Source organism: Actinomadura nitritigenes (assembly GCF_017573545.1).
GTDB classification, from domain to species: domain Bacteria; phylum Actinomycetota; class Actinomycetes; order Streptosporangiales; family Streptosporangiaceae; genus Spirillospora; species Spirillospora nitritigenes.
On the sequence record NZ_JAGEOK010000030.1, the window covers coordinates 1 to 115343 of the forward strand.

The following is a 115343-nucleotide window of genomic DNA, read 5'->3' on the forward strand; positions in this document are numbered from 1 at the left end:
CCTGGCTGCGGGGACGCGGGATCGTGCCGCGCATCGCCCGAGCCGGCATCGAGTCCAGCGAGCGTCTGGGCCGCCACCGCTGGAAGATCGAACGGACTCTGGCCTGGCTTTTCGGCTACCGGCGCCTGACCGTCCGCTACGAACGCCACGGCCACCTGTTCAACGCCTTCCTCGTTCTCGCCGCAGCCATCACCTGCTACAAGAAGCTCACACAACTCCCCACATGAGACACGCTCGAAGTGTAATTGCGAAGCCGGCGCCTTGGAGTCCTACTTCTGATTACCTGCCGTTGTACCACTTGGTGGTGTGGCAGTAGTATTTGTCGCTGGCCTTCTGCAGGCAGATACGGAAAGTGATTTTCGTCTTCTCGGGCAGATTGTGGGTTCTGGCGTCCGTCTGAATGCACCTGCCTCTACCGGCTACTCGGAGAGAGTAGGACTTGGTGCTCCAGGACACACGTCCGTATGCGGTGTAGCTGTCCGCTTCGATGTCGCACACTTGTACGACATCGCCGCGCTGCACGAAGCGGATCGCTGCGCCCGGGTTGATGTCGCCGGAGAGCATCCTGTGATCCCAGGACGCAGCGGATGCCTGGGGTGCGGTGACAAGCACCGTTGTGCCGATAATCGCGGATCCGCTGATCGCCAGCGAAATCATGTGCTTCGCGGGTCGGTTGACCTTCAAGACGATCGCCTTTCTGTCGTGCCCCCTCCAGGTCGCTCATGGCCTGGCAGACGAGACCGTCCGCAGTTCGTACCTGATCGCAACTTATCGATGTGGAGTTCCGGCCTCCGGCACTGCCTCGACCGCGCGGCGACTGTCGAAGAAGGAGATCATCCGATGCCTCAGCGCGACATCCCGCGCGAGGTCTACCGCGCCCTCGTCCCGGCCCACAGGGCGCATTCGCCGCCTTCCGCAAGACCCGGTGGGGCGGCGCCTGTAGGGTTCGGGGATGGTGGCTGATGGCTTCGAGGTGATCTGCGAGATCGAGCCGCCCGTCCGTCCGGATCTGGCACGGGTGCGGCACCAGATCGGCGTGCTGAGCCCGGTCGCCGACTCGTTCCTGATCCCGGACAACCACATCGGGCGGGCGACGGTGTCGAGCGTGGCGGTCGCCCACGAGGTGCAGGCGATGGGCGCCTCCGGGATCGCGTGCCTGAACTCGCGGGACCGCAACCTGCTGGGGTTCCGCCGCGACCTGCTCACGGCCGCGGCGTACGGGGTGGACCGGTTCCTGTTCGTCTACGGCGACAAGCCGACCGTGGGCGGGCGGACGAGCGAGCTGAACGTGCGCGCCATGATCGAGGAGACGCGGGCGGCGGCGGAGGACCCGGTGTTCGCCGGACGCGCGCCGTTCCGGGCCGGCGTCGCCACCGGACTGCGGGCCGTCCCCGCGTGGAAGGCCCAGGCCGACTTCGTGTTCGTCCAGGTCAGCTACTCGCTGGACGCCCTGCTGCGCTGGCGGGACAGCGTCCGGCTGGACGTCCCGGTGTACGCGGGCGTGATGGTGCTGGCGAGCACCGGCATGGCCCGCAACCTCGCGGCGGCGATCCCCGACATCGCCATCCCGGACGACCTGGTCGCGGCGGTCGAGCGGGACCGGGACGCCGGGGTGGACGCCGCGTGCGAGCACGTGCTGGCGATCCGCGACAGCGGCGCCTTCGACGGCGTGCACCTGGTGCCGGTCAGCAGGTACCGCCAGGTCGCCGCCCGCCTGGAGCAGCACTTCTGACCCGCGGCGCCGTCACGGGTTCGTCCGGTAGCGGCCCGGGGTCGTGCCGACGAGGTCGGCGAAGGCCGCGATGAAACCGCTGGGGTTCGCCCAGCCGCAGGCGTGCGCGACGCGGGTCGTGTCGTGGCCCTCGGCGAGGAGGACGAGCGCGTGGTGGACGCGCAGCTGCGTGCGCCACTGGTAGAAGGTCATGCCGAGCTCGTTGCGGAACAGGCGGCTGAGCGTCCGGGGGCTGGCCCCGATCCGCCGCCCGAGCCCGGCGAGCGAGGTGGTGTCGGCGGGGTCCTCGCGCAGCGCCCGGGCGATGGCCCGCAACCGGTCGTCGCGTGGTTCGGGCAGTTGCAGCGGCTGCTCGGGCGCCTCGCGGAGCTCGTCGACGAGGACGCGCCGGAGCCGGGTCCGGGCGTCCGCGGCGCGGTCCTCGCGGCGCGGGCCCGTGAGCGCGAGCAGGATCTCGCGGGCCAGGTCGGAGACCAGGTAGACGGCGGGGCGGTCGGGGACGAGCCGGGCCAGGGACGCCGGCAGGAAGACGATCCGCATGTCGGTGGTGCCGTGGGCGCGGTGGTGGTGCGTGAACCCGGCGGGGGTCCAGGCGGCCCGGTTGGCCGGGACGATCGAGGTGCCGTCCTCGGTGTGCACCGACAGCACGCCGCGGGCCGCGTACACCAGGTGCCCGCGCGAGTGGGTCTGCGCCGTGCTCGTCCCGCCCGCCGGCCACAGATGCGCCCCTCCGGACGGCCACAGGCGGGACGCCGGACCGGGTGCGGGAACGTGGCGGCCAACGGGCATGGGTTGGCATTCTACCGGTGGTCGGCCGCACCGCCCTCCGGCGAGAGTGGACGCATGAACCGCGTCCTCCTCCTTCCGTCGAAAGGTGATGTGCGATGAGCGCGACGATGCGGGCGGCCGTCTGCCTCGGGCCCGGCGGGCCGGAGACGCTGGAGGTCCGCGAGGTGCCGGTCCCGGCGGTCCGGGACGGCTGGAGCCTGGTGCGGGTCATGGGCGCGGGCCTGAACCGGTCGGAGCTGCGGACGCGCCAGGGGCACTCCCCGAACGTGGTGTTCCCGCGCGTGCTCGGCATCGAGTGCGTGGGCGTCGTGGCGGCGTCGACCGATCCCGCGGTGCCGGAGGGGACGACCGTCGCGGCGGTGATGGGGGAGATGGGGCGGGAGTTCGACGGCGGCTACGCGGAGTACGCGCTGCTGCCGAACGCGCTGCTGATGCCTGTCGCCACCACGCTGCCCTGGGACGTCCTGGCGGCGCTGCCCGAGACGTACCTGACGGCGCAGGGCGCGCTCGACGCACTCGACGCGCTGGGCGCGGGGCCGGGCGGCGGGCGGCTGCTCGTCCGGGGCGGGACGTCGTCGGTCGGGATGGCGGCCCTGTCGATCGCGTCCGCCCACGGCCTGGAGATCGCGGCCACCACCCGGCAGAAGGACAGGATCGACGCGCTGGCCGCCGCCGGCGCCGCCCACGTGCTCGTCGACACCGGCGGTTCGCTCGCGGAGGACGTGCGGGCGATCTGGCCCGAGGGCCCGGACCACGTCCTCGACCTCGTCGGAGCGGCCACGGCGGTGGACTCCCTGCGCCTGGCCCGCCGCGGCGGGACGGTCTGCGTGGCGGGCTCGCTCAGCGGCTGGGCCATCCCGGACTTCCAGCCGGTCGCGATGATCCCGTCCGGGACGAGGCTCACGGCCTTCCACAGCGACGACCTCAAGGGCGCCGCGGGCGCCGCGCTGCTGCGGCGGATCGTCCGGCAGGTCGAGGCGGGCGTCTACCGGCCGAACATCGACCGCGTCTTCGCCCTGGCGGACGTCGTCGCGGCCCACCGCCACATGGAGAACGACCAGGCCACCGGGAAGGTCGTCCTGATCCCCTAGCCGTTCCGGCGGCGCCCGCCGGCCCGGCGGGCGCTCCGCTAGGGCAGGATCGCGTCGACGTAGCCGCCGTCGGCGCGGATCGCCCCGCCGGTGGTGGCCGAGGCGTGCGGCGAGCTGAGGTAGACGACCATGCCGGCGATCTCCTCGGGCTCGATGAGCCGCCGGAGCAGCGAGTTCGGGCGGTGCTCGGCCATGAAGCGGCGCTGCGCCTCGTCCCAGGGCAGGCCGTCCCCGACCATCTCGGCGACGAAGTCCTCCACGCCGCCGGTGTGGGTCGGCCCGGCCAGGACGGTGTTGACGGTGACGCCCGTCCCCGCGACGGCCTTGGCGTAGCCGCGCGAGACGGCCAGCAGCGCCGTCTTCGAGACGCCGTAGTGCACCATCTCCTCGGGGATCACCACCGCCGAGTCGCTGGCGATGAACTGCACGCGCCCCCAGCCGCGCCCGGTCATGCCCGGCAGGTAGAGGCGGGCGAGCCGCACCCCCGACAGCACGTTGACCTCGAAGTAGTGCCGCCACTCGTCGTCGTCGACCTCCAGGACGGGCCGCGCCCCGAAGATGCCCAGGTTGTTGATCAGGATGTCCACGTCGGGCACCTGGGCGCGTACCGCCTCGGCGCCTTCGGCGGTGGCGACGTCGGCGGCCACGCCCCGCACGTCGGCGTCCGGCAGTTCGGCGCGCAGCGCGTCCAGGGCGCCCGCGACGCTTCCGTCCGACCGCCCGTTGACGACGGTGGTCGCTCCGGCCCGTGCCAGGCCCGCGGCGATGGCGCGGCCGATGCCCTGGGTGGAGCCGCTGACGAAGGCGGTCCGCCCGCTGAGATCGATGTCCATGGCGGTGACCCTTCCCACGTCGCCGCCGGTCAGCCGTCGTGGCGGGGCAGCCGTCGTGGCGGGGCAGCCGTCGTGACAGGTCAGGCGTCGTCGCGGGTCAGGCGCCGCGCGCGGACGGCGCGGCGGCGCGCAGCCCGGCCGCCCGCGCCTCGCCGAGCGCGGCCACCGCCTCCGCGAGCAGCCGCATCTGGGCGGCGAGGTCGCGGTGCGGTTCGGCCTGCAGGGCGACGAACGCGCCATCGAACCCGGCGATGCCGAAGTAGTCGAGCTGGTCCGCGACGGCCTGCGCGATCTCCTCGCCCTCCGGCGCGAAGGACAGCGCGATCATCTTGTTCATGTGCGCGCGGCCGTCCCGCCGCACCCGCTCGATGATGCCGTCCACCTCGGCCTCGGCGGCCTCGGCGCTCATGACGAGGAGCAGGTGCAGGCGCAGGAACTCCGGGCGGTCCAGGAACACCTCGCCGGTGCGCAGCAGGAACCACGTCAGCCGCTCGCGCGGGGTGCCGCCCTCCGGGCCGCCCGCCTGGGCCCGCCGCATCGCCGCGAAGAAGTCCTCGGCGCCGCGCGCCATGACCGCCGACAGCAGCCCCGCCTTGGAGTGGAAGTGGTGGTACACCGCACTCTTCGGCAGGCCGGTCTCCCGGCTCAGCACCGACAGCGAGGTGGCGGCGTAGCCGCGCTCCGCCATGATCCGGGCCGCGACGTCGAGGATCTCCTCCCGTGACCTGCGGCCACGGCGGTTCCCGATCGTCTCGTCCGCCACGCGTCGAAGCATAGACGCCCCGCGCCGCCCCCTCGCGCGGGCGATTCTGCACAGCGGAATTTCATGGACACCCAGGAGGAACACATGTGAGGGTGGCCACTGTTGTACCGAACGACCGGTCCAAAACTTGTCGGAAGAGCCGCCCCGGAGCCCGCATGAGCCAGCATTTCGACGCCGACGTCGCGATCGTCGGCTACGGCCCCACCGGCGTGACCGCCGCCCTGACCCTCGCGAAGCGCGGCGTCTCGGTGGTCGCGTTCGAGCGGGACGCCGCCATCTACCCGCGCGCCCGCGCCGTCACGGTGAACGACTGGACGATGCGGATCTTCCAGAGCCTCGGCATCGACGAGCGGATCACCAAGGTGATCGAGCCGCAGCGGGCCCTGCGCTGGGTGACCTACGACGGCACCGAGATCATGCGCGTCGAGCATCCGCCGTCGGCGCTCGGCCCCGGGCCCCGCTTCTACAACATCTACCAGCCGGCCATGGAGGCCGAGCTGCGCGCCTGCGCCGAGGAGCACGGCGACCTGATCGACGTCCGCTACGGCGCCGAGGTGACCGGGCTGGAGCAGGACGCCACCGGGGTGACGGTGACGGCCGTGGACGCCGCGACGGGCGAGGAGCGCACCGTCCGCGCCCGCTACGCGATCGGCGCCGACGGCGGCGGCAGCCCCACCCGCGGCATGATCGGCGGCCGGCTCGACGGCGACACGATCGACGTGCGGTGGATCGTCATCGACTGCCGCGTCAAGCGCTGGTGGCCCGACCGCGACCTCCTCACCTTCTGGTCCGACCGGCGGCGCCCGGTGGTCGACATCGCGCTGTCCGCGGGCAACCACCGCTGGGAGATCCCGCTCGAGCCGCACGAGACCGAGGCGGACTTCGCGTCCGAGGACGACGTCTGGCCGCTGCTCAAGGCGCTGGGCGTCACCACCGACGACGTCTCGATCCACCAGTGGGCCTTCTACCGCCACCACACCCGGATGGCGGACGCCTGGCGGTCGGGCCGGATCTTCCTCGCCGGGGACGCCGCCCACCTCATGCCGCCGTGGGCGGGCGCCGGGATGCAGACCGGCATGCGGGACGCGCACAACCTCGGCTGGAAGCTCGCCCGCGTCCTCAACGGCGAGCTGGACGAGAGCTGGCTCGACACCTACGAGACCGAGCGGCGGCCGAACGCCGCGTTCTACACGGCCCTCGCCGTCGGGCTCGGCCGGGTCATCAAGCAGGAGGCGACCCCGGCGGAGATCGAGGAGATGAACCGGGTGCCGGAGGGCACGGTGACGCCGTTCGAGCCGCCGCTGACCGCGCCGCCGGTGCTGGAGGCGGGCTGGATCCGCGGGCCGGTCGGGGACGCGAGCATCGTCGGCCGGATGGTCCCGCAGCCCGTCGCGGGGGACGCGACCGGCCGGATGGCGCGCCTCGACGACCTGCTCGGTGACGGCTTCGTGCTGCTCGGCGCGGACGTCGACCCGGCGGGCCTGCTCACCGCCGCGGAGCGCGAGCGCTGGGACGCGCTCGGCGCCCGCTACGTCGCGGTCCGCCCGAAGACCGCCTACACGCGGGGCCCGGAGGAACTGGTCGACCTTGACGAGGTGCTGCTGCCGTGGCTGGCGCGGTACGGCGTCCGCGCCGTCGCGGTGCGCCCCGACCGGTTCGTGGCGGCCGCCGACGTCTCCGGCCTCGCTGCCCCCGCATGACCCGCAGCCGCCCGTCCCGCGGCCTCCGCACGGCCCGCCGCCCGTCCCGCCGCTCGTACCGCGGCGCCGAGAGCAAGGAGGACTCCCGATGACCGGAGTCAAGGAACTGGCGTACGTCGTCTACGAGGCGAGCAGCCTCGACGACTGGGAGCACTTCGGCGTGAGCCTGCTCGGCATGCAGCTCGCCGAGAAGTCCGCCGACGCCATCGCCCTGCGCACCGACCGGAAGGCCCACCGCTGGCTCGTCCGGCGCGGACCGGCCGACGACCTGGTGGCCAGCGGCTACGAGGTCGCGGACGGCGCCGCCCTCGACGCGCTCATCGAACGGCTCGCGGCCGCCGGTGTCGAGGTCGCGGAGGGCGACGCCGACCTCGCCGCGTCGCGCGCCGTCGACCGCATCGCCGTGACCGCGGACCCGATGGGCAACCGTGTCGAACTGGTCACCGGCTTCGCCGACGCCCCCACCCCCTTCCACTCCGACGCGCTGCTCGGCGGGTTCGTCACCGGCGCCGGAGGCGCGGGCCACCACGTGCTCCTGTCGAAGGGCGTCGCGCGCGAGACGTACCTGGAGTTCTACGAGGGGCTGCTCGGCTTCCGGATCTCCGACCGCATCGTCGAGGAGCTCGCCCCCGGCGCCGTCGCCGACCTGATCTTCCTGCGCTGCAACCCCCGCCACCACTCCGTCGCGTTCGGCGACATGCCGCACCCGAAGCGGACCCACCACTTCATGATCGAGGTGACCGACGTCCGCGACGTCGGCATGGCCTACGACCGCTGCATGGACGCGGGCCAGCCGTTCGAGATGACCCTCGGCATGCACCCGAACGACCACATGTTCAGCTTCTACGTGCAGACGCCTTCCGGCTTCAGCGTCGAGTACGGCTGGGGCGGCCTGCTCGTCGACGACGCGACCTGGCAGGTCAAGACGCTGGACCGGCTCCACAGCTGGGGGCACCGGCCGCCCGGGGTCGTCGCCGGCCTGCTCTCCCGCGCCTCCGGAAAGGACGCCCTCTGATGGCACTGACCCAGGCCGAGGCCGCGCGCACCGTCCAGACCCGGGACTGGAAGCTCCGCTACTACGAGGCGGGCGACGGGCAGCCCGTCGTCCTGCTGCACGGGAGCGGCCCTGGCGCGACGGGCTGGAGCAACTTCTCCGGCAACATCGAGGCGCTGGCCCGGCACTTCCACGTGTACGCGGTGGACATGCCCGGCTGGGGCGAGTCGGACGCGGCGACCGTCGACCGCCTCGACCACGTGGACGCGGCGATCCAGTTCCTCGACGCCCTCGGCATCGCCAAGGCCGCGTTCGTCGGGAACTCGATGGGCGGGCAGACCTCGCTCAGGCTCGCCACGGAGCACCCGGACCGGATCACCCACCTGGTCACGATGGGCCCGCCGGTGGGGCGGATCCCGTCGCTCTTCGGCCCCGGCGACGGACCGTCCGAGGGCCTGAAGGTCCTCATCGAGGCGTACCGCGACGCGAGTCCGGAGAACATGCGCCGGCTCGTCGAGATCATGTGCTTCGACAAGGCCCGGTTCGCCACGCCGGAGCTGTGCGCGGCCCGTTCGGACGCGGCGCTGGCCCGCCCCGAGCACCTGCGCAACTACGTCGAGGGGCTGCCGAAGGGCGCGCCGCTCCCCATCTGGGTCAGGCCCGACCTGCTGCCCGGCATCCAGGTCCCGACGCTCCTCATCCACGGGCGGGACGACCGGGTCGTGCCCTTCGAGAACTCGCTCCACCTGCTCGCCGCCATCCCGGACAGCCGGCTGGTGCTGCTGAACCGGTGCGGGCACTGGGCGATGATCGAGCACGCGGACGAGTTCAACAGGCTCGTCACCGACTTCATCCGCGGCACCTCGTAACCGCGGCGGCGCGCGGAGCGGCGACGCGCGGAGCGGCGACAGGGACGGAGAGCGGCGGGGCCGCCTCCGTCCCGTCGTCATGCCGGGCGAGCCCGGCCGCTCATCCTCCGGCCGGGCTCGGCTCCGCGACGTTCTCGGGCGCCGCGCCGGCACCGGTGTGGAGGACCTCGCGCGCCTGCTCGGCGGCACGGAGCAGGCTCTCGCTGACGAAGTCGATGAAGCGAGCCCCGCCCTCGAGACGGTCGGCGGCGGGCGTGCCGCGCCCGAGGACGGTGACGCCCTGCCGCATGGCCTCCATGACCTGCACGAGGGCCTGGGCGCTGGCGACCAGCGACTGGTACCAGATGTCGTCGTCGACGATGTAGCGCTCGCGGCGCCCCTCGGCGCGCTCCCTGCGGACGAGGCCCTGCTCCTCCAGGAACGTGATCGACTTGGACACCGACGCCGGGCTGACCTGGAGGCGCCCGGCGAGTTCGGACGCGGTGAGGCTGCCGGAGTCGGTGGTGTAGAGGCAGGCCATCACCCGGGCCATCATCTTCGGCGTGCCCGAGGCCATGAAGACGGTGGTGAGCGACTCCTCGAACTCGCGCACGGCCTCGGGGTCGCGCCCGTCGGCCTGCGGGGGCGCCTCCGGCCCCCGGGGCGCGGCCTGCCGCCGGCGGTGGGCGCGCCGCTCGGTGGCGCGATGGGCCAGGTCGGCGCGGTAGCCGGCGGGGCCGCCGTTGCGCATCACCTCGCGCGTGATCGTCGAGGTCGGACGCTCCAGGCGCCGGGCGATCTCGGCGTAGGCCAGGCCGTCGGCCAGCCCGACCGCGATCTGCTGGCGTTCCTGCTGGGTGAGCCTGCCTCCCGGCATCACGGCCTCCTTCATGCTCCTCGGACGCCCTCACCATAGCGTTCACTCCCAAGCCATTGCAACAGAAGTGTCCGTTTCGTTGCATTGCATTGCTAACCGTTGCAACGAAAATCTCCAGATGACCAGCGAAGACGCTGATTCTGTGCAACAAGCTTCTTGCTGATTCTCGAAAGGCAACGTAGCGTTTGCGTTGTCAGAAACGAGCAGGCCGCAAGGCCACCCCCCAGCAGGGAGCACCACGATGACCACCTTCACCACCCCCGCCCCGATCACCGCGTCCCTGGAGATCCCCGCCGGCCGCGTGCAGATCATCGCCGCCGACCGCGCCGACACCACCGTGCAGGTCCGGCCCGCCGACCCGGCGAAGAACCGCGACGCCAAGGCCGCCGAGCAGGTGAGCGTCGAGTTCGCCGACGGGACGCTGCGGATCCAGGCCCCGTCCGGCAACCAGTACTTCGGCTCGACCGGAGCGGTCGAGGTGACCGTCCAGCTGCCCGCCGGCTCACGGATCGAGGCCGAGGCCGCCGCGACCGAGTTCCGCGGCGTCGGCCGGCTCGGCGAGGTCGCCTTCGACGGCGCCTACCGGCAGATCAAGATCGACGAGGCCGCGAGCGTGCGGCTGACCGCCACCGACGGCGACGTCGAGGTCGGCCGCCTCAACGGCACCGCCCACATCACCACCCAGCGCGGCGACATCCGCATCACCGAGGCCGCCGGCGCCGGGCGGGTCGAGCTGAGCACCCAGGCCGGCGACATCTCGATCGGCGCCGCCCCCGGCCTCTCGGCCGCCCTGGACGCCGGCACCACCCTGGGCCGCATTACCAACACCCTCAAGAACGACGGCACCACCGCCCTGGACATCCACGCCACCACCACCAAGGGCGACATCACCGCCCGCAGCCTCTGACCCCTACGCCTTGGGGACCACCGGGCCCGCCCTCGGGCGGGCCCGCCCCCCGGGTCTCACCCCACCCACCCTGAGGAGCCCCCCATGACGAACCTGGCGATCGAGGCGGTCGGGCTGCGCAAGTCCTACCGCGACAAGACCGGCGAGAAGGTCGTGCTCGACGGCATCGACCTGGCCGTCCCCGAAGGGACGATCTTCTCCCTGCTCGGCCCGAACGGCGCCGGCAAGACCACCACCGTCCAGATCCTGTCCACCCTGATCCCCGCCGACGGCGGCCAGGTGCGCATCGCCGGGCACGACCTGGACCGGCGGCCGGACGACGTGCGCGGCGCGATCGGCGTCACCGGCCAGTACTCGGCGGTCGACAAGCTGCTCACCGGCGAGGAGAACCTCCTGCTGATGGCCGACCTGCACCACCTGCCCCGCAAGGACGGCAGGCGCAAGGCCACCGAGCTGCTGGAGCGGTTCGACCTCGCCGAGGCGGCCGGCAAGCCCGCCTCCACCTACTCCGGCGGCATGCAACGCCGCCTGGACCTGGCGATGACCCTGGTCGGCGACCCCCGGGTGATCTTCCTGGACGAGCCCACCACCGGCCTGGACCCGCGCAGCCGCCGCGCCATGTGGCAGATCGTCCGGGAACTGGTCGCCGGCGGCGTCACCATCTTCCTCACCACCCAGTACCTGGAGGAGGCCGACGAACTCGCCGACCACATCGCCCTCCTGGACCACGGACGGCTGATCGCCGAGGGCACCGCCGACGAGCTCAAGCGCCTCATCCCCGGCGGCCACGTGTCCCTGCGCTTCACCGACGACGACACCCTCACCGGCGCCCTCACCGCGCTCGGCCGCGGCTTCCTCGACCCCTCCGACGACGACCGGCTCACCCTGCAGATCCCCTCCGACGGCGGCGTGGCCTCCCTGCGCGAACTGCTCGCCCAGCTCGACACCGCCGGCATCGAACCCGCCCACCTCGCCGTCCACACCCCCGACCTCGACGACGTCTTCCTCACCCTCACCGGCCAGCCCCACTCCACCGACGCCCACCGCAACGACGACCACCGCAACGACGACCGGAAGCAGGAGACCGCCCGATGAACACCCTCTCCCTGGCGCTGCGCGACTCCCGCACCATGACCCGCCGCCAGCTCAAGCGCCTGATCCGCTACCCCTCCATGACCGTGCAGCTGATCATCACGCCCGTGATCATCCTGCTGCTGTTCGTCTACGTCCTCGGCGGCACCCTCGGCAGCGGCCTCGGCGGCGGACGCGACGCCTACATCGACTACGTGCTGCCCGGCATCCTGCTCATGGCCGTGGCCACCGGCGCCACCGGAACCGCCGTCATGGTCGCCACCGACATGACCGAAGGCATCATCGCCCGCTTCCGCACCATGCGGATCTCCCGCGCCTCCGTGCTGACCGGCCACGTCATCGCCGCCGTCGTCCAGCAGCTCCTCGGCATGGCCGTCCTCATCGGGATCGCCCTGGCCATCGGCTTCCGCCCGCACGCCACCGCCACCGACTGGCTCGCCGCCGCCGCCATGCTCACCCTGTTCGCCCTGGCCATCACCTGGCTGTCGGTCGCCCTGGGCCTGAAGTCCCCGACGCCCGAGGCCGCCAGCAACGCCCCCATGCCCCTGATCCTGCTGCCCTTCCTGGGCAGCGGCTTCGTCCCCACCGACTCCATGCCCACCGCCCTGCGCTGGTTCGCCGAGTACCAGCCCTTCACCCCGATCATGCAGACCGTCCGCGGGCTCCTCCTCGGCACCCCCATCGGCAACGACGCCGCCATCGCCACCGCCTGGTGCGCCGGCATCGCCCTCCTGTCGTACCTGTGGGCCAAGCACACCTACAACAAAGCCTGACACCGTGAACCGGCCGAACAGGGCCGCCAGACCACCCGGTCCGGCGGCCCTTCGCCATTCCTGCACCAAGGAGTGAACGTGCGCCCCCCTGGAAAACGGTCACCGAAGGGCTGCGCCGCGAAGATGTGCAGCGCGTCCTGGCCGGCGGTCAGGGCCGGACGGCGAGGGGAGCCCGGCCGCCGGCCGCGCTCCCGGAAGGTCGCCGGGGAACTGAGGCGGACGGCGGCGGGGCCGTGGTCGTCCAGGCCGATCTGCCCGTCCCGACGCCGCGGCGGAGGCGGTGGAGCAGACGGTGCGGGAGCTGGGTCCCGGCGGCCGCGCTACGTCACCGGCACGGACTGATCCCGCGTCAGTCGTCGCCGTCGAAGGCGTCGCGATTGCCGGCGATGGCGGACTGGTGGGTCCGTACCCAGAGGACGAGGTGGTCGACGGCCTGCGCGAGCGAGCGGCCGAGCGCGGTGAGTTCGTACTCGACTCGCGGGGGGACCTCGGCGTAGGCGGTCCGGGTGACCAGGCCGTCGCGGTGCAGCGCACGCAGGGTGTGGCTGAGCATCCGCTGGGAGATGCCGCTGATCTTCTCGTGCAGGGCGGTGTAGCGCATCGGACCGGACGCGAGCTCCGTGACGATCAGGACGGTCCATTTGTCGCCGACGCGGGCGAGGATGTCCCGGACGAGCCCGATGGTCTCGATGCAGTCGGGCGCGACCCCCTGCGCGGCCAGTTCGGCGCGGAGCGCGACGTCCATGCGATTCGGCCTTTCGCGTGCGTTGCCTACCTCAAAGTGCGTATTGGCGAGGGGGATTAATGCCCGCCGATCCGCGATTCCTACCGATCGTAAGCGTGCAGGCCCGCTGCGGCGGCCAGCGAACGGAGGACGCGGGATGAGCGACCAGGACACCGGACCCGGGCGGACGGACGGCGGAACCGAGGTCCGCCACGACACCTTCACGATCTCCCGGCGCCTGGACGCGCCCCCGTCCGCGGTCTTCGCCGCCTTCGCCGACGACGCGGTCCGGCGGCGCTGGGTCAAGCTCCCCGGGTCCGGAGCCACGTACCACCACGAGTTCCGCGTCGGCGGCGGCGAGACCGCGCAGAGCACCTTCGCCGTCCTGGACGCGGCGCCGGAGCAGCTCGACTACCGCTCGCGCTACCTCGACATCGTGCCGGAGCGGCGCATCGTCTACGTCTACGCATCCACTGTCGACGAGGTGCTGCGCTGGACCTCGCTCGTCACGGTCCAGCTGGCCGGCGACGCCGGATCGACCGACCTGACCTGGACAGAACAGGTCGCCTTCCTCACCCGCACGGGCGACGGCTCCGCGGACCTCCCGCACCTGCGCGGCGCGACGGCGCTTCGCCTGACCGGCCTGGCGGTGGCGCTCCAGCCGCCACGGCGGCCCGGTCCGCTCAATTCCTCCATTCATGTTCGCAACTGACGTCAAAGTGCACGGCCTTCCCTTTGAAGAAGGGCCGCGCGAGCACGCCGGCGCCGAATTCGAGACCGTGGACATCGCCGACTACGACCTTCCCGTCTTCGACGAGCCGCGCTCCCCGCTCATGGGGACTACGAGCATCCGCATACGCGGAAGTGGAGCGCGAAGATAGCCGAGCTCGACGGTTTCGTGTTCGTCACTCCGGAGTACAACCGCTCGATCCCGTCCGCGCTGAAGAACGCCGTCGACTTCCTCTACGCCGAGTGGACCAACAAGGCCGCCGGCTTCGTCGCCTACGGCAGCAACGTCAGCGGGGCCCGCGCCGTCGACATCGCCTGGACCCGAGCCCTCGCCCCCCTGCGCGCGGCCTGAACAAGAGCGGAGGGACGGGCTGAGGGCCGTCCCTCCGCGTGGTGTTCATGCTGCCCGCACCTGACCACGGGCAAGCCGTCCCATTACCCCTGGGCGTCACTCCGTAGCCAACCGATTTCCCGGGGGATCGAGGCTAGGGACTCGCTAGGGAGGTACACGGGTCCCACCGGGCGCCGTTTCGGAGACCGTTGTTCTCGGCCCCGAATGGAAGCAGCCGGTTGGAGGGACAGTGACGACCAACGATCCATGGCCCGGACCCGCGGAAAGAGGGCGAGCACGATGAATCTGCACTGGACGGAGACCGCGTCGTGCGTGTCGGTCGATGCCGACCTTTTCTTTCCGCTGGGCGACGAGACCGTTCACGCGGACCAGATCGCAGCGATCCGCCGGGTCTGCGCCGCGTGCCCGGCCGCGCGCCGCTGCCTGGAATGGGCGCTGACGACCGGTGAACCGGAGGGCATCTGGGCCGGGACGACCCCCGGCGAGCGGCGCCGCATCCGGGCCGCCCGCAGGGCCGCGTCCGACGCGTCCGCCGGCACTCCCGCCGCCCCGGCGCCCGGAGCATCGGCGTCCACCGCGCCCGTGCCGGTGAGCTGAAGGACGCGCGATGACAAGCCGGCACGACGCAGAGGGAGTCCCGACCATGACCGACAGGAACGACTACCAGGACCTGCCGGTGCCCGCCGGCCGGGCGGTCACCGCCTCTCCCGGTTCGGGATGATCGTGAGGACGGTCGTCAGGACGCAGGTGGCCGCGATCGCCGCGACGACCGCGGCCACCCCGGCCCCCGAGGCCGCGAGCGGCAGCAGCAGGATGGCGGTGACCCCGCACAGCACCACCGCCGGATGCATGACGCGCGCGCCCAGCAGGGGCGTGTGGACCGTCCAGAGCAGCAGGATGAACAGCGCGGCCGGGATCGCGACGGCGTAGCAGGCCGCGAGCGGCGACGCCGCGGCGTCGTGCCCGGTCTGCCCGACCGCCACTTCGAGCCCGGCGCCGAGCGCGGCGAGGCTCGCGAAGATGCCGTAGTGGCCGTAGCCCCACCGGTAGGACCGGCGGCGGCCGTCGCTCAGCCCCTCGCCCGCCGGGACGAGGAAGTAGAGCCACCAGAGGGCGAACAGCAGGACGAGGCCGGACCCCGCGATGACGATGAGCCGGCCGCTGACCTCGGCCTCGTCGAGCGCCCCGGCGACCGCGTTCGACGCGGCGAGGACGCTCTCCCCGAAGAGGATGATCGTGAACAGGCCGTAGCGTTCGGCGATGTGGTGCGGGTGCCAGTTGGTGGGGCTGGCCCGCTCCGCCCACCACGGCACCGCGAGTTCCAGCAGGGCCAGGGCCGCGAAGGACGGGACGCCGGCCGCCGGCGGCAGGGCGCCCGCCTCCGCCGCGACGAGCCAGAGGATCCAGCCCGCCTGCGCGGCGGTGACGCCGAGGGCGTAGCGCAGCGCGGTGCGGCGGCCCGCCGGGTCCTCGGCGCCGGCCCGCAGCCACTGCGCGACGAGGGCGGTCCGCATGACGAGGTAGCCGATCGCGACGGTGCGGTAGTCGGAGCGGTCCGCCGCGGCCGGGACGCCGGCGGCGAGGACGAGGACGCCCGCCATCTGCAGCATGGTCAGCAGCCGGTACGGGACGTCGTCGGTGTCGTACGACGACGCGAACCAGGTGAAGTTCATCCACGCCCACCACACCGCGAAGAAGACCTGCAGGAACGGGACCAGCCCGGACAGGGCGTGCCCGTCGGCGATGTGGTCGGCGAACCGGGCGGTGACGGCCGCGACCGCGACCACGAAGGTGAGGTCGAACAGCAGCTCGAGCTGGCTCGAGGCGCGGTGCGGCTCGTCGATCGCGCGCGCGGTCATCCGGACCCGGATCCGGCACGCGGCACCTGCTGGCGGCACGGTCTCGCTCCCGTCGTCACATGGCTCGTCCAGCCGCGAAGACAAGGCGGAGGCCCTGTTTGTGACGCCCGGGGCCCGATCCGGCCGCTTCCCGGAATCCTCCGCCGGAGCTGTCACAGCCCGGCGGGGTGGCCTGTCTTAGCTGGCGACCGGGCGGTGACCGACGGCCCGGCGGACGGAAGGGAACCCTATGAAGATCGTGGTCATCGGCGGCACCGGCCTGATCGGTTCGAAGGCCGTGCAGATGCTCCGGCAGCACGGGCACGAGGCGGTGCCGGCGGCGCCGAACACCGGCGTCGACACCCTCACCGGTGAGGGGCTCGCCGAGGTCCTGGAGGGCGCGTCCGTGGTGATCGACGTGTCCAACTCGCCGTCCTTCGAGGACGCGGCGGTGCTGAACTTCTTCACGACCTCGACCGGCAACCTGCTGGAGGCGGAGAAGAAGGCGGGCGTGGGCCACCACGTCGCGCTGACGATCGTGAACACCGACCGGCGGCCCGACATCGGCTACTTCCGGGCGAAGGTCGCGCAGGAGAAGCTGATCGAGGAGTCGCCGATCCCGTTCTCGCTGGTCCACGCGACGCAGTTCTTCGAGTTCGGGCGCAGGATCGCCGACGAGGCCGCCGCCGGCGGGGACACGGTCCCGATGCCGCCGGTGCTGTTCCAGCCCATCGCGGGCGAGGAGGTGTCCCGGACGGTCGCGCGGACCGCGGCGGGCGCGCCGCTGAACGGCCGGATCCAGATCGCCGGCCCCGAGGTGTCCCGGATGGACGAGTTCTTCCGCAAGGCGCTGACCGCGTGGGGCGACCCGCGCGAGGTGGTCACCGACCCGCACGCGCACTACTTCGGCGCCGAGATGCACGAGCGCGACCTCGTCCCGGACGAGGGCGCCGCGACCCTCAGCGAGATCAGGTACGCCGACTGGCTGGCGGCGAACCCCGTCACGTGACCGCCCGTCACGTGACCACGTCCGCACCGACGAGCCGAGGAGGCACTTCCATGTCCGGTCCTGAATCCACTGCCGCCGAACGGAAGCCCAGGTCGAACGCGTGGCAGACCGCGCTCACCACCGTCCAGGAGGTCGAGCCGCCCTTCATCCCGGCCGGCGCGCACGCCATGACCGTGGTCATCGAGTACCCGCCCGGCGACCCCGGCGCGCCGCCGCACCGGCATCCCGGTCCCGCGTTCGGCTACGTGCTGGAGGGCGAGATGCTGATGGAGCTCGAAGGGCAGCCGCCCCGGCCGATCCCGGCGGGCGAGGCGTTCTGGGAGCCCGGCGGCGACGTCATCCACTACCAGGACGGCAACAACCGCGACGACATGCCGGTCCGGTTCGTCGTCACCATGCTCTGCGAGCCCGGCAAGCCCATGCTGACCCTGGTGGACGAGGCGGAGCTCGCCGAGCGCGCCCACCTGCGGGTTCTCCGGGGTTCCTGACCCCGCACCGCGACGGCCTGGCCGCCGGGCGGGCCGCCCGGCCCGGCGAGACCCCACCCGCCTGCGCGCCTCCGGGCGGATCCCCTGCGGCCGGTCCGCGCGACCAGGCGCCCGGCCCTGCGACCAAGCCTCCGGCCCTGCGACCAAGCGTCCGGCCCTGCGACCAAGCGTCCGGCCGAGCGGCCGTGCGGCCGTGCGGCCGACGACCCGTGTGTGGAGGACAGATGAGCACGCCGACGGGCGACGAGTTCGAGATCGAGTTCGAGGTGGAGGTCGAGGCCGAACTGGACCTCGCCGAGGCGAGCGAGCCGGGAGCGGCCGGGCAGCCGGCCTCGGAGTGGCTGTTCGACCCGACCGACGTCGAGCGCGAGGAGGTCGAGCTCCGCAACCTCCTCGGCGCGGCCGAGGAGCTGGAGTCCGGCCCCCGGTCCCGGCGCCGCGGCACCGGCGAAGGCGCCTGACCCCGCCCACCTCACGACACCCGAAGCGAGACACCATGAACCACCCAGCCGGGCGGCAGCATGCCCACGTTCCCCTCCGGCCGGCGGGGATCGCCACGCTCGACGATCTCCGCGAGCACCTGCAGTGGGCGATCGAGCTGGAGCACGCGACCCTGCCGCCGTACCTGTGCGCGCTCTACTCGCTCGACCCGGAGCGCAACCCCGAGGCCGTCGAGGCGGTGGCGGGCGTCTTCATCGAGGAGATGCTGCACCTGGCGCTGGCGGCGAACCTGCTCAACGCCGTCGGCGGGAGCCCGCGGCTGGACGCGCCGGAGCTGCTGCCGCCGCACCCCCGGCGGCTGCCGCACGCCGCGCCCTCGCTGGAGCTGTCGCTGCTCCCCTTCGGCGACGAGGCGCTCGGCATGTTCCTGCGCCTGGAGCAGCCCGCACCGCCCGGCGCCCCCGCCGAAAGCGACGGCTACGAGACGATCGGGCAGTTCTACGAGGCGATCGAGGCCGGGCTGCGCCGCCTGTGCGACCGGCTCGGCGAGGCGGCGGTCTTCACCGGCGACCCCGCCCGCCAGATCGGCGCCGAGCACTTCGCGCACACCGCCGGACGGATGATCGCCGTCACCGGCCTCGCCTCCGCGCTGACCGCGCTGGAGGAGATCGTCGAGGAGGGCGAAGGCACGGCCCGCGGCGCGGTCTGGGACGGCGACCCGGACGTCCACCACCCCGACCGGGACGAGGTCGCCCACTACTACCGCTTCCAGGAGCTCAGGGCCGGGCGGCGCTACCGCCGCGGCGACACCCCCCGGTCCGGGCCCACCGGCGAGCCGCTCGCCGTGGACTTCGCCGGCGTCCTGCCGATGCGGCCGAACCCGAAGATCGCCGACCACGCTCCGGGCAGCGCGGTCCGGACGGCCCAGGAGGAGTTCAACCGGACGTACTGCACCCTGCTGCACCTGCTGGAGCAGGCGTTCAACGGCAGCCCGCGGCTGCTCGCGGTCGCCGTCGCGACCATGTACCAGCTGAAGGCGCAGGCGCAGGCGCTGATGCGGACGCCCGACGGCGAGGGCACCATGGCCGGCCCCACGTTCGAGTACGTCCCGCCGGAGGAGCGCGGATGGACCGCCGGCGACGAGCCGCAGCGGATCAACGTGCTCCCCGACGGCCCGTACCTCGTCTACGGCGGCGTACCGCTCCGCCGCAAGCGCAAGATCGTCTCCGCCGGGAACGACGCGCTCACCTGGCAGACCGGGGACGCCCTGCCGACGGAGCCCACCTACGCGCTGTGCCGCTGCGGTCACTCGGGGTCGAAGCCGTTCTGCGACGGGACGCACGCCCTGATCGGGTTCGACGGCACCGAGAACGCCGGCGTCCGGCCTTACAGGGAGTTGCAGCACGTGCACGACGGGGTGGACATCTCGGCGCAGCGGGTCGGCGAGCTCTGCATCCACGCCGCGTTCTGCATCGGGCGCACCCGGCCGATCGCGGAGATGCTCTCCGAGACCGGCGACAGCGACGTCCGCTCCAACATCATGGGCCGGATCGACCACTGCCCCTCCGGCTCCTACAGCTACGCCCTGCGGCGCGGCGGGGACACCATCGAGCCCGACCTCCCGCCCGCCGTCTCGGTCCTCGAGGAGGAGGACGGCCTTGCCAGCGCGCTGTGGGTGACCGGCGGCGTGCCGGTGCACAGGGCCGACGGGCGGCCGCTGGAGACCCGGAACCGCATGACCCTGTGCCGTTGCGGGCACAGCTCCGGCAAACCGCTGTGCGACGGGACCCACCGAAAGATCGACTTCCGCGAGGAAGCGCCAGGCCGGGCGGCCCGCCCGGCCGGCACCGCCATCGAGAAGGGAAGCACAGCATGAGCCAGCACGTCCTGGAGCCCGCGGCACGGGAGTTCGGGGAGGCGGCCGCCAAGCCGCCGCTCCTGTACGAGCGAGGGACCGAGGGGGCGCGGAAGCTCCTCGACGACGTCCAGTCCGGCCCGGTCGCCGCGCCCGACGTCGACGACAAGTGGATCACCGTCCCGGCCGAGGTCGGCGACGTCCGGGTCCGCATCGTCCGTCCCGCCGGGACCGCGGGGACGGTGCTGCCGGCCGTCCTGTACGTGCACGGCGGCGGATGGGTCCTCGGCAACGCCGGCACCCACGACCGGCTCGTCCGCGAGCTCGCCGCCGGCACCGGGGCCGCGATCGTCTTCGTCGAGTACGACCGCTCGCCCGAGGCCCGCTACCCGGTCGCGATCGAGCAGGCCTACGCCACGGCGCAGTGGATCGTCCGGCACGGTGCGGAGGAGGACCTCGACCCGTCCCGGCTGGCGGTCGCCGGCGACTCGGTCGGCGGGAACATGGCCGCCGCGCTGGCGATCCTGGCGAAGCGGCGCGGGGACGTGACGTTCGTCCACCAGTCGCTGTACTACCCGGTCACCGACGCCGCGCAGAACACCGAGAGCTACCGCGAGTTCGCCGACGGCCCGCACCTCACCGCCAAGGCCATGGCCTGGTTCTGGGACGCGTACACCACCGACCCGGCCGAGCGCGCCGAGATCACCGCCTCGCCGCTGCGCGCCACCCTCGACGACCTGGCGGGGCTGCCGCCCGCGCTGGTCATCGTCGACGAGAACGACGTGCTCCGCGACGAGGGCGAGGCCTACGCCCGCCGCCTCACCGAGGCGGGCGTGCCGACCACCAGCATCCGCTACAACGCCGCGATCCACGACTTCATGATGCTCGACCCGGTTCGCGACACCCAGGCGTCCCGGGCCGCGACCGCCCAGGCCATCGCGGTCCTCAAGGCCGCCCTGAACACCGGAAAGGACGCCTGATGAGCACCGAGAAGCCCGTCATCGCCCTCGTCCACGGCGCGTTCGCCGAATCCGCGAGCTGGAACCGCGTCATCGGGCGCCTGAACGGCCACGGGCTCCGCGCCGTCGCCGTGGCCAACCCGCTGCGCGACCTGGCGGGCGACGCCGCCTACGTGCGCGACGCCGTCGCCGGGATCGGCCGCCCGGTCGTCCTGGTCGGCCACTCCTACGCCGGCATGGTGATCACCGCGGCGGCGGCCGGCGACCCGGCCGTCCGCGCGCTGGTCTACGTCGGCGCCTTCACGCCCGACACCGGCGAGAGCGCCCTGGAGCTGTCGGGCAAGTTCGAGGGCAGCACCCTGGGGGACGCGCTCGTGGGCTACCCGGTCGCGTCCGGCGGCAACGAGTTCCGGATCGACGAGGAGAAGTACCACCAGCAGTTCTGCGCCGACCTGGACGCCGAGGAGGCCGCCCTCATGGCGGCGACGCAGCGCCCGGTGACCGAGCGGGCGCTGGGCGCCGCGCTCGAGGTGAGCGAGCCCGCCTGGCGCACCAAGCCGTCGTGGTTCGTGTTCGGTGAGAGCGACCGCAACATCCCGGCCGAGGTGGTCCGGTTCATGGCCGACCGGGCCTCGTCCCGGGGGACCCACGAGGTCGCCGGCGCCTCGCACGCCATCGCCGCCTCGCAGCCCGACGCCGTGGTCGCCTCCATCCTCGACGCCGTCGGCGCCGTCGAGGGCTGATCCGGCCCGGCGCGGCGCGGCCGGGGCCGACCCGGCCGGGGCGCGACGGGCGCGGTTCGCGGACGCGTCGCGCGGCGGAACGTGGAACTCCCACCGCCGCGCGACGCCTCCGCCGATCCGCGGGAAAGACCCTGCGAGCCCGGCGTTCGCCCGGTCCCGCGGACGAGGTCACCGGCGGGCGGCTGTCACAGAACGCGGGGCCGCCTTGTCTGAGCTGTTCGAGGGCGGGTGCGACCGGACCGGCCCGCATCCGGAACGGGGGCGATCATGGTGGCGGACGGCGGACCGGACGGCGATCTCGACCACGCCACGGCGGTCTTCGCCGAGGTGCGCCCGCGCCTGTTCGGCATCGCCTACCGGATGCTGGGCAGCGCCGCCGAGGCCGAGGACCTGGTGCAGGACGTCTGGCTGCGGTGGCAGACCTACGACGGCGCCGCCGTCGCCGACCCCGCGGCGTTCCTCGCGACGACGACCACGCGGCTTGCGATCAACGTCCTGCGGTCCGCCCGCGTCCGCCGGGAGACCTATGTCGGCCCCTGGCTGCCCGAACCCGTCGACACCGAAGCCGATCCGCATCTCGGCGCCGAGCGCGGCGAGGCGCTCAACCTCGCGGTGCTGATGCTGCTGGAGCGGCTCTCGCCGACCGAGCGCGCCGCCTACGTCCTGCGGGAGGCGTTCGACTACCCGTACCCGCAGATCGCCGCGATCGTGCAGGTCGGCGAGGCCGCGGCCCGCCAGCTCGTCAGCCGGGCCCGCAAGCACCTGCGGTCCGAGCGGCGGGCGCCGGTGACCGGGACCGAGCAGCGCAGGCTGCTGACCGCCTTCGTCGCCGCCGCCCGCGCCGGCGACCTCGCCGCCCTGGAGGAGCTCCTCGCCGCGGACGCGGTCAGCTACTCCGACGGCGGCGGCGCGGCGCGCGCCTCCCGCTTCCCCGTGGTGGGCGCGGTCCGCGTCGCCAGGTACGTCAGGGCGTTCGCGTTCCGGTTCTGGGAGGGCGTCGACGTCGAATGGGCGACCGTCAACGGGCAGGCGGCCGCCCTGCTCCGGCGCGACGGTGAGACCTTCACCGTCCTCACCGTCGACGCCTCCGACCGCGGCATCGGCCGGATCATGTGGATGATGAACCCCGCCAAGATCGCCGCGGTGTCCGGCGCCGCCTGACCGGGGCGCGCGCGACCCCGGTCACAACGGGGGCCTCCGTCCTGTCTTAGCTGGCGACGTCCGACCGGCGGCATCGCCGCCGGCGACCGAGCGAAGTGAGGACCAACGTGCGGACGATCCCGGCGGCCGGCGGCCGCTCCGCAGACACGGGCGCGCCCCGGGCCGCCGCGCTCCCGCCCGGGGCGCGCCCGGACGGCCGCCGATGACCGGCCCGGGCGGCACCGTGTCGCTGGCGGAGATGCTCGACGAGCGGCGGCACCTGCTGGACATCGCCGAGTGGATGTTCGGCGCGGACGCCGCCGACCGGATCGTCCACGAGACGTACCGCCGCTGGTACGCGCTCGACGACGACGAGCGCGCGGGCATCGCGGTGCCGAGGGCGTGGCTGACGCGGGTGGCGGGCGGCATCTGCCTGGACCTCCTCGCTACCGGCGGCCACGCCGGGAGCCGTGACATCGCCGTCCGCGGGGACGGGTCCGTCCGCGGCGAGGTCGGTCTGCGTGGGGAGGTCGGTCCGCGCGGGGAGGTCGGCTTGCGCCGGGACCAGGTCCGCCGGCCGGGACCCGTGACCGATCCCGTCGCCGCCTGGCTGCGGCGCCATCCCCGGCCGGACCGCTCCGGCGAGGCCCTGCTCGCGCGGCACGACGGCGTGGTGCGCCGGTTCGCCGCCGCGTGCGGCGCCGGGGACGCGGCGGCGCTGGCGTCCGTCCTCGCCGCCGACGCGATCGTGGTCAGCGACGGCGGCGGCAAGGTGCGCGCCGCCGCCCACCCGGCGCACGGCGCGGACGCGGTCGCCCGCTTCATGACGGCCCTGCTCGCGGGGCGGCCCCGGACCGTCGTGACCGTCCGGTCCGTCAACGGGCGCACGGGGCTCGTCCTGCACCGGACGGGCCGCGCCGTGGCGGTGGTCGGCGTGAGCACCGCCGGCACCGCGGTGACCGCCGTCTGGATCATGCTGAACCCCGACAAGCTGCGGCGCTGGCACCATCCCGAGCACGACGCTCCGCCTGTCCAGGCCCCCGGACGGGACGGGGGGAGCCGGTGAGCGACCCGATCCCCGTGCCGACCCTCTCTCCGGACGACGACTACGACGGCCCCGCTTTCGCGCCGATCTACACCGCCCGGGTCACCGTGAGCGGCGGCGCCTCCGCGCACGCCCGCGCGACCGGCCGGGCCCGCTCCTCCGACGGCGCCCTGGACCTGGACCTGCGCGCGCCCCGGGAACTGGGCGGCGATGCCGCGGGCCCCAACCCCGAGCAGCTCTTCGCCACGGCCGTCGCCGCCTGCCTGCACGGCGCGCTCAGCCTGCTCGCCCGGCGGCACGCGCTCGACCCCGCGCCGATCCGGGTGGACGCGTCCGTGTCCTTCGGCCGCGACCCCGCCGACGGCGGCTATCTGGTGCGGACCGAACTGCTCGTGACATGGCCGGACGTCGACCGCTCGACGGCCGCCGAGCTGCTGGCGAAGGCGGCCGAACTCTGCCCCTACGTGAAGATGCCCCGCCAAGGGGCCCCGTCCGTGATCCGCCTCGCCCCCTGACGATCCGTCACACGGCTCGGGAGGGACGTCAGGAGCCGGACGGGACGATCTTGATGACCTTGCCCTGGGCGTTCGCCGCGAGGTAGCCGCCGCCGTAGTCGTCGGTGAAGTAGACCATCATGGTCGGCCGGTCGCCGTTGAACGCCCAGGACGCCTTGGCGATCACGTACTTGTTCGTCGGCTTCGGCACCTTCAGTGTGCGCGCGGCCCGGCTCATGAGGCCCGGCAGGGCGTTCCAGTTGAAGCCGCTCAGGTTCACCTTGGCGTCATCGGTGACACCGACGCTGGGACCCGTCCTGACGGCGGCGTCGGCGCCCTTCTCGTAGGTGTAGCCGTCGAACGCGCCGCGGCGGCCGCGGACCGGCGCGTCGGCGGTCGCGCGGCCCGCGTAGACCGTCATCTCCGCGAACTGCCGGGAGCCCGACGCCTTCTCGAACTTCCTGATCACGTCGCGGACGGCGGCCGGGGTGAGCAGGGTCCTCGGCCCTGCGGCCGCCGTCGCGGGACTCCGGTCGCCGCCGGCGTCCACCGGGCCGGACGGGAGGCCCTCGCCGGTCGCGGCGTCGCCGGTCCGATCGAGCAATTCGGGGACGAAGACGGCGGCCGTCACCAGCAGCACCGCCGCCACGCAGGCCAGCGGCACGGCGATCGCGCCGATGATCAGCCCCGTCCGGCGCCGCCGCCCCGGCGGGGGCGAGGAGGCCGTCCCCGGGAACGCGCCCGGGTCCGTGCCGGGGCCCGCGTGCTGGACGGGCGGCGGAAACGGCGAGGACGGCGGGGGACTCTGCAAGGCGTCCGCCGCCTGGGCCAGCAGATGGTCCAGTTCGGACGCCGTAGGCCGGGCGGCCGGGTCGGCCACCAGCAGCGCCTGCAGTGCGCGCGCGAGCGGCCCGGCGTGCCGCGGCGGCGGGATCCGGGCGGCCATCACCGCCGCCAGCGTCGCCGCCGCCGTCGGCCGCCGCAGCGGGTTCCCGCCCTCGACCGCCACGTACAGCAGCAGCCCGAGCGACCACAGGTCCGAGGCCGGATCGCCCTCGCGGCCGTGCAGCCGCTCCGGCGCGATGTACTCCGGCGAGCCCACGAGCCCGCCGGTGGCCGTGACCCGCGACGCCTCCTCCAGCACCGCGATGCCGAAGTCGGTCAGGACCGCCGTGCCGTCCGTGCGCAGCAGGACGTTCGCGGGCTTCACGTCCCGGTGGCAGATGCCCGCCTCGTGCGCGGCGCGCAGGGCCGCCAGGATCCCGCGCCCGATCGCCGCCGCCTCCGCGGGCGGCAGCGGCCCGTCCGCGAGCCGGTCCTGGAGCGACCGCCCGGGGACGAGCTCCATCACGAGCCACGGGTGCGGCATGTCGGGGGAGTCCACGATGTGGTGGATGGTCACCACGTTCGGGTGGTGGAGCCGGGCCAGGGCGCGCGCCTCGCGCATCACCCGTTCGCGCAGCATCTCCGCGACCGCCGGATCGTCCCCGGACGGGTCGGCGCCGGCGAGCCGCACCTCCTTCAGTGCGACCTCGCGGTGCAGGGCGAGGTCGAACGCGCGCCAGACCGTCCCCATCCCGCCGCTGCCGAGCCGTCCCCGCAGCTCGAAGCGCCCGTCGATCACCGTCAGCCCAGAGGTCACGCCGGACAGCCTAGAACCACCGATCACCGGAAAACGGTCCAACCGGACGACATCGCGCCCGGTCACGCCGATCGGGCGTTCGCAGGGCGCCGGCCTGAACCACCGCGCCCACCAGGGAGGAAGCCTCCTCGCCGTCCGTGCCGGACGGCAAGGACGGCGGGCCGCGGTGGCACCGTCCGGGCGGTGGCCGGACAATGAGCGACGTGGCGGTGAACTTCGGCCCGACGGCCCACGACTACGCGAGGTACCGGACGGGGTTCCCGCCCGAGTTGTTCGACGGGTTGGCCGCGCGCGGAGTGGGGCTGCCCGGCCACCGGGTCGTCGACGTGGGCACGGGGACGGGGGTCCTGGCGCGCGCCTTCGCCGCCGCCGGCTGCACGGTGGCCGGAGTCGACGTCGCCCCCGAACTCCTCGCGGAGGCGGAACGGTGCGGCGCCGGCGAGGCGGCGGTGTCCTACCACCGCGCGCCGGCGGAGGACACCGGGCTGCCCGTCGGGGCCTGGGACGTGGTGAGCGCGGGCCAGTGCTGGCACTGGTTCGACCGCCCGCGCGCCATCGCCGAGGCCCGCCGCCTGCTCACCGCCGGCGGTGCGCTGGTCATCTGCTACCGCGACTTCTCGACCGAGCCCGGCACCGTGGGCGCCGCGAGCCTCCAGCTGGCCCGCACCTACAACCCCGACTGGCCGGAGGTCGGCGGCCTCGCCGAGAACCCGCACTGGCGCGACGAACTGGCCGCGGCCGGCTTCGGCGACCTGCACGGCTTCGCCTTCGACACCGTGGTCCCCTTCACCCACGAGGCGTGGCGGGGACGCATGCGCAGCGCCAGCGGCATCGGCGCCACCCTGACCCCTGACCGGATCAACGTCTTCGACGCCGACCTCGCCCGGCTCCTGCACGACCGCTTCCCCGACCAGCCACTCCAGATACCCCACCGGGTCGACGCCCTCATAGCCAGACGCAGCCCCCACCCGCCCGCAAGCCCCTGACGGCGACGCTCCTACCTTGTCGCGGGCTGCTGGCAGCGCCGCGCGGCCGCCACGAGCTCGGCGGGCAGCCCCGGCCCGAGACACGCGCAATCGATCAGCAGATGGAGGTACGCGTCGCCGGGCGCCTGCGACGCCAGCTCGATGAGCTCGCCGAGGTCGGCGGCCGAGCCGGTCAGCCGGGCCCGGTAGGCGGCCCGTGCCGCGCGAAGGGCGGGCTCCGCCGGCTCGTGCCGCAGACCCTGATCGGTCAGCCGCACCGCGTCGGCGAAGTCGCCCTGTTCGGCCCGCAGATCGGCCAGGTCGAGATACAGCGACCAGTTCGCCGGGTCCAGGGAGAGCGCGCGCTCGAACGCCGCCGCGCTCTGAGCCCGATCACCTGCCTTGCGCCACGTCCCGGCGCGCACCACCTCGGTCAGCATGATCCGCTCGACGGAGTCGGCCCTGTCGCAGAGGGCGAGCGAACCGTCGATGAGGTCGCACGCCCTCAGCAGGATCGCCATCCTGGCCAGCGCCTCCGGCAGCGGTGAGCGGGCGGTGACCACGTCGATGGCATGGAACCAGGGCCGGAACCGTTCGCGCATCGCGTCGGTGTCGAGCTTCCGGCCGTGGTCCATCGTGCGCATCGCGGCCTCGGCCAGCGCGTCGGCGCTCACGGCACCGAGGAACCGCTCGTCGCCGAACCACGGGGCCGTGGCCCATGCGATCTCGGGCTGCGCTCCCGTGACCGCCCCGAGCGCGACCGCCGCCTCGTCCATGTCCCCTTCGAGGAATTGGATGTACGACCGCGCCAGCACCAGGCTCAGAGAACTCGCGCCATGGACGATCTCGGCCAGCTCCGACCGGTGGTCCCTCCACAGCTCGCCGAGCGCCGCATAGGGTTCGGGCTCCTGAGGCGCGGAGGCGACGGCCCTCGCGAGATGGCGGAGGGCCGCCTCCGGGCTGCCGCCGCAGTGCGCCAGCACCCGTGCGAGACCGACCTCCGCCGATACCGCTCGATTCGACATCGTCCGAGCCTAGTCGGACCGCTCTGAAGCGATGCCGACCGGCGCGTCCGGTCGGGGGCGCACCGGTCAGCACCGGAGAGAGGCTCGCTAGGAGCCGGGCTTGATGCTCTGCGGCAGGCCGAGGGGCAGCATCTTGGTGGAAGCGCTGCTCTTGGCCTGGGCCTTCAGAGCGGGGAACAATTCGGTGTAGGGCTTGCTGGACAGGTACAGCTGGAGGCTCGCGGCGTTCTTCCCGGACGCCGAGGGCAGGCCGGCGCGGAAGTTCGCGACACCGCCGAACAGCCCGCAGCCGGTGGTGCCGGGCGCGGCGAACGAGGTGTCGTTCATCGTCATGCCGATCGCGTTGTCGTACCACTTGAGGGAGTCGTTGTCGCCCTCGAGGTTCAGCTTGATCGGGTCGGTCTTGGAGCCGATGTAGCAGGTGTCGCCGAGCAGCGAGTTGATGATCTTGACGCGCAGGTCGATGGTGGAGCCGTAGCCGCCGGCCGCGGTGAAGCCGAGCGAGAAGTTCCCGGCGTACTGGGTCTTCTCCTTCAGGCTGAGCAGCGGGATGTTCTCGGTCCCGGGGACGCCGAGCACGCCTCCCGGCACGGTCTCCTGCTGGGACCGCATCTTGACGAAGATGTTGATGTTCTCGCCGGTGACCGGGTCGTAGCCGCTCTGGACCGTCATCGAGATCGGCTTGGTGAGCGTCTGCTGGATCGAGCCGATCTTCATCGTGCCGCCGCCGATGACGATGTTGTCGCAGATCCAGTTCCCGGGGTCCGCGCCGACCGGCAGCGAGTCGGGGCAGTCGGCGTAGCTGAAGGACACGGGAGCGGCGTCCGCGGCGGCGGGCGCCGCGCCGAGGGCGATGACGGCGGGTGCGGCCAGCGCCAGGACGGGCAGGACGCGTGCGGGCAGCACGCGGTGGGCGAAGCGCTTCACGGGGGTGGGCCCCTTCCAGGGACGTGGTAACGGCCGAAACGGGGCGGGGACCGTTCCATTACTGACTGGCAGGGTAGAAGCCGGATCCTCCGCGATCAAGGTTTTCGCGGCCGCGATTACCGGCTGGTATCGCCCGTGGGAGCGTTACCAGTGGTACGGGCCGAACCGCCCCCAGGCGACGAGCACGGAGAGCGCCAGCAGGAAGCCGGTGATCCCCAGCGCCGACGGCTCCTTGCGCCGGATGTGCAGGGCCGCCGCCAGGACCAGCAGCACCGCGAACCCCGACGCGGCGACCGGTGTCAGCACGGGCGCGATCCCGGTCGCGCCCGGCAGGATCACCCCGAGCGCCCCCAGCACCTCCACCAGGCCGATGAACCGGACCGCCCCCTGGGAGAAGTCCTCCATCCACTGGTATTTGCCGACCAGCTTCGCCTTCGGCTGGGCGACCTTGGCCAGGCCGGACATCGCGAACAGGGCGGCCAGGACCGCCTGCGCGATCCACAAGAACACGTTCATCGAACTCTCCTTCTCCCGTCACCCGGAGCCCGCGGGCGCTCGCCGGCGGGGTCTCAACGGTTCGACAACGCAGCGTCCGGGAACGTGAGGCGGCCGCCCGCGACAGCGGCGATGACCAGCGGCGATCCCGCGCCGCGCCCGTACCCGTCGCGGCGCGGGCATCTGCGACCGGGGGTTGCGGTTCGATGCCACCGCCGAACGGTTCTACAGGGACGGCGCTCGTGCCGGTCGGGTCGAGGCGTCGGAGAGAGTAAGGAACCCATGTCGGAACTCGGTGTCACCGGGGAAGCCCCGCCGGCGCGAAGGCAGGACGTGATGGAGGAGATCACCAGGCTGGCGCGGCCGGAGATCCTCGAGATGGCCTCCTCCGCGCCGGGGCGGACGGCGCAGCGGGAGGGCGACGTCCTCACCCGGCTCGACGCCAACGAGAATCCGTACCCCCCGTTCCCCGCCGGCGTGGACGCGCTGCCGCACAACCGCTATCCGGAGGCGCAGCCGGCGCACCTCCTCGATCGCTTCGCCGACTGCTTCGGCACCCCCCGGGACCGCATGCTGATCACCCGGGGCGTCGACGAGGCGACGGACCTCCTGGTCCGCGCCTTCTGCGCGGCCCGGCAGGACGCCATCCTGATCTGCCCGCCCGTCTTCGGCCGGCACGCGGTCTCCGCCCGGCTCCAGTCCGTCGCGATCCATGAGGTGCCGCTGCGCAAGGAGGCCGGCTTCGAGCTCGACCCCGACCGGATCCTGGCCGTGCACCGGTCCGATCCCGGGCTGAAGGTGCTGTTCCTCTGCACGCCCAACGACCCGACGGGGAACCTGGTGCGGCGGGCGGACGTGCTGGAGCTCGCCTCGCGCCTGCTCGGCAAGGCGCTGGTCGTCGCCGACCAGACCTACGTCGAGTACTCCGGGGACGCGCCGCTGTCCCGCGAGATCGACGCGCACCCCAACCTCGTCGTGCTGCGGACGCTGTCGAAGGAGTACAGCCTCGCGGGCGAGCAGGTGGGGATCGTCATCGCCCATCCGGCGGTGGTGGGCATCCTCGAGCGGATCGCCATCCCCCGCCCCCTGACCCAGTCGACGATCGCCACCGTGGCGGCCGCCGTCAGCCCGGCCGGGATCGAGTACGCGCGCGCCAACATCGGCCGCGTCCTCGGCGAGCGCCGGCGCGTCGAGGACGCGCTGAGCACGTTACCCGGCATCCGGGTCCACCCCAGTGACGCCAACTTCCTGCTGGTCGACGTCGACCGGCCGGAGGAGCTCACGCACCGGATGCGGCAGGCCGGCATCAGGATCCTCGACTGCGGCGCCGTCCCCGGGATCGAGGACTCCGTGCGCATCAGCATCGGCACCTACCGGCAGAACCAGGCCATGCTCGCGGTCCTGCGAGCACACGCCGCGACGTCCGGCGGCCCCGGATGAGACGGGACGAGGCATCCGGGCGCCGCGGTCCCGGTCATCACCCACGACAGGGCGCCCGATGCCCGCGCCCGCGACTTGTTGAGGAATCATGAGCATCACGCAGCAGCAGAGGTCGGAGATCATCGCTTCCACGGACCTCTTCGAGGTCACCGAGCCCGGGATGGCCGGCGACGAGTTCGCGGAACCGGGGAGCGGCGTCGAGCACCGGTTCGTCACCGGGGCCTGGGAGGTGACGATGCGCTGGGCCGTGCCGGCCGCCGCCGGCCCGGTGGAGATGGTGATCAGGGCCGCGCCGGGAGCGGCCGCCGAGGAGACCGACCAGGGCATCACGGTCGACATCCTGCGCACGATCCCGCTGGCGCGGATCTCCAGGGTGGCGAAGGCCCAGGCGAGCATGGTCCAGCGGATGGCCCGCGAGGACTGCTTCTCCGAGACCATCGACAAGATGGCCCGCCACATCAACCGCTCGGCGCGCTCGGTGCGGCGGCCCGGCAGGGCGGGGCGGCCGGACGAGTTCTTCGCGATCGTCGCCGCCATCTACTCGTGGTACGTCGACCTCGGCTACTCCGACCCGGTGCGCAAGGTGGAGGAGGTCACCGGGTGCAGCTGGCGAGGCGTCGCGAACTGGATCCGGCTGGCCCGGAAGAAGGGGATGCTCGCCGAGGCGAATCCCGGGCGGCCCGGCGGCGTGCTCACCGACCGGGCGGTGCGGATCCTCGAGGCCCGGGAGTACCGCTTCAGCGAGGTCCTCGGACGGTACTTCCTGGAAGACGACTGATCCCCGCCGGTCCCGGGTGACGCGGCGGGCGGCCCGGCGGCGGTTGCCAAACCCCCCTTCCTCCGGACAGTTGCTCTATAGCGCGGCCGGCCGTTCGCCGACCGGTTCAGCGAGCACCTCTGATCTGTGGAGAAGACCTGCCGTGGTGGCCGTCGACATGCCCTCCGAGGAGCCGGTGCAGCGGCGGTGGCGGCACGCAATGAGGGGATGGCTGTGATGGGGCGGAAGAAGGTCGCCGCCGCGATGCGCGCGCGGGCCGGCTGGTGGGCCGCGGCGGTGCTGCTCAGCGCCGCGCTGCTGGCCACCCTCCTCGGCGGGGGCCGGGCCGGTCTGGCCATCGCGGCATCCGACGGCAGCGCCTGGCTGTGGAGCCGGTCGGCGGGCGAGGTGGACCGGGTCAACCCCGACAGCGGCAAGGTCGAGCAGCGCCGCCAGGTGACCGACGCCCGCGGCCACCGGGTGCAGGTCACGCAGAACGACAGGTACCTGCTCATCCACGACCTGGACACAGGCCGCGTGTCGTCGCTCAACCTCAACGGGCTCGGGTTCTCGGGACGGCTGGACATCGGCACCCGCGGCGATCCGCACCTGGCGATGGGCGGCGACGCCGCCGCGCTGATCGAGCGCACCTCCGGCGCGGTGCGCGCGCTCGACCCGTCCACGCTGCGTCCCGTCGGCCCGGTGCTGCAACTGCCCGGACCGCTCGTCGGCGGCGAGTTCGACGACACCGGCCTGCTGTGGGTCGCGGCGCCCGGGCAGGGCACCGCCGTCGCCCTGAAGGTCACCGCCAAGGGCGCCACCGTCGTCCACACCGTCGGGGTCTCCGACCCCGGCCACGATCTGGCGGTGACCGTGCTGGACCACGGCGCGCTCGTGGTGGACCGCGGCGGGCGGGCGCTGGTGGTCGCGACGGGCGACGCCGCCCGCCGGGTCCCGGTGTCCGTTCCGCTCGACGGCGCGATGGTGCCGGACCGCACCCACGGCGCGCTCGCCGCGGTCACCGTGCCCGCCGCGGGCTCGGTGGTCACGCTCGGCGACGTCCGCAAGGGCGGCCCGGTCCGGTCCTTCCCGCTGAGCGACCCCGTCCAGGAGCCCGCCGTCCCGTTCGCCGGCAAGGTGTACCTCCCCGTCCGGAACACGGGGCAGGTCCGGGTGTTCGAGCCGTCGGGGCGGCAGACCGGCGTGCTGAACATGCCGTCCGGGCGCGGCGACCTGGAGGTGCAGGTCCGCGAGGGCAACCTGTTCGTCAACGCGCCGGGGAGCACCGACGCCCTGGTCGTCGGCGACGACGGGGTGGCCCGCACGATCGGCAAGTACCCGGGCGGGCGGGGGCACGGCGGAAACGGCCCGGACACGCCCGGCGGGGGGGAGAACAGCCCGCCCCAGGTACCGGTGCCGCCCGCCGACCCGGTCTTCCCGAACCCGTTCGACCCGAACCCCCCGCGGCAGACGCCCGAGGGGCCGTGGCCCACCAGGCAGCCCGGGAACCCCGCCCCGACCGGGCCCACGGAACCGTCCCCGTCACCGGCGACGCCCAGCGGACCCGCTCCGTCGGTTCCGCTGCCCACGCGGCACCCCTCGACGTCACCGACCGCCGGCACGAACCCGTCCACGGGCACGAACCCGTCGAGCAGGCCGACGACGTCCAAGCCGTCCAGCAAGCCGACGACCTCCACGCCGTCGAGCAAGCCGACGACGTCGAAGCCGTCCAGCAAGCCGACGACGTCCAAGCCGAAGCCGAAGCCCACGCAGACCAGGAACCCGTACACGCCGCAGCAGGTCTGCAACGCGTCCGCGGGCGGCAACTACCAGATCCAGCGGTCGACGTCGTTCGCCGGCGGGCGGATCTACCAGCTCTACAGCGCCACCACGAAGAACAACTGCGCGGTCACGATGAAGACCACGAACATCGGCAAGGGCACCAGTGTCTGGGTCCGCCTGCAGAGCCAGACGGGCAAGGTCGCGAGCGACAGCGGCACCTTCAAGTACTACGCCGGGCCGGTCTTCGTCCACGCGCCCGGCATCTGCGTCCGCTACTCGGGCGGCGCGTCCGGCGCGAGCGCCTCGTCCGGCTGGGCCAACTGCGGCTAGGAGGGTTACCCAGTGAGCACCATGACCGCTATGCCCGCGATTCCCCCGGAGGGGGCGCTGCGGGTGGCCGACGCCTTCGACCGGATGGCCGAGGGCGTCCAGAAGGCGGCGCGCTGCGATCCCGCCACGGTGCGGCTGATCCTCACCGCGTTCGCCGCGGGCGGTCACATCCTGCTGGAGGACCTGCCCGGCATGGGCAAGACGACGCTGGCCCGCGCGCTGGCGGCGGTGACCGGCGGCACGGTCGGCCGCGTGCAGTGCACCCCCGACCTGCTGCCCTCCGACATCACCGGCGTGACGATCTTCAACGAGGGGACCCGGGAGTTCGAGTTCCATCCCGGCCCGGTGTTCGCCAACGTCGTCATCGTCGACGAGATCAACCGGACCTCTCCCAAGACGCAGTCGGCCCTCCTCGAGGTCATGCAGGAGGAGCAGGTCACGGTGGACGGGAAGGCGCACCCGGTACCGCGCCCGTTCCTGGTGGTGGCGACGCAGAACCCGGTCGACCTGGAGGGGACCTTCCCGCTGCCCGAGGCCCAGCTCGACCGCTTCCTGATGCGGCTGTCGCTGGGATACCCCGGCGAGGACGCGGAGATGGCGCTGCTGCGCGGCTCGGCCCTGACCGTCCCCGAGGAACTGACCCCGGTGCTGGACACCGAGGCGATGGCGTGGCTCGGCCCGACCGCCGACGGCGTCGCGTTCGCCGACCCGGTCTACGAGTACGTGCTGCGCCTGGCCCAGCGCACCCGGCGGCATCCGCACCTGCGGGCCGGCGTGTCGCTGCGGGCGTCCATGGCGCTGTGCGGGGCGGCGCGGATGTACGCGCTGGCCCACGGCCGCAGCTACGTCACCCCCGACGACGTCAAGACCCTGGCCGGGCCGGTGTGGGCGCACCGGCTGGTGCCGATGTCGGGCGCCACGACCGCCGCCGAGGCCGCGGAGCTGCTGGACGGCATCCTGGCCGAGGTCCCCGTCCCGGCCCCGCAGGGGAACGGGCGCTAGGAGCATGGCAGGCGGCACTCCCCGCCCCACGGCCCGCGGCTGGGGGCTGCTCGCGTCCGGAGCCGTGCTGTGCGGCGGCGGCCTCGCCCTGGGCTACCTGGTGCCGGGCGTGGTGGGCGCCCTCGCCGTCCTGGCCGTCGTGCTGGCCGTACCCGTCGCCGGACGGCCGCCGGCCGCACGGGTCCGCCGCCGGGCCACGGCCTCGCGGGTCCGCGCCGGCTCGGCCGTCACCGTCGTCCTGGACATCGAGCCGGGCGGCGACGGCCGCAGCGCCGTCGCCGAACGCGTCGCCGGCCCCGGACCGGCGGTCGTCCTGCCGCTCGGTACTGCCCGCGCCCGGATCCGGTACCTGCTGTCGGCGCCGCGGCGCGGCACGGTCGAGGCCGGTCCGCTCAGCCTGGTCCGCACCGACCCGCTGGGGCTGGTGCGCGCGGTCCGGCCCGCCGACGACGTGCCGGTCCGGCTGCTGGTGCACCCGCGCCACTACCGGCTCGCCGCGGTACCGGCCGCCGGCGGCGGCGGGCGCGACACCTCGTCGGCGTCGGTCCGCGCCTCCGAGGGGGCCTTCGCCGGGCTGCGCGAGCACGTGCCCGGCGACGACGTCCGCCAGATCCACTGGCGCACCTCGGCGCGCCGCGGCCGCCTGATGGTCCGCGAGCACATGGACTCCGCCAGCCCGGGCATGACCGTGCTGGTCGACGACCGGTACGGGCCCGCCGAGCTGGACGCCCTCGCGGAGGCCGCGGCCTCGATCGTGGCGTCCGCTCCGGACGTCCCCGTCGAGCTGCGGCTGGCCGGCGGCGCGCGTTCGCCCGCGACCGCGGGGACGATCGCGCACCTGGACGTGCTCGCCGAGGCCCGGGGCCGGCCTGGAGCCGACTTCCCGGCGGCCTGCGCCGGCCTGCGGTCCGCGCCGTCCGGACCCGCGGTCGTCCTGCTGTCCACCCGTGCGGCGGTCGAGGACGTCGCCGCCGCGCTGCGGGTGCTCGCCGCCCGCCGGACCCTCTCGCTCGTCGGCCTGATCGGCCCCGGCGACCCCGGCGACGGGGTGCCCGCGCCGCACGCCGGTGCGCGGCTCCTGCGCGCCGCCGACGCGGCCGCCTTCGCCGCGCAGTGGAACGAGAGCCGCTGGTGGGCCCGGTGAGCGCCGCCCGCGGAGTGCTGTCGTCCGCTGCGGTCGCGCTGGCCGCCGCCGCCTCGGCGCCGCTGCTGGCCGCGGGCTACGACCGGCCGCTCCCGGCGTTCGCGGTGCTGGCCGCCACCGCGGTCCTGTCCGTGGCGGTGACGTCGGCGGCGCACCGGCTGACGCGCGGGATCGGCCCCGCCGCGATTCCGGCCGGGCTGCCGGCCGCCTCGGTCTGGCTGGTCGCGCTCGCCGCCTGGGCTCCCGGACCCGTCAAGGGCCCGGTGCCCGCCGCCGTGGACGCGGTGCTGCACTCCGGTGCGCGCATCCTGACCACGGCACCGCACGCCCCGGCGACCGTTGACCTGCTGGCGTTCCCGGTGGCGGCGGTCTGGCTGGCCGGCGCGATCGCGACGGTGCTGCGCCGCGACGGCCGCGTCCTGCCGGCGCTGCTGCCCGGCGCGCTGGTCCTCTGCGGTGCCGCGGCGCTCAACCCCCGGGTGGGCGGGCCGGGCTACTGGTCGGCCGCCCTGACCGCCGTCGCCGCGGCCCTGCTGCTGTTGACCGCTCCGCAGGCTCGCCCGGACACCGCCAGCGCCGGGCTCGCCATGCCGCTGCCCGGCACGGAACCCACAGGCGGGGCGCGCCGGTGGCGCGCCCGCATCGGTGCGGTGGCCGTCGCCGCGGCCTGCGTGGTCGCGCTGCCCGGTGCCGTCTACGCGGCCGCCGCGTCCGGGGCGCTGGACGGCTGGCCGTCACGGGCGGCGGACCCGCGCAAGGCCGCCGCCCCGGAGACGCCGGTCGAACTCCGCAACCCGCTGTCCTACCTGTCGGCCTGGTCCGCCCAGCCCGACGCGCCCCTGATGCAGGTGACGGGTCCGCGGACGAGCCTGCGGTGGGTCGCGCTCGGCGAGTTCACCGGACCGGTCTGGCTGCCCGACAGCACGTACCGTCCCGGCGGGTCGATCCTGCCGCCCGCGGCGGGCACGCCCCCGAAGACGGTGCGGACCACGGTGCGTGTCTCGGTCAGCGGCCTGCCCGGCGAGTGGGTGCCGGTCCCCGGCTCCGCCACCCGCGTGAGCGGCATCGGCGTCGGCGACGACGAGGAGTCCGGCACGCTGCTGTCCTCGGACGGCCCGGTCGCCGGGCGGACGTACTCGGCGACCGGGAACGTCCCCGACTGGAGCGGCCGGCCGGCGGACCGCGCGTCGGCGGTCTCCGGCTCCGGGTACGACCGCTACCTCCGGCTCCCGCCGGGCGCGCCCCCGAAGCTGGCCGACATCGCCCTCGCCGCCGCCGGGGACGGCCCCGCCTACAAGCGCGCGTCCCGCCTCGCCGAGTACCTGCGCAAGTCCTACACCTTCGAGCCGGGCGCCCCGAGCGGGCACGGCTACAAGGAGCTCTCCCGGCTGCTGGTGGCACCGGGCAAGAAGGGCGGCGGCGCGACGTCCGAGCAGTTCGCCAGCGCGTTCGCCGTGCTCGCCCGGGAGGCCGGGCTGCCGAGCCGGGTGGTGGTCGGGTTCGGGCCGGGCAGCGGCGGCGACACCCGGGTGGTCCGCACCGGCGACGCGGTGGCCTGGGGCGAGATCCGCTTCGAGGGCATCGGCTGGGTGCCGTTCGACCCGAACCCGCGCACGCGCTCGCAGGCGGCCGCGAGGCCGCGCACCGTCGCCCGGGCGGAAGGCGACGGCGCACGCCCGACCACGGGCCCCGACCAGGACCTCGCCGGCGACGGCGCGGGCCGGCACGGACGGTCGCGGTCGGGCGGCGCGGGCGAGACGCTCCTGCTCGTCGTCCCGGGGCTCCTGCTGGCCGCCCTGGTGGCCCTGCTGCTGGGGGTCCCGTCGTTGCGGGCGATCCGGTTCCGGCGGCTGCGCCGGGGCCCCGCGTCCGGCCGGATCCTGGCGGCATGGACCGAGCTGCTGGTGGCGATGCGCATCGCGGGCCTGACCGTGCCCGCGTCCGCGACCGCCCCCGAGATGTCGGAGCGGCTCGCCCGGGAACTGCCGGGCGTCGACTCCGGACGGCTGCACAGGGTGGCCGGGCTGGTGAACGCCGCCGGGTTCGGCGGGCCGGTCACCCCGGACGACGCGGCGTTCGCGGTCGCGGAGGTCCGCTCCCTGTCCGCCGCGCTGCGGCGCTCCCGGCCGCTCCCGCGCCGCCTGTCCTGGTGGTGGGACCCGCGCGCGCCGCTCTGGGCGGCTCAGCCCTCCCGCTTGCCGCGGTGAGTGCAGACGGGCCGGGCGTAGGCGACCCGGTCGACGTCCACGACGGCGACGACCGTCAGGCAGTACTCCACGCTCGGGTTCAGGGCGGCGACCACGACCTTGGTGGCTCCCTGCTTGGTGCTGGCCAGGGTCGAGGGCCTCTGCCCCGCCGGGCCGCCGACCACGTAGTACGCGGCCTTGCCGCCGCTGGCGTCCTTCCAGCTGACCTCGATCGAGACCCGGCTGTCGGCGATGCGCACGCTGGTCGGCGTGTACTGCTCGGCCGGCCGCACCGCCGTCGGGGTGGACGTCGGGACCTGGGACGCGCCCCCCGGCGAGGTGGGCGCCGGAGACGTGGCCCCTGACGACGCGGGAGCGGATGACGTGGGCGAGGGACCGGGGGACGTGACCGCCTCGGAGTGCTTCTCGTCCTTCCCCGGCCCGACCGCCAGTACGGCCGCGCCCATCAGCCCGGCGAGGAGCACGAACACCGCCGCGACCATCAGCACGATCCTGCCGCGGCGCGAGCCCGACGGCGCCGCCTGTGCCGGGGCGGGCGCACCCGGCCCCGGGAACTGCCCCTGCCCGCCCTGCCATCCAGGTCCCGGTGGCATCGCCGCGTAGTGGTCGGGCTCCGGCGGAGGCCCGGCGTAGTGGTCGGGCTCCGGTGCCGTCTCCTTCCACATCCACTCGGCGGGGAGCTGAGGCTCGGCACGGGCCTCGGCCGGGGCGGGGGAGTAAGGCTCGGCGACGGTCTCGGCGGGGTCGTGCGAGTAGTGCTCGGCCGGGTCGTGCGAGTACTGCTCGGCGCGGGTCTCGGCCGGCACGAAGGGGTACGGCTCTGCGCGAGTCTCGGCGACGTGCCGATGGTCGTGCTCGTCCTCGTGCGGGGCTTCCGGCTCGGGGCCTTCCGCCGGGCCCTGCTCGCCGGCGACGGGGACGTCCTCGAAGTCCTCCTCGTCCTCGTCCTCAGAGGGTTCCGCGTCTTCGCCTTCGTCGTACTCGTCCTCGTACTCCGCGTCCTCTTCCGGCGGGTCGTACTCCGGCGGGTCGTCCGAGTCGGCGTCCGGGGCGGTAGGCGGTTCCTCGGCGGGCACGGCCTGCGGCTGGACGGGCACGGCCTGCGGCTGGACGGGCACGGCCTGCGGCTGGGCAAGGACGGGCTGAGCAGCGACGGGCGGAGCAGCGACGGGCGGAGCGGGGACGGGCTCGGCGGGCATCGGCGCGGGAGTGGTCCACGCGGCCGGCGGCGGCTCGTGGAGGAGCTCGCGCCGGGGAGGGGGCGGCGGCTCGGACGGGGGCCTGCGCGGAGGGGCCGGCCGAGCGTCCGGCCTCGAGAGCAGCTCCAGGAGCTGCGCCATGGTCAGCGGCCCGGTGTCCGCCATGACCCGCGGGTCGAAGACGTCGCCGCGCTCGGAGAAGACGGAGTGGACGAGCACGGCGAACCCGCTCGCCGCCAGCCCGTTGGCCAGGACGGCGACCCCCGCGTCCGGGAGGTCCTCCTCGAAGGCCGGCCCGAACATGAACGTGGCCGGAGCGGCGACCCTGCCGCTCTGGGACAGCTCCCGCAGCGCGGTGGCCGACGGGACGTCGAACACCGCCGGGAACCGGCCGGTGTTCCGCAGTTTCCGTGCGAGGTCCGGGTGCCCCGCCACGATGACGTTGGGCGCAGTGGCCATCACAGTTTCCTCAGTGCTCCCGCGATCTCGGCGTCCATACGTGAGGGGATCGGCCGGGCGGCCTCCGGCCGGCCGGTGTCCGGCTGCCGGGGCCGCACCTCGACCCGGGCGGGCGTGGCCTCCAGGGCCGGGAGGCCGGCCGTGGCGGCGCGCAGGCCCGCGACGGCGACGCGATCGACATCGCCCAGCATGATGTCGTAGGCGATGTCGCGCACGGCTCCGGCGCCGAACGACGCGTCGATCAGCCCCGCGATGGCCTCGCGGAGCACCTGCCGGTACGACTCGAACCGGACGGAGCCGACGACCGCCGGATTCCACGTCAGCTCGTCGCGCAGGTGGATGAGCAGCCCGCCGGTCACCGGGTCGAGCCGGTCGAGATCGATCTCCGCTATGACGTCGCCTCGGGCCGCCGGGGTCCCGTCGGCGGTGGCCAGGCGGACCGGCACCGGGAACGCGACGGGTCCGGCCGACGGGCTCGGCTCGGCCGCGGCGTGCCCGGGCGCGGGCGGCGCCTCCAGGCGGCCGAGCCCGGACAGCAGGCGGAAGGCCGCCAGGTCATGGGCGCTGTTGAGGGCCAGCGCGGTGGCGCGGGTCAGCGTCTCGAGCTCGCCGGGCCTGCGGGAGAGGTAGCCGCTGAAGGCGTACGCGACGACCCGCCGCCGTACGGGGGAGCGCAGGAAGACGCGCAGCCGGACGCCCGAGGTCGGGATCTTGAACTCGGCATCGGTGTCGACGGCGGCCGTCCGGGCGTGCCCTCCGCCGAGGGTCGCCGACAGCCTGCCCACGAGGTTTAGACCGGCCCCGTCCCGCCGGTCCGTGAGCGCCAGGACGTACAGGTCGCCCTCCAGATCGACGATCAGTTCGTCGCCGAGGACCGCCGAGAACGCGCGCGCCGCCTCGGCCAGCTCGCTCAGGGTCGCGCGGGGCATCCGGGGCCGCAGCACGTTGCTCCGGGTCACCGTCGTCGTGCCCACGGTGTCCTCGACGTGCTCGACCTCCCGCTCGGCCTGCCTCGCGGTGTAGTCGCGCAGGCTGAAGGCGACCACCTCGTCGTCCGTCCGGACGGCGCAGGTGGCCTTCAGCGCCCTCTTGGTGCTCAGCGGGTAGGGCGCCCGCTCCCGGGCGTACCGGGTGGCGTCCACGAACAGCGGGACATCGTCGCCGACCGTCCGCCGGAGGTAGAACTCTTCTTTGATCCGCGAGGTGGGAGTCACGGTGCCCTTCCGCGTCCGGCCGCCTGCCGGGTGATCGGGTCGGCGGCGAGGTTCTGTGGTCCGCTCGGCGCTCCGGCCGGGTGCGGCACAGGCCGCCCCGGACCGGCCGCCGCACGTCGGGCCCACAGACGGACCGTCCGGAGTGCGGCCCTCACCGCAACCCCGGACGTCCCTCTCACCACACGATCGACTCATCGTCGTCCGCCGCGGAGTTCGCGGGCGCCGTGCCACCGGCGTCCGCTGATCCGTCGGCCGCCCGCCTGTCGGCCGCCGTTCTGGCTGTCACTCGCTCGTCGGTCGCTCGCTCGTCGGTCGCCGTTCTGGTGGTCGCCCGCTGGTCGGCAGACGGGTCGTCGCTCGGCCGGGTGTCGCTCGGCCGGGTGTCGCTCGGCCGGGTGTCGCTCGGCTGGGCTGGCGGGTCGTCGGTCGGCCGGGTGTCGGTCGGCGAGGCGTCCGGCGCCGGGTCGTGGGGCGGAAGGGCGGCCGGTGCCGGGCCGGCCGGCGGCGGCGCGTACGGCGGCGGTGAGTCCTTCTGGCGGATCATCGCTTCGACCGCCTCCTTGCTGCGGACGATGGCCTCCCGGTCCTTGCGCTTCCACCAGGGGGTCAGCCACATCTCGACGGGACGCGCGGTGCCGGCGACGACGACGGCGCGGCCGAAGCGCATGGTCCGCAGCTCCTCGGGGGTCAGGATCTGCTTCCCCTCATGCTTGCCCACGAGGTCGGAGAGGTCGGAGATGTCCTTGATCGTTCCGGCGCCACCCGAAATGATCTTCATGGTGGCGTTGTCCAGCAGGGCCGCGGTGCGGTCCGCGCCCCACTTGGCGCGGGCCTCCGCCAGTGACGTCAGGTAGACGTGCACGGAGATGGAGTATCCACCGGACTCGCCCATGTAGGTCGGCAGGCCGCCCGACACGAAGACGTCGGCGACCTGATTGAGTTCGAAGGTCAGCGGCGGGTCGAGGCGACCCGTCGGGTTCTTCATCGCCACACCGCGCGCCGACCGGAAGTACTGTTCGAGGATCGTGGTGACGACCGGGGCGATGCCGCCCCAGTCGGGCTGCCTCTTCGCGACGAAGTACAGGGTGTTCCGGCCCTTGAGGAACTTGGCGAAGTCGAACTCCTCCCCAGGTTCCGGCGAGCAGTCCTCCAGGACGAGGGGATGCGAGAAGGCATGCATGACCTGCATCACCCCGGACCACAGGCGCTCGTCCCGCATGTTGAACTCCAGCTGCCCCGTGTACCCCGGGGCGGTCCGGCCTTCCCGTTCGCCCTGCCGCAGGATCTCGAGCGGCTCCTCCCCGTTCGCCTCGTAGATCCAGCGCATCACCTCCCGGAAACTGACCCTGCCGATCGCGCCGGCGTGCAGCAGGCACCGGATGATGGTGATGACGCCGCTGAGCACGATGCCGCCTTCCCGCCCGATCGAGAAACCGCTCGCCTCCACGAGCGTGCCGGACCGGACAGCGCACACGTTCGGGTCCTCGCACCCCTGCAGCGGTGACCAGCGCATGCGGTTCGGCCATCCGGTCCAGTTCCACGGGTCGAACACATAGACCTCGCCGTACTGGGCCCGCACCATGGCGGTGTTGACGAACGTCTCCCGCCGGCTGGAGGTGACGATGACGGGGCCCGGAGCGTCGATGGTGAACGGCGTGACGAAGTGCACGTCCTTGCCCTGCCGCGGCGCGGAGATGATGATCGCCATGTCCTCGATGGACGCGTACAGCTTGCGCCGGGACCTGATGTCCCGTCCGATGTAGAAGCCGACCTCCTCGGGCTTGATCCTCCGGACGTTCTGGCCGTGCGTCGACGGGCGGGCCTGCCAGGCCTTGTTCTGCACGGTCCGGGCGCTCAGCAGCTTGCGGACCTCCCAGCCGGAGGCGTAGCCGAGGCGGAACCGGCGGACCGTCCTGCGGCGCCGGAAGTTGAGGAACAGCCGTACCGCGAAGTAGGTCCCCACCGCCGCGACCGTGAGGAACAGGATGAGCAGGGTGAAGAAGACCGGCCCGGACCCCAGGGCCGCCGCGGCGGCCGGCGGCCACGCGCTTCGCGGGTCGCTCGGGTGGGTCAGGAGCCTGAAGGTGATCGGAAGGCAGTCCGTCGGGTCGGAGTCCGGCCAGCCACCGCCCGCGATGACACCGGACACCTGACCCGCCAGCCAGGTCAGGAAACTGCTCGCCCCGCCCAGCAGCACGACCAGCAGACCGATGCCGAAGAAGAGCGTGTAGACGTCATCGTCGTCATTACCGGCCACAGAACCTCCTCGATCGTAGTGTCCGGATGTGTCCGTTTCCGGGCCGCGGCGAGCGCCGGATCCGCCGCGCGCCGCCCGGCCATGCCCTCGTCATGGGTGCCCTCTCGCCGCTCAGGTGGTGCCCACCGCCGACACGCGCCACGGTCCGCTCGGCTTGTCGCGCCGGAGCGTGACGAAGGCGGTGGCGTGGACGGGGTCGCCCTTCCACCCGTCCCGGCCGGTGGGCGTGACGTCGATCCGCCACTGCCGGTGCGCCAGCTTGGGCGTGTCGGCGGGGACGTCACCCAAGGGGGTCTGCCGGGTGAGGCGAACCTTGGCGTAGGCACGGTGGCGGCTCCATAGCCCGGGCATGCTGCCGCCGCCTTGGCCATCGATGACGGCCTTGTAGACGCTGTCCAGGAGGGGGGTCGCTCGCTGGTAGGCGTCCTGCTGGCCGTGGTCGATGGCCGAGTCGACGGTCCACATCAGGGTGAGCGCCGCCTTGGACACCGCGGTGGCGTCGCTCTGGTCGAGCCGGGAGAGGTCGGGCAGGCCGCGGGGCACCCTCGGGGACGAGGTCGGGGACGCGGGCGCGGGCGAGGAGATCGCGGCGGTGGGGGAGGCGCTGGTGGCCTCTGGTGCGGCCCGGTGCCCCACGCCGCAGGCGCTCACGGCGCAGGCGAGCGCGGTGAGGAAAGCGACGCGCGGGGGGCGGCCGGGGGCGGCCATGGGCACCTCCTGAAGTTCGTGCGCAAGGCGTGCTGCGGGCGTCAGGCGTTGAAGGTGTCGCCCGCCAGCACGGAGATGTGGACGTGGTCGTAGTGGTTGGCCGTCAGCCCGCCGCGGTCCTCCATCTGCCGCCAGCCCTCCTTGGCCCGGGCGGGGTTCCAGATGTGCTGGCGGTAGATGATGTAGTCGATCCCGAGGCGCTTGGCGTTGGCCTTGGCCCAGTTGGCGATGTCGTAGCCGAGCTTGACCTCGTCGGGTTTGGGCGACCCGGAGCTGATCATGAAGTCGCAGGCGCGGCCGAGGGGGTGCTCGCCGCCGCCGGCGATGCCGCCGTCGGCGCGGTAGCAGCCGATCCCGCGCGGCACCGTGAACTTGGCCTTGATCTGGTCCCGTACGCAGGCCATCCGCTTCGTGATGTGGCCCGCGACGAACCCCGCGGCGTCGTGGCAGACCGATCCGGGGGCATAGCTGCCGCCCGCGCCGAACCCACCGCCGCCGCAGGAGACCTGGGAGGGGTTCGCGGGACTGAGGGAGAAGTTCTGGTCGTAGCGTTTGGCCCACGACAGCACCAGATTCACATAGTCGTTGGAGTGGTTGTAGGCGAAGATCGCTTTTCTGACCTGTGCGGGTGCGCCGTTGTGGTGCAAGTAGTTGGCCGCGGTGAAGATCGCATCCGACGGGTCGTAGCGGTCCTTTTTGCCATCGGGCTTGCCATCGGGGTTGCCATCCGGACCGAAGGTGGGTCCGTCGATCGCTACGGTGTACGGGGTTACGGATTCCCAGGTGCTTTGCAGAAACTGCATCGGGCCGCCCGCGCCGGCGTAGTTCTCCCCCGACTTGACGCCCGGAAGATCGGATCGGCCGTGGTCGGTCTCGACCTTCCCGATTCCGGCGAGCAGGGACCAGGGAATTCCGCCGAACCTCTTGTCCGCCTCTGCGGCTTTATAGAGCTTGAAGTAGGGCGAGGGGATGCTGTTCGCGCCGTCGGCGCGTGCCAGGGCGACGTTCTGCACGGTCCCGCCGCCGGACGGCAGGGAAGCGGGGCGCACGGTGTGCGCGGCGGGATAGGTGTACGCGGCGGGATAGGCGGTCGGGCCCGTCGTCTTGGGGCTGGGTTTCGGCGCGTTGCTCAGTTGCTCCGGGCCCGGGACGTCCGCCGGTGCGCATGCGGCCTGGAAAGGTGAGAGGAGTTTCTGACTCGCCACGGTCACGACGGCGACGAACATCATCACGATGAGCAACAAGCCCAAGCAGCCCGAGTAGGAGATAAGGCTCAGCAGGCTGTATTTCCTCATCGGGCACTATCCTTCGGGCAGTCGATGATGCACGCACGAGTGCGGTGGTGACATCGCCGAACGCCCCGGACGGCGGCGGAGCGCGGATCCTCGCCGCCGGCCCCCTCTCCGGGCATGTGCCACCTCCCCCTGCGCCCACCGACCAAGACAGTGTGGTCATCGGACCGATACGCAAGGTGCCTCCGGCGGTCTCACCCCGAGACCGCCCCGGACCGGCCCCGAATCGGGCCGCAGAGTGATCGAGCCGTCACACAATGCTGAACTCGGCGGAGTCGGGCGCCTCGCGAGGTTGAAGATGGCGGTGAACCACGGACGGTCGAACCCGTACGCGCAAGAGTCGCTTGTGACTTCACTCCGGAGGAGGCCATGGGGATGCCGCCATCACCGAGCGGCGCCCAAGCGTACGAGGGGATCGGCGGCGAGGCTCCGCAGGCCATGGCGGGCACGCGGCCGCAGGCCTACGGGCAGGGGGCTGCGCCTCCGCAGGCGTACGGGCAGGGGACGCCTCCGCAGCAGGCGTACGGGCAGCAGGCGGCGCCCAGCGGAGGCTTCGTCGCGCAGGCGGTCATACCCGCCGAGCGAGGGCCCTCGCCGCAGAGCGCACTCGGGCTGATCACCTACAGCGGCCGGGGCCCCGACCTCTGGCTCTCCTCCTGCCATGGCGGAGCCGGCACCTCCACGCTGGCGGCCCTCCTCACCAACAGCGCGAGCGCGGGACGTTACTGGCCGGTGCCCGCACCGACCGGGAACTCCCGGGTACTGCTGGTCGCGCGCAGCCACGCGGCCGGGCTGCTGGCCGCCCAGGGCGCCGTGGCCCAGTGGGCCGCGGGCGTGCTGCCGAGCGTGCAACTGCTCGGTCTGGCGGTGATCGCCGACGCCCCCGGGAAGCGCCCGAAGCCGCTGTCCGACCTCGTGCGCCTGATCGCCGGCGGCGTCCCCCGGCTCTGGGAGCTGCCCTGGGTGGAGGCCTTCCGCCTCGGCGATCCGCCGGACAGGATGAAACCGCCGTCCGCCTACGCGCGCCTCATCCGCGACGTGAGCGGCCTGATCGAGAACGGGACGGCCCTCTGATCCGATGACCCCCTGACGACCGATGGTCGTCCTCCAGGGCCGTGCAGGGTCCCGTCACGCGGCGTTCGCGTCGCGGACGGTCCGTGCCGTACCAGATTTTTCTCTCGCGGACGGTTGCCATTGGCATCCCCTCGCGGACCGTCCAATGCATAGAGCAGAACGGTGCTCGGGGGTGTTCGTTCAGCCGGATCGGTCCTGACCGGCGCGACCCCTTCGGAGAGGGGGCGTCACTCATGCAGGAGGCGAAAGCAGCCCGTTCACGCAGGCTTTCCGCCGCGTGCGCCCAGGGCGGCGGCCCGGCATCTCGGCGACCCCTCGGAGCAGGGCGGACCGCCGCCCTCCCACGCATGGCCGGTCAGGATCTCGACCGCCTCATCTCGGAGGACGCACATGCTTGACTTGATGACCATGTGGACCGCCGACCTGGTTCACCACATGGTCCACCTGGCTCCCACCCCGAAGCCGAGCGGCGGCGGCGGGGGGAACATTCCCAATCCCGGCCAGGGTGAGGAACCGCCCTTCGCGGGGCCGTTCATGACGGTGCTCAGGTGGGGGGTGTACTTCGCCCTCGGAGGCGGGGTGGCGGGCTTCGTGATCATCGGCGGCAGGATGACGATCCAGCACAAGCGAGGCGAGGGAGGGAATCACATGGGCAGCCTGATCATCGTGGGATTCGGCTGCATCGTCATCGTGAGTGCGGCAGCGATCGTCACCGGACTCACGTCAACCTGATGGAGCTTGGGCAGGGCTCCCGGCAACGGGGAGGGCGCTGCCCGAAGCAAAGGCCGCGGCCCCGGCGCGCGATCGCCCCGCCCCCGACTCGCGCTTCGGCGGCGCCTCGCGGGATCCAGGGAGTGTCCGGCCCGTTGGAACGATCCCAAACGGCTGCCGGGGCCTTCGGTGACCCGGCACGCCTCACGATGCGCGGCCTCCGTGCCGTGCACGCGCCGGGCGGCGGCCGTCGCCCCGCGCCGCCGCGCAGCCCCGCCCGCGGCGGCGCGGGCTCCGCGCCGGCCGCCGCCTTCGCCGCTCTTCTGGTCGATCCGCTCTGAGATCGGGGGTCCACGTGCCTGGATCGAATGCCGCGATGACCGTCATGGGAAAGGTCGGCGCGGCCCTCCGGACCGTCGTCCGGCGCGAGGGCGCGCAGTTGCGAGGAACGCTCCTCCGGCTAGCCGCGTTCGGCGCGCTCGCCCTGGCCGCCCTCGTGGCTACGGCGGGTACAGCCGGCGACCCGTACTCCGGTACGAACACGGCGGGGATGAAGACGGGCGGTGACGCCTGGATCGTGATGGACGCGGGGCTGGGCGGGATCGTTATGAGGCGGGCGGCTCCGGTCGCCGCCCTGACGACCGTGCAGGTGCCGGACCGGGTGACGGCCGCCGGTCTCGCGGCGAAACCGGCGCCTCCCGGTTCCTGCGACTCCAACTGGGACGATATGAAGAACATTCGAACCAGTGATCCGGACCCTGGTGGCAAGTTCCAATTCAATCCCTGCACTCACCAGGTGAGAATCAGTGACACCGAGAAGGACGGTCACCTCGTTCGCGGCGGAGTCGCCTTGGGCGGCACCCTGGTGGTCCGTCTGAGGGCGGCCGGAAATCCTGCCGAGGACGTGGCCACCATCCCTCATTACGATCCGAAGCAGATGTACATCTTCAAGGTCTGTCTTGCCGGTAGCGATAAGGACGACGACTCTTATTGCGACAGCAGCGACAGTCAACATTGGCCTAATGCGGACAGGGGAGGACCGGACCCCTGTTACTCCTGGACGGGTAAAGGGGCGGAGGACAACTGCCACAACGGGAGAAAGCTGTTTGGCTTCTCTGACAAGGATAAGCAAAAATATGAGAAATGGAGGGACGCTCTCCGAGGGCCGGATCTCAGCGTCCCCACACCCAAGCTTCCGGTAGGGAGGAAGCCGGACATCAACGCCCGGCCCGACCTGACGCTGCCGCGGGGCCAGCCGGGCGACGCGGGGAAGATCACCCAGCCTGTGGCGATCATGTTGCGCTGGCTGGTCTGGACGGTCCTGGGCGGCTGTGTGGCGGGTTTCGTGATCGTCGGGGGGAGAATGACGATCAGGCACAGGCGGGGCGAGTTCGGCGCGAACGCCTCCGAACTCGGATGGGTCGTGCTCGCCGTCGTCGTCGCGGGTTCCGGGATGGCGATCGCCTTCGTCTCCCTCCTGGTCGATCCGTTCTGAATCGGGGGACCGCCGTGTCTGAGTCAAACGGCTGCGCGCCTCCTGCGCGATGCCGTCCGGGGGGCGCTCGGTGAACGATCTTCTCAACCAGGCGTGGGCCTGGCTCGTCCAAAAGCTGCTCGACTGGGCACTGGGAAGCTTCGAACAGTTCCTGACCTGGTGGATCGCCGGCAGCGGTACCGCCTATAACGTGCAGCTGACCGGCGAAAAGGGCGGTGTTCTTTACGACCTCCGTCTGTACACGAACTGGCTGACCGCGGCATTCGCGTTCGCCGGATTTCTCGTCGCGGCGTTCCGCATCGCGATCCAACGTAAGGGTGCGCCTTTCCGGGACGCGATGGTGCAGTTCTTTGAGCTGGCACTGATCATCCTCACCGTTGCCACGATCGTGAATCTGGCGAATATGGCCGGAGATCAATACTCTCAAATGATCATCGAGCATATGAAGCCGAAGGATGACGCCTGGCAGCAGAAGTGGCAGGACGGAGTCCAGTTGATCCGCGGCGGCGACAAGGACGATGTATCGTTCGTTCTCGCCTTCTTTGCCGCGGCCGCGGCGCTCTCGTCATGCATTCAGTTCGTGCTGATGCTCTTCCGGAACGGCGCCCTGATAGTTGTGGTGGGGATCCTCCCGGCGGTGGCGGCGTCGAGGTTCACTTCTTACGGGAACGCCGCCTACCGGCGGTGCATCGGACTGCTGGTCACGTTCATCGTCGTCAAGCCGGTCATCGCGACCATCGATGCCGCGGCCTTGAAACTGATGACGTCCGACTATGAAGCCGATCGCCTTTTCGGTCTGGCCCTCGTCGCGGGCTCGGTGCTGGCCATGCCCGCGACCCTGCGCGCCGTGATGCCCGCGGCCACTGAGGGGCAGAGCTTCTTCGGCATCCGCCAGGTCGGCCACTTCGCGTACGGCGGCACGTCCGTGACCATGAGGAGCCGGGGACTCTCCCTGCTCGGCATGTTCGTTCCCGGCGGCGGGTCGAGTTCTGGATCGGGCGGTGGCGGTGGTGGCGGTGGTGGTGGCGGTGGCGGCGGCGGTGGCGGCGGCGGTGGGCCGAACCGGACCCCGCCCCCGACCCCGCCCCCGACCCCGCCCCCGCCCCCGAACTCGAACGGCGGTGGCGGTGGGCCGCGCTCGAACCCGAACTCGAACCCGAACGGCGGCGGTGGCGGCGGCGGTGGCGGTGGCGGTGGCGGTGGCGGTGGCGGTGGATCGGCCGGCGGGCGGCAGGGTGGCACCGGAGGACCGGGCGGTTCCTCCGGCGGCCCGGGGAGCCAAGGTCCCTCAAACAACCCCCCTGGCGGAGGATCGGGGTCGTCCTCGGTGCCTCCCTACCAGCCTCCGCCCTACACCCCCCCGCCCGCGCCCTACATTCCCCCCTACAACCCCCCGCCTCCTGGCGGGAGCGGAGGATCGGGCGGCGGTAGCGGCGGTCCGAAGGGAGCCAACAACGGTGGAAGCGGAGGGCCCAGTGGCAACCCGTAACCCGCTAATGCGTAGCCAAGGAATGAGGTGAACTGGAGTGGCAACCGAATATCAAGAACCGACGTACGGGAACTGGCGCAAGCCGGTGTCTCCGGGGATCGGGCGGCTGGGACTCGCCGGAACCCTGATCCTCATGGTCGGGCTGATCATCGTCACCCTGCTCGCGATGGCGTCGCTGGTGGTCGCCCTGGTCGGCGCAGTGGTCCTGGCGGTGGTGATGCTGCCGCTGGTCATCCAGGACGTGCACGGACGGACCGCGCTCCAGTCGCTCACGGCCCGGTTCAGCTGGTGGTCCGGCCGGTCCCAGGGGTGGCACCTCTACCGCTCGGGGCCGCTGAGCGTCGTCCCGCACGGCGTGTGCCGGCTGCCGGGGCTGCTCGCGCAGTCCCGGCTGGTGGAGGGTCGCGACTCCTACGGGCGCCCGTTCGCCCTGATCGTGATCCCGTCCACGAAGCACTACACGGTGGTGTTCGACTGCAATGCCGAAGGCGCGGCGCTGGTCGACCAGATCCAGATCGACACGTGGGTGTCCCACTGGGGGCAGTGGCTGGCCTCGCTGGCCTACGAGCCGGGCCTCGTCGCCGCGAGCGTGACCATCGAGACCGCCCCCGACAGCGGAACCCGTCTCCGGGAGGAGATCCACAGCCACACCGATCCGAACGCTCCGGAGCTGGCCCGAGCCGCTCTGGAGGAGATCGTCTGGAACTACCCGGTCGGCAGCGCGCGGGTGTCCACCCGCGTCGCGGTCACCTACGCGGCCCTTCCGCAGCTCGGAGGCAAGCGCCGGGACCAGGAGGCCATGGTCCGGGAGATCGGGATGCGGATCCCCGGGCTGATCTCCGGGCTCTCGATGACCGGCGCCGGGTCCGCCCGTCCGATGACCGCGGAGCAGCTCGCCCGCGCCGTGCGGATCGCCTACGACCCGGACTCCCAGTCGGACATCGAGGCCGCCGAGGGCCAGGACCTGCGCTGGGACGACGCCGGTCCGGTCGCGTCGCAGGAATCCTGGGACCACTACGTCCACGACAGCGGCCATTCCATCACCTGGGGCATGTCGGAGGCGCCCCGCGGCGAAGTGCTGTCCAGCGTGATGAACGGGCTGGTGGCGCCGCATCACGACATCGCGCGCAAGCGCGTCACCTTCTGCTACCGGCCGCACGATCCGGCCTCCGCCACCCGGATCGTGGAACGGGACCGCAGGGACACGCGGTTCCGCCTCGACGGCTCCGCCGCCGCGGCCCGGAACGAGATCGACGTCATCAAGAGCGACCAGTCGGCCCTTGAGGAGGCCAGGGGTGCGGGGGTGACCCGGTTCACCATCCTCGTCACCGCCACCGTCCGCTCGGCGGAGGAACTGCCCGTCGCGGCGGCGGCCATCGACACGCTCTCCGCCCCCGCGCGCCTGCGGCTGCGGCGGATGTACGGGTCGCAGGCGTCGGCGTTCGCCGCGGCCCTGCCGCTGGGCATCGTCCTGCCCAACCACCTTCAGGTCCCGGCGCTGGTGAGGGAATCACTGTGAACGGTCCGCTGGAAGCGATCCCCCTCGGCCCGTCCGGAGAGCCGCCCGCCGCGGACGGCGCACGGAAGGGCAAGCAGCGCAAGAAGGACAAGAAGAAGGCCGCCAAGCCCGAGCTCAAGCCCGGGTTCAGGGGCTTCAGCCGCCGGGGCGGGGGCCGGGCCTCCTTCGTCGAGGCGCCGCCGGAGTGGCGCGGGACCACGGTTCAGGTGTGCGGGCTGTGGCCGTTCGGGGCGGGGTCGGGAACCCCGATGATCGGTGTGCCGCTCGGCCGGGAGCTGACCACGGGCGCCGCGCTGTGCTGCGATCCGATCTCGTGGTTCCAGCGCGCGAACCTGATCCACAACCCGTCCGCCCTGGTCCTGGGCAAGCCGGGGCTGGGCAAGTCGACGCTGATCCGCCGGATGGTGGTGGGACTGGTCGGGCAGGGGGTGTTCCCCATGGTGCTCGGCGACCTCAAGCCGGACTACGTCGACCTGGTCCGCGCGATGGGCGGGCAGATCATCAAGCTCGGCCGGGGGCTGGGGTCGCTGAACGTGCTCGACCCCGGCGCGACGTCCGCCGCCGTGGCCAGGCTCCCGGAGGAGGCGCGGCGGAAGCTGGTCGCCGACGCCCACGGCCGCCGGCTGAACATGGTCTCCGCGCTGCTCACGCTCCTGCGCGGCGGGCCGATCGCCGACACCGAGCGCACCGTCCTCAACGCGGCCCTGCGGGTGCTGGACGAGCGCCACCAGGGGGTGCCGATCCTGCCCGATCTCATCAAGGTGATCGACGACGGGCCGGAGCGGCTGCGGGCCGTGACCCTGGCCCGCGGTGACGAGGCGCGGTACCGGGCGGCCGTCGACCCCCTGCACGCCTCGCTGCTCGGGGTGCTCGACGGGCCGATGGGCGAGACGTTCGCGGGCCACACCACCACGGGGATCGAGCTGGACAACCCTGGCGGCGTCTGCATCGACATCAGCGGGATCGACGACTCCGACGCCGAACTCCAGGCCGCCGTCCTGCTGGCCTGCTGGTCGGACGGGTTCGGCGCGATCGAGGTCGCGCACGCGCTGGCGGACGAGGGCCTGGCGCCCCCGCGGCACTTCTTCGTCGTCCTCGACGAGCTGTGGCGGGTGCTGCGGTCCGGCCGCGGCCTGGTGGACCGGGTCGACGCCCTCACCCGCCTCAACCGCCAGCGCGGCGCGGGCCAGGTGATGATCACGCACACCATGGCCGACCTGCTGGCCCTGGCGGACGAGTCCGACCGTATGAAGGCCAAGGGCTTCGCCGAGCGCGCGGGCATGGTGATCTGCGGCGGGCTGCCGCAGGCGGAGATGCCCATGGTGAACGAGGTGGTGCGCCTGTCGTCCATCGAGGAGCGCATGATCGTCGACTGGTCGACGCCGCCCTCCTGGAACCCCGACCTGAAGGAGGACAGCGAGCCTCCGGGCCGCGGCAGGTTCCTGGTCAAGGTCGGCGGCCGGCCCGGCATCCCGTTCAAGGTGGAGCTGACCTCCGTCGAGAGGGAGGTCAACGACACCAACAAGCGCTGGACCAACTCCACCACGAGGCCCCCCGCCAGGACCATGTGACCGGCCCGGGCGCGGTGGCGTCCGCGCACCCGCGGTGCGGTGCCGAGCCCGGGCGGTCGACTCCGTCGGCCAGGAAAGGAAAACCGGCCCATGTCGTCGCCGCCTCAAGAACCCACCGAGGGAATGGACTTCTGGTCGGTCATCGAATTCGACGGGGAGCCCCGGAAGAAGGGGACCCTCGGTACCGAGAACGACAAGCGCGTCGCCGGCCGCCTCCGGGCACCGGCCCCCGTTGAGCACGCGCCCCGGACGGCCCTGACCTCCGTAAGGCCGGCGCCCTTCCCACCAGACCCCGCCGCCGAGCAGCCGGTTCCCGCCCCCCACGTGACCGAACCTCGCCGACCCACCGGCCACGCCACCCCGAAACAGAACGGACCGGAGCCCGTCCCCCCGCCGAAACCGCCCCGAACCGCCCCGCCACCGCCGAAACGACCCAGAGTCGAACCGCGCCGAGCCGAAGCGCCCCCGGCTGAACCGCCTCAGGCCGCCCCGCCAACGGTCGAGCCACCCCAGGCCAAGGCCCCATCGGCGGAACCACCCCGGACCGAACCGCCACCGGTACAACCGCCCCGGGTAGAGCCGCCCCAGGCCAAGGCGGCATCAGCGGAAGCGCCCCAGGCCGAGGCGCCAACGGTCGAGCCGCCCCAGGTTGAGCCGTCCCAGGTCGAGCAGCTCCCGGCCAAGGCGGCATCGGCGGAACCGCCCCGGACCGAAGCGCCACCGGTACAACCGCCCCGGGTAGAGCCGCCCCAGGCCGAGCCGCTCCAGGCCAAGGCGGCATCGGTGGAACCGCCCCGAGCCGAAGCGGCATCAGCGGAAGCGCCCCAGGCCGAGGCGCCAACGGTCGAGCCACCACGAGTCGAGACGCCTCCGGTCGAGACGCCTCCGGTCGAGACTCCTCTGGTTGAGCCGCCTTCGGTTGAAGCGTCCTCGGATGAGCCGCCTGCGGCCGAGCCGGCGGACGCGGCGCCGGTGCCGGACGAGGACTGGAACACCGCGGCGCGGATCGCGGCGTCGATCAGGCCGTCGATCGGCAGCATGTGGATCGACATGCTCAGCCGGCATACGGGCGGCGATCCCGCCATGGCCCGGAAGGTCTACTACGTCATGGGCGGCCTGCACCTCATCGGTGAGCTGTGGCAGGACCCCCGTGTCATGGAAGTGCACGTCCGCGGTACGCGGGTGACGGTGTTCGGCGAGCACGGCGTCCACGAGGTCGCCGGGTTCCCGAGCGAGGCCGCCGCCCGCCGGGCCGTCGAGAGCGCCGAGGCCGCGCAGGACCGGATGGACGCGCGCGTGACCCGCGCGGGCGAGTCGGTCGTGGTGAGCCGGCGCACCATGCGGGGCCCGACCATCGCCCGGCTTCTCGACACGGGAGTCGTCACCAGGGAACTGCTGTCCCAGGTCGAGGGGGCGCTCGCGCGCCTGGAGGCCGTGACCGTGACGGGGCCTGCCGCGCGGGTCGTCATCCGGGCCCTCGCGCCGCTCGTCCCGCCGGGGAGCCGGGTCTTCGAGGGACCGCACGCGGTCCTGCCCCCCGGCTGCGTGGCCGCGGCGGAACCCCTGGACGCCGACTACGTGATCGGTGTGCGTCCCGGTGCCACGGCCGAGCGGATGGCATCGGCCGGGCAGGTCGGAGCGCTGATCGCCAACCCTGAGTCGGAGATCCGGGCGGCCGTCAGGCTCGTCGTCACGGGCCGGTCCGCGGCCCCCGAGCTGGTGATGCGCGCCCTGACCCGGGTGATGGCGCACTGAGCGCGAGCCCGCCCCGGCGGTGACGGCCGCGCTCCGGCGGCGGCCGGGGCGGGCTCCTCCCATGCGCTCGAAAATGAACGTTGCGGCGGGCCGCCATGTCCGGACGGTACCTATACGAGGGCCCTGGAATGGGAAGGCGAAGAGCCCGGCCCGGCGATTGGGATTCGCCTTCGACGTCGAATCTTCGGCCGACTTCATGACATGGAGGCATCGACCGCAATGAGCCTGGTCACCGGTGGCCGATCGGGGGAGGAAGTTGACGGGCCGGAGGGGAAACCCGATGAGTTCCTGGAGCAGTTGGCAACCGAATTGAACTCCGCGCAGCTATTGCGTGCCCGAATGGAGCGCACGGCCGGAGGCGCATGGGTCAGGGTGGTCAACCCGAAGACCGGATGGTTCAGCGAGCGGGTGATGTGCTACCCGGATCCGCTGGCGGACGACACCCTCTGCTTCTGGTGGGAGTGGGGCTCGAAGATCGGCCGGGTGGACGACGTGCGCGGTTGCGCCGCGGTGATCGCTCGCGTGCTGGACCCGGGCCCGGAGGTGGGCCCCTGATGCGGGAGGTGGCGCGGCCCGCGGCGCGGGCCGCGGCCCTCCCTCGGTGAGACGGCCCCGCCGCGGCGGGGCCGGTGGATCGCCGGAGAGCGGTGGAGGCGGACCCGTCCGCCGAATGCGCAATCCATTTCCCCCGGGGAGTGGCAAAAGCGCGCCGACTCCGGACGATAATAGACGGGGTCGCCTTCCGACTTGGTACCGGTCGGCAAAGGCGATCTCATGTGAGGAATCCTGCTCCCTTGGCTGCCAACGGCGCCAGTTGAGGGAGCAGGTGCCCCTTTCCGGCGATCGGTTAACGGCTCGCCGTCCACCGGGAACCGTATTGTTCCCGTAATCGGGAGCTGTTCAGATCGCGCCCGCCACTGGCTCGACCAGCTTGGCCAGGGCCTTTTGCTGGATCTGCCGTACGCCCTCGCGGGAAAGGCCGAGCTGCTCGCCGATGAGGCGGAGCGACTGCCCCGGCTCGCCGTTCAGGCCGAACCGGCGGGTGAGCACGTGGAGCTCGCGGGCATCGAGGCTCGGCAGCCCCTGGTCGTGGAGGGCGCGGAGCTGCGACCGCAGCTCCACCTTGTCCTCCAGGTTCTGCGTCGGATCGACCAGCCGCTCCTCGAGCGAGATCATCTCGTCGTCCCTGCCGCTGACCGAGGCGTGCAGGCTGTCCAGCCGGGGGGCGTCCAGGACGCGGCGGACCTGCGCCTCGGTGACGCCGGCCCGCTTGGCGATCGCGGCGGGGTCGGGCGGGGACGCCTTGCCGTTCTCCTCCAGCAGCGCGCGCTCCGCGGCGAGGATGGCCGGGCGCTTCTCGAAGTCGCCGAGGTTGAGGTTGGGGTGCTCGGCGTCCCGGACGGCCCGCAGCACCTCCCGCTGGATCGGCTTGAAGGCCCAGCTGGCGAACAGGCCCTGCGCCGGGTCGTAGGAGGAGATCGCCCACAGCAGCCCCACCTTGCCGGCGCTCTCGTAGTCCTCACTGTGCTCGGACGACCGGGACGTGAACGCGGCGACGTACCGGCGCACCAGTCCGAAGTTCGCCGTCATGATCTCGTAGGTGAGATCGTCGAGCTCGCGCTCGGCCTGCCGCAGCTCGGCCTCCCGGTCCGTGGCCGCCTCGCCGGTGCCGCAGCTCGTGCGCAGTTCGGCGATCTTCGTCTGGAGTCGCCTCCGGCGGGCGAACAGCTCCTCGTTGCGTGTCCGGATCCGGTCAGAAGTCTGAGTGCCCTCGCCGGCCGGCCGCACGGTCTCCATCGTCTCTCCCCACCTCGTGATTCACGCAGCCATCAGACGAAACGATCTCGGAGAAAAGGGCAGCCTCAAAAGGGTTGTTGACATGCTCGTTGAAACTCCGGAACGCCCGTTCGGCGTCCGCGGAGCCGGCGCCGCGGAGCAGCCGGAGGAGAGAAATTGCAGGTGGAGACGGTCATCGGCGACCGGTGGCCGTCCTGCTGGTTCGCGGTGTGCCGAGTCGCTGTTGATCTGGAGTTGATCTCGGCTGGAATTCGTGTTGAAACCTCGGAGAACGCTTGCAGAGGCCGTGATGCACGAGTGTGGCCAAGAAGAAGTGTTGATGGCGCGCGCGTCCGGCGCCTACCTGGCGTCGATACCGCCCTCGCGGGCCGTCGGCCGGGGCGCCGCGGCCCGGCCGCTCCGCCCGGCGGGGCCGGCGAAATCAGTTCACGGAGCGCGATTCCTTCGAGCCCGCGAACTGGCCCTGATAGTTTCAGGAGTAGTTGAAGTGCAACTTGCAGAGCTCGCAGCGGAGGCAGGAACTCTGCATCGGCCACGCGCTTCGCGCGGCATTAGCCTTGCGGTTGCGCGCCTTGCGCGACCGGCGTTCGCGACGCCGTCCGCCTGCTTATTTTCACATAGTGATGTATCCGCGACAATCCCGGGGCGGGATCCGGTTCGCGCCATCGCGCCGTGCGGCCTCCGCCGTTCGAACAGCCCGCGCTCCGGCCGGTGACCTGGACGGAGAGCCGCGCGAACTCGAACATATGAGGATGTTGATCTTCCAAGCCGTCGCGGCGGCCGCGTTGTCGACCGGCCCTTGGGTGCATCCTTTCCCCGGCCTGCGACGTCGGCACCGCAGGGAAGTTGAATTTTAAAAGAGATCGGCGAGAGGGGCCGCGGGCGGTGTTTCGGCCACAGGTTCACCGGGGCGGGGAAAGCCCTGAAACCCGAGATTGAAATATGCCGTGGAATTATCGGGCGCCCCGCCGTATCGTCCTATACCGGAGCGCGCGTGAACGTCTCGCCGCCGGCCGGGCGGACGGCCGGAAGTCGGCCCTCCCGGGCCCGGCCCGCAGTCATGATCACCGATCGCCCCGTCCGGCCCCGTCGATGGGGTGACCTGGCGGGCGATCGGCTCGCGCGCAGGCAACGGCCGGGTCGGCACGGGCGGCCCGATCGGTGCCCGGTAATCACGAGAAACGCCCGTAAGCTCGGCGAACAAAGGGGAGCAGGTCACCGATACCACGTCAAGGGCCCTTGCTTCCGCGTGAGTGCTGTGCCGCCCTCCTGAAGCGATGTACCTTACACAAAGGCCGCTGTTCACGCAGCTGTCTAACCACTATCGTGCAGGCACGATTAGCATGAAGTCAGCTCAGTGTTCAGGGGGCGGGGGCCCCATTCCTACTGCCGCACCGGCACGTACGGAGCTGCCTGAGCCGAAGCTCGAGGAGGGGACGTTGGAGTTTGCCGAAGATCCACTTGATCGTGCCGCCTTCGTTCGCGGCACTCAGGCTCGCCGGGCGCTGAGGGGCGCCGCTCGGCGTGCGGCGAGGGGCCGCGCCGCCGCCGGCAGCACGGCCGGCGCCACCCGCCGGTCCGCTCCGGCGGGAAGCCGAGGATCTGCCGGCTGATGCACCCTCAGTTCGTACATGCCCGGGTGGAGTCCCCTCCCCGCGGCGTCCAGGACCTGACCGTCGACGACGCCGCCGACCGCGACTCCCTCGTCGCGGCGGGCCAGGCCCTCACCTGGCGGGCGCGGTTCACCGCCGGTTCCCGCACCGCGATACCGCTGTCGGAGACGTGCGCGGTCGTCGTCGAGAGCGAGGAGCCGGCACCGGAGGGCTGGAACGACAGATTCGTCCGCGGCCTCGCCCACCGCCTGGCGGGCGAGCTCACCATCGCCACCTTCGGCGCCGGGGAGCGGCCCGCCCCCGTCTCGAGGGAGGACGCCGACTGCGTGGAGTTGCTCGGCTCCGCCATCGACGGGCTCGGCCGGCTGCTGGCCGACCTGGAGGACGCCCAGACGCCCGAGGAGACCGCGGAACGGATGGTGGCCGACACCGCCGGCACCCACCTGGCGCTCCTCGGCGTGGTCGCCGACCAACGGGTCGCCGTGCGGCAGGAGGCCGGGTTCACCGTCCACAGCGTGCGCTCCGTCGCGGCGGGGGCGACCCGCGCCGATCTCGAGCGGGCGCGGTCCCGCGTCGGGCTGCCCTGGCCGTCCCAGGCGGGCACGAGCGTCGGTGAGGAGCTCGGGCTGGCCCGGTGGTGCACCGCGATGCAGGTGCGCGGCCACCAGATGTGGAGCAGCCTCCAGGACGACGACGCGCTCGTCACCGACCTGTGGCTCCGCGATCCCTAGGGCCTGTTTTGCGGATCTGGATCTTTGGGTTGTGGCTGGATGGTGGCCATGGTGCGGCGACACGAGTTGACCGATGCGGCTTGGGCGCGGATCGAGCCGTTGCTGCCGGTCGCGTCCGGGCCTGGTGGGCGGTGGCGTGACCACCGGCAGGTGATCAATGGGATCTTGTGGAAGATCCGGACCGGCGCGGACTGGCGGGACGTGCCCGAACGCTATGGGCCGTGGCAGACGCTCTACCAGCGGTTCCGCCGCTGGAGTAGGGACGGGACCTGGGACCGGCTATTGGCCCACGTCCAGGTGCACGACGATGCGGTCGGGGTGGTGGACTGGTCGGTGGTGTGCGTGGACTCCACCATCGTGCGGGCCCACCAGCACGCCGCCGGCGCCCGCAAAAGGGGGAACAGTCGGGGACGAACCCGGCATCACAGCAGGCGCTCGGGCGGTCCCGCGGCGGATTGACCAGCAAGATCCACCTGGCCTGCGACGGCCGTGGCCTGCCGCTGGCGTTCACCGTGACCGCCGGCAACATCAACGACTGCACCCGGCTGATCGAGGTCGTCGAAGCCATCGCGATCCGGCGCGCCGGGCCGGGCCGTCCGCGGACCCGGCCCGGGCACCTGATCGCCGACAAGGGCTACTCCACTCGCATCATCCGCGACTATCTGCGGCGCCGGCGCATCCCGCACACCATCCCCGAACGCAGCGATCAGGTGGCCGCCCGGGCACGGCGGGGCCATCGCCGCTGCGGATTCGACCGTGACCGCTACCGGCGCCGCAATGTCGTCGAACGCTGCTTCAACCAGCTCAAACGCTTCCGCGGCCTGGCCACCCGCTACGAGAAGCTCGCCGCCCACTACCGCGCCGTCGTCACCATCGCCAGCCTCGTCCTCTGGCTCAACCACGATCCACAAAACAGGCCCTAGCGCGCTCCGGGGACGAGGTACCCGTACCCCGTCTGGGTGACGATCAGGCCGTCGCCGAGTTTGCGGCGCAGCCGGGAGATGTGCTCGGCGAGCGTCCGGGAGACGCCCCGGCTGGTTCCCCACACATCGAGCATCAGCTCCTCCTTGGAGACCGCCCGCCCGCGGTTGGCGGCCAGGAACTCCAGGATGGAGTACTCCAGGGGAGCCAGCCGCACCACCTCCCCGTTCTTGAAGACCTGCCGGGCGGCGAAATCGATCACGATGGGAGGGATCTCCAGGAGGTGGTCGTCCGCCTCGTCGTCGCGCTGGACGCCGGCCGTCCCCTGGGTGCGCCGCAGGACCGCCTCGATCCTGGCGAGCAGCACCTCCGGGTTGAACGGCTTGGTGATGTAATCGTCGCCGCCGAGCCGTAGCCCGAGCGTCTGGTCGTGGACCTCGGTCCGCACCGTCAGCAGGATGACCGGGACGTCGTTCCCCTCCTGGCGCATCTCGAGGATCAGCGACAGGCCGTTGACGTCCGGCAGGTTGACGTCCAGCAGCGTGATGTCGACGTTCCCGCGACGGAGTGCTTGCCGGGCGAGTTCTCCGGTGGGGACGGCCTCGACCCGGTGGTGATGCTTGCGCAGGAGGGTGGAGACCACCTTCACCAGGCGGGGATCGTCGTCTACAACCAATATCCGCGCCATACCTCATCGTATCCGGATAGAAGGGTTGGTCAGGGAAGAATGGAGTGGGAAGCGGACGGCGAGCACCGCCACGGGCGCAATCCGGCCCGCCCCTCCACCACCAGGGGAACTCCGTACGGAGGCGGGTACCGTCCCGCCTGACTCATTTCCGTCCGAGCACTGCGTGACCGCGCTGATACGCTCACTCGCGGCCATCTCGGAAATCGAACGGAGGCAAGGTGTGCGGGTGCTCATCATTGAGGACTCCGGGGTCGGGCAGTTGCTCCGTACGATCGTGAAACGCGACGGTCACGAACCGGTTCTCGCGGGGACGGGAAAGGATGGCTGGCGCCTGCTCATGGACCGGGACCGCCCCCCGGACCTGCTGATCCTCGACCGGATGCTTCCCGACATGGACGGTGCCGAGGTCCTGACCCGGCTTCGGGAACACGCCCCCACCGTCGGCCTTCCGGTTCTCGTCCTCACCGCGGCTGCTCGCTCCTCACTTCATCTGGACGACGGCGCGCTGACCCGCGTCCTCGCCAAGCCCTTCGATCTCGCCGAGTTGCGCGGCGTGCTCGCCGATCTGGCATCGGTCGACGCTCACCTTCACGGCGGCGCCCGTCTCACTCCGTAGAGCCGGTCTGCGGTTCATCGTCCTGATCTTGGTCGGTCGGCGCAAGGGGAAGCCGGAGTTCGACCTTGAGCCCGCCCGACGGCGCGTCGCCCAGGTCGATCCGCCCGCGCATCGAGGTCATGAGGAGGTCGGCGATGTGGAGGCCGAGCCCCGAGCCCGGAAGGTCCTGCGTGGAGGGCGACCGGTAGTAGGGCTTGAGCGCTGCGAGGAGCTCCCCGGCGGGGATGCCGGGCCCCTCGTCGCAGACCGTGAGCACCCCGTGTCCCGCCTCCCGCCGCGTCTCCACCGTCAGCTTGCCCTCCGGAGCGTACTTCTCCGCGTTGCGGAGGACGAGCACCAGGCACTGCCGCAGCCGGACGGGATCGCCGCGCACGGTGATCCGCGACGGCGTGCAGACCACCGTGCGGGAGGCCACGGAGGGCGCGCTCTGCAGCGACCGCCGCAGCAGGCTCGAGATCTCGATGTCCTCCTCGACCGCGACGGGCCAGGCGGAGGGGTCGCCGTCGATGACGAGCATCAGGTCGGCGATGACGTGCTGCATCACCTCCACCGAGTCGAGGATCGCGCCGATCGACTCGGTGTCCTCCTGGTTCTCGACGGCGGTCTCCAGCAGCTGCGCGTGCCCGCGGATCGTGGTGAGCGGGCCGTGCAGCTCGTGGTGCACCGAGGCCAGCAGCAGGTGCCGCATCTGGTCGAGCTGCTGCCTCGCCGACTTGTCCACGAACACGGCCGTGAGCAGCTCGGACGCTCCGGGGCCGGAAGCGGCCGAGCACGAGACCTCCACCCACAGATGGCGCCCGTCCCGGGTGTTCAGCCGCGGCGTTCCGGTCAGCCCGTCGGTGAGCTCGATCGGGGCTCCGTTGGAGCAGACCAGGCTGAAGAGGTCCTCGCTCCGGCGGCCGAGCGCCTCGTCCGCCGGGATGCTCGTCAGCGCCGCCATCGCGGAGTTCCACACCTCGACCCGGCCGGAGGCGCCGAGCACGAGGATCGCGACGTCCGAATGGTCGATGGCCGCGCTGAGCCGGGCCCGCTCGACCTCGAGCTCGTGGGCCGCCCAGGTGTTGGCCCAGTAGGCGCCGAGCGCCCGGGCCGTCCCCCTGATCGCTCCGCCCAGGACCCCGGACAGCACCCAGAAGCTCAGGTACAGGCCGGTGAGCCGCGTCCACCCCATGAGCAGGTAGCCGGCGACGCGCCCCCCGGGGGCCTCCAGCGGGAAGTGCACGCCGGCGCGCCATCCGTCGGGCAGGGCGTCCTCGTCGACGAGGTACGGCTGCGGCCGCGGCGGGAGCCGTTCGAGCCAGGCCAGCTCCTCCGGCCGCCGGTGGTAGCGGGTGATGCCCTCGGCGGAGGCTTTGATCCATATGTCCCCTGCGGGGAGGGAGGTGTGCAGCCAGAGCACCCCGGATCTCGTGATCTTGCGTAGATCGCCCACGAAGGAGGCCAGGTCCGCCGCCTCCGCATGCCGGTGGGCCATGACGTAGGGCAACTGCAGCAGCCGCTCGGCCGTGCTGAGCGCCGTCTCCCGGGTCCTCAGGACACGGGTGTCGAAATAGTAGACGGCGGCCGGGAACACGGCGAGGACCGCCCAGGCGACGTCCCCGGTCCGCACGGCCCTGAGGACGAGGAAGGCGAAACCGGCGGTGCACGCCGCCTCCATCAGGTCCTCCGCGATCAGCGGAGCGTGCACGGACCGCCTCATGATCGCGACGATCAGCAGTGCGGCCACCAGGAGCAGGACCATCTGCGTCACGCTCGGCGTCCGGCTGGGCAGCCCCGCGGGGCGCGCCGTCACCAGGCCGGTGACGGCCAGCGTGAGCAGGGTCTCGATCGCGTCCAGCGCGATCCTCCACCGCCTCGTGCGCAGCAGCACGGCCTCGCCGAGCAGGACGGCCGCGGCGCCCGCCGGTGCCACCAGCCAGTACGGGACGAGGCAGTAGCCCAGGGGGGCCATGAAGGCCACGAGGGACGTGGTCGCCGAGGGCGGCCGGGAGAACCAGACCGCGGTTCGGCCGGAGGCCAGCCGGGAGAGCCTCATGCCGCCCTCGTCCCGGGGGACGCGTCCCGAGCCCGGCGGCGGGAAGCGGCGGCGCCGGCGGCCGCGGGCGCCGGGCGGGCCCGCGCGGCCATTCCCTCAACTCCGGAAAAGAGGCGTCCGCCGGGGTGCGCAGACGACCTGCCGGCACGCCTATTCCCGATCAAAATCCTGCTCCTTCATTCGTCGATCCATTCGTGCGGGCGAACAGACGTACGCCTGAGAGCGCTTTGGAGTGGTGGCTGAGTTGAGCATGGCATCCAGGAACGTTGCTGGCCGTCTTCGCTGCAGTGATCGAGTCGAGGTCGGACGAGGCTTTCTGATGCGTCGCTACAGACGACCGTCCGCTCACTGCCCGGCGCTGCAACAGGTCGGTTCCACATGATGGGCGGTCGTCTCACTCCATGAGACGATCGGTGGTGCGGGCGGCACGCGGTGCGCCGCCTTCTCAGACCGGGCCGCCGCGCCATGCGGTGCCTGAGGCCCTCAGGCCGGCCGCCCCGGCGGCGCGGTGGACATGCGGAGTCTCGTCGGAGCGCGGCGGCGGCAGGGCGGTCGTGCCGCGGGGAGCCGCGGGGCGGAGGGCGTCGACGGTGCGGTTCGAGGATGGTCGGCGGCGGTGGGCGGTCGGGAAGGTCATGCGGTCACCGTGTGGGGAGAAGGAAAACGGTTCGAGTGGCTGGTGGAATGGTGGGATGCGGCGGGCTTGAATCGGAGTGGCGGTGCGGGCCGTTGCAAATCATCGAGGCCGCATAATGGAACGATGCAAAAGGCCGGTGGAGCGGCACTGGTTTTCACTGGTACGGCCACCGCGCCCGTTCGCCGGAGCCGTCTCGCCGAAGGAGGCGACGGCGGCGACCAAGCGCTCGTCTCGAGCCCGCCTCGTCACAGGCGGGCCGGTGCGGAGTCCCCCAACCGGTTATTGTCCGCTGGCGGCGATCCGCTTCCCCGGTTCGCCGGAATTCCGGCTGTGATGTCGGCCACCTGCGGCCGGGATCCGAGCGCGGCGACGGTGGACGCGGCGTTCCGGCCGGACCCGGTCCAGGCCCCGCACGTCTCGCCGACCGGCGCGGCCGGGCGCGGCATCGAAAGACACGCTGGTCACGACCATCATGAACGACTCCTTCGCGAGTTCCGGGCGGCGTCGGCGGCATCTCCGCCCCACGGGCCCCGGTACAGGGCGGCGCGGTCGAGGCCGCGCACGCGCGTGCGGGCGGTGAGCAACGCGCCCTCCACCAGGCGCCCTTCGCCGGGGAACTCGGCGGACAGCGCGCGGGCGAGCATCAGGACGGCGTCGACGCCGCCGGCGGCCCCGGCCCAGCCGCCCGCCCGCGCCCAGGACGCCAGCGTCTCCGGGCGCCGGTCGGCGTGGCCGGCGGGCATGGGGCACGTCCATATCGACCGGAAGCCGTCCCAGTAGGGCTCGTGCCCCTCGCCGGTGACCCCGGTGATGTGATGCGGCGGGGCGCCCAGCCACAGCAGCAGCCCGTCCAGCACGCCGCGCTCGCGGGGAGCGGGGGACTTCACCTGCGTCAGCCGGGCCTTCAGCGGCCCCTCGTCGGGGACGCGGTCGAGGGCCGTCAGCCAGCCGGCGAGGCCCGGCAGGACATAGCCGAGCCGCCCGGTGCCGGACCCGAGGGCGAGCAGGTCGGCCACGCAGCCGGTGCCGTGCCCGGCCAGCGCCGCCAGGCGGTCCGGTGCGACGGGGCGCAGCGGGTCGAACAGCACGTCGCCGAAGGGGCCGAGCAGGGACTCCGGGAGGCGGTGGGCGAGCATCCCGTACCAGGCGACGAGCCGGTCCGGCGGCCCGAACGCGAGTTCGGTCATCAAGGCGCACACCGCGCGGGGGTTCGCGGCGAGCGCGCCGAGCGTCGCGGGCCACTGCGGCCCGCCGGAGGCGACGGCGTCCAGGTCGATCATGTCGAGGACGACCAGCGCCGCGGTCTCGGCGCCGGCGTTCTCGTCCTCGCCGCGATCCGCTGGGCCGAGCAGGGAGGCGAGCAGGTCATCGGCCTGCCCGAGGTCGGCCCAGCGTTCGTGCAGGAGCGGGACGTCTTCGGGTGCGTGTTCGCGGATCAGTGCGGTGAGGATTTTGCGGGCGCCTGCGTCGCCGAGTTCGCGGTGTCGTCCGGTGGCGAGCAGGTCGCGGACGTCGGCGGGGTCGTGGGTTCCGCGTTCGACGGCCTGCAGGACGGTGGCGGGCCAGTCCAGCCCGCCCAGCACCCGCACCACGGTGGCGGGGTCGGTGTCGGCGAGCGGCGCGGTGGCCTGCGCCAGATGCCCGATGACCTCGGCGTGCGAGCGTCCCCGATCCCCGAACAGGTCCGCGAGCATCTCGGCGTAGGCGCGGCCCGGGGTGTCGCGTTCGGGCAGCCGCGGTGTGCGCCAGTCCAGCTCGGTGGTCCGGTCACGGACCTGCCGGGCGAACGCCAGCGACACGTTGCGGTTGCCGCTCTGGTCCCAGGTCGCGGCGCTGAACCGGGTCCGCCACCCGTACGGCAGCAGCGCCGCGACGGTGTCCAGGAACGCCAGCCGATCCACAGCCGACAGGTCAGGTGCGGCGGTGATGGTGACCGGCCCGTCGATCAGCAGGGACGCGGCGGCGGCGACCCGCTGCACCCCGAACCGCTGCAACGCCCGCGCCGGGACCGCCGGATCCAGCGCCGCCACCCCCAACTCCACCCCCTCGGCCGGGAACGGCGGCGTCAACCCCGCCAACGCCTCATACAAACCCGTATAGGACACCGGCACCGCACGCAGCGCCTCATACGGCACGCACAGGTAGCGGGTCTCGGCGATCGGACGCCCCGCACCATCGGCCTCGCCCGTCCAGTCCTCCAACGCCACACCGATACGGGTCCCGTCATCGCCGCCGCGGACCTCGCTGATCGTCACCCACGGCAACGCCGCCGGCCCCGACCGCCCCGGCGACGGCGTCCCGAGCGCGAAATGCCGCAGGATGTGCGCATAGTCACCCGCCGAGAAGTCCGGCCCCCCACACCCCGTCACCCGGTACTCGTCATAACTACCCGGCGGCTTACCACGGACCGCCCACCCCGCCCGCAACCTCACCAGATGCGCAGCACACATAGAAACTCCCGGGGATGGTCCCGTCCAGGCATGTCAGGTCTCAGCTCACCACACGGATGGGGGCACTCCATGGGAGCACGCGTTCACCGAAGATAGGAGGGGCCGCGGGCGGGGGCTTGCCGCGCTGCGCACGGAAGTTGCCGCCGTATGCAACGGCGAGCGCACTTGCCGATCGGTCGTGCGAGCGTACGCTGGCGATTGCCGTCGAGGCACGCGTGGATGCGCATAGCCGAATTCTGTGCATGCTAGGCGGCAGGACGAGCAGTTGTGAGCGTGTGTGCCTGCGGGGAGACCGTCTTGAGCTACAGCGTCACCGCCACGGCGACCGATGACTACGCCCCCCACGAGCGCGTTGAGCTGTGGAGAGAGCGGACCAACGCCTACCAGTCCGCTCTCGACATCCAGTGCCCCTCTCCGGGGGACTTCCACGGCAGGATGATCCGCCAGTACAGCGGGGACTACCAGCTCGTCTCCTACTGGTCGACCGAGACGCACTACCTGCGGACGCCGGATCTGGTCCGCCGCGAACCCGACGAGAACTACCGTCTCCTGATCCCGCTGTACGGCGTGACGGGCCTGGTCACGGACAGGAGCGAGGCGACGGTGCGGCCCGGCACGGGCGCCCTGCTGTCGATCGCCCAGCCGTGCCGGTTCACCCAGTCCGGCCCGCACCGTGCCGCCCTGCTGACGATCCCCGCCCGCGAGGTGCCCGGCCCGTATCCGGCCGCCTGCTTTTTCGACGTGTCCAAAGGTCTCGGCCGGATCGTGGGCACCATGATCGGGCTCCTGCGGGACGAGCGCGACGAGCTCACCGCCGCGCAGTTCGACGCCGCCTGCGACCGCATCACCGAGCTGCTCCGCCTGCTCATCGAGGGCGCCGAACAGCCCCCCGCCGCCGGACGCCTCGCGGACGTGGAGGCGGACATCCGCCGGTACGTGCGCCGGAACATCGCGGATCCGGATCTCAACGGCTCGTCGGTGGCGCGCGGCATCGGCTGGTCACTGCGCCAGGTCCAGCTCGCGCTGCAACAGGCCGGCACCACCCCGCGCGAGCTGATCCGCGAGGAACGGCTCCGGCTCGCCCGCGAACGGCTGCGCGACCAGCGCCACCGGCACGTGCCGATCACCGACATCGGACACGCGACGGGCTTCCCCTCGTCCAGCGCCTTCAGCGCCGCGTACCGCCGCCGCTTCGGCGAAACCCCTCGGGACACCCGCCGGCGGGCACTGGACGACACGGCCTGACGAGCGCCACCCGCCAACCAGCCGGGCGTGTGCCGTCGACACCGGGCAGGGGAGAGGGGTCAGTCCTCGGCGGTGCTGGTCCAGCGCGCCTGGCGGCCGGAGGGGCGCGGGAGCGTGCCCTCGGCGAGGATCTGCTCGTGGATCTGGTCGAGGGCGGTGTGTAGCGGCGCCAGCAGGTCGGGGTCGAGCCCGTCGAAGAACATCCTCTTCACCAGGGCGGCATGCCCGGGGGTGGCCCGGCGCAGCGCCGCCGCGCCCAGCGAGGTCAGCGCGGCGTCGGTCGCCCGGGCGTCGTCCCTCGACCGGCGGCGTTCGACCAGCCCGCGTGCCTCCATGCGCAGCACCTGGTGGGAGACCCGGCTGCGCTCCCAGCCGATCCGGACCGCCAGGTCGCTGAGCTGCAGCCGCCGGCCCGGGGAGTCGGCCAGTGCGTTGAGGACGTGGAAGTCCTGGTGGGAGAGGTCGCCGTCGACCTGCAGTTCGCGGTTGATCTCGTAGTTGAGCCGCAGCGCCACCCGCATGTAGGCGAACCAGGTCGCTTCCTGCTCGGCGGTCAGCCCGCCGGCCTCGCGGGGTGCCGTCTCGTCCGCGCGGGCCCGCCGGTCCTCCGCCTTCGCCATGCGGCCTGCCCCCTCTGCGAGATCACCGGCGACGTGCTCAGGCTAGCCAACCAGGTGCGCGGAGGCGGGCCGGGACTATTTACGTGACACATCACGTTAGGGAAAGCGTGACACATCATGTAACTGAGAGAGGGCGGCAGATGGAGACGGTCAAGACGAAGGCGGTCGTGCTCCGTGACTACGGAGCCCCGGAGGCGCTGGTCCCGGGGGAAGTCGAGGTCGGGTCACCGGGGCCGGGGCAGATTCGGGTGAACGTCGCGTTCGCCGGGGTGGGCCCGACCGATCTGGCGATCCGGTCGGGTCGGCTGAAGGGCGCGTTCGGCGCGCGTCCGGGGTCGGTCCTCGGTTTCGAGGCGGCCGGCACGGTCGACGCGGTCGGCCCGTCGGTGGACGACGTGCGGGTGGGCGACCCGGTCGCGGTCTTCTTGCCCGGGCTCGGCGGCTACGCCGTGCAGGTCCTGGCCCGTTACTGGGTGCGAGTGCCGGAGCGGGTCGGTATGCAGGACGCCGCGGCGCTACCGGCCTCGGGGGAGGCGGCGGCGCGCGTGGTCGACGAGGTCGGCGTCGCCTCCGGCGAGACGGTGCTGGTCGCCGGGGCGGCGGGGTCGGTCGGGCTGATCGCCGCCCGGCTCGCGGTCGCCCGCGGTGCGCGGGTGCTGGCCGCGGTCCGCCCCGATGACTTCGCCCTCCTGGAGAAGGCGGGCGCCACCCCGGTCGCCTACGGTCCCGCACTGGCGGCGAACGTCCGGGCGGCCGCGGGGCCGGTGGACGCGGTCATCGACGCGTCCGGCGCCGGCGTGCTCGGTGCCGCGGTCGAGCTGGCCGGCGGACCCGACCGGGTGGTCACCCTGTCCGACCCGCACGCCGCCGACTTCGGCGTCCGGCTGTCCGGACCGGACGGCCCCCGCATCGGCCGGCGGCTGCGCGACGTCATGGCGGCGCTGGCCGCGGGAGGGCTCACGCTGCGGTCCCAGACCGTCGCGCCGCTGGCCGACGCCGCACGGATCCACCGAGAGCTGGAGACCGGCGGGCTGCGGACCAAGGTCCTGCTGTCCGCGCGGTCCTGAGACATTCGATAGGAGCATCAATCATGGGTCAGCTGGACAACAAGGTCGCCCTGGTCACCGGTGGCACGTCGGGAATCGGCCGGGCGACGGCGCGGCGGTTCGCCGACGAGGGCGCGTTCGTCTTCGTCACCGGACGCCGCCAGGCCGAACTCGATGCGACGGTCGAGACGCTGGGCGCCAACGGCCGGGGCGTGCGCGGGGACGTGTCCCGCGCCGACGACCTCGAGGAGATCTTCGCGCAGATCGGCCGGCACGGGCGCGGTCTCGACGTGCTGTTCGCCAACGCCGGGGGCGGATCGTTCGCGCCGCTGCCCGACGTCACCCCCGAGCACTTCGACGAGACCTTCTCGATCAACGTGCGCGGCACGCTGTTCACCGTGCAGAAGTCGCTTCCGCTGCTCAACCCGGGAGCGTCGGTCATCCTGGCCGGCTCGACCGCGGCCACCAGCGGCACGGCGGCGTTCGGCGTCTACGCCGCGAGCAAGGCCGCGATCCGGTCGTTCGCCCGTACGTGGGCCGTGGAACTGGCCGACCGGGGCGTCCGGGTGAACACGATCGTGCCGGGCCCGATCGAGACCGAGGGGCTGCGCGGCCTGGCCCCCGACGAGGCCGCGGCCGATGACCTCGTCCGCCAGTTGGGCGATGCCCTGCCGCTCGGCCGCCCGGGACGGCCGGAGGAAGTCGCCAACGCGGTGCTGTTCCTCGCCTCCGACCAGAGCAGCTTCGTCACCGGCAGCGAACTGTTCGCCGACGGCGGCGACGAGCAGCAGTAGATCCCTGCTGGAAGCCGCCGAGGACCTCACGGCCGAGGGCGGTCCGGGGCCACCCCGCGTAGGCGCGGGGTGGCCCCGGACCGCCTCGGATGGCATTGCCGCCTTCTCGGCGGAGTTGGCCCCCCGCCGCGGCATGGCTAAGCTACACGGACAATAGTTTGATCTTGAGCGGAGGCCATTCGTGCCCGAGGACGGTCCATCGCCGGAAATCGACACCACTCGGCCGAGCGTCGCCCGCATGTACGACTACTACCTGCACGGCAAGGACAACTTCCAGGTCGACCGGGACGCCGCGGACCGGGTCGCGCAGGCCATGCCGGAAATCGGCGAGCTGGCCCTGGAGAACCGCTCCTTCCTTCGCCGTTCCGTGCGGTACATGGTGCGCCGGGGAATCCGCCAGTTCCTCGACATCGGCTCCGGGCTGCCGACCGTCGGCAACACCCACGAGGTGGCGCAGGAGATCGTCCCGGACGCCCGCGTCGTCTACGTCGACAGCGATCCGATCGTGCTGGTGCACGGGCGCGCACTGCTCGCGACCAACGAGTTCACCACCGTCGCGCAGGCCGACATGCGCAGCCCCGCCGACGTCCTCCAGCACGCCGCGACGACCGGTCTGATCGACTTCTCCGCTCCGGTCGGCGTTCTGATGATCGCCATGACCCACTTCCTCACCCTGCAGGAGCGCGAGGGCGTCATGGGGCCGCTGCACGAGGCCCTGGCGCCGGGCAGCCATCTCGCCGCGACGCACGTGACGACGGAAGGGCACGCCCCGGCGGCCGTCGAGCAGATCGAGGCGGCCTATGCGGCCACCCCGACACCCATCTTCTTTCGCGGCAAGGCGGACATCGGACTGTTCTTCGACGGTTTCGAACTCGTCGATCCGGGCCTGGTCACCATCGACACCTGGAACCCCGAAGACGACGAAACAGACAAACCGGCCAAGGATGTCGGTAAATGGCTCTATGGCGGCATCGGCCGCAAGAGCTGACTCCACGCCGCGTCGAAGCCGTCGCCCCGACGCGATCGGCGCTGTAAAGGGCGTTCACGGCTCTTCGTCGAAGCGGCGGCGCATTTCCGCCTCGTCCTCGGCCACGGGCGGCAGGCCGACCTGGGCACGGCGGTCGTGCAGGCCGTCCGGATCCTCGATCGGCCGCGAGCCGAACCCTGACGAGGTCATGCCGTACCGGGTGCCGTACCGCTGGGCCCGGCCGGCATTGACCCGAACGCGGTCCTCCAAGTAGGCGAGGTCCGTGGGGGTCGGCGTCGCCGCGCTCCACCGCCTCCCGCATGGCCCGCAGGAAACGGCGCTGCGCCAGTCGGCGTGCTGGGCGAGCAGCCAGGCGGCGTGGGCCGCGTCCCTCCCGACCAGCGCGGTTACGGGCCACTCCCGCCGCCGGACGACGCGGTCGAGCCGCCGTCGACCCAGGCGAAGCGCAGGGCCTTAAGGGGGGAGAGGAAGGTCCGCAGGGTCGATGCGCGGAGCCTCTGGTCCCGCGCGGCCCGGCGCAGCAGAGCGGCCTGGAGTCTCCGATCCCCGACCCCACCATCCCTCTCCAGACGCACACCTTGCCCTGCCGCGCGGGGTGCGCCCAACACTCAGCGGTTCCTGGTCACCGGTACGGTCGGGGCATGACCGACCGCCTGGGCCGAGCCGGCGATCCATGGCAGCGGCGGTGGACATGGGACCGGCGCTTCCCGCCGCGCTGGCTGCTCGTCGGACACACCGGCACACCGCAATTCCCCGTAGATGACGCCCTGGCATTGTGCGCCGACATCGACGGGTTGTTCGTCGATCTGCCGCCCCGGCCGCGGGAACGCTTCACCCTGCTGGACTGCGTGCCGGACGGCGCGCTCGCCTCCCTGGTGTCCGACACCGCAGGGCCGGAACGGGCGCCGCTGGGCGATCTCTGGCTGTCGGCCAGGCCCGATGACGCTGCGGCACGGCGCGGCTGGATCGGCGAGCGGTTGCTGGACGTGACCGTCCTCGGCCACCGGCCGTCGCGGACCTCCCCGCACCACCTCGACATCGACCTGGAGGGCCTGGTCGATGTGCACGACCGTACCGACGGAGTCGCCCGTCCCGACGACGTCACCGGATTCGTGCTGAGCGGTGAGGACGACGCGCCGTGCGGTGTCTGCGCCGACATCACCGGCCTGTTCCGTGACCCCGCCGGGCCGCCGGTACCGCGCATCACCCTGGTCGGCTGCCGGCCCGAGCCGCCGCTGCTGACCGCGATCGCCGCAGCGCACCAGACGACGAAGGCCGGCCTGCGCCGCCGCCGAGTGTCGGCGGACGTAGGAGCCGTCGCCGCCGACGGTTCGGCGGTACGTCTGATCGGCGGCACCGTGTCCGGCACGGTCCTGTCGAGCGTCCCGTCCGCGCTCGACCCCGGCGTCCTCGACGTCACCATCGCCTGCGACGCACGTGAGCCCCACCTGGCCGCGACCCGCGGGATTCTGGACCTGTGGCTCACCGGCCGGCCCACCGAGCGCAACCTGTGGGCCCGCCATGACCGGACGCTGCGGCACGAGTGGGCGGGCGTCGCACTGGCTCATCACCGCTGGGACGTCCCCGACCAGCGGGCAGGAACCGCCTTTCACCTCGACGGCCGCTTCGTCACCGACATCGAGGGCTTCTACTGCGCCATCGGTGAGGCGATCAACGGCCCAGGCGGCTACTTCGGCTGGAACCTGGACGCCCTCGACGACTGCGTGAGCGGGAGGTGGGGTGCCGCGACTCCGTTCCGACTGGTCTGGCACCACTCGGCGGTGGCCCGCCGGCACCTCGTCGCCGGCTACGACCGCCACCGGCATGCGCCGGCGGTGACCCTCGACATCCTGCTGGAAATACTCACCGCACACGGCATCGAAGTCGAACTACGCTGAAAGCCTCCCCCGGCTCCAGCCCGACGGTGTCGATATAGGGTCAACGCCTTGAGCACCCTGATCGTCGAGGGAGGAAGACACGAGGTGTTCGCCCTGCACGTTCTCCTCCTGCTCCCTGCGCCCTCACTCTCACGGCCTTTGCCGCACTTGTGTCCTTCGTGCGCTCCGCTGTCTCCATGACACTGAGACCGGGGATGCAGTGCCCGCTTGCCCGCCCGAGGTGGTGACCCGCGTCATCGAGCTGCGCCAGAGGGGACCCAGCCTGGCCGCGATCAGCAACACTCTGAACGCCGAAGGGGTGCCGACCCGACCGGACGGCCACGCTCTGCTCCCCTCACGCCCGCGCACGATCCGGCAGAGCCGAGTCGCCGCCGTCATTTCAACGGCATGCCCACAACGCAACCACTGGATCCTGCGCTATTTCCCACGCGAATATCCAAGCGATTCTGAGCGGTACGGCATCTCAGCCGGATTCGGTATCTGTGCTCGCCGGGGGGCCGGCCAGGACGCGTGCCAGCAGGTCACGGAGGTGCTGCCGGTCGGAGCCGGGTAGTTCGAAGAAGGTATGGGCCAGCGCGTTGGCGCTAGAGCGCAACTGTCGGCGTTTGTGCTCGCCGGCTTCGGTGAGCACCACGTGCTTGACGCGGCGGTCGCCCGGGGCGGGTTGGCGGGTCACCAGCCCCCGGCGTTCCAGGCCGTCGACGATGCCGGTGACGTTCGACGGCTCGCACGACAGCCAGTCGGCCAGCTGACGCATCGGGGCGGGGCCGGACAGGTTGGTCAGGACGAGCGCCTGGGCCGGGGGAAGGCCGAGCTCCGCTGCGGCGGCGTTGAACTGCGCGCGCAGCCGCCCGGTGACCTCGAAGACCAGGCCGCTCAGCTCGGCTACAACCGCGTCCGCGTCGGTATCGGCATCGGAGTCGGCATGGGGGCTCATGCGGCCAGCATAGTCGCTGCTTAAGCCACTGAACTGTTCAGCTCATGAAGTAAGTGCTACGCTCGGCGGCGCGGAACTTCAGAAACTGAACTATGAAGCAGCTAAAGGAGATGTGGCGATGACGCGAGTGAGCACGGGCGGGTGCGCCGGCCTCGGGAGTCCACGACGCGCGCGGGCCTCCGGCGAGAGCGAAGCGGTGCCCGCCCACACCCACGTGGCCGTCGGAGCCGTTCTGACTTGCGCCTTCTGGCGAACGGCCACCGCTCACCGCGCCGGCGCAAGGAGCGGGCGATGACACCGCCCGAGGACGAGATCCTCGACAGCCCCACGCCGTGGGTCGCCGACCACATTCGCGCCTACCTCGAAACCGACGGCGCTCAAGGCCACCTCTTCAGGGGCTGGCCGGCGCTGCTGCTCACCACGCGAGGACGTAGGTCCGGCAGACTGCGCCGCACCGCGCTCATCTACGGCCGAGACCAGGACCGCTACCTGCTGGTCGCCTCGAACGGCGGCGCGGACCGCCACCCGGCCTGGTATCTCAACCTCACCGACACCCCCACGGTGTCGGCGCAGGTCGGACCGGAGCGCTTCACCGCCACCGCCCACACCGCCACCGCCGAGGAAAGGCCACCGCTGTGGCGGATCGTGACCGAGGTGTTCCCCCAATACGCCAAGTACCAAGAGGAATCGGCACGCGAACTGCCCCTGGTAGTCCTCACCCCACACGTTCCGGCCAGGTAGCCGGACGGGATCGAACCAGCCGCAGCATTCCCCGGGAAACGCTCACCGTCCCCGCTGACCTGGCCCTTCCTTGGCTCCCCGCCGCTCCCGCACCAAACCCAGACGGAAACGGATGGACGAACCCATGAAGACACGACCCGCCCTGAACGACACCGAACAGCCCGTGAGTGCGCTGACAGTGGCGGCCGACTTCGCCGCCATATTGCAGCGGGCCGGCGAGACCCGCGACGCCGACCTCTACGACTCCGCGTTCGCGGCGGACGTGCTGTGGGGCAGCCCCTACGGAGCGACCGTGGCCGGATACGCCGAACTGAACGCCATCCACCGACGGCTCATGACTGCCAATGCCGCACCACCGTCACGGTTCGAGGTGGTCACCGCACTGGCCCCCGCTCCCGGTGTGGTGGTGACCCATATCCGCCGGCAGGCAGCCGACACCGGCGGATTCTCTGAGATGGCACTGTACGTCCTGGTCGAACGCGCCGGGCGATGGTGGCTCGCCGCGGCACAGAACACCCCCATCGGCGAACCACCGCTACGGGACTAGGACAAGACAGACCACCGGCTCCCGACGACCGCCGTCCACGATGAGGCAGCGTGACGTCACGGAAATCCGTTGGTGCGGCGCGGCTCTGGCGTCAAGAATCACCGGATGCATGAGGTGAAGCTGTCCGACGGGATCATCACTCTGTCCCCCCTGCGCCTGGACGATGTGGAGGCGCACCTCGCGGGGGAGGACGAGTTGCTCATTCGCTGGCTCAGCGGCGGGCCCGGCACGCGGGAGGGCGTCGAAGCGTACGTCCGGCACTGCCGGGAGCAGTGGGACACCGCTGGGCCGCTCCGCGCGTTCGGCATCCGGTTGTGCGCCGACGAGGTGCTCGCGGGCACGATCGACCTGCGGTTCGCAGGAGACGGTCTGGCGCCCGGGCAGGTGAACGTCGCCTACGGCCTCTATTCGTCCTGGCGGGGACGTGGCCTGGCTACCCGCGCGGTCCTGTTGGCGTCCCAGTACGCGGCGAGTGAGGGCGGGGTGGAAGCGGTAATCAAGGTGGAGCCGGAGAATTCCGCGTCTGCCGCAGTCGCGCGGAGGGCAGGGTTCACCCCCGGCAAGCCGACGCACGGCAAAGACGGCACACGCTTCGACTGCTACGTAAGGGACCTGCACGCCGCTGCCCAGTGACGACCGACAGTAGCGGGCCAGCCCGGATGGCCGGAGCGCCAGCGGTGAGGGCCACCAGAGCGAGCGCGGCGATGCGCTGGCCGTCGGTCTGGGCGTAGCCGACCACCGCCGACAGCACTGCCACCCAGACCACACACGCGCCGCGCTCGCGGGCCCATGGTCCGGCACGGCCAACTCCCCCCGCAGGCGGTTGGGCAAGTGCCGGATCGGTGCTTGTTGGTCGCGACCGGTAAACGTCCTCCCGGTGACCGCATGTATGACCCTCTCGATCTCACCCACCGGTTCTCTAGTGAGTTCCGAGAGGTCCTCGGAGGTCACGCCGCCGCCGGCGGTCACCACCAGTCCCAGGAGCGTTCTGCCCAGACCCCGTGGTCCAGCAGTCCCAGCAACTCGCGCCGGGCATCGCCCCGCATCACGACCGCGTGTCCGGACTGCGTTAACGGACGCGCCGCGGCGTGCGTGGCGGTGCGGTTGCTCGCCGGAGTGCGGATGCCGAGGATGAACGCGGTGACGGAGTGGCGGGCGCAGACCCACCGCTGCGAGCTCGCAGACCGCATGCTGATCTGGGGCCGGCGGCACCTGCTCAGTCCTCAGCGAGTTCGAGGCGTTCTGCAACGCACGCTGGCTCAACCGAGGCATCGCTGGGTGGCATCCCCGATGAGCGCCAAAGGCCATATGACCTGGGCAGACGTTCTTCGGGACGGGGTACGGCCTTGCTTTCGGGTGATCGAGGAGAACCGCCGGCCGCCTTCGGAGCCGGCCAAAGGGTAGGGAACCGGAACCTCGGTGGAACAGACACCTCGCCGGCGCAGGCCCGAAGCGAACGTTGTCTCTCGGAAGGGTGAGTTCAGAGTGGCCGAGTAAACCCTTACAGGTTCAGTCACTCTCAGTAACACTTCAATTTCGAAGAGCGTTGCAGCTGGCGGCGCAACACCGAGGGCACCGGTCATCTTCTTGCCCTCTCTGTGCTGTGCCGTTCCCGCGGCCGGGCCGCGGGAAGTTCGGCCGAGCCTGAGGAGGAAGAAGTGCATCTGACCCATCATGAGCAGGAACGCTTGATGATCCATGTGGCCGCCGATGTCGCGGCCAAGCGCCGGGCCCGGGGGCTCCGGCTGAACCACCCCGAAGTGGTGGCGCTGCTGACCGCTCACGTGCTCGAAGGCGCCAGGGACGGCAGGACCGTCCGCGAACTGATGGCCTCGGGGCGCGGTGTGCTCACCCGCCGAGAGGTGATGCAGGGCGTCCCCGAGATGCTCGAGACGATCCAGGTGGAGGCGACCTTCCCGGACGGCACCAAGCTGGTGACCATCACCGACCCCATCCCCGCGCGGCCCGACGTCACGGCTCCCGGGCAGGTCGAGCACCCCGGCACCACCGAGCCGGTGGAGGTCAACGAAGGGCTGCCGGTGACACGGGTCGAGGTGCGCAACATCGGGGACCGCGCGGTTCAGGTCGGCTCCCACTACCACTTCTACGAGGTGAACCGGGCGCTGGAGATCCGGCCGGTGCCGGCGTCGGACGCGGAGCCCGACCGGGAGTGCGCATACGGCAAACGCCTGAACATACCCGCGGGCAAGTCGCGGCGCTTCGAGACCGCCTGCCGCGTCGAGGTCGATCTGGTTCCTCTGCAGGGGGAGCGGAAGGTCATGGGGCTGCGCGGGATGGTCGGAGGCGAGCTGCGTGACTGAGCCCGAGGTGTGCCGCCCCCGGCTCGAGCGCGCGGAGTACGCCGACCTGTACGGACCGACCGCAGGTGACCGGATCCGGCTCGCCGACACCGACCTGTGGATCGAGATCACCGAGGACTGGGCGGGCGGCCCGGGCCACAGCGGTGACGAGATGGTGTTCGGCGGCGGCAAGGTGATCCGCGAGTCGATGGGCCAGTCCTGCGTGCCGCGCGCCGAGAACGCTCCGGACACGGTCATCACCGGGGTGGTGATCCTGGACCACTGGGGCGTCGTCAAGGCGGACGTCGCGCTACGGGACGGTGACATCGTCGCCATGGGCAGGGCCTACAACCCGGAGACCATGAACCGGCGTCACGTCGATCACGCGGTCGCCACCGACATCGTGATCGGCCCGGAGACCGAGGTCGTCGCCGGCAACGGCAAGATCCTCACCGCGGGCGGGGTGGACACCCACGTCCATTTCATCTGTCCCGAGCAGATCGACGAGGCACTCGGCTCGGGTGTGACGACGCTCATCGGCGGCGGTACGGGTCCCGCCGAGGGCAGTAAGGCCACCACCGTCACATCGGGTTCCTGGCACATCGCCTCGCTGCTGGAGGCGCTGGACGGCTCCGCCGTCAACATCGGGCTGCTCGGCCAGGGCGCCACGATGTCCCGGGAGTCCATGGAGCACCAGCTCTGCGCGGGCGTCATCGGGTTCAAGGTCCACGAGGACTGGGGCGCCACCCCCGCCGTCATCGACGCCTGTCTGCGGGTGTGCGAGGAGTCCGGCGCGCAACTGGCCATCCACGCCGACACCCTCAACGAGGCCGGTTTCCTGGAGAGCACCCTGAAGGCCATCGGCGATCGCTGCATCCACGCCTTCCACGTGGAGGGAGCGGGCGGCGGCCACGCCCCGGACATGATCGAGATGGCGTCCCGGCCCAACGTGCTGCCCGCGTCCACCAATCCCACCCGGCCGCTGACGGTCAACACCATCACCGAGCACATGGACATGGTGATGGTCTGCCATCACCTCAACCCGAAGGTCACAGAGGACCTGGCCTTCGCCGAATCGCGGATCCGGCCGTCCACGATGGCGGCCGAGGACGTCCTGCACGACATGGGCGCCATTTCCATCATGTCCTCCGACGCCCAGGCGATGGGGCGCATCGGCGAGATGATCCTGCGGACCTGGCAGACCGCGCACGTGATGAAACGGCAGCGCGGCTCGCTGGACGGCGACGGGCCCGCGGACAACCAGCGGGCGCGCCGGTATGTCGCCAAATACACCATCAATCCCGCCATCGCCCAGGGCATCGCCCACAAGGTCGGGTCGGTGGAGACCGGCAAGCTCGCCGACTTGGTCCTGTGGGAGCCAGCGTTCTTCGGCGTCAAGCCGTACCTGGTCGTCAAGGGCGGGCAGATCGCCTATGCGCAGGTCGGCGACGCCAATGCCGCCATTCCGACTCCGCAGCCGATCCTTCCCCGCCGCATGTTCGGCGCGCTCGGGCACGCCCCGGGCGGGAACTCGGTCAACTTCGTCTCCGAACGGTTCGCCGGAGGCATGTCCGGGCTCCGGAAGCCCTTCGAGACGATCACGAGTACCCGGGGCCTGACCAAGGCCGACATGCGCGAGAACGACGCCCTCCCGCGCATCGAGGTCGACGCCGACAGCTTCACCGTGGTCATCGAGGGCAGCGGGGGGACCGATGAGCAGGACGACCGGAAGGGAGACGTCAACGTGGAGGTCGGCGAGGACGCCGTCACGCCGGACTACCGCACCGTCCTGCCCATGGCGCAGCGGTACTTCCTGTTCTGACCGGCCCCTACCCCTGGAGCCCTGATGAGTCCGGTGTCACTGCTGATCCTCGCCGACGGCCGTTTCCCCTCCGGAGGGCACGCGCACTCCGGAGGGGCGGAGGCCGCCATCGCGGCGGGACGCGTCCGCGACGCCGCGACCCTGGAGGACTTCTGCCGTGGCCGGCTGGCCACCACCGGCCTGGTCGCGGCCTCCCTGGCAGCCGCGGCGGCGAGCGGGTACGACCCGCTGATCCTGGACGACGCCGCCGACGCGCGCACGCCCGCCCCGGCGCTGCGCCGGGCAGCGCGCAGGCTCGGCCGGCAGCTGATGCGCGCTGTCCGCGCCACCTGGCCCAGCTCCGAGCTCGATCACCTGGCGGCGGCACGCCCGGCGGGTGCTCACCAGCCTGTCGTGCTCGGCCTCGCCGCACGCACAGCCGGATTGGTGCCGCAGAGCGCCGCCCAGGCCGCCGCCTACGACAGTGTTTGCGGCCCGGTGACCGCCGCGATACGGCTGCTCGGCCTCGACCCCTTCGAGGCCGCCGCCGTCACCGCCCGCCTCAGCAGGGACATGGAACACCTCGCCGCCGAGGCCGCCGGCCATGCCGCACGGCTACTGGTGGACGGGGTGGACGCACTGCCCGCCGCGTCCGCGCCACTGCTGGACATCACCGCCGAAGAGCACGCGGCCTGGCCGGTACGCCTGTTCGCCAGCTGACCATCGACCCCCGGAAGGCGCCATGCACCTGCACCACACCGACCCGGTCATCAGCGACATCATCCCTCCCGCCGCGTCCCGCTCCGACGGCCGTCCACGCCCCCTGCGCATCGGCCTGGGCGGTCCGGTGGGCTCCGGCAAGACCGCCACCGTCGCCGCCCTGTGCAGGCGACTGCGCGACACCCTGTCCATCGCGGTGGTGACCAACGACATCTACACCCGCGAAGACGCCGAAGCCCTGCTGCGCCAGGCAGTGCTGCCCCCCGAACGGATCACGGCCGTGGAGACCGGCGCCTGCCCGCACACCGCCATCCGCGACGACATCTCCGCCAACCTCGAAGCCGTCGAAGACCTGCAGGAACGAATCGGCTCCCTCGACCTCATCCTGATCGAATCCGGCGGCGACAACCTCACCGCCACCTTCTCCAAGGGCCTGGTCGACCACCAGATCTTCCTCATCGACGTCGCGGGCGGCGACGACATCCCCCGCAAGGGCGGCCCCGGCGTCACCACCGCCGACCTCCTCGTCATCAACAAGACCGACCTCGCTCCACATGTCGGCGCCGATCTCGACGCCATGGAACGCGACGCCGAGTCCGCCCGCGGCTCCCTGCCCGTCGTCCTCACCAGCGTCAGAGCCGACCACGGCATCGACCCCATCGCGGACTGGGTCTGCCGCCGCCTCGCCGAGCAGGCCACGGCCCGAGCATGACCGCGGCGCCGCCCCTGCACCGCGCGCCCCACGCTGTCGGTGGCGCGCGCACTCCCTTCAGGTTGCACGCCACCGCCCGCATCAGAGCCGAGGCCACGGACGGAGTCACCGATCTGCCACTGCTCCACGGCGACGGCCCATTCGTGCTCCGCCGGCTCCGCCCGCGCGGTTCCCAGGCGCGTATCTGCACCCTGAACACCATGAGCGCCCCGCACAACGGCGACCGCCTGCGCATCGAGGCCGTCGTCGGGCCGGGCGCCGACCTGCACGTCATCTCCGCCGCCGCCACGGTCGCACTGCCCGGGTCCGCGCCCGAACACGCCACCCACGACGTGACCCTGCGTGTGGCGGACTCCGCACGACTGCACTGGCTGCCCGAGCCCGTCATCTCCGCCGCCGGAAGCGACCTGCGCCAGCGCATCCGCATCGACCTCGCCGGCACCGCCCGGCTCGTCCTGAGCGAGCAGCAGATCCTCGGCCGCGCACACGAGCCGACAGGACGGTTGGCCAGCCGCATCACCGTCCGCCTCGGTGAACGGACCCTGCTGGACCAGCACAGCACTTACGGCCCCGGCGTCCCCGGCTGGGACGGCCCGGCCGTCCTGGCCGGCAACCGTGCCGTCGGCCAACTCCTCATCGTCGACCCTTCATACCGGGACCATCCGCCCGACACGCGAATCCTCGACGACGTCCCAGCGCCCGTCCGCGGCGTCATCACCCCGCTCGCCGGCCCGGGCGTCCTCCTCACCGCCGTGGCCCCGGACGCCGGGGACCTCCGCCGCTGTCTCGACGCCGCACTCCATCACCTCGGCTCCCGCACCCACTGAACCGCCGAGCACGCGCCGAAGCGAACACTCGTCAATCGGGGCCGTTAGTCGCAAATACCAATTTCGGTCGTCGGGGAATGGAGAAATTAGGGATCGCCGTTCCAAGTAGCTGCGCAGACCATCCTGGCGCCATGCGGGGATGCGATCACCGAGCCATAATTCCCCTCCAGCTCCTAGAACGGAGCAACCGACGGACCAGCTGTCCGCGTTGGGCCTGGTGCTCAACCGCCTCTCACCTACCCGGCTTCCGCGGCAGCCGCAGGACTGCCGGGATCGGCCGCTGCACTGCTGATCCTGCTACCCACCGGCGCGGCGGGCGTGGCGATGTCCGCTGCCGTGTGCGTGTTCGGCACTGGGCAGGTCGTCCTCAAGGCCGCGATTCCGCATCTCGCCTCCCGGTCGCCATCGCGGGTCGGGTTGGGTGCTGCCGTTGTTCGGCAGGGCGGTTCAGGGGGGCGGCTGCCGGACCGTCTCGACAAAGGCGCGTACCCGTGCCGTGCCGCCGTTGCGGGGCCAGATCAAGCCGTATTCGATGGGCGGCGCGTCGCTGACCGGGACGAAGACGATTCCGGGACGCCCATGGTAGCTCGCGGCGCGCAGCGCGACCGGCGACACTCCATGCCCGGTGGCCACGAGCGAGAGCACCTCGGCCCAGTAATCGGCGGTGGCGGCGCACTCGATGGGCCGTCCTTGCGGCGTGCGGCGCGGGTAGTGGTGATCGAGCCAGTACGGCGGAATGGCGCCCGAGATGGTGACGAGCGGTGCCTTGGCGAGGTCTTCGAGGCCGACCGTCCGGCGGCGGGCGAACGGGTGCCGGGCCGGGACCATGAGCCCGCGCGGCTCGGAGAAGATCACCGGACCGGTCGTCAGGTCGGGTTCGGTGATGGGGAGCTCGGTGAGCTGCAGGTCCAGATCGCCCGCCCGCAGCGGCCCCAACGGGTCGGTGAGCTGCACTTCCTGGACGCGCACTACGCAGTCGGGGTACCGGCCGGTGAACACCTCGGCCGTCTGCAGGAGCAGGTCGCTCACCCATTGCGAGGAGAAGCCGACCCGCAGCGTCCCGGTGATGCCTTTGCCGACCGCCTTGGCCCGCGCCACCGCGTCCTGGATCTGCTGGTACGCCGGCGTCAGGTCGTCCCGCAGCCGCTCACCCGCCGGCGTCAGCGCTACATGGCGGCTGGTGCGCTCGAACAGCACGACGCCCAGGCGGCGCTCCAGCTTCTTGATGGTCTGGCTGACCCGGCCTGTGCCAGCCCGAGCCGCTCGGCGGTACGCCGGAAATGCTGCTCCTCGGCCAGCGTCAGGAACGTCTCGATCTCGTAGCGCTCCATCGGCGTCCTGCATCGGTGAATCTGACGCACCGATCGTAGAACAAGGCGTCACTGTTCCGGATATGCCGCTCAGCGGAAGGTTCTCCCATGCAACTGGAGAACGCGCTCTTCGACTACAGCCCGATCACCGAACGCCCGCCGATCCGCTGGCCGGACGGCGCCCGGGTCGCCTTCTACATCGGGCTGAACGTCGAGCATTTCCTGATCGACCGCCCGTCCACCAGCATCTGGCCCGGCACCGCCGACCTGGTTCCCGACGCGCTCAACTACGGCTGGCGCGACTACGGGCCCCGCGTCGGCATCTGGCGCATCGCCGACATCCTCGACCGGCACCGCGTCCGCGCCAGCGTGCTGCTGAACTCCGACGTCGTCCACCACAACCCGCAGATCATCAAGGCCGGCCTGGAGCGGGACTGGGCCTGGCTCGCCCACGGACAGACCAACTCGATCCTGCACGCCGCGACGGACCGGGATCAGGAACGCGCCGTCCTGGCCCGCGTCGTCGACACCATCGCCGACGCCACCGGGCGACGACCGCGCGGCTGGATGGGCCCCGGGCTGACCGAGACGTTCCACACCCCCGGCCTGCTCGCCGAGCTCGGCCTCACCTACGTGCTGGACTGGACCAACGACGACCAGCCCTACCCGCTCAACGTGCCCGGAATGCTCAGCCTCCCCTACACGGTCGAACTGAACGACCTCGGCCTGTTCTCCAAGGGCACCACCGGCCCGGAGTTCGTCCAGATCATCAAAGACCAGTACGAACAACTGCACGCCGACGCCGAAGACGGCGGCCGCGTCATGGCCCTCGCCCTCCACCCGTTCGTGACCGGGCAGGCATTCCGCGCCAAATACCTGGACCAGGCCCTGGCCTACCTCGCCGCGCAACCCGACATCTGGCTCACCACCAGCGACCAGATCGCCGAACACTACAGCCGCACCGTCCAGCAGCGAACCTGACCCGGTCCCACCGAACAGCCGTGGAACATCAACGCCACCGGCGCGGCGGCGATCAACACGAACCAGGTTCGCCAGGACGTATCCGCCGATCATCTTGGCGACCCGTTTCGGATCGACCGCCTCAGCGCTGGCGTTGAGGCGGCGAACCAGCCGTTCACCGCCTGCTTGGGCAAGCACCCCACATGGCTGGGCGTACCTTGCGCTGGCCATGTCCACTACCGCCGCCGTCCTGCACCAGGTGGGCGTCACCCCGATGCCCGCTGGTTAGGCCGCCGAGGTAATCGCCAAGGTTCGCGCGGAGTACCGGCTGCCACCTGCGTTCCAGCGGGCGGGCACCGGTGTCGGGGGACTGGTTCCCGCTGCTGGAGGAAGGCGGTGTCTCCGACGTCGGCTTCAGTGGCAACGGGCTGGTCGCGGTAGTTGCGGGCGGTGCGATGATCCGAAGAGCCGCCATCCGACATCGTGCATGCCCATACCGACCGGCTAGGCCACCGGCAAAGCCTCCCTATAGCCGGCTTCGGCTGCCCGGCCGGCGCGAGTCTGGTCTCAGCGTGAACCACGAGGACCCCCTAACCGAGATGTGCGTGTTGTGGTGACACACACCTCGGCAGGAGGTCCTCGTCCTTTTTCAGCTCATCAAGTCGCGCCGCGGCGGCCGCCGGGCCGCCGCCCTTGATGGGCGATTGCGGTACTAGCCGCAGTGCACCTTCTTGGCCTCGCCCTGGTAGTAGGTCGAGCCCTTCCTCAGCGACCCCACGACCGTGATGCAGCGGCCCTTGGCCCAGATCCTCACCGGCCCGGCGTAGGACCGGTAGTTCTGCTTGAAGCCGTCGGTGACGGTCTTCTCCGGGGCGGAGTTCTTCTTGTCGTACCTGGCGAGCAGCACGGTGATGTGCGAAGTGCCCGATCCCTTGGCGCGGACGATGGCGCAGTTCTTCCCGTTGCCGGCGTTGTAGTAGAGGTCGGCATAGCCGCCGACCTTCTTGCCGTGCTTGATCGGGATGTGGTTCGTGCCCTTGAGGTAGCGGTATCCGGCGCCGCAGGAGCCGGTCGCCGCGTTCGCCGGAGCGGCCACCATGGTGACTCCGGCACCGGCGATGCTCGCCGCCAGGATGGTGGTGGTGATCTTCCTCGTCAGCCGCATCTCTATCCCCTCGTCATAGCCGGGCCGAAGCTCCGGCTCCCTCGTTCAGAACAGACAGTCCAGGGAGCGAAGCAGGGCGCAAGAATGAAGCCGCGCCGCGTCCTCGGCCCGATCCGTTTCGGGACCGCTGAGCCGGTACCGAGCCGGCGTGGCCGTCAGCAAGGACAGCGAGGCCAGCGGAGAACTGTGCGGGGAGGCCGGGAACGGTTTCTGATCCGTGACCGGGAGGGCAAAAGCCCCGATCTCTCTGACGCAGTTCCGGCAGATGCCAGCTTTGGAGCGGTGCTCACCGGTATCTGGGTGCCGAGGCAAGTGCGCGGCCACGACGACGGGGCCGGTCGCCCTCTCGTGAGCCGCGTTGGGACGGAGGTCAGGGCGTCCACCACCCTGGGGAGGCTCCGGTGGGGCGCTCCGCGGCTCGGAGAGCACCCCACCGTCTTCGTCCCGTCGGATTCAGTGGCCTACGAAGGGAGGGACGCGTACGACTTCGAGCCGAGGTAGCCCTGCAGCGAAGCGGAGTTGCTGCCGGACGCCGACGGCAGGCCGGAGCGCCAGTCGGCGATGCCGCCGAGGAGGCCGCAGCCGGACGTTGCGGGCACGGAGAACGTGGTGTCGTTGAACGTCGCGCCGATCGCGCTCGTGTAGAACTTCAGCGTGGACGGGTCGGCCAGCGCCTTCAGGTGGACGGGCTGGTCCTTCGTCCCGATGTAGCAGGTGTCGCCGAGCAGCGGGTTGATGACCTTGATGCGGATGTCCATCGCGGTGCTGTAGGTCCCGCTGGTCTGGCCGAGCTCGAGCCCGCCGACGTACTCGGTCTGGACCTTCAGGCTGAGGAACGGGATGTCCTCGGTGCCGGGGACGCCGAGCACGCCGCCGGGGACGGACATCGGCGCGGAGTCGAAGCTGCCGAAGAAGTTGCGGCGCACGCCGGTGTCGGGGTCGGGGCCGTTCTGCAGCACGATCGTGATCGGTGAGGTGATCGGCTGCTCGATCTTGCCGATCTTGATCGTGCCGGCGGGGATCACCAGGACGCCGCAGGTCCACTGGCTGGGAGTGGCGCCGGCGGGCAGGGCCGGGCACTTGTCGTAGCTGATGGTCACGGGCGGGTCCTCGGCGGCGGAGGCGGGCGCGGCGGCACCGCCGAGGACGGCGAGGACGGCGGCCGCGCCGAGGGCGAGAACGGACAGGAGCCGGGCGGGCAGCGCGCGCAGGCAGGAGGGAGACTTCACAGGGGTGGGGCCTTTCCCGAAGAACGTCACACGGGACCGGAACAGGCGGGGATGTGACAACGATCGGTGGCAGGTTATTGCGCGACGTTTCCGCGATCAAGGTTTTGGATCAAGGATCGCGATCATCGTCGGCGCGGTCACCCTGCGTTGATCAGGCCGTTCGTCCTGCTGAGTGACGTGCTGCCGGGAGCTGCGTCCACGTGAGTCAAGCAGCAGCGGAGGCGGTCGTGCTCGCTGTGGCCGAGACGAAGGGCAGCAGGGGGCGGGCCAGGCCCGTGTGTTGACCGTTTCATGAGGTTGACCGCGGAGCCGAACGGGGACTTCGACCTGAGGATTTTTCGTCAGGGGGTGGTGGGGTGCCGCGGGTCGATGGGCATCGTCCGGGCTGGCCTTGCTGGGCGGAGCTGGCCACGCCGGACCTGGGGGTGTCCCATCGTTTCTACTCCGAGCTGTTCGGCTGGGGCCGCTACACCGTCGTCGTACCTCATCGTGGAGAGATCGATGTCTTCACCTGTGGCGAGGATGACGCCGAGGTCGCCGCGCTCCAGCAGCTCGCCGACCCCGCCCAGCCGGCGTCGTGGACGTGCTATTTCCGTACGGACGACATGGCGCGCAGTGTCGAGGCGGTGCGGCGGGCCGGTGCTGATCGAACCCGTCGAGCATGGCAACCTCGGGCTTTCGGCCATGTTCGTCGACCCGGAGGGCGCCGACTTCTGCGTGGTCGACACCTACGACTTTCCCGGCGCCAGGGTGGTGGAGGAGTCTTCCTCGCCGGTGTGGATAGAACTGGCGGTCCATGACCTCGCCGCGGAGCGAGGGTTCTATGGGGAGGTGTTCGGCTGGCGACCGGTGGACCGTGACTATGGCGCCCTGCCCTACACCGAGTTCAAGGTGGGTGACGAATCGGTGGCGGGGATGGTGGCCATGGACGAGTTGCGGGCGGCCGCAGAGCCGTCGCACTGGATGCCTTATGTCGAGGTCGCCGACTGCGACGCCGCTGCCGCCCGCGCGAGTGAGCTCGGCGCCAGGATCCAGGTCGGCCCGACCACGGTCGAACCGGGCCGCTACGCCGTCCTGGCTGATCCGACCGGCGCACGACTGGGCATCATCACCCCCGATCCGGTGGTGCGGAGGAGTTTCCGCACGGCGCCGTAACGATCGTCGCTTTGGCTCGGGCGCTCATCCTGGATCCCGGACATCTCATCAGCCACGCCGACGTCTTCTGGTCGGCCACTACCGACGTTCGGTGGCGGCAATTCCACGATGGCGCAGTGCCCGCTGGCGGTCGGTCAGGTCTGCCCGCACGGCGGGATCGCCCTGGCCAGGGCTCCGGTCGGCCCGCGCTGAATTCCGGCAGGTTCATATGTCCGGCGATAGCGAGCGTTTCCCGTCGGCCGGCATCCGCTACGTCACGTCACGTGCCGAAATGGCAGGCGACCCTGAACGCCCTCCAGGAACTGTCCGATATCGGTCCCGACGCGCCGGTCGGCTACGGCGGCGGAATATCGCCGCGGCGAGGCGGATCACCGTTCCGGTTCATTTCCTGCTTCCGTGGGACGGTGAGCACGCCGACCGCCATTCCGCTCTGAAGTATAAGGCGCCTTCGCCTCGGCGGAGAGGACGCCGCACGCCGACCCCGGCGACCACCGCAACGTCCGCTGGGGCGACATCGACAGCGCATTTCTGACCGGCATCCCGGTCAGACCGCCCCGTCAGCGGCGTGACTGGCAGGTATCGGCGCCGGTTCCGGGCCGGGCGCCTAGTCTGCCGGCGCATTCCTTCCGGCGCGACGCGCTCCAGTAAAACTCGAAAGCTTGATCATTTTTAACCTTTCCCAGGCGTGCGCGGGAGGCCGGCCATGCAAGCTGATCGTGATAATCAGCGTAGTTCTTATGGAGCGACAGGGGGAGAAATGGAAGTTTCGTACGGCGGCGGAATGGTCGGCCGCCTGGCCAGGGGCAGACCACGGCGCGCCATCGCGCTGTGCTGCTCGCGGTGGTGGCGCCCGGGCCCGCGGCGGCCGCGCACCCGGCGGCACCGGAGATCCCGACCGCCCAGCAGACGGTGCCCGGCATGCCCGGCACGCCGCAGCCGGCCACGTCGCTGTTCACCGAGGACTTCCAGAACCGGCAGTCGGCCCTGCCCATCCGGTTGACCAGCTACACCGGCGTGACCGGCATGACCTACACCGCGGACCCGGCCTGGCTGCAGAACTGCAACGGCTGGGTCGCCGCCTTCCAGGACCCGGCCGGTACCAACCCGGCCGTGGCTCCCCAGGTGGCCGACTGCACGCCTGCGCCGGGCGGTCCCGGCACGCCGGGGGTCACGGCGTGGAACCGCGTACGCCAGCTCTCCCAGGCGCTCGGCGTCCTCAACGGATCGGCCGATCCGGCCGCCAATATGGCGGTCAGCGCCTACACCAACGGGCCGGTCAACAACGGCGACCCGGGCCCGAACAAGGTCGAGTTCGAGACGGCCGGGACCATCCCGGTGCCGCAGAGCGGCCGGTTCCTGACCTTCTCCGTGAACGCCGCGGAGACGAGCTGCGACGCCACCCACAACCATGCTCGGCTCAACTTCTACCTGGTGAACGGGGAAACCACGACCCCCGTCACGTCCGGGCCGATCGAGCCGTGCGCGCGTGGCACGGAGGTCTCCCCGGGGTTCCGGGCGGGAACCTTCACGGGCGACGCTCCGCTCCTCTACACCGGCTCGTCCGCGGTGGGCATCAGGATGACCAACTCGCAGGGCAGCGGCAACGGCAACGACCACGCTTTCGACGACATCAGGCTGATGGACGTCACGCCGCAGCTCGACAAGTCGTTCGAACCCGGCAGCACCGAGGTCGGCCATGTCTCGAAGATGACGTTCACCATCACGAACACCGACGACCTGCTCGCCAAGAGCGGCTGGTCGTTCACCGACGAGTTGCCGGACGGCCTGACACTGGCGTCCCCCGCCGACGCCCAGACCGACTGCCCGGCGGGGGACATCGACGCCGAGGACGGAGGCTCGACGATCTCCGTGACCGACGGGGCGCTCAACGCCGGCCAGGCCTCCTGCACGGTGACCGTCAACGTCACGTCCGACGCCGCCGGCACGTACACCAACAACGCCTCGAACATCACCTCGTCGACCGGCCTGAACCCGCCGGGCGATTCGAGCGTCACGTTCGTTCCTGCGCGCGAGGCCTCGATCAGCCTGGAGAAGTCGGCGTCGCCGACCTCCTTCTCCGCGCCCGGCCAGGTCATCCGCTACAGCTACCTGGTCACCAACACCGGCGATCTTCCGTTGACCGATGTAGGTGTCACCGACGACCTGAGCGGTCTGCCGGATGTCTCCTGCCCGCGGACGACTTTGGACGTGGGCGAGAGCCAGACCTGTACCGCGACGTATACGACGACGCAGGAGGACATGGCACGCGGCTCCATCCACAATGTGGCGACTTCACACGGCACCCCGCCGGACGCGACGGAACCCGTCGTCTCGGATCCGTCGGAGGTCACGCTGAATTCCACCGCCGAACCCGGGATCAGTGTGCGGAAGTCGGCGTCGCCGCCGTCCTTCTCCGCGGCCGGCCAGGTGATTCATTACAGCTACCTGGTGACCAACACCGGCGAGGTCCCCTTGACCGGCGTGGGTGTCACCGACGACCTGGACGGTCTGTCGGCTGTCTCCTGCCCGCAGACGACCCTGGATGTGGGGGAGAGCCAGACCTGCACCGCGACGTATACGACGACGCAGGACGATGTGGAGCGCGGCACCATCCACAACGTGGCGACCTCGCACGGGATACCGCCCGGTACGACCGAGCCGATCGTCTCGGATCCGTCGGAGGTCACGCTGCATGCGACCACCGGCGAGCCCGGCATCAGGGTGCGGAAGTCGGCGTCGCCGACGTCCTTCTCCGCGGCCGGCCAGGACATCCACTACAGCTACCTGGTGACCAATACCGGGAACGTTCCGCTGTCGGATGTGGGTGTCCGTGACGACCTGAATGGTCTGTCGGGGGTCTCCTGCCCGCAGACGACTCTGGACGTGGGGGAGAGCCAGACCTGCACTGCGACGTATACGACGACGCAGGAGGATGTGAAGCGCGGCAGCATTCGCAATGTGGCGACTTCGCACGGTACTCCGCCGGGGGCTGCGGAGCCGGTGGTCTCGGAGCCGTCGGAGGTGACGCTGCATGCGACCCCCGCCGGTAAACCAGGGATCGCGCTGAAGAAGGCCGTGAAGCCCGACACGTACAGCGAGGCCGGGCAGGTCCTCCACTACAGCTACCTGGTGACCAACACGGGTGACGGCACTCTCACCGACGTCCGCATCAAGGACCGCCTGCGCGGCCTGTCGGCGATCGAATGCCCGCGGACGGAACTGCCGCCCGGGGAATCCGAGACCTGCACCGCCACCTACGAGATCAAGAAGGCGGACATCGAGGCCGGGTTCGTGAAGAACTGCGCCGTCGCGCAGGGGACTACGCCGTCGCACGGTTCGGTGGAGTCCAGTCCGGCCAAGGCGAAGGCGTACGTGCGCCATCCTGTGACGCCCTAGGTCGCGCGGCGTCCCAGCGGTCAGACCGACGGCCGCCGGGGCGGCGGTGCCGGACAAACGGCGCCGCCGTCCTGGCGGCCGTCGGTCGTCTCCGGGCCTGTGGGCGAGAGTCCGCCGGGCGGCACCGCGGCGGCCAGGCTGTGCGATCGGGTGGGGGTCTGGTGCGAGAGGTGTGGAACCGTACACGAGCCGACGCCGATGTTGTCGCCGCTGTTTGCGAAGGTGACCGCGGCGAAGGGGTCAATAGGCCGCGAGCAACTGCTCGAGCAGAGCCGCGGTGGCTCCGCCGTGCGAGGCCCGCGTCACGACGTTGAACTCCCAGGTGATGCGCTCTTTCAGAGGGACGACCACGGTGCCTTCGCTTGGCGGGATCAGCAGTTCGGGAAGCAGTGCGATGCCGAGGCCGTTGGCGACGAAGACCGGGATCGAGTTGGTCTCGGTGACCTCGGCTCTGACGTCGCGCACAACCCCGCGTGCGCTGAGCGCGGCGTCGAGGACGTCCCGGTTGCCGAAACCGACAGGCGCGTCCACGAAGCGCTCATCAGCGAGGTCTCCCAGCGCCAGTCCCGCCCGCGATGCGAGGGGATGGTCGGCGGCGACGATGACCGCGTAGGGCGTTGTGGCGAGCCGGTGCACGGCGAGGTCCGGGGCGGTGGCCGCCGGAAGCCCGTACAGGCTGAGATCGAGCCGCCCTCGCCGGACGGCGTCGGCGAGCTCCGCCGAGCCGGACGAAGACGCGCGCAGCCGGAGGTCGACGAGCGGGTGCTCACGGTGGAAGGCGCCGATGACGCGCGGGATCGCGAGGTAGCTGACGCTGGAGAACACCCCGATGCGCAGTTCGCCCCGCAGTTCGCCTCGCGGGTCGGCGGCGGTGCGGGCGCGCGCCTCGGCGTCGGCGAGCGTGCGAAGCGCGGGCAGCACCGCCTCTCCGGCGGCGGTGATCCGCACCCCTCGCTGGTCCCGCTCGAAGAGGGCGGTGCCGAGCTCTCGTTCCAGCGCCCGGACGCCGGCGGAGACGGTCGACTGTGCTGCGTAGACCCGTTGCGCGGCACGGGTGAAGCTCAGCTCGTCGGCGACCGCGATCGCGTACTCGACCAGTCGGGTTTCCATCTCTCGCCCACCGCTCCATCGTCCGCATCGATAACTGTAAGCAAGAGTATGCGTTGGACACGATGACGAGCGGCCTCGAGCATGGAGGAATGACGACAACAGCGGCTCCCGCCCGGACTCCGGCCACCGCACGACTCCCGCATGGGGCGGGGTTCTGGATCATCGCGCTCGCCTTCGGCACCGAGCTCGCCTTCTGCGCCGTCCCGACGCCCCTCTACGCGATCTACCAGCAGCGCGACGGCTTCCCCACGATCATCGTCACCGTCATCTTCGCCGCCTACGCGGTCGGGGTGATGCTGAGCCTGTATCTCGTGGGCCATGTCTCCGACCGGTTCGGACGCCGGCGCGTGATCCTCGGATCGCTGCTCGTCAACTTGCTGGCCGCGATCCTCTTCCTCGTCTGGAACGATGTCGCCGGCCTCATCGTCGCCCGGTTGGTCAGCGGACTCGGCGTCGGCATCCTCACCGCCACGGCGACCGCGTACCTCTCCGAACTCGGCGCGGCGGCCCGCCACGCCAAAGGCCGCGTCGCCCTCGTGTCGACGTTCGCGAACCTCGGCGGCATCGGCCTCGGTCCTCTGATCGGCGGGCTCATCGCGACCTGGTCCACGCGCCCCCTCGTCGCGCCCTACGCGGCCTTCGCCGTCCTCTTGGTCGTCGAAGGGATCCTGGTCGCCTTGGTGCCCGAAACCGTCGGGCGCCGTGAGGAGACCCCTGCCTACCGGCCGCAGCGCGTCGCGGTGCCGGCGGCAGGAAGGGGCGCGTTCTGGGCGGCCGGGGCGGCGGCGTTCGGGGCGTTCGCGGTGTTCGGCACCTTCATGGGACTGTCCTCGACCTTCCTGGTCGGTGTCCTCGGGCTGCATTCGCACCTGCTCGCCGGTCTGGCGCCGTTCGTCATCTTCATGGCGGCGGCCCTCGCACAGGTCGTCACCCTGCGCCTGAGGATGCGCCCTCAGATCGGGCTGGCCATCGCGCTCGCCGCGCTCGGGCTCGTGAGCATCGGTGTCGCCGCCATCGTCGCCTCGCTTCCACTCTTCATCGTCGGCGGTGGGGTCACGGGCGCGGGTATCGGCATCCTGTTCCGAGCCGCCCTCGGCACCGTCGCCGTCGTCGCGGATGCGGAGCGCCGGGGCGAGGCGCTCGCCGGCGTCTTCCTCATCGCCTACGCGGGCATGACTATCCCGCCGCTGCTCACCGCCGCCGCGCTGAGGGTCTGGCCCACGGTCGCCGTGCTCGTCGGCCTCGTCGGCCTCGCCGCGATCCTCGTTGCGATCTCCGGCTCCCGGATGCTTCGCCGCTGAGACCTCAAGCGGCTGCGCCGCGAGAACGGCGGTGCAGGGTGCTGAGCCTGTGCCCGGGCACCTACTCCGGCCGCAAACGCCACCCGCCCTCGACCCGCGCCAAGCGGGACGACCTGGCACCAAGACGGCCCGCGCATTGGAAAAGCGGCCGCACGAGCTGCCGGGGCACAGATAGGGCGCCGAGAAGTTCCTCGACTCCCACGGATATGCACCTCGTGCTTGCCGAGAACCACGCGGGAGCGAATCGTTCACACGCGGGGATCGCCGACTGGAGGCAGCCGCACGAACACAGTGGTGGGTGAGACCCGGCTCAGGCCGGCGGCGACGCTGACCACTTTCTCCACAGGGATCAGCCGGAGGGGTTCGCCGCTACCGTCCGCGCGTTCCTCAACGAATTCCGCTGACAGCCACGGTGCGGTTGAGTGGTCAGGAACCGCTCGGTCATCGGAGGTTCCTCACGGCTTGATCGAGTGGGTCGCGACGTGAACGGGGACTTCCACGCCGGCACCGTGTCGCGGTACAGCGGCTTCCCCTGGGCTCCGTGCGGCCGAGTGAGAAACGGTTCTGTGAGGCCTGACCGCTTCGGGGCAGTGGACCGCGAGATCCCTCGTACGACGGAGGCGATCATGCCCCGCACCGGCCCGATACTGGGTGGATGTCGAATCGGTTCCGCGTTCCTGGCCGGCTGAGATCGCGTACGGGTGACGGCCGTCTGGTGGACGTGTTGGTCGCCGCGGCGGTCGCCGTCCCGGTGTTCGTGCCGTTCGCCACGGCGCCGGAGGTCACGCCGCTCGGTGTGGTGTTCAACCTGGGTACGGTCGTGCCGCTGGTGTGGCGGCGGCGGGCGCCGTTCGCGACCGCGCTGGTCGTGGCGGGTTTCGCGATGGGAGTGTCGCTGCATCACCGGCCGGGCCAGGTGGTGCAGTACGGGGCGCTGGTGGCCATCTACACTCTCGCCGACTTGGGGCGGTACAGCTGGCAGCGATGGGGGTTCATCGGCGCGCTCGTGGCGACGATCCCGCCGGGCGCGCTGCTGGTCAAGGGCAACGATGCGAACGAGTTCATGTTCACGCTGCTGCTGCCCATCACGGCGTTCCTGCTCGGCACGCTGGCGCGGACCGCACGGGAGCGATCGAACGCGCTGGTGGAACGTTCCGCGCAGCTCGAACGCGAACGTGAGGCGCTCGAACGCGAACGCGAGGCCGAGGCGGGGCGGGCGGCGGCGGAGGAGCGCGCCCGCATCGCCCGGGACATGCACGACGTGCTCGCCCACGCCGTCAGCATCATGGTCGTCCAGGCCGAGGCCGGTCCGGTGGTGGTCCGCCCCGACCCCGACCAGGCCGAGCGGGTCTTCGACGCGATCGCCGAGGCGGGCCGGGACGCGATGGCGCAGCTGCGCCGCATGCTGGGCGTCCTCAAGGAGGACCAGGACCACGGCGTGCGTGCGCCGCAGCCGACCATCGGTGCGCTGCCCGGCCTGGTCGAGCACGTCGACCGCACCCAGGTCCGCGTGCGGCTCGCCGTCGAGGGCGTAAGCCGCGACCTGCCTCCCGACGCCGACCTGGCGGTGTACCGCATCGTCCAGGAGGCGCTCACCAACACGGTGAAGCACGCCAACGCGCGGGCCGCCGAAGTCCGGCTCCGCTGGACCGACCACGAACTGGAGATCACGGTGACCGACGACGGGCGGGGACACGACGGAACGAATCCGGGCTGGCGGCGTGGCGGCGACGGCCTCATCGGCATCCGCGAACGCGCGGCCGCCTGCGGCGGCACCGCGGAGGCGGGCCCCTTGCCGGGCGGCGGATTCCGGGTCCTGGCGCGCCTTCCCTACGCCGCGGCGGTGACCGCGTGATCCGGGTGGTGCTCGCCGACGACCAGGAACTCGTCCGCAGCGGCTTCGCGATGATCCTGGACGCCCAGCCCGACATCGAGGTGGTGGCCGAGGCGGCCGACGGCGCCGCCGCGATCGCCGCCGTGGCCGAGCACGACCCCGACGTCGTGCTCCTCGACATCCGGATGCCCGGCTTGGACGGTATCGAGGCCGCGAAGGCCGTGTGCGCCGAGACCCGCACCCGCGCGATCATGCTCACCACGTTCGACCAGGACGACTACGTCTACGACGCGCTCTACGCCGGGGCCAGCGGCTTCCTGCTCAAGGACGTGCGGCGCGACGACCTCGTGCACGCGGTCCGGGTCGTGGCGGCGGGGGACTCGCTGCTCGCGCCCTCCGTCACCCGCCGCCTCATCTCCGACATCGCGCGCAACCGCCCGCGCGCCGGCGCGACCGCCTCCGACCGCCTGTCGGTCTTGACCGGACGGGAGCGTGAGACCCTGCGCCTCCTGGGCCGCGGCCTGTCCAACGCGGAGATCGCCGCGGCCATGGTCGTCAGCGAGCACACCGTGAAGACCCACGTCAGCAACGTGCTGGCCAAACTCGGCATCCGCGACCGCGTGCAAGCCGTGATCGCCGCCTACGAGACGCGGCTGATCGAACCGTCCTGAGGTGGAGCTCGCTCGCGCGGGGGAGCCGCGCCCCGGTCCTCCCCCGCGCCACCGATCCCCGAAGACCGCTCGCGGCGGCGATCCGCCCGGCCGCCGGATTCCCGAAGATCGAGAACGTCACGACGCAGGTCTCGAACTCCGGGAGAACCCCTCATGGCCAAGATCGCCTACCACCTCGCCCCCGCCCTCATGCTCGCCTACGGCGCCGTCCGGCTCATCGACGGCCTCGACGGGCAGCACGGCCCCGGACCCGCCTGGACCGTGGGCCATCTGCTCTTCCTCGGGTCACTGCTGCTGTACGGCGGGGTGATCGCGGGCGTGCACGGCCGCATCCGAGCCGCGGTCGCCGGCTCCGTGGGCCGGGTCACGGCAGGCGTCGCCACCGCGGTCGCCGCCTTCGGGCTCGTGACCTTCGTCCGCGTTTCGATCGTCGACATCGTGGTCGGCCTGCAGGCCGCGGACCCGGCCGAAAAGAGCATGCTCTCCGACCGGTACGCCGACGTCCCCGCCATACTTCCCCAGGCGGTCTACGAGGTCGGCCCAGTCCTGTTCATGCTGGGGCTGCTCGTCCTGCTCATCCAGTTCGCGGCCGTCACCCCGGGCCGCAAGGCGGTCGCCGCCATGAGCCCCGTCCTGGTCGCCCTCGGCTTCGTCGCCATCACCGCCGATCTCGACCTGCTCCCGGCGGGGGCGGCGCTGATCTGGCTCGCCCTCGTCCCCTTCACCCGCGATCGGCGCCACTCCTTCCCCCGCCGGCTCGCCACCAAGGCCCGCGTGACGGCCTGACCCGGCACGGTTCGCCTTTCCAAGCACTACTGAGAACAAAGGGGACACACATGTTCAGGCAGAGGCGTGCACTGCGCGGCGCACTGACCCTGGCCGCAGCGGCCGGTGTCATGGTGAGCGCACTGACCGGCACCGGCGCGGCGCAGGCCCGCGGCGCCGCGCCCGGAGCCGCCGACCAGGCTCGGTTGTCGGGACTCCTGCACCGGTTGACCACGGTCGACGGCGGGCCCGGAACGCTCCTGCACCTGCGCGATCGTCGCGGCGACACGGTCCTGACCAGCGGCGTCGCGGACGTCGACAGCAATGCCCCGGTACCCCGCGACAGCAGGTTCCGGATCGGCAGCATGACCAAGCCGTTCGTGGCCACGGTCGTCCTCCAGCTCGCGGGGGAGCACCGCGTCTCTCTTGATGCCCCGGTGGAACGCTACCTACCCGGCGTCGTTCGCGGCGAAGGCAATGACGGGCGGACCATCACCGTCCGCCAGTTGCTGCAGCACACGAGCGGAATACCCGACTACCTCACCTACCTCGACAAGCAAGAAGTCCTCAACAACCCGCTCGCCCACCATGACGCACGCGACCTGGTGAACATCGCGCTCGCCCACCCGCCGACCTTCGCGCCCGGCACCGACTGGCACTACTCCAACACCAACTACCTGCTGGCAGGCATGCTCATCGAGAAGGTGACCGGCAACACCTGGAACCAGGAGGTCCGCCGGCGCATCATCACCCCGCTGGGCCTGCACGACACCTCCGCACCGGGTGACAGCACGACGATCCCTGAACCGCACCCGCGCGGATATGTACGACCGGGCCAGAACGCACCGCTCCTGGACCTCACCGCGTTCAATCCCTCGGTCGCAGGCCCGTCCGGCGCGATGATCTCCAGCGGCGGCGACGTCGACCGGTTCCTGGACGCGCTCGTCAACGGCCGGCTTCTGCACCCGGCCCAACTGCGGGAAATGATGCGAACCCGGCCCACCGGCGACTCCGATGGCCGGGCGTACGGCCTCGGCCTGGAGAGCAGGCCACTGCCCTGCGGCGGGCTGTACTGGGGGCACGGCGGCGATATCTTCGGATTCGAGACCGTGGGCGGCGCCACCGTCGGCGGCAGCCAGGCAACAGTCATGGTGAATCTCGACCCCGGTGGTACGGACGCACAGAGCGACGACATGAAGACCGCAGTTCAGGCGGCGCTCTGCCAGAGCCGGTCCACCGCCTCCCGGTAGAGCCTGCCCCGAAACCGCCCCCTCGCCGGTTGGACAGCCGCACCACGTGCTGTCGGAGCCGGGCCGCCTTCGAGAGCTTCTGGCCCCTGAGCCACAGAAGACCGACCCGGCAAGGCGAAGGCCCCGGAGCTCGCTGCTCCGGGGCCTGTTCCCTCGCCGCGGAACTACGACTTTCGTCAGAACCCCTGGTCCGGTGAACGAGTGGAGGAAGGGGAACTCACCTCCGCGGCCCGGAGATCCGCCAAACGACGGGGTCCCGCCAGACTGTCGGGGGACTCTATCGCCGGAACTCTCCACAGCCGGCGTGTCACTGGTGCGCTTGAAGGCCCGCTGCGGGCCCGCGGGATGCGCGAACCCCGCCCCTCAGACGCGGAAGTCGGGCCTCACCGACGAGCCGGCGCGCAGATCGACGGTCGGTGCCCCCGGCAGGCAAGGCCGTCCACCGCCGAGATCAATGTGCCGCGTGAGCTTGAGCAGAAGTCGCGGCTTCCGCGGCCTCCTGGAAGTCGACCACGGCCCCGCCGTGGTCCCTCGCCCAGTTCGTCAGGACCTCGATGGGCTCGACGAGGGTCCGACCGAGGTCGGTGAGGCTGTACTCGACCCGCCGTGGTGCTTCTGCCCGGCGTTCGACCAGACCGTACTGCTGGAGCCTGCGCAGCGTCTGGGTGAGGACCTTGCGCGAGATATCACCGATGAGGTCGACGAGCTCACCGTGCCTGCGTGGCCGCTGGCTGAGCCCGAAGAGCACGAGCGCGGCCCATTTGTCGGAGATGATTTCGACCGCCAGGCGAGTGGGGCAGTCGGCGAGGAAGACGGGTCCGGTCGCGTTCTGCATGGTAAACGAAGGTACCAGGAGGTAACCAACGACTCCGTAACGTCTTCGGTGAGTGCTGAACCAGCACCGGATGCGGAGGAGTCACCATGCCACGAGTCGTCGTGTTCGACGAGTTCGGCGGGCCGGAGGTCATGCACGTCGTCGAGGAGCCGATCGTCGAGCCCGCGGTCGGCGAGGTACGGGTCAGGATCGAGGCGTTCGCCGTCAACCCGCTCGACCTCATGATGCGTTCCGGCGCCGCGCCCGCGACCGTCCCCTTGCCGCACGCCCGCCTCGGTGTCGAAGGAACCGGCGTCGTCGACGCGGTGGGCCGCGACGTCACCGGACTGCAGATCGGCGATCCGGTCATCCTCACGGCCGTTCCGGACGCGAGCGTCAGGGGCAGCTACGCCGAATACGCCACCGTCCCCGCGAGCCGGGTCGCCGCCCGGCCGGCCGGGCTCACGATCACGGACGCGGCGGCGGTCTGGGTCGCGTTCTCCACCGCCTACGGCGCGCTCGTCGAGAAGGCGAGGATGCGGCCCGGCGACCACGTCCTCATCACCGCCGCGTCCGGCGGCGTCGGCCGGGCGGCGACGCAGATCGCAAATCAGATCGGCGCCGTGCCCCTCGCCGTCACTCGGCACACCGCGAAGACGGACGACCTGCTCGCCGCCGGCGCGGCCGCGGTCATCGCCACCGACCAGGTGGACGTCGTCGAAGCCGTCCACCACCACACCGGCGGGGCAGGTGCCGACATCGTCCTCGACCTTGTCATGGGCCCTGGCCAGCAGGATCTTCTCAAGGCGGCCCGCCCCGGTGGAACACTGGTCGCCGCAGGCTTCCTTGACGCTCGGCCCACGCCCTTCCCGGCGGGCACGCCGCTCACGGTCTTCGGCTACCAGAGCTTCGAGCACACCCTCGACGCGGTCGTGGTGAAACGCATGGCGGCCTTCCTCAACGCTGGCGTACGCCTCGGCGCACTGCGGCCCGCCATCGACAGGACGTTCGCCCTCGACGACATCGTCGAGGCACACCGCCACCTCGAGAAGGGGCTCCACGCCGGAAAGAAGATCGTCGTCACGGTCTAGGAACAAGCCGGAAAAGCCTGTGGGGCTTCGATATCCGGATTCTGGCTTCGGCCTGGAGCTCCGTGTCGCTTCAGACGTGGTGATCGCTATGCGGCGTTGAGGTATTCGTTGATCACACAGCCGAGGAGTCGTGTCCGGCGGATGTCGGCGTTGCTGCTGATGGGAGTCGGTTCGGGCGGGGGAGTAGGCGGTCGTTGTCCCAGGGAGCGATGCGGACGGTGACCGTTGAAATGATCGGCGTAGGTCCTGAGCACGGCTTCCAGATGGCGTCGGGAGAAGATCAGTAACCGGTCGGTGCACTCGCGGCGGACGCTGCCGACCCACCGCTCGGCGAAGGTGTTTGCTCGTGGGCTTTGCGGTGGTGTCCGCAGGACGGTGATGCCGGCCGTTGCGAAGACGGCTTCGAAGGCGTCGGTGAGTTTGGTGTCCCGGTCGCGGACGAGAAAGCGGAAACGCTGAGCGCTCTGGTCCAGGTCCATCAGCAGGTTCCGGGCCTGCCGGGTCACCCAGGCGCCCGTTGGGTTGCGGGTGGCGCCCAGCACATGGACCCGGCGAGTGGCGATCTCCACCGCGAAGAACACGTGGATCCGCTGGAGGAAGACGGTATCGACGGTGAAAATCGCAGGCCAGGACGCCGGAGGCCTGGGCATCCAGAAACGTGGTCCAGGACGCGTCGGTCCGTCGCGGTGCCGGATCGACACCGGCGCGGCGCAGGATCCGCCACACGGTGGCCGCCGGCACCTGGTAACCGAGCCCGATCGACTCCCCGTGGATGCGCCGGTGACCCCACCCCGGGTTCTCGCCGGTTCCAGCGCGACCAGGGCAGCGGCCGCGACAACGCGGCCGGCAGGACCCGATCGGCCGGTTGGAGAGCAGGACGCGTCAAGTGCCGCTGCAACACCGCAAGCTGATGACCTAACACCAGGATCTCAACGTCCTTGGCAGGGCTGCGGATTCGCGTCCGCGGGAGTCCGCGGTTGCCCTCTCTGGTCGGCTCGGCTGCCGGTTGCTGCGGGCGATGTGTCACAGCTTGCGGGGCCTGAGGTGCCGCTTCTCGGGCCTGGGCGGGATGGCTGGAGGCCCGGATCGAGCCGTCGAGCCAACAGGGGAACGAAGCGGGGCATCCCGGGCGGGAGACATACCAGGGCAATCCTTCGTTTGCCCTGGTCAGGGGTGGTGGGTCGCGTGGGACTCGAACCCGCAACCTACGGATTAAAAGTCCGAAACTGTCGTATCGGAGGGGCCTGCTCAGTGTCGGCCTATGTTGATCCGTCCGCATTGAGTCCGATTTTCGTATCGCACGGTGCCGCCGAGTGCCGATCCGGTTCAGAACCGCCGAGCCGGCATGGACCATTGGTGATCTTGTGGCTTGCCCGTCGGTGGCCTCGCCTGACCAGCATGGATGGAGTTTTCGGCAAGCGCAGGGTCGTCACCTGGACGGGCCTGTCTGCGGCTCATCGGGATCACGGTGATGAACCCGGGTACGGTCCGGTACTTCGCCGCCATCGTCGTCGGCGGTCACTTCGGGGCCTTCGACGCTGTCGATCGGTCCGCCTTCGCCGTTGCAGCGTTCGCTGCGTCCGCCGTCTGGCGGATGGCGGTGGTCCTCACCGGTCGGCGTTAGGCTGCCTGCCCACCGGATACCGGGGACGGCTGGTGACGGGAATGGCCGCCGGGATCCTCATCGCCGCGCTGGCCGTGCGGACATCCGTCCAGTAACGGGCGGGCGGTCGTACGCGCACAGTCCCTGCTCCTTATGCGCCGCGACCGCCGCATGCGAGATCCAGAACGGTGGCGACGCGGTTCAGCGTGCTGATGGGCGGGGTGTACGGCAGACGCAGGTGGTGGGAGTGGGTCGCGTCGGCGGCGAATGACGGCCCGGGGGAGAGTTCGAGCCCGTGTGCGCGGGCGCGTGTCGTGAGGAGATCGGCCCGCATGGTGGTCAGGCGCAACCAGAGCGCGAGACCCCCAGGCGGGACCGTGAACCGCCAGCGGTCGTCGCCGGCCAGCAGCCCGCTCAGGTGGTCGCGCTGTCGTCGCAGGACGGCCCGCCGGTCGCGCAGCAGTGGTTCCAGGTCCCGCAGGAGTTCGATGGCGACCAGTTGCTGTATCGGCGCCGCCGACAGCGGTTCGCACAGGGGATGGTGAGCCAGCTCGCCGACCAGCGCCGCCGACCCGCGGATCCAGCCGACCCGCAGGCCGGCCCAGATCGTCTTGGCCGCGGACCCGATGAGGACGGAGCCGGATATCCGCTGGACCGGCGCGGGGGCGTCGCGCAGGTCGAGATCGCGCATGGTCTCGTCGGCGACCACGGTCACGTGATGCCGCTCGGCCAGCTCGGCCACGGTCCGCCGGGCGGTTCGCGGCATGAGCGCGCCGGTCGGGTTCTGGAAATCGGGGACGAGGTAGGCCATCCCGCCCGCGGCGGTCCGGAACGCGGCGGTGAGCTGGTCCAGGTCCCAGCCGTCCGCGTTCACCTGGCAGCCCACCAGGCGCGTTCCGGTGGTTCGGAAACCGGCCAGCGGATCGAAATAGGTGGGGATCTCCACGGCCACGACCCGGGGACGCAGATGCGCCGACAGCAGCGCGAGGGCCGCGCGAGTGCCCGAGGTGATCAGTATCTGTTCGGGCCGCGTGGCGAGCCGTTCCGCGGTGTAGCGGTCCGCGATCAGTGATCGCAGCTCGGGCAGCCCGGGGCCGGTCTCCCCGCTCTCGGCCAGGACCGGGCCGGACCGCTCCGCCGCTCTCACCACGGCCCGCTGATAGGGCGCGTGCGGCGCCGCCGGAACCGCCCGGCGGAGGTCGATGACGCCGTGCTCGCCCATGGCCGAAGACGGCGTGATCCGCGTCGTCGCCTCCAGCGGAAGCCGCAACGTGCTCGCGCTGCCGCGGCGGGTGTCGACCCACCCCTCATCGCGCAGGATGTCCAGCGCCGCGATCACGGTGCCGCGGCTGACGCCGAGCGCTGCGGCGGCACGCCTCTCGGCGGGGAGCCGGGAACCGACCCGCAACCGTCCGTCCAGAGCGGCTTCGCCGACCGCGTCGGCCAGCGCCCGGGCCAGGGCGGCACCCGGTCTGCGCCAGGCGCCCAGCGCGGTGGCGAGCTGGTTGTCCGTGATGCGCACTGGTCCAGTTTGCCAGTATTGGACCAGCATTTCGCGTCCCCGCTCTGGATACGGTCCGTCTGGAACCACGGAAACCGGAGCATCCCATGCACCCACGCCTCACCACCGATCTCGCGGAACTGCCGAGTCTGCTGGAGGCGACCCGCCTTCAGGCGGCCGAGATGCTCGGTCGCCTGGACGAGCAGCCGGTCGTCCCGCCGCTTCGCGCGCCCGCCCCGGAACCGCTTCCCGAGGAGGGCGCCGGGCTGGCGGCGACGCTCGCGGAGTTCGCCCGCACGTGGGCCCCGCTGTTCTCGGCCAGCGCGGGTCCCCGCTACCTGGGCTTCGTCACCGGCGGCGTCACTCCGGCCGCGCTGGCGGGCGACTGGCTGACCGCGGCCGCCGACCAGAACCCCGCTTCGGCGCTCGACGGCGCCGCCCCCGAACTCGAACGCCGGACGATCGCCTGGCTCCGCGACCTGTTCGGCCTCGGCGCCGCCCATGAGGGGACGTTCGTCAGCGGCGCGACCATGTCCAACACGGTGGGCCTGGCCATCGCCCGCGAGTGGCTCGGCCAGCGCGCGGGCGTCAGCGTGGCAGAAGAGGGCGCGGCGGCACTGGGACGAGTCACCGTCCTTTCCGGCAGCCCACATTCGAGCATCGCCAAGGGCCTGTCGATGCTCGGCCTGGGCCGCACCGCACTGATCCCCGTGCCGACCGTCCAGGGTCGGGAGGCGGTCGACCCCGTAGCTCTGGAGCGGGCCTTGACGCAGGTGGAAGGCCCCTGTGTCGTCGTCGCCAACGCCGGCACGGTCAACACCGTCGACTACGACGATCTCCGCGCCATCACCGCGTTGCGGGAACGCCACGATTTCTGGCTGCACGTCGACGCCGCCTTCGGCGGCTTCGCGGCGCTGTCACCGGACCACGCGGACCTGGTCGCCGGACTCGACGCCGCCGACTCCATCTGCATCGACCTGCACAAATGGCTGAACGTCCCCTACGACAGCGCCGTGCAGTTCACCCGCCACCAGGATCTCCAGGTGCGGGTGTTCCAGAACGCCGCCGCCTATCTCGGCCCGCTCGGCGAGACCCCCGACCACGTCCACCTCACGCCGGAGAACTCCCGGCGCCTGCGCGCCCTCGCCGCCTGGTTCACACTGCGGGCCTACGGACGGGACGGGCACCGTGAGATCGTCGAGCGGAATATCGCCTGCGCATGCGCTCTTGGCCAGGCGATCAAAACGATCCCTGGACTCCGCCTGCTGGCACCGGTTCGCCTGAACGTCGTTTGCTTCACCCTGGCGGAGGACCCCACTGCTGAGCGACTCGCCGACCTCGCCGCTGCACTGGCGGAGGAAGCGTTCCTAACCCCAACCACCTATGCCGGGGTGCCCGCACTTCGAGCCGCCTTCAGCAATTGGCGCACCACCCAAATCGACGTCCACCGGATCACCGAGGCCCTGAAAGGCAGCCTTGACAGGCTGTCATAGCAGCTGCGCGCGACAGGCTCTGCGGTGTCTGGCTGCTCAGGCCGCTGGTCTGATGGGATGTTTGGTGTGGTGTCGTTTCGGTCTGGCACGTTTCGGTCTGGCATGTTGGAACTGAGGATGAAGGGTGTTGGTCCTGCCGCCGTGGAAGCGGTACCGGGTCATCGCCGCGCGTCGATGTGAGCATCGGCGGCCCTGTGCCTGCCGGAAATTACGTGCAGGTGAGACCTTCAGGGTGTGGGCTCTGGCGCAGGGCTTGATCAGTCGCAGGGATAGGTCGTGGCGAGGCGGTCGTCGCGGGATGATGCGAGGCTGTGCTGTTGCGACTGGCCTACATGACCGTGACCAACGCGTTCGCGGTGCTGCGTCTGCTTCCAATGACCGATCGGGACAAGGACACCGAGATCTTGGTGTTTGCGGCACCAGATCGCCGTGCTGGAGCGGCGGCTTGCCGGGAAGCGGGTGCGATTCACTACGGCGGACCGGGTGTTTGTGGCAGTGCTGCTGCACCGGTTGCCTTCCGGGGTGCTGCGGCGGATGCGGCTGCTGGTGCGCCGGACACGGTGCTGCGCTGGCACCGGGACCTGATTGCGGGTCGGCATGCCGCCCGGTCCAGACCCAGGCGGCCGGGCCGACCGCCCACCGTCCGCTCCATCCGGCTGATGGTGCTGCGTCTGGTGCAGGAGAACCCGGGCTGGGGCTACCGGCGGGTGCACGGCGAACTGATGGTGCTCGGTGTCAAGGTCGCGGCCTCCACCGTCTGGGAGATCCTCAACGACGCCGGTATCGACCCGGCACCCGAGCATTCCGCCACCACCTGGGCCGGCCTTCTGCGCTCGCAGGCCGAGGCGCTGCTGGCGTGTGACTTCCTGGAGACCGTGACCCTCACCGGCGCCCACATGTACGTGCTGGCGGTGATCGAGCACCACACCCGCCGCATCCGGGTTCTGGGCGCCGCCGCCCACCCGAGCGCAGCGTGGGTGACGCCGGCACCCGCTCCACGTGCTAGTTCGAGACCTTCTACAAGGAGCATCGCCCGCATCAGGACATCGCCAACGCCCGCCCGTCGTAGCCGCTGCCTCCGCCGATCAGCGGACCAGACCGGATCGCCCACCTGAACATCCGAAGAAGGCAACGTCTGGGCGGAATCCTCAACGAGTACGAACATGCCGCTTGACCTGCGCTGATGAGGTTTCGGCAGGGACAAGGCCTACAGGTAGCGCTTCTCGGGCCTGGGCGGATGGTTGGAGGCCTGGAGCGAGCCGCCGAGCCAACATCGGGCCAACAGGGGAACGATGCGGGGCACGCCGGGCAGGGGCAAACCGGGGCGTTCTCGCGTTTGCCCTGGTCAGGGCTGGTGGGTCGCGTGGGACTCGAACCCACAACCTACGGATTAAAAGTCCGAAACTGCCGTATCGGAACGGCCTGCTCAGTGTCGGCCTGTGTCGATCCGTCCGCATCCAGCCCGATTCTCCTGCCGCACGGTGCCGCCGCGTGCCGATCCGGTTCGGAACCGCCGAGCCGACAACGAGCCGACATGGACCGTTGGCGATCTATGGCCTGCTCGTCGGCGTCCCCGTCCGACCAGCATGGATGGAGTTTTCGGCAGGCGCACCGTTGCAGCCGCTGCCTCCATCGATCAACGAACCAGACCGGATCGCCCACCTGAACATCCGAAGAAGGCAACGTCTGGGCGGAACCCTCAACGAGTACGAACATGCCTGATCTGCGCGGATGAGGTTTTCGGCAGGGACAGGGGGCAAATCCACCGGTACGCGGCATCTTGCGGTGCGTCCTCGGTGGCAGCATCCTCGGGGGATGCGCTACGCGAAGTGGTTTGGCGGCGCGGTGTGGCTCGGTTCCTGGTACCTGATGTACCTGGAGATCACGCGCTGGCACCATGTAAAGCCATCGCTTGCGTTCAACTCAGACCCGGTCCCTGGGATCGGCATCCGCCCGCGTCCTGGGTTGCCGCTGATCTTGCTCTACATCGCTTGCGCGGCAGCCCCGTTGGTGGTCGTCGTCGACTTGGTCATGCAGATCCGCGTACGCCGAACTCGCAGGGCAGGCGGTCGATCGTGATCTCACTGACGGGACCCAGCCCGGGCAACGTCCTGATCTGGTGTTCGCGGCAAGCTCGGCTGGTGCTGGACGGATGTCATGAGCGCGCCCCTCGTACTCGTTGAGGATGCCGCCCAGACGTTGTCTGAACGTGCGGGCCGTCCAGCGACCGTCCGTTCGATCCGGCTGCTGGTACCGCATCCGCCGCAACGCGGCGGGAGGCAACCGCGGTGCAGCAACGCCGCCAGAAGCGCCCGATCCGCCGCAGCGAACCGCATCCTCTTCCCGGCCAGCTGGCGCTCCAGCACGGCGATCTGATGCCAATATGCCGCTTGACCTGCGCGGACGAAGTTTTCGGCAACTGCAGGCGGCCTCAGGGGCTTCGTTGACGGAGCTGCTCGATAGTTCCCGGACAGCGATCTGTGCTGCTTGCCTTCGTGCACCCTTGGCGACGGAAACGTCGCGGCCACCGCGGCGGAGGCCTCGGCGACGAAACCGCCCACCGCCCTCGCGACCGGCGCCGGTGACGCTGAGGTGGACGTCGACGACCTGTTCGACGCCATCGAGGACGTCCTGGAGGTCAAGGGCGTCCTGGGGATTCCCCAAGACGTCCTGGCGGGCGAGGGCGGCGTCCCCGGGACGTCCTTCACCGACGCCCTGCAGGAGTTGGCCGACGCGCACGCCGCGGCGTCCGGCGACGGCCCTCACGGCGACCTGGTGGCCGCGGCCGCCGCCGTGGTGCGGGCCCGGCCGCCCTACCTGCCCGCCCGCGTCGAGACGGCCCCGGACCGCCTCGCCGCCGTCCTGCCGTCATGACGGCACACCGTCACCGCCCACGAAAGGAGGCCGCCACCAGCCCTTGAACGCAGAGCGGGCCCCTGCCGATAGACCGCGATGCGCGGCGCATCGGATCGAACCATCCCTATCACGGAACGAGCAGTTTCCAGCTGGACGTCCCTCTCGCCTCCAGGTGGCGGTATGTCGGTGCCAGGCCGTGGAGTTTGACGCCGAGCCGTCGCAGTAACTACTCTTTCACTAACATCATAGTAAAAGGGTGGTTGGTCGTGTTCCAATTTCGGCTGGACGGAGCCAGCGGCGTCCCGTCCTACCTGCAGATCGTCCAGCAGGTGCGGCAGGGACTGCTGCTGGGCTACCTCAGCGCCGGGGACCAGTTGCCGACCGTCAAGGAGGTCGTCGCGTCTCTGGCGATCAATCCGAACACGGTGGTGAAGGCCTACCGGCAACTGGAGAACGAAGGGATGGTGACCGCCCGGCCGGGACAGGGCACCTTCATCACCGCCTCCGTCGAGCCGGTCGCCCCGGGGCCCTACGCCCGGTTGCGCCGCTCGCTGGAGCAGTGGGTCCGCGACGCCTACGCCGCCGGGCTGGACGACGACATGGTCACGGCCATGTTCGCCACGATCCGCAACGAGCTGCGGGCGGAGGGCGTGGCATGAAGCCGGCGCTGGAGGCCAAGGGGCTGGGCAAGCGGTACGGCGCCACGTGGGCGTTGCGGGACTGCTCCCTTTGTCTGCCCGCCGGTTCGGTGATTGCCCTGGTGGGCCCGAACGGCGCCGGGAAGACCACGCTGCTGCACCTGGTTACCGGACTGCTGCGCCCGACCCAAGGCACCGTCGAGGTCTTCGGGCAGGACGCCCGAGGCGGGTCGGCCGAGGCGCTGGCCCACGTCGGCTTCGTCGCCCAGGAGCACCCGCTCTATCAGGGGTTCTCGGTCGCCGACCTACTGCGCATGGGACGTTCGCTGAATCTGCACTGGGACCGCGCGCTGGCCGAGCGGCGGCTGGCCGAACTCGACATCCCCTTGGCCAAGCGCGCCGGCGCGTTGTCGGGTGGCCAGCAGGCGCAGGTCGCGTTGGCCTTGGCGCTGGCCAAGCGCCCGGCGCTGCTGGTGCTGGACGAGCCGCTGGCCAACCTGGATCCGATCGCACGCCGCGACTTCATGCGGGCGGTGATGGCCGCCGTCGCCGAAGACCAGATCACCGTCCTGCTGTCCTCCCATGTGATCGCCGACCTGGAGCCGGTCTGCGACTGGCTGGTCCTGCTCAACCACGGGACCGTCCAGCTCACCGGTGCGATCGACGACGTCCTGGCCGACCACCGGATGCTGACCGGGCCGCGCACCGGCGCCGACCTCGCGGTTCCAGGGGTCGTCCGCGCCGTCCACAGCGACCGCCACACCGACCTGCTGGTCCGCACCGCGGCCGACCGGCCCGACTTCCACCCCGCGTGGCAGGCGCATCCGGTCGGGCTCGAAGAACTCATCCTGGCCTACCTCGAGCGACCGGCGGTGTCGGCATGATCTGGCTCACTTGGCGTCAACACCGCATGCAGTTGCTGGCCGGCCTGGTACTGGTCGGCCTGACCGCGGTGGTCTTCCTGCCCTACGGCCAGTCGATGCGCACCGCCTACAGCAGCGACGGCGTCGGCGCCTGCCTGGCCCGGGGCACCGGCGGCGACCACTGCCAGAACGTGCTGACCACGTTCATGAACCAGTTCAACGACCTGGCCAATCACCTGCTCAGCTGGTTCAGCCCCGTCCCCGGCCTCATCGGCGCGATCGTCGGCGCGGGCCTGCTGGGGCGCGAGTACGAGCACGGGACCTGGCGGCTGGCCTGGACCCAGGCCGTCCCCCGGACCCGCTGGCTGACCGCCAAGCTCGTCCTGATCAGCGCCGCGATCACCGTGGTCACCCTCGCCCTCAGTGCCGTCTTCGGCTGGTTTCGAAGCCCGATGGACCAGGTATCGGGCAGGTTCGCCCCCGGCGCCTTCGACCTCGAAGGGCTCTCGCTCACCGGATACACGCTCTTCGCTTTCGCGCTGGGCGTCTTGGCCGGGCTGCTGATCCGCCGCACCGTACCGGCGATCGTGGCCGCGTTCGTCGCGTTCCTCGCCGTCCGCCTCCCAGTGGAGTACGGGCTCCGGCAGCACTACCAGACCCCAGCAACCCGCCTGCTGGACCCGACCGGCAACCACACCATGGGGCCGGGCAGCATTCCGAACACGCCTGGTCCACGCGCTTGGGTCCTCGGTCAGCACTTGGTCGACAGCTCCGGCCATGCGCTCTCCGCCGTGCAGAACGCCCAGATCAACCAGAAGATGGACTCGCTCAACAACCCTGCCGCCATCGACACCTATCTCCGCGGCATCGGACTGCGCCTCAAGGTCGTCTACCAGCCCGCCGACCGCTTCTGGACCTTCCAGATCATCGAGGCCACGCTGTTCATCGGCCTCGCCGCCACCCTGCTGGGCATCGCGATCTGGAGTCTGCACCGCCGCAGCGCCTAACTCGAACAAGCGGCTGACCGTGTGGGGCTTCGATATCCGGATTCTGGCTTTGGCCTGGGGCTCCGTGTCGCTTCAGACGTGGTGATCGCTATGCGGCGTTGCGGTATTCGTTGATCACACCGTCGAGGAGGCGTGTCCGGCGGATGTCGGCGTTGCTGCTGATGGGAGTCGGTTCGGGTGGGGGAGTAGGCGGTCGTTGTCCCAGGGAGCGATGCGGACGGTGACCATTGAAATGATCGGCGTAGATCCTGAGCACCGCTGCGACGACGGCGTCGGTGAACTTGGTGTCCCGGTCGCGGACGAGGAAGCGGAAACGCTGAGCGCTCTGGTCCAGGTCCATCAGCAGGTTCCGAGCCTGCGGCGTCACCCAGGCGCCCGTCGGGTTGCGGGTAGCGCCCAGCACGTGGGCGCGCCGGGTGGCGATCTCCACCACGAAGAACACGTGGATCCGCTGGAGGAAGACGGTATCGACGGAGAAGAAATCGCAGGCCAGAACACCGGAGGCCTGGGCACGCAGAAACGTGGTCCAGGACGCGTCGGCCCGTCGCGGTGCCGGATCGACACCGGCGCGGCGCAGGATCCGCCACACGGTGGCCGCCGACACTTGGTAACCGAGCCCGATCGACTCCCCGTGGATGCGCCGGTGACCCCACCCCAGGTTCTCGCCGGCCAGTTGCAGCACTAACTGGCGGATTTCTCGCTGGACCGGTGGCCGGCCGGGCGCCTTGTGCGGGTAGGTCCACTTCCTGGCGACCCGGTTCCCGGTGCCACCGCAGCAACGTCGCGGGCGTCACCATGAACGTGTTCCAGCGCGACCGGGGCAGCGGCCGCGACAACGCGGCCGGCAGGACCCGATCGGCCGGTTGGAGAGCAGGACGGTTCACCTGCCGCCGCAACACCGCATGTTGATGGCGTAACGCCAGGATCTCGACGTCCTTGGCCGGTATCCCCGCGGAGCCGAAGCAGCATCACGCCCAGCGAGTTGCGGGTCAGGTCGCACAACAGCGACCACACCATGGCGACCCAGCCTGCCCGACCACAGCATGATCCCGATCAGGAAACGGCAGGTCAGGCCCCGAATCGGGATAATGAAGCCCCACAGGCTCGGCTGCCGGTTGCTGTGGGCGATGTGTCCCAGCTTGTAGGGGCCTAGAGGTGCCGCTTCTCGGGCCTGGGCGGGATGGTTGGAGGCCCGGAGCGAGCCGCCGAGCCAACATCGAGCCAACAGGGGAACGAAGCGGCGCACGCCGGGCAGGAGGCAAACTGGGACGTTCTCGCGTTTGCCCTGGTCAGGGCTAGTGGGTCGCGTGGGACTCGAACCCACAACCTACGGATTAAAAGTCCGAAACCGTCGTATCGGAGCGGCCTGCTCAGTGTCGGCCTGTGTCGATCCGTCCGCATCGAGCCCGATTCTCGTGCCGCACGGTGCCGCCGCGTGCCGATGCGGTTCGGAACCGCCGAGCCGACAACGAGCCGACATGAACAGCTGGCGATCTTGTGGCCTGCTCGTCGGCGGCCCTTCCTGACCAGTATGGATGGAGTTTTCGGCAAGCGCAGGGCTCATCCGTTGTCGGCCAGGGTGCGGGGCAAGCCGAATCGCGGGAACACGCCAGTGCCGAGGAAGGCCGTAATTTGGCTTATGCGGCCGCCGTCGAGAGTGAGCACGGTCAGTCCGTGCCCGTGCGCGATGCCGGCGTAGGGGTCGCGCAGATAGCGGCCGAATGCGGGCTGGCCGTTGGCTCTGATCGGAATGAGGCGAAACCGCCGAGTGCCGTGCACGAAGCCGATTTCGGCGAAGAAGTCAGCGATGGCGTCGCGGCCTCGGTACTCCTGCGGCAGTGGCGGCATGGTGAACCACGCGTCGTCGGTGAGCAACTCGACCATCGCGGGCACGTCGCACCGCTCGAAGGCGGTGACGAACGCGTCCATGACGCGGCGTTCGGTCGGGGAGTTCGGCAGCGGCGGGTGTGCTGACCTCTCGCGATTCGCCAGTGCGCCGCGTGCCCTCTTGAGGCCGCTCGCGACGGCGTCCACGGTCGTGCCGAGCATCTCCGCGACTTCGGCGCCACGGTAACCGAGCACGTCGCGCAGCACGAGGATGGCCCGTTGGCGCGGCGGCATGCTCTGTACGGCGGCGACGAACGCGAGTGACACGGCCTCGCGGATCTCCACACGCGCCTCTGGGCCGGGGACCGGTTCGCCGAACCCGGTCAGCGTGTCGGGACAGGGTTCGAGCCACGGTACCTCGCTGAGCCGGTTCGGCTCAGGCAGCGGAACCGGGGGCGGGGCGGCGACCGGAGGCGGCCGGTGGCTGCGGTCGCGCAACGCGTTCAGGCAGCGGTTGGTCGCGATCCGGTACAGCCACGTGCGTATCGAGGAGCGCCCCGCGAAACCGCCGATTGCGCGCCAGGCGGCGAACAGCGTCTCCTGGACCAGGTCCTCGGCCTCGGCGACCGAACCCACCAGCCGGTAGCAGTGCGCCTGAAGCTCTCTCCGGTACGGCTCGGTGAGCTTGCCGAACGCTTCCGCGTCGCCCTCGCGTGCTCCTGACAGCAACACCTCGTCCATGGCCCCGTCCTCGCTGCGTCCGAACTCGCATAATCGTCCAGTTGTGATGACACCGGCCGAGCCGAAAACCGGGCGCGCCCGGTTTTCGGCGTCCAGCGGGTCTACCCGGCAATGTCACTGTTGGCCACCCCGAGGAGACCGATGTCATCCCCAACGACACTCACGGCACCGCCCTCGAACCGACTGACCGCCGATCAGCGGTGGACGCTCGCGCTGGCGAGTGTCGGTTCGTTCCTGGTGATTCTGGACCTGTTCGCGGTGACGACGGCCCTGCCGACACTACGGGTCGCGCTGCATGCCTCGATCACCACACTGGACTGGACGATCAACGCCTACACACTCACCTTCGCCGTACTGCTGATGACCGCGGCGGCGCTCGGAGACCGCTGGGGCCGGCGACGGGTGTACGCGAGCGGTCTGCTGCTGTTCGCCGTAGCGTCGGTGGCCTGCGCGCTCGCGCCGAACGGAGCAGTGCTCGTCGGAGCCAGGGCGGTGCAGGGGATCGGCGCCGCCGTGACGATGCCCACGGCGCTCGCCCTGATCAACGCCGCCTTCCCAACCGAACGACGGGGATGGGTGCAGGGCGTGTTCGGCGCGGTCACCGGCCTCGCCACCGTGCTCGGACCGGTCTTCGGCGGGGTCATCACCCAGATGCTCTCCTGGTCGTACATCTTCTGGGTCAACGTACCCATCGGGGTAGCAGCCGCGGTAGCCGTGCTGCTGCGCATCCGCGACGTTCAGGGCGGTGGGCCGGGCGGGCGGCGTGCGCCGGACCTGCTCGGGCTGGTCCTCGGCGGTGCGTCCGTGCTGGCGTTGGTCTGGAGTGTGGTTCGCGCCGCCGCTGACGGCTGGGGCGACAGGGCGGTGGTCGGCTCACTGGTGCTCGGCGGCGTGGCCATGGTCGCCCTGCTCGCCTGGCAGCGTCGAGCGAGCCGGCCGCTGATTCCGCTGCGGTTGTTCACCGACACCGCCTTCGCGTCCGGCATCGCCGGCATCTTCCTCCAGTCGGCGTCGTTGACAGCCCTGGTGTTCTTCACCGCGCAGTTCTTCCAGAACGCTCAAGGCGACGGTCCGCTGGTCGCCGGGCTCCGCCTGCTGCCGCTCGGACTGGCACCCCTTGCGCTCGGGCCCCGGTCCGGCACATCCACCGACCGTGTGGGCGCCCGGCCGATGATCGTGATCGGCATGACGCTGCAGACGGCGGGCACGACCATCCCGGCGGTGTTCTCGCGTCCCGGGTACCCGATACTGGCGGTGGCCATGGCGGTCGTGGCCGTCGGCTTCACGTTCGCCGTGCCCGCACTGACCAAGTCGGTCGTCGGCTCGGTCAAGCCCGCCGACATCGGTACAGCGTCGGGTCTGTTCAGCACCGTCCGCCAGGTGGGCGCGGCGTTCGGCGTCGCAGTGGCCTCGGCAGCGTTCACCGCGACCGGCGGGTATCCGACCGCCTCCGCGGTCGCCTCCGGCTATCGCGGAGCCATGATCGTGGCCGCGGTGCTGGCAGGATTGGGAACGGTGACAACCACGATGTCCCGGCGAGCAGCCGGCAGGGCAAGCGCCGTTCTCCGGGACGACCATGCCCAGCAGCCAAGATGAACATCGTATGAGCGCCGTGCCGCCCGCGGTGTGACCAACCATGGACAACTCCCGAGTGACTTCCGAGAACACGCAGCCTTCGACCGCCGAGACACCGCCGAGACACCGCCGCAGCGGCGCGGCGCCCGGCCCACACCTGTGCCTACAGAACACCACGTCCGTGCAGGTGAGATGCATGGGAGGTGATGGGCTCCGACGCCGCGCTTGATCAGTTGCAGGGCAGGCGACGGCACGGCGTTCGGCGCGGGATGATGAACGATTGTGCTCTTGCGACCGGCTTACTCGACCATGGCGAACGCGTTTGCGGTGCTGCGTCTGCTTCCGATGACCGATCGGGAGAAGGACGCTGAAATCTTGGTGCTGCGGCATCAGATCGCCGTGCTGGAGCGCCAGCTCACCGGAAAGCGAGTGCGGTTCACTGCGGTGGACCGGGCGCTGCTCGCGGCGCTGCTGCACCGGTTACCTTCTGGCGCGCTGCGGCAGATGCGGCTACTGGTGCGGCCGGAGACGGTGCTGCGCTGGCACCGCGACCAGGTCACCGGTAGGCACGCTGCCCGCTCGAAACCCAAGCGGCCGGGCCGGCCACCGACCGTTCGCTCCATCCGGCTGCTGGTGCTGCGTTTGGTGCGGGAGAACCCGGGCGTCGTGCGATGTACCGGATAACGTGCCGGAGTCGCGTATCCGCCGCGAGGGCAGATCCCCAGGTCGGCGGGAGCGGATCGACGTGTATGTACGCGATATTAGCTTGTTATCACGTACATAAGTGAAGCGATGGGCGATTGAAATCTCTAGGCGGTGAAGTCGACACCGAGCGGGGTTGGTGGAGTTCGCGCCGCAGCAGGGCGTGACCCTTGTGCTCGGGCTGAGAAACGAAACGGGTGGCCGCGCTCGGCGGGTATCTGGATGACCTCCGTGGGCGGAACCACATAGGTTCCGCGTCGAGGAGGTCGGCGTGCACCACTACAACGGGTTGATCCCTGGCCTCGAGCGGTCGATCGTCTGAGACCGCACTCCCTCGGCGGAGGAACGGGGCCCTGTATGACATGAAAGAGAGACCATGGCATGTCGGATGTGGTCGATACGGTCTCGTCTGTGGGAGTCACTGAATTCGACATCGACGTGGCTGATGGTCGCCGTCTGCGCGTCTACGACACCGGTTCCGAAGACGCCGCCGAGGCCCTCACCGTGTTCTGGCACCACGGCACACCGAACATCGGCGCGCCTCCGCACCCCCTGTTCTCCACCAGGAGCCAGCACCGCATCCGCTGGGTCGGCTACGACCGGCCTGGTTACGGCGGCTCCACGCCGGCCCCGGACCGGGACGTAGCGTCCGCCGCTGCCCACGTCAGCGCCATCGCCGACGCGCTCGGCATTGCGCGGTTTGCGGTCATGGGGCACTCGGGCGGTGCTCCGCACGCTCTGGCCTGCGGAGCACTGCTGCCCGACCGGGTCACCGCCGTAATCGGCATCGCCGCCCTGGCCCCGTTCGACGCCGATGGACTCGACTGGTTCTCCGGCATGACGAACTCCACCGCGAACTCCCTACGGGCAGCCGTCGCCGGCCGCGCGACCAAACAGCACCACCAGACCAACGCCGAGTACGACCCGGACATGTTCACTCCGGCAGACCATGCAGCACTCACTGGCCCGTGGTCCTGGTTCGGCGACATCGTCGACCGGGCCCTCGAGAACGGCCTCGACGGGCTCATCGATGACGACCTGGCCTATGTCGCGCCCTGGGGCTTCGCCCCGGCCGACATCACCGCACCGGTCCTGTTGCTGCACGGGGAACAAGACCGGATTGCTCCTTGCGCCCACGGCCGATGGC

The 115343-nt window shown here is 71.3% G+C and carries 105 protein-coding genes and 1 tRNA gene (1 of these 106 running past the window's edge); 72 read left to right on the forward strand and 34 right to left on the reverse strand.

Annotated elements, in window-relative coordinates; translation table 11 throughout:
* Positions 1 to 227, forward strand: a 227-nt coding sequence (locus J4557_RS50115; protein ID WP_372442569.1) for a transposase, incomplete at its 5' end; no start/stop codon positions are given.
* Positions 228 to 279: 52 nt separating this feature from the next.
* Here the strand turns inward: J4557_RS50115 and J4557_RS36425 are convergent.
* Complete coding sequence (locus J4557_RS36425; protein WP_208271354.1) at positions 280 to 684, reverse strand: hypothetical protein; 405 nt, start codon at positions 682 to 684, stop codon at positions 280 to 282.
* A gap of 268 nt (positions 685 to 952) precedes the next feature.
* On the opposite strand from J4557_RS36425, the gene J4557_RS36430 reads away from it, so the two are divergent.
* The gene (locus J4557_RS36430; protein ID WP_208271355.1) at positions 953 to 1732 is read left to right on the forward strand and encodes a methylenetetrahydrofolate reductase; all 780 of its coding nucleotides are present in this window, start codon (positions 953 to 955) and stop codon (positions 1730 to 1732) included.
* Between the two features lie 12 nt (positions 1733 to 1744).
* On the opposite strand, the gene J4557_RS36435 is transcribed toward J4557_RS36430, so the two are convergent.
* A complete protein-coding gene (locus tag J4557_RS36435) occupies positions 1745 to 2521 on the reverse strand; it encodes a helix-turn-helix domain-containing protein (protein ID WP_208271356.1) in 777 nt (258 codons plus the stop codon).
* Positions 2522 to 2616: 95 nt separating this feature from the next.
* On the opposite strand from J4557_RS36435, the gene J4557_RS36440 reads away from it, so the two are divergent.
* On the forward strand, positions 2617 to 3612 hold the full coding sequence (locus J4557_RS36440) for a zinc-binding dehydrogenase (RefSeq protein WP_208271357.1): 996 nt from the start codon (positions 2617 to 2619) through the stop codon (positions 3610 to 3612).
* A gap of 38 nt (positions 3613 to 3650) precedes the next feature.
* Here J4557_RS36440 and J4557_RS36445 read toward each other — a convergent pair whose 3' ends face one another.
* Together J4557_RS36445 and J4557_RS36450 are read right to left on the reverse strand one after the other, a co-directional pair.
* Complete coding sequence (locus tag J4557_RS36445; RefSeq protein WP_208271358.1) at positions 3651 to 4445, reverse strand: SDR family NAD(P)-dependent oxidoreductase; 795 nt, start codon at positions 4443 to 4445, stop codon at positions 3651 to 3653.
* Between the two features lie 97 nt (positions 4446 to 4542).
* Positions 4543 to 5208, reverse strand: a complete 666-nt coding sequence (locus J4557_RS36450) for a TetR/AcrR family transcriptional regulator (protein ID WP_208271359.1) — start codon at positions 5206 to 5208, stop codon at positions 4543 to 4545.
* A 155-nt stretch (positions 5209 to 5363) separates the two neighbouring features.
* Between J4557_RS36450 and J4557_RS36455 the strand changes: the two genes are divergently transcribed.
* The 3 genes from J4557_RS36455 to J4557_RS36465 all read left to right on the forward strand — a co-directional run bounded on the left by J4557_RS36455 (position 5364) and on the right by J4557_RS36465 (position 8771).
* Complete coding sequence (locus J4557_RS36455) at positions 5364 to 6908, forward strand: bifunctional 3-(3-hydroxy-phenyl)propionate/3-hydroxycinnamic acid hydroxylase (RefSeq protein WP_208271360.1); 1545 nt, start codon at positions 5364 to 5366, stop codon at positions 6906 to 6908.
* 88 nt (positions 6909 to 6996) lie between these two features.
* A complete protein-coding gene (locus tag J4557_RS36460) occupies positions 6997 to 7923 on the forward strand; it encodes a VOC family protein (RefSeq protein ID WP_208271361.1) in 927 nt (308 codons plus the stop codon).
* Complete coding sequence (locus tag J4557_RS36465; protein WP_208271362.1) at positions 7923 to 8771, forward strand: alpha/beta fold hydrolase; 849 nt, start codon at positions 7923 to 7925, stop codon at positions 8769 to 8771. The genes J4557_RS36460 and J4557_RS36465 overlap by 1 nt, the downstream gene beginning before the upstream one ends.
* 100 nt (positions 8772 to 8871) lie before the next feature.
* Here J4557_RS36465 and J4557_RS36470 read toward each other — a convergent pair whose 3' ends face one another.
* Entirely contained in the window at positions 8872 to 9627 is a 756-nt protein-coding gene (locus tag J4557_RS36470; protein WP_208271363.1) for a GbsR/MarR family transcriptional regulator, read from the reverse strand.
* A 241-nt stretch (positions 9628 to 9868) separates the two neighbouring features.
* On the opposite strand from J4557_RS36470, the gene J4557_RS36475 reads away from it, so the two are divergent.
* The 3 genes from J4557_RS36475 to J4557_RS36485 all read left to right on the forward strand — a co-directional run bounded on the left by J4557_RS36475 (position 9869) and on the right by J4557_RS36485 (position 12399).
* Positions 9869 to 10534, forward strand: a complete 666-nt coding sequence (locus J4557_RS36475) for a DUF4097 family beta strand repeat-containing protein (RefSeq protein WP_208271364.1) — start codon at positions 9869 to 9871, stop codon at positions 10532 to 10534.
* A gap of 84 nt (positions 10535 to 10618) precedes the next feature.
* Positions 10619 to 11629, forward strand: a complete 1011-nt coding sequence (locus tag J4557_RS36480; RefSeq protein WP_208271365.1) for an ATP-binding cassette domain-containing protein — start codon at positions 10619 to 10621, stop codon at positions 11627 to 11629.
* A complete protein-coding gene (locus J4557_RS36485; protein WP_208271366.1) occupies positions 11626 to 12399 on the forward strand; it encodes an ABC transporter permease in 774 nt (257 codons plus the stop codon). The genes J4557_RS36480 and J4557_RS36485 overlap by 4 nt, the downstream gene beginning before the upstream one ends.
* A gap of 349 nt (positions 12400 to 12748) precedes the next feature.
* Here J4557_RS36485 and J4557_RS36490 read toward each other — a convergent pair whose 3' ends face one another.
* Entirely contained in the window at positions 12749 to 13144 is a 396-nt protein-coding gene (locus J4557_RS36490) for a winged helix-turn-helix transcriptional regulator (RefSeq protein ID WP_208271367.1), read from the reverse strand.
* A gap of 136 nt (positions 13145 to 13280) precedes the next feature.
* Here J4557_RS36490 and J4557_RS36495 point away from each other — a divergent pair, with 136 nt between their 5' ends.
* The 3 genes from J4557_RS36495 to J4557_RS36505 all read left to right on the forward strand — a co-directional run bounded on the left by J4557_RS36495 (position 13281) and on the right by J4557_RS36505 (position 14801).
* Positions 13281 to 13835, forward strand: a complete 555-nt coding sequence (locus J4557_RS36495; protein WP_208271368.1) for an SRPBCC domain-containing protein — start codon at positions 13281 to 13283, stop codon at positions 13833 to 13835.
* A 186-nt stretch (positions 13836 to 14021) separates the two neighbouring features.
* Positions 14022 to 14204, forward strand: a complete 183-nt coding sequence (locus J4557_RS51880; RefSeq protein ID WP_307800408.1) for an NADPH-dependent FMN reductase — start codon at positions 14022 to 14024, stop codon at positions 14202 to 14204.
* Between the two features lie 279 nt (positions 14205 to 14483).
* The gene (locus J4557_RS36505) at positions 14484 to 14801 is read left to right on the forward strand and encodes a WhiB family transcriptional regulator (RefSeq protein WP_208271369.1); all 318 of its coding nucleotides are present in this window, start codon (positions 14484 to 14486) and stop codon (positions 14799 to 14801) included.
* 98 nt (positions 14802 to 14899) lie between these two features.
* Here the strand turns inward: J4557_RS36505 and J4557_RS36510 are convergent, their stop codons facing one another.
* On the reverse strand, positions 14900 to 16102 hold the full coding sequence (locus tag J4557_RS36510) for a low temperature requirement protein A (protein WP_208271370.1): 1203 nt from the start codon (positions 16100 to 16102) through the stop codon (positions 14900 to 14902).
* Between the two features lie 190 nt (positions 16103 to 16292).
* Between J4557_RS36510 and J4557_RS36515 the strand changes: the two genes are divergently transcribed.
* From J4557_RS36515 to J4557_RS36555, 9 genes are all read left to right on the forward strand, one after another.
* On the forward strand, positions 16293 to 17051 hold the full coding sequence (locus tag J4557_RS36515; protein ID WP_208271371.1) for an SDR family oxidoreductase: 759 nt from the start codon (positions 16293 to 16295) through the stop codon (positions 17049 to 17051).
* A 50-nt stretch (positions 17052 to 17101) separates the two neighbouring features.
* A complete protein-coding gene (locus J4557_RS36520) occupies positions 17102 to 17539 on the forward strand; it encodes a cupin domain-containing protein (RefSeq protein WP_208271372.1) in 438 nt (145 codons plus the stop codon).
* A 224-nt stretch (positions 17540 to 17763) separates the two neighbouring features.
* On the forward strand, positions 17764 to 18000 hold the full coding sequence (locus J4557_RS36525) for a hypothetical protein (protein WP_208271373.1): 237 nt from the start codon (positions 17764 to 17766) through the stop codon (positions 17998 to 18000).
* A gap of 35 nt (positions 18001 to 18035) precedes the next feature.
* Positions 18036 to 19856: a ferritin-like domain-containing protein gene (locus J4557_RS36530; RefSeq protein WP_208271374.1), complete on the forward strand. Its 1821-nt coding sequence runs from the start codon at positions 18036 to 18038 to the stop codon at positions 19854 to 19856.
* On the forward strand, positions 19853 to 20815 hold the full coding sequence (locus J4557_RS36535) for an alpha/beta hydrolase (RefSeq protein WP_208271375.1): 963 nt from the start codon (positions 19853 to 19855) through the stop codon (positions 20813 to 20815). Before J4557_RS36530 ends, J4557_RS36535 begins: the two co-directional genes overlap by 4 nt.
* Positions 20815 to 21537, forward strand: coding sequence for an alpha/beta fold hydrolase (locus tag J4557_RS36540; protein ID WP_208271376.1), 723 nt, complete (start codon positions 20815 to 20817; stop codon positions 21535 to 21537). The genes J4557_RS36535 and J4557_RS36540 overlap by 1 nt, the downstream gene beginning before the upstream one ends.
* A gap of 267 nt (positions 21538 to 21804) precedes the next feature.
* The gene (locus J4557_RS36545) at positions 21805 to 22698 is read left to right on the forward strand and encodes an RNA polymerase sigma-70 factor (RefSeq protein ID WP_208271377.1); all 894 of its coding nucleotides are present in this window, start codon (positions 21805 to 21807) and stop codon (positions 22696 to 22698) included.
* A gap of 202 nt (positions 22699 to 22900) precedes the next feature.
* Positions 22901 to 23743, forward strand: coding sequence for a nuclear transport factor 2 family protein (locus J4557_RS36550; RefSeq protein WP_208271378.1), 843 nt, complete (start codon positions 22901 to 22903; stop codon positions 23741 to 23743).
* Positions 23740 to 24237, forward strand: a complete 498-nt coding sequence (locus tag J4557_RS36555; protein WP_208271379.1) for an Ohr family peroxiredoxin — start codon at positions 23740 to 23742, stop codon at positions 24235 to 24237. Before J4557_RS36550 ends, J4557_RS36555 begins: the two co-directional genes overlap by 4 nt.
* A 28-nt stretch (positions 24238 to 24265) precedes the next feature.
* Here the strand turns inward: J4557_RS36555 and J4557_RS36560 are convergent, their stop codons facing one another.
* Positions 24266 to 25858: a serine/threonine-protein kinase gene (locus J4557_RS36560; protein ID WP_307800409.1), complete on the reverse strand. Its 1593-nt coding sequence runs from the start codon at positions 25856 to 25858 to the stop codon at positions 24266 to 24268.
* A gap of 194 nt (positions 25859 to 26052) precedes the next feature.
* Here J4557_RS36560 and J4557_RS36565 point away from each other — a divergent pair, with 194 nt between their 5' ends.
* The gene (locus J4557_RS36565; protein ID WP_208271380.1) at positions 26053 to 26844 is read left to right on the forward strand and encodes a class I SAM-dependent methyltransferase; all 792 of its coding nucleotides are present in this window, start codon (positions 26053 to 26055) and stop codon (positions 26842 to 26844) included.
* Between the two features lie 11 nt (positions 26845 to 26855).
* On the opposite strand, the gene J4557_RS36570 is transcribed toward J4557_RS36565, so the two are convergent.
* From J4557_RS36570 to J4557_RS36580, 3 genes are all read right to left on the reverse strand, one after another.
* Positions 26856 to 27848: a tetratricopeptide repeat protein gene (locus J4557_RS36570; protein ID WP_208271381.1), complete on the reverse strand. Its 993-nt coding sequence runs from the start codon at positions 27846 to 27848 to the stop codon at positions 26856 to 26858.
* 87 nt (positions 27849 to 27935) lie between these two features.
* Positions 27936 to 28775, reverse strand: coding sequence for a hypothetical protein (locus J4557_RS36575; protein ID WP_208271382.1), 840 nt, complete (start codon positions 28773 to 28775; stop codon positions 27936 to 27938).
* Positions 28776 to 28919: 144 nt separating this feature from the next.
* Positions 28920 to 29291, reverse strand: coding sequence for a DoxX family protein (locus J4557_RS36580; RefSeq protein WP_208271383.1), 372 nt, complete (start codon positions 29289 to 29291; stop codon positions 28920 to 28922).
* Between the two features lie 261 nt (positions 29292 to 29552).
* On the opposite strand from J4557_RS36580, the gene J4557_RS36585 reads away from it, so the two are divergent.
* The 6 genes from J4557_RS36585 (at position 29553) to J4557_RS36610 (ending at position 37932) form a co-directional block, all read left to right on the forward strand.
* A complete protein-coding gene (locus J4557_RS36585; RefSeq protein WP_208271384.1) occupies positions 29553 to 30710 on the forward strand; it encodes an aminotransferase class I/II-fold pyridoxal phosphate-dependent enzyme in 1158 nt (385 codons plus the stop codon).
* Positions 30711 to 30798: 88 nt separating this feature from the next.
* Positions 30799 to 31488 (forward strand): hypothetical protein, encoded by a 690-nt coding sequence (locus tag J4557_RS36590; protein ID WP_208271385.1) that lies wholly within the window; start codon positions 30799 to 30801, stop codon positions 31486 to 31488.
* Between the two features lie 216 nt (positions 31489 to 31704).
* Positions 31705 to 33579: a hypothetical protein gene (locus J4557_RS36595; protein ID WP_208271386.1), complete on the forward strand. Its 1875-nt coding sequence runs from the start codon at positions 31705 to 31707 to the stop codon at positions 33577 to 33579.
* 30 nt (positions 33580 to 33609) lie between these two features.
* A complete protein-coding gene (locus J4557_RS36600; RefSeq protein ID WP_208271387.1) occupies positions 33610 to 34581 on the forward strand; it encodes an AAA family ATPase in 972 nt (323 codons plus the stop codon).
* A gap of 4 nt (positions 34582 to 34585) precedes the next feature.
* Positions 34586 to 35725 carry a DUF58 domain-containing protein gene (locus J4557_RS36605; protein ID WP_208271388.1) on the forward strand — a complete coding sequence of 380 codons (1140 nt, stop codon included), beginning with the start codon at positions 34586 to 34588 and terminating at the stop codon, positions 35723 to 35725.
* Entirely contained in the window at positions 35722 to 37932 is a 2211-nt protein-coding gene (locus J4557_RS36610) for a transglutaminase TgpA family protein (RefSeq protein ID WP_208271389.1), read from the forward strand. The genes J4557_RS36605 and J4557_RS36610 overlap by 4 nt, the downstream gene beginning before the upstream one ends.
* Here the strand turns inward: J4557_RS36610 and J4557_RS36615 are convergent.
* From J4557_RS36615 to J4557_RS36635, 5 genes are all read right to left on the reverse strand, one after another.
* Positions 37908 to 39590, reverse strand: coding sequence for a hypothetical protein (locus tag J4557_RS36615; protein WP_208271390.1), 1683 nt, complete (start codon positions 39588 to 39590; stop codon positions 37908 to 37910). The two genes, J4557_RS36610 and J4557_RS36615, sit on opposite strands and share 25 nt — an antisense overlap.
* Complete coding sequence (locus J4557_RS36620; protein ID WP_208271391.1) at positions 39590 to 40804, reverse strand: hypothetical protein; 1215 nt, start codon at positions 40802 to 40804, stop codon at positions 39590 to 39592. Before J4557_RS36620 ends, J4557_RS36615 begins: the two co-directional genes overlap by 1 nt.
* Before the next feature lie 175 nt (positions 40805 to 40979).
* The gene (locus tag J4557_RS51885) at positions 40980 to 43061 is read right to left on the reverse strand and encodes a TraM recognition domain-containing protein (protein ID WP_208271392.1); all 2082 of its coding nucleotides are present in this window, start codon (positions 43059 to 43061) and stop codon (positions 40980 to 40982) included.
* Positions 43062 to 43172: 111 nt separating this feature from the next.
* On the reverse strand, positions 43173 to 43769 hold the full coding sequence (locus tag J4557_RS36630) for a hypothetical protein (protein WP_208271393.1): 597 nt from the start codon (positions 43767 to 43769) through the stop codon (positions 43173 to 43175).
* 41 nt (positions 43770 to 43810) lie between these two features.
* A complete protein-coding gene (locus J4557_RS36635; RefSeq protein ID WP_208271394.1) occupies positions 43811 to 45064 on the reverse strand; it encodes a lytic transglycosylase domain-containing protein in 1254 nt (417 codons plus the stop codon).
* A 372-nt stretch (positions 45065 to 45436) separates the two neighbouring features.
* Here J4557_RS36635 and J4557_RS36640 point away from each other — a divergent pair, with 372 nt between their 5' ends.
* The 8 genes from J4557_RS36640 to J4557_RS36675 all read left to right on the forward strand — a co-directional run bounded on the left by J4557_RS36640 (position 45437) and on the right by J4557_RS36675 (position 55230).
* Complete coding sequence (locus J4557_RS36640) at positions 45437 to 46135, forward strand: DUF6668 family protein (protein WP_208271395.1); 699 nt, start codon at positions 45437 to 45439, stop codon at positions 46133 to 46135.
* A 402-nt stretch (positions 46136 to 46537) separates the two neighbouring features.
* Positions 46538 to 46867: a hypothetical protein gene (locus J4557_RS36645; RefSeq protein WP_208271396.1), complete on the forward strand. Its 330-nt coding sequence runs from the start codon at positions 46538 to 46540 to the stop codon at positions 46865 to 46867.
* 355 nt (positions 46868 to 47222) lie between these two features.
* On the forward strand, positions 47223 to 48341 hold the full coding sequence (locus J4557_RS36650) for a hypothetical protein (protein WP_208271397.1): 1119 nt from the start codon (positions 47223 to 47225) through the stop codon (positions 48339 to 48341).
* A gap of 70 nt (positions 48342 to 48411) precedes the next feature.
* Entirely contained in the window at positions 48412 to 49830 is a 1419-nt protein-coding gene (locus tag J4557_RS36655; protein ID WP_208271398.1) for a hypothetical protein, read from the forward strand.
* A gap of 37 nt (positions 49831 to 49867) precedes the next feature.
* Positions 49868 to 51349 carry an SCO6880 family protein gene (locus tag J4557_RS36660; RefSeq protein ID WP_307800411.1) on the forward strand — a complete coding sequence of 494 codons (1482 nt, stop codon included), beginning with the start codon at positions 49868 to 49870 and terminating at the stop codon, positions 51347 to 51349.
* A complete protein-coding gene (locus J4557_RS36665; protein ID WP_208271399.1) occupies positions 51346 to 52920 on the forward strand; it encodes a putative type IV secretion/conjugal transfer ATPase in 1575 nt (524 codons plus the stop codon). Before J4557_RS36660 ends, J4557_RS36665 begins: the two co-directional genes overlap by 4 nt.
* 972 nt (positions 52921 to 53892) lie before the next feature.
* Positions 53893 to 54675 (forward strand): hypothetical protein, encoded by a 783-nt coding sequence (locus J4557_RS36670; protein WP_208271400.1) that lies wholly within the window; start codon positions 53893 to 53895, stop codon positions 54673 to 54675.
* A gap of 219 nt (positions 54676 to 54894) precedes the next feature.
* A complete protein-coding gene (locus tag J4557_RS36675) occupies positions 54895 to 55230 on the forward strand; it encodes a hypothetical protein (protein ID WP_208271401.1) in 336 nt (111 codons plus the stop codon).
* 345 nt (positions 55231 to 55575) lie between these two features.
* Here J4557_RS36675 and J4557_RS36680 read toward each other — a convergent pair whose 3' ends face one another.
* Positions 55576 to 56472, reverse strand: a complete 897-nt coding sequence (locus tag J4557_RS36680; RefSeq protein WP_208271402.1) for a sigma-70 family RNA polymerase sigma factor — start codon at positions 56470 to 56472, stop codon at positions 55576 to 55578.
* 1639 nt (positions 56473 to 58111) lie between these two features.
* Here J4557_RS36680 and J4557_RS36685 point away from each other — a divergent pair.
* Positions 58112 to 58816, forward strand: coding sequence for a hypothetical protein (locus J4557_RS36685; protein WP_208271403.1), 705 nt, complete (start codon positions 58112 to 58114; stop codon positions 58814 to 58816).
* Between the two features lie 48 nt (positions 58817 to 58864).
* A protein-coding gene (locus J4557_RS36690; protein WP_372442571.1) for an IS5 family transposase occupies positions 58865 to 59739 on the forward strand; the annotation gives its coding sequence in 2 pieces (ribosomal slippage) (positions 58865 to 59215 and positions 59218 to 59739; 873 coding nt in all).
* Here the strand turns inward: J4557_RS36690 and J4557_RS36695 are convergent.
* A complete protein-coding gene (locus tag J4557_RS36695) occupies positions 59736 to 60425 on the reverse strand; it encodes a response regulator transcription factor (protein ID WP_208271404.1) in 690 nt (229 codons plus the stop codon). The genes J4557_RS36690 and J4557_RS36695 overlap by 4 nt on opposite strands.
* Positions 60426 to 60588: 163 nt before the next feature.
* Between J4557_RS36695 and J4557_RS36700 the strand changes: the two genes are divergently transcribed.
* On the forward strand, positions 60589 to 61041 hold the full coding sequence (locus tag J4557_RS36700) for a response regulator (protein ID WP_307800412.1): 453 nt from the start codon (positions 60589 to 60591) through the stop codon (positions 61039 to 61041).
* Here J4557_RS36700 and J4557_RS36705 read toward each other — a convergent pair.
* Together J4557_RS36705 and J4557_RS36710 are read right to left on the reverse strand one after the other, a co-directional pair.
* Positions 61031 to 63076, reverse strand: coding sequence for an ATP-binding protein (locus J4557_RS36705; RefSeq protein WP_208271405.1), 2046 nt, complete (start codon positions 63074 to 63076; stop codon positions 61031 to 61033). The genes J4557_RS36700 and J4557_RS36705 overlap by 11 nt on opposite strands.
* Positions 63077 to 64183: 1107 nt before the next feature.
* Positions 64184 to 66082, reverse strand: a complete 1899-nt coding sequence (locus J4557_RS36710) for a hypothetical protein (RefSeq protein WP_208271406.1) — start codon at positions 66080 to 66082, stop codon at positions 64184 to 64186.
* 378 nt (positions 66083 to 66460) lie between these two features.
* Here J4557_RS36710 and J4557_RS36715 point away from each other — a divergent pair, with 378 nt between their 5' ends.
* A complete protein-coding gene (locus tag J4557_RS36715; RefSeq protein WP_208271407.1) occupies positions 66461 to 67408 on the forward strand; it encodes a helix-turn-helix domain-containing protein in 948 nt (315 codons plus the stop codon).
* 59 nt (positions 67409 to 67467) lie between these two features.
* On the opposite strand, the gene J4557_RS36720 is transcribed toward J4557_RS36715, so the two are convergent.
* Positions 67468 to 68028 (reverse strand): MarR family winged helix-turn-helix transcriptional regulator, encoded by a 561-nt coding sequence (locus J4557_RS36720; protein ID WP_208271408.1) that lies wholly within the window; start codon positions 68026 to 68028, stop codon positions 67468 to 67470.
* Positions 68029 to 68168: 140 nt separating this feature from the next.
* On the opposite strand from J4557_RS36720, the gene J4557_RS36725 reads away from it, so the two are divergent.
* From J4557_RS36725 to J4557_RS36735, 3 genes are all read left to right on the forward strand, one after another.
* Positions 68169 to 69095 carry an NADP-dependent oxidoreductase gene (locus J4557_RS36725; protein ID WP_208271409.1) on the forward strand — a complete coding sequence of 309 codons (927 nt, stop codon included), beginning with the start codon at positions 68169 to 68171 and terminating at the stop codon, positions 69093 to 69095.
* A 23-nt stretch (positions 69096 to 69118) separates the two neighbouring features.
* Positions 69119 to 69868, forward strand: coding sequence for an SDR family NAD(P)-dependent oxidoreductase (locus tag J4557_RS36730; RefSeq protein WP_208271410.1), 750 nt, complete (start codon positions 69119 to 69121; stop codon positions 69866 to 69868).
* A gap of 181 nt (positions 69869 to 70049) precedes the next feature.
* Positions 70050 to 70856, forward strand: a complete 807-nt coding sequence (locus J4557_RS36735) for an SAM-dependent methyltransferase (RefSeq protein ID WP_307800413.1) — start codon at positions 70050 to 70052, stop codon at positions 70854 to 70856.
* Between the two features lie 54 nt (positions 70857 to 70910).
* Here J4557_RS36735 and J4557_RS51890 read toward each other — a convergent pair whose 3' ends face one another.
* Positions 70911 to 71294, reverse strand: a complete 384-nt coding sequence (locus tag J4557_RS51890) for a DUF6624 domain-containing protein (RefSeq protein ID WP_307800420.1) — start codon at positions 71292 to 71294, stop codon at positions 70911 to 70913.
* A 203-nt stretch (positions 71295 to 71497) separates the two neighbouring features.
* Between J4557_RS51890 and J4557_RS36745 the strand changes: the two genes are divergently transcribed.
* On the forward strand, positions 71498 to 72754 hold the full coding sequence (locus tag J4557_RS36745; protein ID WP_208271413.1) for a barstar family protein: 1257 nt from the start codon (positions 71498 to 71500) through the stop codon (positions 72752 to 72754).
* A gap of 463 nt (positions 72755 to 73217) precedes the next feature.
* Here the strand turns inward: J4557_RS36745 and J4557_RS36750 are convergent, their stop codons facing one another.
* A complete protein-coding gene (locus J4557_RS36750; protein ID WP_208271414.1) occupies positions 73218 to 73691 on the reverse strand; it encodes a MarR family winged helix-turn-helix transcriptional regulator in 474 nt (157 codons plus the stop codon).
* 291 nt (positions 73692 to 73982) lie between these two features.
* Here J4557_RS36750 and J4557_RS36755 point away from each other — a divergent pair, with 291 nt between their 5' ends.
* From J4557_RS36755 to J4557_RS36765, 3 genes are all read left to right on the forward strand, one after another.
* The gene (locus J4557_RS36755) at positions 73983 to 74432 is read left to right on the forward strand and encodes a nitroreductase/quinone reductase family protein (protein ID WP_208271415.1); all 450 of its coding nucleotides are present in this window, start codon (positions 73983 to 73985) and stop codon (positions 74430 to 74432) included.
* Positions 74433 to 74556: 124 nt separating this feature from the next.
* A complete protein-coding gene (locus J4557_RS36760; RefSeq protein WP_208271416.1) occupies positions 74557 to 74979 on the forward strand; it encodes a hypothetical protein in 423 nt (140 codons plus the stop codon).
* Between the two features lie 105 nt (positions 74980 to 75084).
* The gene (locus J4557_RS36765; protein WP_208271417.1) at positions 75085 to 75612 is read left to right on the forward strand and encodes a GNAT family N-acetyltransferase; all 528 of its coding nucleotides are present in this window, start codon (positions 75085 to 75087) and stop codon (positions 75610 to 75612) included.
* 332 nt (positions 75613 to 75944) lie between these two features.
* Here the strand turns inward: J4557_RS36765 and J4557_RS36770 are convergent, their stop codons facing one another.
* The gene (locus tag J4557_RS36770; RefSeq protein WP_208271418.1) at positions 75945 to 76169 is read right to left on the reverse strand and encodes a hypothetical protein; all 225 of its coding nucleotides are present in this window, start codon (positions 76167 to 76169) and stop codon (positions 75945 to 75947) included.
* Positions 76170 to 76577: 408 nt separating this feature from the next.
* Between J4557_RS36770 and J4557_RS36775 the strand changes: the two genes are divergently transcribed.
* The 5 genes from J4557_RS36775 to J4557_RS36795 are packed head-to-tail and all read left to right on the forward strand — an operon-like array spanning position 76578 to position 81339.
* On the forward strand, positions 76578 to 77300 hold the full coding sequence (locus J4557_RS36775; protein ID WP_208271419.1) for an urease subunit gamma: 723 nt from the start codon (positions 76578 to 76580) through the stop codon (positions 77298 to 77300).
* On the forward strand, positions 77293 to 79101 hold the full coding sequence (locus J4557_RS36780; RefSeq protein WP_307800414.1) for an urease subunit alpha: 1809 nt from the start codon (positions 77293 to 77295) through the stop codon (positions 79099 to 79101). The genes J4557_RS36775 and J4557_RS36780 overlap by 8 nt, the downstream gene beginning before the upstream one ends.
* A 24-nt stretch (positions 79102 to 79125) precedes the next feature.
* Positions 79126 to 79800, forward strand: coding sequence for an urease accessory protein UreF (locus J4557_RS36785; protein WP_243776931.1), 675 nt, complete (start codon positions 79126 to 79128; stop codon positions 79798 to 79800).
* A gap of 22 nt (positions 79801 to 79822) precedes the next feature.
* On the forward strand, positions 79823 to 80512 hold the full coding sequence (gene ureG, locus J4557_RS36790; RefSeq protein WP_208271420.1) for an urease accessory protein UreG: 690 nt from the start codon (positions 79823 to 79825) through the stop codon (positions 80510 to 80512).
* On the forward strand, positions 80509 to 81339 hold the full coding sequence (locus J4557_RS36795) for an urease accessory protein UreD (RefSeq protein WP_344408524.1): 831 nt from the start codon (positions 80509 to 80511) through the stop codon (positions 81337 to 81339). The genes ureG and J4557_RS36795 overlap by 4 nt, the downstream gene beginning before the upstream one ends.
* 447 nt (positions 81340 to 81786) lie before the next feature.
* Here the strand turns inward: J4557_RS36795 and J4557_RS36800 are convergent, their stop codons facing one another.
* Positions 81787 to 82683, reverse strand: a complete 897-nt coding sequence (locus tag J4557_RS36800) for a LysR family transcriptional regulator (RefSeq protein ID WP_243776932.1) — start codon at positions 82681 to 82683, stop codon at positions 81787 to 81789.
* Between the two features lie 74 nt (positions 82684 to 82757).
* Between J4557_RS36800 and J4557_RS36805 the strand changes: the two genes are divergently transcribed.
* Entirely contained in the window at positions 82758 to 83630 is an 873-nt protein-coding gene (locus J4557_RS36805) for a polysaccharide deacetylase family protein (RefSeq protein ID WP_208271422.1), read from the forward strand.
* 691 nt (positions 83631 to 84321) lie between these two features.
* Here the strand turns inward: J4557_RS36805 and J4557_RS36810 are convergent.
* Together J4557_RS36810 and J4557_RS36815 are read right to left on the reverse strand one after the other, a co-directional pair.
* The gene (locus tag J4557_RS36810; RefSeq protein ID WP_208271423.1) at positions 84322 to 84774 is read right to left on the reverse strand and encodes a hypothetical protein; all 453 of its coding nucleotides are present in this window, start codon (positions 84772 to 84774) and stop codon (positions 84322 to 84324) included.
* Positions 84775 to 85235: 461 nt separating this feature from the next.
* Positions 85236 to 86003 carry a hypothetical protein gene (locus J4557_RS36815; protein ID WP_208271424.1) on the reverse strand — a complete coding sequence of 256 codons (768 nt, stop codon included), beginning with the start codon at positions 86001 to 86003 and terminating at the stop codon, positions 85236 to 85238.
* A gap of 639 nt (positions 86004 to 86642) precedes the next feature.
* Between J4557_RS36815 and J4557_RS36820 the strand changes: the two genes are divergently transcribed.
* Together J4557_RS36820 and J4557_RS36825 are read left to right on the forward strand one after the other, a co-directional pair.
* Positions 86643 to 87158 carry a VOC family protein gene (locus J4557_RS36820; protein ID WP_208271425.1) on the forward strand — a complete coding sequence of 172 codons (516 nt, stop codon included), beginning with the start codon at positions 86643 to 86645 and terminating at the stop codon, positions 87156 to 87158.
* A gap of 828 nt (positions 87159 to 87986) precedes the next feature.
* A complete protein-coding gene (locus J4557_RS36825) occupies positions 87987 to 90554 on the forward strand; it encodes a CLIPPER-2 domain-containing protein (RefSeq protein ID WP_208271426.1) in 2568 nt (855 codons plus the stop codon).
* Positions 90555 to 90794: 240 nt separating this feature from the next.
* Here J4557_RS36825 and J4557_RS36830 read toward each other — a convergent pair whose 3' ends face one another.
* Positions 90795 to 91664, reverse strand: a complete 870-nt coding sequence (locus J4557_RS36830) for a LysR family transcriptional regulator (RefSeq protein WP_208271427.1) — start codon at positions 91662 to 91664, stop codon at positions 90795 to 90797.
* Between the two features lie 89 nt (positions 91665 to 91753).
* On the opposite strand from J4557_RS36830, the gene J4557_RS36835 reads away from it, so the two are divergent.
* From J4557_RS36835 to J4557_RS36855, 5 genes are all read left to right on the forward strand, one after another.
* Entirely contained in the window at positions 91754 to 92965 is a 1212-nt protein-coding gene (locus J4557_RS36835; protein ID WP_208271428.1) for an MFS transporter, read from the forward strand.
* 715 nt (positions 92966 to 93680) lie between these two features.
* Entirely contained in the window at positions 93681 to 94820 is a 1140-nt protein-coding gene (locus tag J4557_RS36840; RefSeq protein ID WP_307800415.1) for a sensor histidine kinase, read from the forward strand.
* Positions 94817 to 95470, forward strand: coding sequence for a response regulator (locus J4557_RS36845; protein WP_208271430.1), 654 nt, complete (start codon positions 94817 to 94819; stop codon positions 95468 to 95470). The genes J4557_RS36840 and J4557_RS36845 overlap by 4 nt, the downstream gene beginning before the upstream one ends.
* A 153-nt stretch (positions 95471 to 95623) precedes the next feature.
* Positions 95624 to 96256 (forward strand): hypothetical protein, encoded by a 633-nt coding sequence (locus J4557_RS36850; protein ID WP_208271431.1) that lies wholly within the window; start codon positions 95624 to 95626, stop codon positions 96254 to 96256.
* Between the two features lie 50 nt (positions 96257 to 96306).
* On the forward strand, positions 96307 to 97485 hold the full coding sequence (locus J4557_RS36855; RefSeq protein ID WP_208271432.1) for a serine hydrolase domain-containing protein: 1179 nt from the start codon (positions 96307 to 96309) through the stop codon (positions 97483 to 97485).
* 451 nt (positions 97486 to 97936) lie between these two features.
* Here the strand turns inward: J4557_RS36855 and J4557_RS36860 are convergent, their stop codons facing one another.
* Positions 97937 to 98320 (reverse strand): winged helix-turn-helix transcriptional regulator, encoded by a 384-nt coding sequence (locus tag J4557_RS36860; RefSeq protein ID WP_208271433.1) that lies wholly within the window; start codon positions 98318 to 98320, stop codon positions 97937 to 97939.
* 86 nt (positions 98321 to 98406) lie between these two features.
* On the opposite strand from J4557_RS36860, the gene J4557_RS36865 reads away from it, so the two are divergent.
* A complete protein-coding gene (locus J4557_RS36865) occupies positions 98407 to 99390 on the forward strand; it encodes a zinc-dependent alcohol dehydrogenase family protein (protein WP_208271434.1) in 984 nt (327 codons plus the stop codon).
* 86 nt (positions 99391 to 99476) lie between these two features.
* On the opposite strand, the gene J4557_RS36870 is transcribed toward J4557_RS36865, so the two are convergent.
* A complete protein-coding gene (locus J4557_RS36870) occupies positions 99477 to 99971 on the reverse strand; it encodes an integrase core domain-containing protein (protein WP_208271435.1) in 495 nt (164 codons plus the stop codon).
* Positions 99972 to 101144: 1173 nt separating this feature from the next.
* Positions 101145 to 102515 carry an aminotransferase-like domain-containing protein gene (locus tag J4557_RS36875; RefSeq protein ID WP_208271436.1) on the reverse strand — a complete coding sequence of 457 codons (1371 nt, stop codon included), beginning with the start codon at positions 102513 to 102515 and terminating at the stop codon, positions 101145 to 101147.
* Positions 102516 to 102601: 86 nt separating this feature from the next.
* Between J4557_RS36875 and J4557_RS36880 the strand changes: the two genes are divergently transcribed.
* From J4557_RS36880 to J4557_RS36915, 8 genes are all read left to right on the forward strand, one after another.
* The gene (locus J4557_RS36880) at positions 102602 to 103987 is read left to right on the forward strand and encodes a pyridoxal phosphate-dependent decarboxylase family protein (RefSeq protein WP_208271437.1); all 1386 of its coding nucleotides are present in this window, start codon (positions 102602 to 102604) and stop codon (positions 103985 to 103987) included.
* 311 nt (positions 103988 to 104298) lie between these two features.
* A complete protein-coding gene (locus J4557_RS36885) occupies positions 104299 to 105102 on the forward strand; it encodes a hypothetical protein (protein WP_208271438.1) in 804 nt (267 codons plus the stop codon).
* Positions 105103 to 105478: 376 nt separating this feature from the next.
* Entirely contained in the window at positions 105479 to 105709 is a 231-nt protein-coding gene (locus J4557_RS36890; RefSeq protein ID WP_208271439.1) for a hypothetical protein, read from the forward strand.
* A gap of 93 nt (positions 105710 to 105802) precedes the next feature.
* A complete protein-coding gene (locus J4557_RS36895) occupies positions 105803 to 106066 on the forward strand; it encodes a hypothetical protein (protein WP_208271440.1) in 264 nt (87 codons plus the stop codon).
* Positions 106067 to 106579: 513 nt separating this feature from the next.
* A complete protein-coding gene (locus J4557_RS36900; protein WP_208271441.1) occupies positions 106580 to 106861 on the forward strand; it encodes a hypothetical protein in 282 nt (93 codons plus the stop codon).
* 248 nt (positions 106862 to 107109) lie between these two features.
* Positions 107110 to 107502 carry a GntR family transcriptional regulator gene (locus tag J4557_RS36905; protein ID WP_208271442.1) on the forward strand — a complete coding sequence of 131 codons (393 nt, stop codon included), beginning with the start codon at positions 107110 to 107112 and terminating at the stop codon, positions 107500 to 107502.
* Positions 107499 to 108365 (forward strand): ABC transporter ATP-binding protein, encoded by an 867-nt coding sequence (locus tag J4557_RS36910; protein ID WP_208271443.1) that lies wholly within the window; start codon positions 107499 to 107501, stop codon positions 108363 to 108365. The genes J4557_RS36905 and J4557_RS36910 overlap by 4 nt, the downstream gene beginning before the upstream one ends.
* Positions 108362 to 109351: an ABC transporter permease gene (locus tag J4557_RS36915; protein ID WP_208271444.1), complete on the forward strand. Its 990-nt coding sequence runs from the start codon at positions 108362 to 108364 to the stop codon at positions 109349 to 109351. The genes J4557_RS36910 and J4557_RS36915 overlap by 4 nt, the downstream gene beginning before the upstream one ends.
* 88 nt (positions 109352 to 109439) lie before the next feature.
* On the opposite strand, the gene J4557_RS36920 is transcribed toward J4557_RS36915, so the two are convergent.
* The 3 genes from J4557_RS36920 to J4557_RS36930 form a co-directional block, all read right to left on the reverse strand.
* Positions 109440 to 110033 carry a hypothetical protein gene (locus J4557_RS36920; protein ID WP_208271445.1) on the reverse strand — a complete coding sequence of 198 codons (594 nt, stop codon included), beginning with the start codon at positions 110031 to 110033 and terminating at the stop codon, positions 109440 to 109442.
* 617 nt (positions 110034 to 110650) lie between these two features.
* Positions 110651 to 110725, reverse strand: a tRNA-OTHER gene (locus J4557_RS36925).
* Between the two features lie 186 nt (positions 110726 to 110911).
* Entirely contained in the window at positions 110912 to 111919 is a 1008-nt protein-coding gene (locus J4557_RS36930; protein WP_208271446.1) for a sigma-70 family RNA polymerase sigma factor, read from the reverse strand.
* A gap of 141 nt (positions 111920 to 112060) precedes the next feature.
* Here J4557_RS36930 and J4557_RS36935 point away from each other — a divergent pair, with 141 nt between their 5' ends.
* From J4557_RS36935 to J4557_RS36945, 3 genes are all read left to right on the forward strand, one after another.
* Positions 112061 to 113515, forward strand: coding sequence for an MFS transporter (locus J4557_RS36935; protein ID WP_208271447.1), 1455 nt, complete (start codon positions 112061 to 112063; stop codon positions 113513 to 113515).
* Positions 113516 to 113776: 261 nt separating this feature from the next.
* Positions 113777 to 114178: a hypothetical protein gene (locus J4557_RS36940; RefSeq protein ID WP_208271448.1), complete on the forward strand. Its 402-nt coding sequence runs from the start codon at positions 113777 to 113779 to the stop codon at positions 114176 to 114178.
* 399 nt (positions 114179 to 114577) lie between these two features.
* Positions 114578 to 115343: the 5' portion of an alpha/beta fold hydrolase gene (locus tag J4557_RS36945; protein ID WP_243776935.1), read on the forward strand. It continues 119 nt past the right edge of the window; 766 of the gene's 885 nt are visible here — the first part of the coding sequence; it begins with the start codon at positions 114578 to 114580; its stop codon lies beyond the right edge, outside the window.

Bases quoted from the DNA above. Each gene is read 5' to 3' on its own strand.
- J4557_RS36770 (WP_208271418.1), bottom strand. From the start codon at position 76,169: ATGCGGTCTGCGAGCTCGCAGCGGTGGGTCTGCGCCCGCCACTCCGTC.
- ureG (WP_208271420.1), top strand. From the start codon at position 79,823: ATGCACCTGCACCACACCGACCCGGTCATCAGCGACATCATCCCTCCC.
- J4557_RS36860 (WP_208271433.1), bottom strand. From the start codon at position 98,320: ATGCAGAACGCGACCGGACCCGTCTTCCTCGCCGACTGCCCCACTCGC.
- J4557_RS36930 (WP_208271446.1), bottom strand. From the start codon at position 111,919: ATGGACGAGGTGTTGCTGTCAGGAGCACGCGAGGGCGACGCGGAAGCG.
- J4557_RS36615 (WP_208271390.1), bottom strand. From the start codon at position 39,590: ATGGCCACTGCGCCCAACGTCATCGTGGCGGGGCACCCGGACCTCGCA.
- J4557_RS36530 (WP_208271374.1), top strand. From the start codon at position 18,036: ATGAACCACCCAGCCGGGCGGCAGCATGCCCACGTTCCCCTCCGGCCG.
- J4557_RS36805 (WP_208271422.1), top strand. From the start codon at position 82,758: ATGCAACTGGAGAACGCGCTCTTCGACTACAGCCCGATCACCGAACGC.
- J4557_RS36565 (WP_208271380.1), top strand. From the start codon at position 26,053: ATGAGCGACGTGGCGGTGAACTTCGGCCCGACGGCCCACGACTACGCG.
- J4557_RS36585 (WP_208271384.1), top strand. From the start codon at position 29,553: ATGTCGGAACTCGGTGTCACCGGGGAAGCCCCGCCGGCGCGAAGGCAG.
- J4557_RS36525 (WP_208271373.1), top strand. From the start codon at position 17,764: ATGAGCACGCCGACGGGCGACGAGTTCGAGATCGAGTTCGAGGTGGAG.
- J4557_RS36470 (WP_208271363.1), bottom strand. From the start codon at position 9,627: ATGCCGGGAGGCAGGCTCACCCAGCAGGAACGCCAGCAGATCGCGGTC.
- J4557_RS36865 (WP_208271434.1), top strand. From the start codon at position 98,407: ATGCCACGAGTCGTCGTGTTCGACGAGTTCGGCGGGCCGGAGGTCATG.
- J4557_RS36570 (WP_208271381.1), bottom strand. From the start codon at position 27,848: ATGTCGAATCGAGCGGTATCGGCGGAGGTCGGTCTCGCACGGGTGCTG.
- J4557_RS36490 (WP_208271367.1), bottom strand. From the start codon at position 13,144: ATGGACGTCGCGCTCCGCGCCGAACTGGCCGCGCAGGGGGTCGCGCCC.
- J4557_RS36550 (WP_208271378.1), top strand. From the start codon at position 22,901: ATGACCGGCCCGGGCGGCACCGTGTCGCTGGCGGAGATGCTCGACGAG.
- J4557_RS36460 (WP_208271361.1), top strand. From the start codon at position 6,997: ATGACCGGAGTCAAGGAACTGGCGTACGTCGTCTACGAGGCGAGCAGC.
- J4557_RS36830 (WP_208271427.1), bottom strand. From the start codon at position 91,664: ATGGAAACCCGACTGGTCGAGTACGCGATCGCGGTCGCCGACGAGCTG.
- J4557_RS36705 (WP_208271405.1), bottom strand. From the start codon at position 63,076: ATGAGGCTCTCCCGGCTGGCCTCCGGCCGAACCGCGGTCTGGTTCTCC.
- J4557_RS36455 (WP_208271360.1), top strand. From the start codon at position 5,364: ATGAGCCAGCATTTCGACGCCGACGTCGCGATCGTCGGCTACGGCCCC.
- J4557_RS36440 (WP_208271357.1), top strand. From the start codon at position 2,617: ATGAGCGCGACGATGCGGGCGGCCGTCTGCCTCGGGCCCGGCGGGCCG.
- J4557_RS36590 (WP_208271385.1), top strand. From the start codon at position 30,799: ATGAGCATCACGCAGCAGCAGAGGTCGGAGATCATCGCTTCCACGGAC.
- J4557_RS36580 (WP_208271383.1), bottom strand. From the start codon at position 29,291: ATGAACGTGTTCTTGTGGATCGCGCAGGCGGTCCTGGCCGCCCTGTTC.
- J4557_RS36520 (WP_208271372.1), top strand. From the start codon at position 17,102: ATGTCCGGTCCTGAATCCACTGCCGCCGAACGGAAGCCCAGGTCGAAC.
- J4557_RS36795 (WP_344408524.1), top strand. From the start codon at position 80,509: ATGACCGCGGCGCCGCCCCTGCACCGCGCGCCCCACGCTGTCGGTGGC.
- J4557_RS36605 (WP_208271388.1), top strand. From the start codon at position 34,586: ATGGCAGGCGGCACTCCCCGCCCCACGGCCCGCGGCTGGGGGCTGCTC.
- J4557_RS36640 (WP_208271395.1), top strand. From the start codon at position 45,437: ATGCCGCCATCACCGAGCGGCGCCCAAGCGTACGAGGGGATCGGCGGC.
- J4557_RS36800 (WP_243776932.1), bottom strand. From the start codon at position 82,683: ATGCAGGACGCCGATGGAGCGCTACGAGATCGAGACGTTCCTGACGCT.
- J4557_RS36645 (WP_208271396.1), top strand. From the start codon at position 46,538: ATGACCATGTGGACCGCCGACCTGGTTCACCACATGGTCCACCTGGCT.
- J4557_RS36810 (WP_208271423.1), bottom strand. From the start codon at position 84,774: ATGCGGCTGACGAGGAAGATCACCACCACCATCCTGGCGGCGAGCATC.
- J4557_RS36675 (WP_208271401.1), top strand. From the start codon at position 54,895: ATGAGCCTGGTCACCGGTGGCCGATCGGGGGAGGAAGTTGACGGGCCG.
- J4557_RS36755 (WP_208271415.1), top strand. From the start codon at position 73,983: ATGACACCGCCCGAGGACGAGATCCTCGACAGCCCCACGCCGTGGGTC.
- J4557_RS36435 (WP_208271356.1), bottom strand. From the start codon at position 2,521: ATGCCCGTTGGCCGCCACGTTCCCGCACCCGGTCCGGCGTCCCGCCTG.
- J4557_RS36600 (WP_208271387.1), top strand. From the start codon at position 33,610: ATGCCCGCGATTCCCCCGGAGGGGGCGCTGCGGGTGGCCGACGCCTTC.
- J4557_RS36495 (WP_208271368.1), top strand. From the start codon at position 13,281: ATGAGCGACCAGGACACCGGACCCGGGCGGACGGACGGCGGAACCGAG.
- J4557_RS36445 (WP_208271358.1), bottom strand. From the start codon at position 4,445: ATGGACATCGATCTCAGCGGGCGGACCGCCTTCGTCAGCGGCTCCACC.
- J4557_RS36630 (WP_208271393.1), bottom strand. From the start codon at position 43,769: ATGGCCGCCCCCGGCCGCCCCCCGCGCGTCGCTTTCCTCACCGCGCTC.
- J4557_RS36635 (WP_208271394.1), bottom strand. From the start codon at position 45,064: ATGAGGAAATACAGCCTGCTGAGCCTTATCTCCTACTCGGGCTGCTTG.
- J4557_RS36750 (WP_208271414.1), bottom strand. From the start codon at position 73,691: ATGAGCCCCCATGCCGACTCCGATGCCGATACCGACGCGGACGCGGTT.
- J4557_RS36910 (WP_208271443.1), top strand. From the start codon at position 107,499: ATGAAGCCGGCGCTGGAGGCCAAGGGGCTGGGCAAGCGGTACGGCGCC.
- J4557_RS36535 (WP_208271375.1), top strand. From the start codon at position 19,853: ATGAGCCAGCACGTCCTGGAGCCCGCGGCACGGGAGTTCGGGGAGGCG.
- J4557_RS36915 (WP_208271444.1), top strand. From the start codon at position 108,362: ATGATCTGGCTCACTTGGCGTCAACACCGCATGCAGTTGCTGGCCGGC.
- J4557_RS36785 (WP_243776931.1), top strand. From the start codon at position 79,126: ATGAGTCCGGTGTCACTGCTGATCCTCGCCGACGGCCGTTTCCCCTCC.
- J4557_RS36695 (WP_208271404.1), bottom strand. From the start codon at position 60,425: ATGGCGCGGATATTGGTTGTAGACGACGATCCCCGCCTGGTGAAGGTG.
- J4557_RS36505 (WP_208271369.1), top strand. From the start codon at position 14,484: ATGAATCTGCACTGGACGGAGACCGCGTCGTGCGTGTCGGTCGATGCC.
- J4557_RS36485 (WP_208271366.1), top strand. From the start codon at position 11,626: ATGAACACCCTCTCCCTGGCGCTGCGCGACTCCCGCACCATGACCCGC.
- J4557_RS36720 (WP_208271408.1), bottom strand. From the start codon at position 68,028: ATGGCGAAGGCGGAGGACCGGCGGGCCCGCGCGGACGAGACGGCACCC.
- J4557_RS36595 (WP_208271386.1), top strand. From the start codon at position 31,705: ATGGGGCGGAAGAAGGTCGCCGCCGCGATGCGCGCGCGGGCCGGCTGG.
- J4557_RS36850 (WP_208271431.1), top strand. From the start codon at position 95,624: ATGGCCAAGATCGCCTACCACCTCGCCCCCGCCCTCATGCTCGCCTAC.
- J4557_RS36835 (WP_208271428.1), top strand. From the start codon at position 91,754: ATGACGACAACAGCGGCTCCCGCCCGGACTCCGGCCACCGCACGACTC.
- J4557_RS36895 (WP_208271440.1), top strand. From the start codon at position 105,803: ATGCGCTACGCGAAGTGGTTTGGCGGCGCGGTGTGGCTCGGTTCCTGG.
- J4557_RS36765 (WP_208271417.1), top strand. From the start codon at position 75,085: ATGCATGAGGTGAAGCTGTCCGACGGGATCATCACTCTGTCCCCCCTG.
- J4557_RS36650 (WP_208271397.1), top strand. From the start codon at position 47,223: ATGACCGTCATGGGAAAGGTCGGCGCGGCCCTCCGGACCGTCGTCCGG.
- J4557_RS36475 (WP_208271364.1), top strand. From the start codon at position 9,869: ATGACCACCTTCACCACCCCCGCCCCGATCACCGCGTCCCTGGAGATC.
- J4557_RS36855 (WP_208271432.1), top strand. From the start codon at position 96,307: ATGTTCAGGCAGAGGCGTGCACTGCGCGGCGCACTGACCCTGGCCGCA.
- J4557_RS36935 (WP_208271447.1), top strand. From the start codon at position 112,061: ATGTCATCCCCAACGACACTCACGGCACCGCCCTCGAACCGACTGACC.
- J4557_RS36540 (WP_208271376.1), top strand. From the start codon at position 20,815: ATGAGCACCGAGAAGCCCGTCATCGCCCTCGTCCACGGCGCGTTCGCC.
- J4557_RS36725 (WP_208271409.1), top strand. From the start codon at position 68,169: ATGGAGACGGTCAAGACGAAGGCGGTCGTGCTCCGTGACTACGGAGCC.
- J4557_RS36760 (WP_208271416.1), top strand. From the start codon at position 74,557: ATGAAGACACGACCCGCCCTGAACGACACCGAACAGCCCGTGAGTGCG.
- J4557_RS36515 (WP_208271371.1), top strand. From the start codon at position 16,293: ATGAAGATCGTGGTCATCGGCGGCACCGGCCTGATCGGTTCGAAGGCC.
- J4557_RS36430 (WP_208271355.1), top strand. From the start codon at position 953: ATGGTGGCTGATGGCTTCGAGGTGATCTGCGAGATCGAGCCGCCCGTC.
- J4557_RS36545 (WP_208271377.1), top strand. From the start codon at position 21,805: ATGGTGGCGGACGGCGGACCGGACGGCGATCTCGACCACGCCACGGCG.
- J4557_RS36745 (WP_208271413.1), top strand. From the start codon at position 71,498: ATGACCGACCGCCTGGGCCGAGCCGGCGATCCATGGCAGCGGCGGTGG.
- J4557_RS36465 (WP_208271362.1), top strand. From the start codon at position 7,923: ATGGCACTGACCCAGGCCGAGGCCGCGCGCACCGTCCAGACCCGGGAC.
- J4557_RS36480 (WP_208271365.1), top strand. From the start codon at position 10,619: ATGACGAACCTGGCGATCGAGGCGGTCGGGCTGCGCAAGTCCTACCGC.
- J4557_RS36680 (WP_208271402.1), bottom strand. From the start codon at position 56,472: ATGGAGACCGTGCGGCCGGCCGGCGAGGGCACTCAGACTTCTGACCGG.
- J4557_RS36880 (WP_208271437.1), top strand. From the start codon at position 102,602: ATGCACCCACGCCTCACCACCGATCTCGCGGAACTGCCGAGTCTGCTG.
- J4557_RS36730 (WP_208271410.1), top strand. From the start codon at position 69,119: ATGGGTCAGCTGGACAACAAGGTCGCCCTGGTCACCGGTGGCACGTCG.